Source organism: Hymenobacter cheonanensis (genome assembly GCF_030581075.1).
Lineage (GTDB): Bacteria > Bacteroidota > Bacteroidia > Cytophagales > Hymenobacteraceae > Hymenobacter.
The window spans coordinates 112,142-226,297 of sequence record NZ_JAUQSW010000006.1; the positions used below are offsets into that span (position 1 = coordinate 112,142).

General features: G+C 64.4%; 96 protein-coding genes and 1 pseudogene (2 of these 97 only partly in view). 40 read left to right on the forward strand and 57 right to left on the reverse strand.

Annotation, left to right across the window (positions count from 1 at the left end; all coding sequences use genetic code 11):
* A protein-coding gene (locus tag Q5H89_RS13035) for a YqgE/AlgH family protein (RefSeq protein ID WP_305019762.1) crosses the window boundary here: on the reverse strand, positions 1 to 464 show its 5' portion. The gene continues 85 nt to the left of window position 1, outside the view; 464 of the gene's 549 nt are visible here — the first part of the coding sequence; its start codon is at positions 462 to 464; its stop codon lies beyond the left edge, outside the window.
* Positions 465 to 610: 146 nt separating this feature from the next.
* Here Q5H89_RS13035 and pdxH point away from each other — a divergent pair, with 146 nt between their 5' ends.
* The 6 genes from pdxH (at position 611) to Q5H89_RS13065 (ending at position 9,039) form a co-directional block, all read left to right on the forward strand.
* Positions 611 to 1,264, forward strand: a complete 654-nt coding sequence (gene pdxH / locus Q5H89_RS13040; RefSeq protein ID WP_305019763.1) for a pyridoxamine 5'-phosphate oxidase — start codon at positions 611 to 613, stop codon at positions 1,262 to 1,264.
* A gap of 113 nt (positions 1,265 to 1,377) precedes the next feature.
* The gene (locus tag Q5H89_RS13045; RefSeq protein ID WP_305019764.1) at positions 1,378 to 2,718 is read left to right on the forward strand and encodes a DUF1015 domain-containing protein; all 1,341 of its coding nucleotides are present in this window, start codon (positions 1,378 to 1,380) and stop codon (positions 2,716 to 2,718) included.
* 125 nt (positions 2,719 to 2,843) lie between these two features.
* Entirely contained in the window at positions 2,844 to 3,416 is a 573-nt protein-coding gene (locus Q5H89_RS13050) for a Maf family nucleotide pyrophosphatase (protein ID WP_305019765.1), read from the forward strand.
* Positions 3,413 to 5,164, forward strand: coding sequence for a hypothetical protein (locus Q5H89_RS13055; RefSeq protein WP_305019766.1), 1,752 nt, complete (start codon positions 3,413 to 3,415; stop codon positions 5,162 to 5,164). Before Q5H89_RS13050 ends, Q5H89_RS13055 begins: the two co-directional genes overlap by 4 nt.
* A 22-nt stretch (positions 5,165 to 5,186) precedes the next feature.
* A complete protein-coding gene (locus Q5H89_RS13060) occupies positions 5,187 to 7,004 on the forward strand; it encodes a hypothetical protein (protein WP_305019767.1) in 1,818 nt (605 codons plus the stop codon).
* Between the two features lie 148 nt (positions 7,005 to 7,152).
* Positions 7,153 to 9,039: a hypothetical protein gene (locus tag Q5H89_RS13065; RefSeq protein ID WP_305019768.1), complete on the forward strand. Its 1,887-nt coding sequence runs from the start codon at positions 7,153 to 7,155 to the stop codon at positions 9,037 to 9,039.
* A 49-nt stretch (positions 9,040 to 9,088) separates the two neighbouring features.
* Here Q5H89_RS13065 and Q5H89_RS13070 read toward each other — a convergent pair whose 3' ends face one another.
* The 3 genes from Q5H89_RS13070 to Q5H89_RS13080 form a co-directional block, all read right to left on the reverse strand.
* The gene (locus Q5H89_RS13070) at positions 9,089 to 9,508 is read right to left on the reverse strand and encodes a hypothetical protein (RefSeq protein WP_305019769.1); all 420 of its coding nucleotides are present in this window, start codon (positions 9,506 to 9,508) and stop codon (positions 9,089 to 9,091) included.
* A 377-nt stretch (positions 9,509 to 9,885) separates the two neighbouring features.
* On the reverse strand, positions 9,886 to 10,275 hold the full coding sequence (locus Q5H89_RS13075) for a hypothetical protein (RefSeq protein WP_305019770.1): 390 nt from the start codon (positions 10,273 to 10,275) through the stop codon (positions 9,886 to 9,888).
* A 27-nt stretch (positions 10,276 to 10,302) separates the two neighbouring features.
* Positions 10,303 to 11,298 (reverse strand): NAD(P)H-dependent glycerol-3-phosphate dehydrogenase, encoded by a 996-nt coding sequence (locus tag Q5H89_RS13080; RefSeq protein WP_305019771.1) that lies wholly within the window; start codon positions 11,296 to 11,298, stop codon positions 10,303 to 10,305.
* A 102-nt stretch (positions 11,299 to 11,400) separates the two neighbouring features.
* Here Q5H89_RS13080 and Q5H89_RS13085 point away from each other — a divergent pair, with 102 nt between their 5' ends.
* From Q5H89_RS13085 to Q5H89_RS13105, 5 genes are all read left to right on the forward strand, one after another.
* Positions 11,401 to 12,063: an HD domain-containing protein gene (locus tag Q5H89_RS13085; RefSeq protein WP_305019772.1), complete on the forward strand. Its 663-nt coding sequence runs from the start codon at positions 11,401 to 11,403 to the stop codon at positions 12,061 to 12,063.
* A gap of 88 nt (positions 12,064 to 12,151) precedes the next feature.
* Positions 12,152 to 12,415, forward strand: coding sequence for a hypothetical protein (locus Q5H89_RS13090; RefSeq protein WP_305019773.1), 264 nt, complete (start codon positions 12,152 to 12,154; stop codon positions 12,413 to 12,415).
* A gap of 254 nt (positions 12,416 to 12,669) precedes the next feature.
* The gene (gyrA, locus tag Q5H89_RS13095) at positions 12,670 to 15,270 is read left to right on the forward strand and encodes a DNA gyrase subunit A (protein ID WP_305019774.1); all 2,601 of its coding nucleotides are present in this window, start codon (positions 12,670 to 12,672) and stop codon (positions 15,268 to 15,270) included.
* A 186-nt stretch (positions 15,271 to 15,456) separates the two neighbouring features.
* Complete coding sequence (locus Q5H89_RS13100; protein WP_305019775.1) at positions 15,457 to 16,659, forward strand: tetratricopeptide repeat protein; 1,203 nt, start codon at positions 15,457 to 15,459, stop codon at positions 16,657 to 16,659.
* Positions 16,660 to 17,494: 835 nt separating this feature from the next.
* The gene (locus Q5H89_RS13105; RefSeq protein ID WP_305019776.1) at positions 17,495 to 18,481 is read left to right on the forward strand and encodes a hypothetical protein; all 987 of its coding nucleotides are present in this window, start codon (positions 17,495 to 17,497) and stop codon (positions 18,479 to 18,481) included.
* Positions 18,482 to 18,664: 183 nt separating this feature from the next.
* Here the strand turns inward: Q5H89_RS13105 and hisIE are convergent, their stop codons facing one another.
* From hisIE to mnmA, 20 genes are all read right to left on the reverse strand, one after another.
* Complete coding sequence (gene hisIE / locus Q5H89_RS13110; protein WP_305019777.1) at positions 18,665 to 19,333, reverse strand: bifunctional phosphoribosyl-AMP cyclohydrolase/phosphoribosyl-ATP diphosphatase HisIE; 669 nt, start codon at positions 19,331 to 19,333, stop codon at positions 18,665 to 18,667.
* A gap of 63 nt (positions 19,334 to 19,396) precedes the next feature.
* A complete protein-coding gene (locus Q5H89_RS13115; protein ID WP_305019778.1) occupies positions 19,397 to 19,804 on the reverse strand; it encodes a VOC family protein in 408 nt (135 codons plus the stop codon).
* 51 nt (positions 19,805 to 19,855) lie between these two features.
* The gene (gene hisF, locus Q5H89_RS13120; protein ID WP_305019779.1) at positions 19,856 to 20,656 is read right to left on the reverse strand and encodes an imidazole glycerol phosphate synthase subunit HisF; all 801 of its coding nucleotides are present in this window, start codon (positions 20,654 to 20,656) and stop codon (positions 19,856 to 19,858) included.
* A 61-nt stretch (positions 20,657 to 20,717) separates the two neighbouring features.
* On the reverse strand, positions 20,718 to 21,431 hold the full coding sequence (locus Q5H89_RS13125) for an HAD family hydrolase (RefSeq protein ID WP_305019780.1): 714 nt from the start codon (positions 21,429 to 21,431) through the stop codon (positions 20,718 to 20,720).
* Positions 21,432 to 21,480: 49 nt separating this feature from the next.
* Positions 21,481 to 22,209: a 1-(5-phosphoribosyl)-5-[(5-phosphoribosylamino)methylideneamino]imidazole-4-carboxamide isomerase gene (locus Q5H89_RS13130; RefSeq protein ID WP_305019781.1), complete on the reverse strand. Its 729-nt coding sequence runs from the start codon at positions 22,207 to 22,209 to the stop codon at positions 21,481 to 21,483.
* A 57-nt stretch (positions 22,210 to 22,266) separates the two neighbouring features.
* Positions 22,267 to 22,950, reverse strand: a complete 684-nt coding sequence (gene hisH / locus Q5H89_RS13135) for an imidazole glycerol phosphate synthase subunit HisH (protein ID WP_305019783.1) — start codon at positions 22,948 to 22,950, stop codon at positions 22,267 to 22,269.
* A 59-nt stretch (positions 22,951 to 23,009) separates the two neighbouring features.
* Positions 23,010 to 24,113: a bifunctional histidinol-phosphatase/imidazoleglycerol-phosphate dehydratase HisB gene (hisB, locus tag Q5H89_RS13140; protein ID WP_305019784.1), complete on the reverse strand. Its 1,104-nt coding sequence runs from the start codon at positions 24,111 to 24,113 to the stop codon at positions 23,010 to 23,012.
* Between the two features lie 97 nt (positions 24,114 to 24,210).
* Positions 24,211 to 25,269 carry a histidinol-phosphate transaminase gene (gene hisC, locus Q5H89_RS13145; protein WP_305019785.1) on the reverse strand — a complete coding sequence of 353 codons (1,059 nt, stop codon included), beginning with the start codon at positions 25,267 to 25,269 and terminating at the stop codon, positions 24,211 to 24,213.
* A gap of 106 nt (positions 25,270 to 25,375) precedes the next feature.
* Positions 25,376 to 26,689 (reverse strand): histidinol dehydrogenase, encoded by a 1,314-nt coding sequence (gene hisD, locus Q5H89_RS13150; RefSeq protein WP_305019786.1) that lies wholly within the window; start codon positions 26,687 to 26,689, stop codon positions 25,376 to 25,378.
* A gap of 122 nt (positions 26,690 to 26,811) precedes the next feature.
* Entirely contained in the window at positions 26,812 to 27,663 is an 852-nt protein-coding gene (hisG, locus tag Q5H89_RS13155; protein WP_305019787.1) for an ATP phosphoribosyltransferase, read from the reverse strand.
* 206 nt (positions 27,664 to 27,869) lie between these two features.
* Positions 27,870 to 28,001 carry a hypothetical protein gene (locus Q5H89_RS13160; RefSeq protein ID WP_305019788.1) on the reverse strand — a complete coding sequence of 44 codons (132 nt, stop codon included), beginning with the start codon at positions 27,999 to 28,001 and terminating at the stop codon, positions 27,870 to 27,872.
* 118 nt (positions 28,002 to 28,119) lie between these two features.
* Complete coding sequence (locus Q5H89_RS13165; protein WP_305019789.1) at positions 28,120 to 28,791, reverse strand: alpha/beta fold hydrolase; 672 nt, start codon at positions 28,789 to 28,791, stop codon at positions 28,120 to 28,122.
* 573 nt (positions 28,792 to 29,364) lie between these two features.
* The gene (locus Q5H89_RS13170; protein ID WP_305019790.1) at positions 29,365 to 31,863 is read right to left on the reverse strand and encodes a TonB-dependent receptor; all 2,499 of its coding nucleotides are present in this window, start codon (positions 31,861 to 31,863) and stop codon (positions 29,365 to 29,367) included.
* Positions 31,864 to 31,971: 108 nt separating this feature from the next.
* A complete protein-coding gene (gene rpe / locus Q5H89_RS13175) occupies positions 31,972 to 32,709 on the reverse strand; it encodes a ribulose-phosphate 3-epimerase (protein WP_305019791.1) in 738 nt (245 codons plus the stop codon).
* A 177-nt stretch (positions 32,710 to 32,886) separates the two neighbouring features.
* Positions 32,887 to 34,971 carry an OmpA family protein gene (locus Q5H89_RS13180; protein ID WP_305019792.1) on the reverse strand — a complete coding sequence of 695 codons (2,085 nt, stop codon included), beginning with the start codon at positions 34,969 to 34,971 and terminating at the stop codon, positions 32,887 to 32,889.
* A 43-nt stretch (positions 34,972 to 35,014) separates the two neighbouring features.
* Complete coding sequence (locus Q5H89_RS13185) at positions 35,015 to 36,124, reverse strand: tetratricopeptide repeat protein (RefSeq protein ID WP_305019793.1); 1,110 nt, start codon at positions 36,122 to 36,124, stop codon at positions 35,015 to 35,017.
* A 376-nt stretch (positions 36,125 to 36,500) separates the two neighbouring features.
* Positions 36,501 to 36,833, reverse strand: coding sequence for a hypothetical protein (locus tag Q5H89_RS13190; RefSeq protein ID WP_305019794.1), 333 nt, complete (start codon positions 36,831 to 36,833; stop codon positions 36,501 to 36,503).
* Between the two features lie 92 nt (positions 36,834 to 36,925).
* Positions 36,926 to 38,620, reverse strand: coding sequence for a S8 family serine peptidase (locus Q5H89_RS13195; RefSeq protein ID WP_305019795.1), 1,695 nt, complete (start codon positions 38,618 to 38,620; stop codon positions 36,926 to 36,928).
* A gap of 127 nt (positions 38,621 to 38,747) precedes the next feature.
* On the reverse strand, positions 38,748 to 39,500 hold the full coding sequence (locus Q5H89_RS13200) for a hypothetical protein (RefSeq protein ID WP_305019796.1): 753 nt from the start codon (positions 39,498 to 39,500) through the stop codon (positions 38,748 to 38,750).
* Positions 39,501 to 39,634: 134 nt separating this feature from the next.
* Positions 39,635 to 40,795: a tRNA 2-thiouridine(34) synthase MnmA gene (gene mnmA, locus Q5H89_RS13205; protein WP_305019797.1), complete on the reverse strand. Its 1,161-nt coding sequence runs from the start codon at positions 40,793 to 40,795 to the stop codon at positions 39,635 to 39,637.
* A 188-nt stretch (positions 40,796 to 40,983) separates the two neighbouring features.
* Here mnmA and Q5H89_RS13210 point away from each other — a divergent pair, with 188 nt between their 5' ends.
* Positions 40,984 to 41,610, forward strand: coding sequence for a hypothetical protein (locus Q5H89_RS13210; RefSeq protein WP_305019798.1), 627 nt, complete (start codon positions 40,984 to 40,986; stop codon positions 41,608 to 41,610).
* Positions 41,611 to 41,712: 102 nt separating this feature from the next.
* On the opposite strand, the gene trmB is transcribed toward Q5H89_RS13210, so the two are convergent.
* From trmB to Q5H89_RS13255, 9 genes are all read right to left on the reverse strand, one after another.
* On the reverse strand, positions 41,713 to 42,375 hold the full coding sequence (gene trmB / locus Q5H89_RS13215) for a tRNA (guanosine(46)-N7)-methyltransferase TrmB (RefSeq protein WP_305019799.1): 663 nt from the start codon (positions 42,373 to 42,375) through the stop codon (positions 41,713 to 41,715).
* 47 nt (positions 42,376 to 42,422) lie between these two features.
* A complete protein-coding gene (locus Q5H89_RS13220) occupies positions 42,423 to 43,115 on the reverse strand; it encodes a potassium channel family protein (protein WP_305019800.1) in 693 nt (230 codons plus the stop codon).
* Between the two features lie 40 nt (positions 43,116 to 43,155).
* Positions 43,156 to 44,478, reverse strand: coding sequence for a bifunctional folylpolyglutamate synthase/dihydrofolate synthase (locus tag Q5H89_RS13225; protein ID WP_305019801.1), 1,323 nt, complete (start codon positions 44,476 to 44,478; stop codon positions 43,156 to 43,158).
* 120 nt (positions 44,479 to 44,598) lie between these two features.
* A complete protein-coding gene (locus Q5H89_RS13230) occupies positions 44,599 to 45,510 on the reverse strand; it encodes a hypothetical protein (protein WP_305019802.1) in 912 nt (303 codons plus the stop codon).
* A gap of 93 nt (positions 45,511 to 45,603) precedes the next feature.
* Positions 45,604 to 46,026, reverse strand: a complete 423-nt coding sequence (locus tag Q5H89_RS13235; protein ID WP_305019803.1) for an ExbD/TolR family protein — start codon at positions 46,024 to 46,026, stop codon at positions 45,604 to 45,606.
* Between the two features lie 89 nt (positions 46,027 to 46,115).
* Positions 46,116 to 46,823, reverse strand: a complete 708-nt coding sequence (locus tag Q5H89_RS13240; protein ID WP_305019804.1) for a MotA/TolQ/ExbB proton channel family protein — start codon at positions 46,821 to 46,823, stop codon at positions 46,116 to 46,118.
* A 53-nt stretch (positions 46,824 to 46,876) separates the two neighbouring features.
* Complete coding sequence (locus Q5H89_RS13245) at positions 46,877 to 48,370, reverse strand: HU domain-containing protein (RefSeq protein ID WP_305019805.1); 1,494 nt, start codon at positions 48,368 to 48,370, stop codon at positions 46,877 to 46,879.
* Positions 48,371 to 48,488: 118 nt separating this feature from the next.
* A complete protein-coding gene (locus Q5H89_RS13250) occupies positions 48,489 to 50,243 on the reverse strand; it encodes a hypothetical protein (RefSeq protein WP_305019806.1) in 1,755 nt (584 codons plus the stop codon).
* Between the two features lie 97 nt (positions 50,244 to 50,340).
* On the reverse strand, positions 50,341 to 53,586 hold the full coding sequence (locus Q5H89_RS13255; protein WP_305019807.1) for a tetratricopeptide repeat protein: 3,246 nt from the start codon (positions 53,584 to 53,586) through the stop codon (positions 50,341 to 50,343).
* 396 nt (positions 53,587 to 53,982) lie between these two features.
* On the opposite strand from Q5H89_RS13255, the gene Q5H89_RS13260 reads away from it, so the two are divergent.
* The 4 genes from Q5H89_RS13260 to Q5H89_RS13275 all read left to right on the forward strand — a co-directional run bounded on the left by Q5H89_RS13260 (position 53,983) and on the right by Q5H89_RS13275 (position 56,602).
* On the forward strand, positions 53,983 to 54,405 hold the full coding sequence (locus Q5H89_RS13260) for a VOC family protein (RefSeq protein WP_305019808.1): 423 nt from the start codon (positions 53,983 to 53,985) through the stop codon (positions 54,403 to 54,405).
* A 32-nt stretch (positions 54,406 to 54,437) separates the two neighbouring features.
* Positions 54,438 to 54,977 (forward strand): dihydrofolate reductase family protein, encoded by a 540-nt coding sequence (locus Q5H89_RS13265; protein WP_305019809.1) that lies wholly within the window; start codon positions 54,438 to 54,440, stop codon positions 54,975 to 54,977.
* Positions 54,978 to 55,195: 218 nt separating this feature from the next.
* Positions 55,196 to 55,573, forward strand: coding sequence for a VOC family protein (locus Q5H89_RS13270; RefSeq protein ID WP_305019810.1), 378 nt, complete (start codon positions 55,196 to 55,198; stop codon positions 55,571 to 55,573).
* Positions 55,574 to 55,627: 54 nt separating this feature from the next.
* Positions 55,628 to 56,602, forward strand: coding sequence for an ABC transporter ATP-binding protein (locus tag Q5H89_RS13275; RefSeq protein WP_369810662.1), 975 nt, complete (start codon positions 55,628 to 55,630; stop codon positions 56,600 to 56,602).
* 45 nt (positions 56,603 to 56,647) lie between these two features.
* On the opposite strand, the gene Q5H89_RS13280 is transcribed toward Q5H89_RS13275, so the two are convergent.
* Entirely contained in the window at positions 56,648 to 57,349 is a 702-nt protein-coding gene (locus tag Q5H89_RS13280; protein WP_305019811.1) for an HAD family hydrolase, read from the reverse strand.
* A 76-nt stretch (positions 57,350 to 57,425) separates the two neighbouring features.
* Between Q5H89_RS13280 and Q5H89_RS13285 the strand changes: the two genes are divergently transcribed.
* Positions 57,426 to 58,064 (forward strand): CatA-like O-acetyltransferase, encoded by a 639-nt coding sequence (locus Q5H89_RS13285; protein ID WP_305019812.1) that lies wholly within the window; start codon positions 57,426 to 57,428, stop codon positions 58,062 to 58,064.
* Positions 58,065 to 58,287: 223 nt separating this feature from the next.
* On the forward strand, positions 58,288 to 59,859 hold the full coding sequence (locus Q5H89_RS13290; RefSeq protein ID WP_305019813.1) for an ABC transporter permease/substrate-binding protein: 1,572 nt from the start codon (positions 58,288 to 58,290) through the stop codon (positions 59,857 to 59,859).
* Between the two features lie 4 nt (positions 59,860 to 59,863).
* Here the strand turns inward: Q5H89_RS13290 and Q5H89_RS13295 are convergent, their stop codons facing one another.
* The 3 genes from Q5H89_RS13295 to Q5H89_RS13305 form a co-directional block, all read right to left on the reverse strand.
* The gene (locus tag Q5H89_RS13295; protein ID WP_305019814.1) at positions 59,864 to 60,568 is read right to left on the reverse strand and encodes a DUF4288 domain-containing protein; all 705 of its coding nucleotides are present in this window, start codon (positions 60,566 to 60,568) and stop codon (positions 59,864 to 59,866) included.
* A 169-nt stretch (positions 60,569 to 60,737) separates the two neighbouring features.
* On the reverse strand, positions 60,738 to 61,565 hold the full coding sequence (locus Q5H89_RS13300; protein ID WP_305019815.1) for a polysaccharide deacetylase family protein: 828 nt from the start codon (positions 61,563 to 61,565) through the stop codon (positions 60,738 to 60,740).
* 237 nt (positions 61,566 to 61,802) lie between these two features.
* On the reverse strand, positions 61,803 to 63,047 hold the full coding sequence (locus Q5H89_RS13305) for a glycosyltransferase family 2 protein (RefSeq protein ID WP_305019816.1): 1,245 nt from the start codon (positions 63,045 to 63,047) through the stop codon (positions 61,803 to 61,805).
* A 202-nt stretch (positions 63,048 to 63,249) separates the two neighbouring features.
* Between Q5H89_RS13305 and Q5H89_RS13310 the strand changes: the two genes are divergently transcribed.
* From Q5H89_RS13310 to Q5H89_RS13320, 3 genes are all read left to right on the forward strand, one after another.
* Complete coding sequence (locus Q5H89_RS13310; RefSeq protein ID WP_305019817.1) at positions 63,250 to 64,599, forward strand: MFS transporter; 1,350 nt, start codon at positions 63,250 to 63,252, stop codon at positions 64,597 to 64,599.
* Positions 64,600 to 64,766: 167 nt separating this feature from the next.
* A complete protein-coding gene (locus tag Q5H89_RS13315; protein ID WP_305019818.1) occupies positions 64,767 to 65,582 on the forward strand; it encodes a class I SAM-dependent methyltransferase in 816 nt (271 codons plus the stop codon).
* A gap of 70 nt (positions 65,583 to 65,652) precedes the next feature.
* A complete protein-coding gene (locus Q5H89_RS13320; RefSeq protein WP_305019819.1) occupies positions 65,653 to 67,965 on the forward strand; it encodes a GH92 family glycosyl hydrolase in 2,313 nt (770 codons plus the stop codon).
* Between the two features lie 549 nt (positions 67,966 to 68,514).
* On the opposite strand, the gene yiaA is transcribed toward Q5H89_RS13320, so the two are convergent.
* Positions 68,515 to 68,952 carry an inner membrane protein YiaA gene (gene yiaA, locus Q5H89_RS13325; RefSeq protein WP_305019820.1) on the reverse strand — a complete coding sequence of 146 codons (438 nt, stop codon included), beginning with the start codon at positions 68,950 to 68,952 and terminating at the stop codon, positions 68,515 to 68,517.
* Between the two features lie 224 nt (positions 68,953 to 69,176).
* On the opposite strand from yiaA, the gene Q5H89_RS13330 reads away from it, so the two are divergent.
* From Q5H89_RS13330 to Q5H89_RS13345, 4 genes are all read left to right on the forward strand, one after another.
* Positions 69,177 to 70,256 (forward strand): SDR family oxidoreductase, encoded by a 1,080-nt coding sequence (locus tag Q5H89_RS13330; protein WP_305019821.1) that lies wholly within the window; start codon positions 69,177 to 69,179, stop codon positions 70,254 to 70,256.
* Between the two features lie 108 nt (positions 70,257 to 70,364).
* Positions 70,365 to 71,399, forward strand: coding sequence for an EthD domain-containing protein (locus tag Q5H89_RS13335; protein WP_305019822.1), 1,035 nt, complete (start codon positions 70,365 to 70,367; stop codon positions 71,397 to 71,399).
* A 116-nt stretch (positions 71,400 to 71,515) separates the two neighbouring features.
* Positions 71,516 to 73,234 (forward strand): M28 family metallopeptidase, encoded by a 1,719-nt coding sequence (locus tag Q5H89_RS13340; RefSeq protein WP_305019823.1) that lies wholly within the window; start codon positions 71,516 to 71,518, stop codon positions 73,232 to 73,234.
* A gap of 289 nt (positions 73,235 to 73,523) precedes the next feature.
* Positions 73,524 to 75,995: an outer membrane beta-barrel protein gene (locus Q5H89_RS13345; protein WP_305019824.1), complete on the forward strand. Its 2,472-nt coding sequence runs from the start codon at positions 73,524 to 73,526 to the stop codon at positions 75,993 to 75,995.
* A gap of 111 nt (positions 75,996 to 76,106) precedes the next feature.
* On the opposite strand, the gene Q5H89_RS13350 is transcribed toward Q5H89_RS13345, so the two are convergent.
* The 3 genes from Q5H89_RS13350 to holA all read right to left on the reverse strand — a co-directional run bounded on the left by Q5H89_RS13350 (position 76,107) and on the right by holA (position 78,456).
* Positions 76,107 to 76,844, reverse strand: coding sequence for a PA2169 family four-helix-bundle protein (locus Q5H89_RS13350; protein WP_305019825.1), 738 nt, complete (start codon positions 76,842 to 76,844; stop codon positions 76,107 to 76,109).
* Positions 76,845 to 77,142: 298 nt separating this feature from the next.
* Positions 77,143 to 77,337 carry a hypothetical protein gene (locus Q5H89_RS13355; RefSeq protein WP_305019826.1) on the reverse strand — a complete coding sequence of 65 codons (195 nt, stop codon included), beginning with the start codon at positions 77,335 to 77,337 and terminating at the stop codon, positions 77,143 to 77,145.
* Between the two features lie 57 nt (positions 77,338 to 77,394).
* The gene (gene holA, locus Q5H89_RS13360; protein WP_305019827.1) at positions 77,395 to 78,456 is read right to left on the reverse strand and encodes a DNA polymerase III subunit delta; all 1,062 of its coding nucleotides are present in this window, start codon (positions 78,454 to 78,456) and stop codon (positions 77,395 to 77,397) included.
* Between the two features lie 156 nt (positions 78,457 to 78,612).
* Between holA and tyrS the strand changes: the two genes are divergently transcribed.
* Positions 78,613 to 79,944 (forward strand): tyrosine--tRNA ligase, encoded by a 1,332-nt coding sequence (gene tyrS / locus Q5H89_RS13365; protein WP_305019828.1) that lies wholly within the window; start codon positions 78,613 to 78,615, stop codon positions 79,942 to 79,944.
* Positions 79,945 to 80,317: 373 nt separating this feature from the next.
* On the opposite strand, the pseudogene Q5H89_RS23265 reads toward tyrS, so the two are convergent.
* A pseudogene (locus Q5H89_RS23265) lies at positions 80,318 to 80,494 on the reverse strand (histone H1); the annotation flags it as partial.
* Positions 80,495 to 80,756: 262 nt separating this feature from the next.
* Entirely contained in the window at positions 80,757 to 81,995 is a 1,239-nt protein-coding gene (locus Q5H89_RS13375) for an aminotransferase class I/II-fold pyridoxal phosphate-dependent enzyme (RefSeq protein WP_305019830.1), read from the reverse strand.
* 266 nt (positions 81,996 to 82,261) lie between these two features.
* On the opposite strand from Q5H89_RS13375, the gene accC reads away from it, so the two are divergent.
* From accC to Q5H89_RS13390, 3 genes are read left to right on the forward strand one after another with little or no spacing between them, the layout of a single operon-like run.
* Complete coding sequence (accC, locus tag Q5H89_RS13380; protein ID WP_305019831.1) at positions 82,262 to 83,773, forward strand: acetyl-CoA carboxylase biotin carboxylase subunit; 1,512 nt, start codon at positions 82,262 to 82,264, stop codon at positions 83,771 to 83,773.
* Between the two features lie 54 nt (positions 83,774 to 83,827).
* A complete protein-coding gene (locus tag Q5H89_RS13385; protein WP_305019832.1) occupies positions 83,828 to 84,289 on the forward strand; it encodes an SMI1/KNR4 family protein in 462 nt (153 codons plus the stop codon).
* 48 nt (positions 84,290 to 84,337) lie between these two features.
* Positions 84,338 to 85,222, forward strand: a complete 885-nt coding sequence (locus tag Q5H89_RS13390; RefSeq protein WP_305019833.1) for a hypothetical protein — start codon at positions 84,338 to 84,340, stop codon at positions 85,220 to 85,222.
* A gap of 35 nt (positions 85,223 to 85,257) precedes the next feature.
* On the opposite strand, the gene Q5H89_RS13395 is transcribed toward Q5H89_RS13390, so the two are convergent.
* Positions 85,258 to 86,319, reverse strand: a complete 1,062-nt coding sequence (locus Q5H89_RS13395; protein ID WP_305019834.1) for a LacI family DNA-binding transcriptional regulator — start codon at positions 86,317 to 86,319, stop codon at positions 85,258 to 85,260.
* A 179-nt stretch (positions 86,320 to 86,498) separates the two neighbouring features.
* On the opposite strand from Q5H89_RS13395, the gene Q5H89_RS13400 reads away from it, so the two are divergent.
* From Q5H89_RS13400 to Q5H89_RS13420, 5 genes are all read left to right on the forward strand, one after another.
* Positions 86,499 to 87,026, forward strand: coding sequence for a hypothetical protein (locus Q5H89_RS13400; RefSeq protein ID WP_305019835.1), 528 nt, complete (start codon positions 86,499 to 86,501; stop codon positions 87,024 to 87,026).
* Between the two features lie 92 nt (positions 87,027 to 87,118).
* Positions 87,119 to 88,225, forward strand: coding sequence for an Mrp/NBP35 family ATP-binding protein (locus tag Q5H89_RS13405; protein WP_305019836.1), 1,107 nt, complete (start codon positions 87,119 to 87,121; stop codon positions 88,223 to 88,225).
* 99 nt (positions 88,226 to 88,324) lie between these two features.
* Entirely contained in the window at positions 88,325 to 88,552 is a 228-nt protein-coding gene (locus Q5H89_RS13410) for a NifU family protein (protein ID WP_173112065.1), read from the forward strand.
* A 166-nt stretch (positions 88,553 to 88,718) separates the two neighbouring features.
* The gene (gene fahA, locus Q5H89_RS13415) at positions 88,719 to 90,035 is read left to right on the forward strand and encodes a fumarylacetoacetase (protein ID WP_305019837.1); all 1,317 of its coding nucleotides are present in this window, start codon (positions 88,719 to 88,721) and stop codon (positions 90,033 to 90,035) included.
* A gap of 11 nt (positions 90,036 to 90,046) precedes the next feature.
* Entirely contained in the window at positions 90,047 to 91,339 is a 1,293-nt protein-coding gene (locus tag Q5H89_RS13420) for an acyltransferase family protein (protein WP_305019838.1), read from the forward strand.
* 71 nt (positions 91,340 to 91,410) lie between these two features.
* Here the strand turns inward: Q5H89_RS13420 and acs are convergent, their stop codons facing one another.
* The 8 genes from acs to Q5H89_RS13460 all read right to left on the reverse strand — a co-directional run bounded on the left by acs (position 91,411) and on the right by Q5H89_RS13460 (position 102,282).
* Positions 91,411 to 93,324 carry an acetate--CoA ligase gene (acs, locus tag Q5H89_RS13425; protein ID WP_305019839.1) on the reverse strand — a complete coding sequence of 638 codons (1,914 nt, stop codon included), beginning with the start codon at positions 93,322 to 93,324 and terminating at the stop codon, positions 91,411 to 91,413.
* Between the two features lie 102 nt (positions 93,325 to 93,426).
* Positions 93,427 to 93,798 (reverse strand): response regulator transcription factor, encoded by a 372-nt coding sequence (locus tag Q5H89_RS13430; RefSeq protein WP_305019840.1) that lies wholly within the window; start codon positions 93,796 to 93,798, stop codon positions 93,427 to 93,429.
* Positions 93,795 to 96,599 carry a sensor histidine kinase gene (locus tag Q5H89_RS13435; protein ID WP_305019841.1) on the reverse strand — a complete coding sequence of 935 codons (2,805 nt, stop codon included), beginning with the start codon at positions 96,597 to 96,599 and terminating at the stop codon, positions 93,795 to 93,797. The genes Q5H89_RS13430 and Q5H89_RS13435 overlap by 4 nt, the downstream gene beginning before the upstream one ends.
* A 61-nt stretch (positions 96,600 to 96,660) precedes the next feature.
* Positions 96,661 to 96,879: a hypothetical protein gene (locus Q5H89_RS13440; protein ID WP_305019842.1), complete on the reverse strand. Its 219-nt coding sequence runs from the start codon at positions 96,877 to 96,879 to the stop codon at positions 96,661 to 96,663.
* A gap of 83 nt (positions 96,880 to 96,962) precedes the next feature.
* A complete protein-coding gene (locus tag Q5H89_RS13445) occupies positions 96,963 to 98,441 on the reverse strand; it encodes an MFS transporter (protein WP_305019843.1) in 1,479 nt (492 codons plus the stop codon).
* Between the two features lie 47 nt (positions 98,442 to 98,488).
* A complete protein-coding gene (locus tag Q5H89_RS13450) occupies positions 98,489 to 100,054 on the reverse strand; it encodes a hypothetical protein (protein WP_305019844.1) in 1,566 nt (521 codons plus the stop codon).
* A gap of 428 nt (positions 100,055 to 100,482) precedes the next feature.
* Positions 100,483 to 101,742: an MFS transporter gene (locus Q5H89_RS13455; RefSeq protein ID WP_305019845.1), complete on the reverse strand. Its 1,260-nt coding sequence runs from the start codon at positions 101,740 to 101,742 to the stop codon at positions 100,483 to 100,485.
* 117 nt (positions 101,743 to 101,859) lie between these two features.
* Positions 101,860 to 102,282 (reverse strand): IS1/IS1595 family N-terminal zinc-binding domain-containing protein, encoded by a 423-nt coding sequence (locus tag Q5H89_RS13460; RefSeq protein ID WP_305019846.1) that lies wholly within the window; start codon positions 102,280 to 102,282, stop codon positions 101,860 to 101,862.
* A gap of 172 nt (positions 102,283 to 102,454) precedes the next feature.
* Between Q5H89_RS13460 and Q5H89_RS13465 the strand changes: the two genes are divergently transcribed.
* Entirely contained in the window at positions 102,455 to 103,366 is a 912-nt protein-coding gene (locus Q5H89_RS13465; protein ID WP_305019847.1) for a flavin reductase family protein, read from the forward strand.
* 388 nt (positions 103,367 to 103,754) lie between these two features.
* On the opposite strand, the gene Q5H89_RS13470 is transcribed toward Q5H89_RS13465, so the two are convergent.
* The 5 genes from Q5H89_RS13470 to lpxK form a co-directional block, all read right to left on the reverse strand.
* Complete coding sequence (locus Q5H89_RS13470) at positions 103,755 to 104,981, reverse strand: alanine dehydrogenase (protein WP_305019848.1); 1,227 nt, start codon at positions 104,979 to 104,981, stop codon at positions 103,755 to 103,757.
* Positions 104,982 to 105,053: 72 nt separating this feature from the next.
* A complete protein-coding gene (gene tsaE / locus Q5H89_RS13475; RefSeq protein WP_305019849.1) occupies positions 105,054 to 105,491 on the reverse strand; it encodes a tRNA (adenosine(37)-N6)-threonylcarbamoyltransferase complex ATPase subunit type 1 TsaE in 438 nt (145 codons plus the stop codon).
* 42 nt (positions 105,492 to 105,533) lie between these two features.
* Complete coding sequence (gene miaE, locus Q5H89_RS13480) at positions 105,534 to 106,136, reverse strand: tRNA-(ms[2]io[6]A)-hydroxylase (protein WP_305019850.1); 603 nt, start codon at positions 106,134 to 106,136, stop codon at positions 105,534 to 105,536.
* A gap of 80 nt (positions 106,137 to 106,216) precedes the next feature.
* The gene (locus tag Q5H89_RS13485; RefSeq protein ID WP_305019851.1) at positions 106,217 to 108,256 is read right to left on the reverse strand and encodes a putative porin; all 2,040 of its coding nucleotides are present in this window, start codon (positions 108,254 to 108,256) and stop codon (positions 106,217 to 106,219) included.
* A gap of 54 nt (positions 108,257 to 108,310) precedes the next feature.
* Positions 108,311 to 109,432 (reverse strand): tetraacyldisaccharide 4'-kinase, encoded by a 1,122-nt coding sequence (gene lpxK, locus Q5H89_RS13490; protein WP_305019852.1) that lies wholly within the window; start codon positions 109,430 to 109,432, stop codon positions 108,311 to 108,313.
* Between the two features lie 78 nt (positions 109,433 to 109,510).
* On the opposite strand from lpxK, the gene Q5H89_RS13495 reads away from it, so the two are divergent.
* From Q5H89_RS13495 to Q5H89_RS13515, 5 genes are all read left to right on the forward strand, one after another.
* Positions 109,511 to 110,197, forward strand: a complete 687-nt coding sequence (locus Q5H89_RS13495; protein ID WP_305019853.1) for a uracil-DNA glycosylase family protein — start codon at positions 109,511 to 109,513, stop codon at positions 110,195 to 110,197.
* 109 nt (positions 110,198 to 110,306) lie between these two features.
* Positions 110,307 to 111,428 carry a Nif3-like dinuclear metal center hexameric protein gene (locus tag Q5H89_RS13500; RefSeq protein WP_305019854.1) on the forward strand — a complete coding sequence of 374 codons (1,122 nt, stop codon included), beginning with the start codon at positions 110,307 to 110,309 and terminating at the stop codon, positions 111,426 to 111,428.
* On the forward strand, positions 111,418 to 112,188 hold the full coding sequence (locus Q5H89_RS13505) for a zinc ribbon domain-containing protein (RefSeq protein ID WP_305019855.1): 771 nt from the start codon (positions 111,418 to 111,420) through the stop codon (positions 112,186 to 112,188). The genes Q5H89_RS13500 and Q5H89_RS13505 overlap by 11 nt, the downstream gene beginning before the upstream one ends.
* Positions 112,189 to 112,252: 64 nt before the next feature.
* Positions 112,253 to 113,812 (forward strand): tetratricopeptide repeat protein, encoded by a 1,560-nt coding sequence (locus Q5H89_RS13510; RefSeq protein ID WP_305019856.1) that lies wholly within the window; start codon positions 112,253 to 112,255, stop codon positions 113,810 to 113,812.
* Between the two features lie 9 nt (positions 113,813 to 113,821).
* Positions 113,822 to 114,156: the 5' end (the start) of an anthranilate synthase component I family protein gene (locus Q5H89_RS13515; RefSeq protein WP_305019857.1), read on the forward strand. It continues 943 nt past the right edge of the window; only the first 335 of its 1,278 coding nucleotides appear in the window; the start codon lies at positions 113,822 to 113,824; the stop codon falls past the right edge of the window.

A 114,156-nucleotide genomic window follows, 5' to 3' on the forward strand; every position in this document is an offset into this window, starting at 1 on the left:
TCAGACCTCAAAGTAAATACTTTCCCGGCACTAGCGGGCTGCCGAATCCAGGAGCCGCGCTCGATTTCGGCCTCCAGCTGCCCCGCCGACCAGCCCGAGTAGCCCACAAAGCAGCGCACCTCGTCGGGTGAGATAGTGCCGCTGTTTATCAGGGTGATAAGCAGGTCAAAATCACCGCTCCAGTACGTGCCGTCGCCCAGGTCGGTGGCCCCGGGCAGGGCGGCGTAGCGGTGCACAAAATGCAGGGTATCGAGCTGCACGGGGCCGCCTTCGTAGAGCGGCAGCGCGGTGGCGGGGCCGGGCGGCACGCCCAGCACGTCGCCGAGCACGGTGGCCGTGCGCCGGGTCAGCACCAGGCCAAACGCGCCCTCGGCGGGGTGGTGGCGGCAGAGTAGTACCACGCTGCGCTCAAAGTTGGGGTCGCCCAGAAAGGGCTGCGAGATGAGGAGGGTGCCGGGTTTCATAAGGAGTAGCAAGTACGCAAGCCGCCGCCAGATAGTGCCCGCCCAGCCTCAAAAAACCCGGCTAGCCCCGCCCCGCCGCCCCGTACCTTTGCCCCCAGGTAGAAAAGAGAAATGCAGAACTCATAATAATTCCTACTTAAAAAAATATGACCGACGCCGAACTCGCGGCCCTGCGCCAGAGCTACTCCCAGCGCACGCTGCTCGAAACCGACGTGCAGCCCGAGGCCGTGGCCCAGTTTCGGCAGTGGCTCGACGAGGCCGTGGCCGCCCGGCTGCCCGAGCCCGCCGCCCTGACCCTAGCCACCGTGAATCTCGCTACCGGCCAGCCCAGCCAGCGCGTGGTGCTGCTGAAGGGCCTGCCCGACGACGCGGGCTTTCTGTTTTTTACAAACTACGACTCGCAGAAGGGCCATGAGCTGGGGGCCCAGCCGCGGGCGGCGCTCAACTTTTTCTGGCCCGGCCTCGAGCGCCAGGTGCGGGTGGAGGGCCTAGTGGAGAAGGCGCCGGAAAGCGTCTCGACCGACTACTTCCAGAGCCGGCCGCGCGGCTCGCAGGTGGGCGCCTGGGCCTCGCCCCAAAGCGCCGTTATTGGCAGCCGCGAGGAGCTGGAAGCCCGCGAGCACGAAATAGAAGCCCGCTTCGAGGGCCAGAACCCCTTGCCCCGGCCCCCGCACTGGGGCGGCTACGTGCTGCGCCCGCAGCGGGTGGAGTTTTGGCAGGGCCGCCCCAGCCGCCTGCACGACCGCCTGGTGTACGAGCGCGAAGGCGAGGGCTGGAAAATCAGCCGGCTGGCGCCGTAAAAGCATTTATTGGACGAGTCTTCTTCGCTCACGCAGCCCCACGCTGCGGGCTGAGTAACAGACGCATGCGCGCTCAATAAGTGGTGCTTACTCATTGATAACTGATTCCTCTTTTGGCTGACATTCAACCCGTGCGCGGCTGGCGCTACAACCCGGCCCTGAGCGCCGACATCGACGCGGTGGTTTCGCCGCTCTTCGACGTGGTGAGCCCGCGCCAGCGCGAGGCGCTGTACCAGAACCCGCTCAACTCGATTCACCTCTCGGTGCCGCGCCCCGAGCCGGGGCTAGCCCCGGCCGAGGCCGCCGCCCGCCGCCTGGCGCAGTGGCAGGCCCAGGGCGTGCTGCGCGAAGACGGCCTGCCGGGCATCTACGTGTACTACCAGTACTTTCGGCTGCCCGGCGAGCCGGGGCGCGAGCGCTGCCGCAAGGGCTTTATGTGCCACATCAGGGCCACCGACTGGGCCGAGGGCGTGGTGCTGCGCCACGAAAACACGCTGCCCGCCGCCGTGAATGACCGGGCCGAGCTGCTGGCCGAGCTGCAGTTCGAAACCAGCGCCACCCACGGCTTGTACCGCGACGAGGCCTTTGAGCTGGAAGCGCTCATGGACGCGGCCATCCAGGACCCGCTCTGCCAGACGGAGGAAGACTACCAGGGCGCGCGCGACGTGCTGGCCGTGATTCAGGACGCGCCCGCCATCCGGCAGTTTCAGCGGGTGCTGGCCGGCCGGCCGGTTATTCTGGCCGACGGCCACCACCGCTACGAGGGCGCCCTGGCCTACCGGCAGGCCCGGGAGCTGGCTGCCGGCCCGGGCGGCAGCACCGGCCACGAGGCTTGGAACTATCACCTGATGTACCTCACCAACATGGCCAGCGACGACGTGCGCATTCTGCCCACGCACCGCCTGCTGCTGGAGCTGCCCGGCGGCCTGAGCGACGCGGAGCTGCTGGCCCGGCTAGCCCCGTACTTTGTGGTAACGCCCCAGGCCGAGGCCCAGGACCTGCCCGATTTGATGGCCGGCAAGCGCTGGGCCTTTGGCCTGTACCTGCCCGGCGGGGCCTACAAGCTGCGCCTGCGCCCCGAGGTGCACGCCCAGTTGAGCTGGGACACCACGCCCGAGGTGAAAGACCTCGACCTGACGGTGCTGCACTTTTTCGTGCTCGAAAAAGTGCTCGGCATCGTGGGCCCCGACGCGCAGCGCAGCTGGCCCGGCGTGGCCTACGTGCGCGGCCTGGCCGAATGCCTGCAGCGCGTAGACCGGGGCGAGGCCCGCGCCGCGCTGCTCACCAATGAGGTGACGCTGGCCCAGGTCGAAGCCGTGTGCCAGTCGGGCGCCGTGATGCCGGCCAAGTCCACCTTCTTCTACCCCAAGACCCTAGCCGGGCTGCTCTTCACCAGCCTGCGCGCGGCCGATGCCGACGCGCTGTTTGACGGGTATTTCGCGCAAGGCAGGTAGCCTATATGCAAAGCAGCTCGTTTCTTTAAACCAGCTTGGGGCTGCCGAGCGCAGCGCAACCGGCGAGCTGCCTTGCTGCGCTCGGCATGACAACCGGCTTCATTACGCATTACTTCATTACTTACGTGAAACTCATTCTTGCCTCCGGCTCGCCGCGCCGCCGCCAGCTGCTCACCGACCTGGGCCTGGCCTACGAAATCCGGCTGCGCGACGTGGACGAAAGCTTTCCGCCCGCGCTGCGCCGCGCCGAGGTAGCCGAGTACCTGGCCCGCCGCAAGGCCGAAGCCTACCGCGCCGACCTGGCCCCGGATGAGCTGCTGCTCACGGCCGACACCATCGTGTGCCTGGGCGAGGACGTGCTCAACAAGCCCGCCGATGCGGCCGAGGCCCGTGCCATGCTGGCTCGCCTGCAGGGCCGCGCCCACCAGGTGTACACGGGCGTGTGTTTGCTGCCCGGCGACGGCCGCGCGCCCGTGGTATTTGCCGACGAAACGACCGTGCACTTCCGGCCCCTGGGCACCGAAGAAATCGCGTTTTACGTGGAGCGCCACCAGCCCCTGGACAAAGCCGGGGCCTACGGCGCCCAGGACTGGCTGGGGCTGGTGGGCATCGACCGGCTCGAAGGCTCGTACTTCAACGTGATGGGCCTGCCCACCCACCGCGTGTGGGCCGCGCTGCAAGCGCTGGGGCAGGTATGAGCCAGCCGGCCGGGGCTGTGCCGGCACCGGGCGGGCGCGCCGGTGGGCGGTTTTGGGCGCTGTTGGCGCTGGGCATCATTGGCCTGAGCGCGGGCTACGCGGCGCTGGTGCTGTACTCGGCCAGCTGGCCCGAGGCGGCGGCCCTGCGCGCCTACTACGAGTGGCGGCCGCGCCGCTGCACCCCGGGCGAGTATGAGGGCTTGCGGCGGGGGCTAGCCGCGCTGGCGGCCCTGGCGCTGGCATTGGCGGCCGGGCCGGGGCTCGCCCCGGCGGGGCGGGGCGAGCTGGCTGCGCTGGGGCAGGAGCTGGCCGGGGTAGCCCGCGGGCTGGGGCAAAGCTGGCTGGCCCTGCGCCCGGGGCAGCGGCGCGGGGCGCTGGCCGGGCTGGCGGCCCTCACGGCGCTGCGGCTCTATTATAGCCTCACGCTGCAAGCCTACGACGACGCCACGACCTACGAGCTGTTCGTGCGCGAAAGCTTTCTGGCCGCCAACGCCGCCTACCCGCTGCCCAACAACCACCTGCTGAGCAGCGCCCTCGACTGGCTGTTTTACCAGGTGAACCCCGGCTTTTGGTGGAGCACCCGCCTGCCGGTGCTGCTCGTTAGCACCGGGGCCACGGCGCTGTGGTTTCTGGCTTTGCTGCGGCGCAGCAGCTTTCGGGTGGCGGCGCTGGCCGTGGGGCTGTTTTGCCTGCCGCTGGAAAGCCTCTACTACGCGGCCGTGGGCCGGGGCTACTGGCTGCTGGTAGGGCTGGGGGCGGTGGGCTTTTTTAGCCTGCTGGCCCTGCGCGAAGGCACGCCCAATCGGCAGCGGGCGGCGGCGCTGGCCCTGGTGGCGAGCGGGGTGCTGGGGCTGTATGCGGTGCCCACGCACCTGCTGTTTCTGGCGCCCGCCTACGGCTGGTGGGCGCTGCGAGCGCTGGCCCGGCGCAACGGCCAGGCCCTAGGTACGCTGCTAGGGCTGGGGGCCCTCACGGGGCTGAGTACCGGGCTGCTCTACGCGCCGCTGCTGCTGGTTTCGGGGCCCGATTTGCTGTTGCACCACCGCTACGTGGCCCCGCTGGCGCCGGCCGCGTTTTGGGGCTACGTAGTGAATACCCTGCGCCAGCCCTACCAACTGGTGGTGTGGACGCCCCTGACGCTAGCCGGCCTGGGCGCGCTGTGGGGGCTGCTGCGCTGGGCCCGGGCCGGCCAGCTGCCGCCCGCGCTGGCCGGCTGGGGGCGCCAGCTCGGCCTGCCCAGCGCGTGGCTGGTGCTCACGCCCTACCTCATCTCGGTGGCGCAGCGCTCGTACCCGCCCGAGCGCACGCTGCTCTACAAAGCGCAGTATACCTGCATTCTGCTGGCCCTGGCCGCCGACTGGGCGCTGCGCCAGGCGAGGGGCCGCCGCTGGGTGCGGGTGGGGCTGGCCGGCGCCGGCCTGGCATTCGGCGCGCTGCAAGTGGGGCGCGTTGCCAGGCAAGAAGCCCTGTGGCGCCGCAGCCTGGGGCGGCAGCGGGCCGCGCCGGCCGTGGCCTGGCTGGCCAGCCAGGCGCCGGGGCCCATTCTGGCCCCCGAGCCGGCCCAGCGGTTTGTGCTGCGCTTTTACAGCGGCCAGGGGCTAGCGCGGGCCCCCTGGGTGCTCGATGCCCGGCCCCGGCCCGGCGTGCGCTACCGCTACGTGCTGCGCGCCCCCGGCCGTGATAAGCCGGCGCCGGCCGCGCCCCCGGCTTATCACGGGCCCGTGTTCGATATTTTTGCGCTCTACTAACTAAAATTCGCTAGGCAGGTATATGCAGGTACGAAGTAAGCAGGCGCCGGCCGCGGGGCAAGCAGACCTGGGCCCCGGGCCGGCCGGCCCGGGGCCGGGCCGGGCTTTTTACGCGCTGCTGGCGCTGGGCCTGCTCGGCCTGAGCGCGGGCTACGCGGCGCTGGTGCTCTACTCGGCCCGCTGGCCCGAGGTGGCCGCCCTGCGCGATTTTTACATCTGGCGGCCCCGGGCCTACTCGGCGGCCGAGTTCTGGGGCCTGCGGCGGGCGCTGGCGGGGCTGGCGCTGGGCGCCGGGGCCCTGGCTGCCGGCCTGGGGCTGGCCCCGGCGGGCCGGGCCCAGCTGCGGGCGCTGGGGCAGGAAGTAGCCGGCGGCGTGCGCGGGCTGCGGGCGGGCTGGCGCGGGCTGGCCCCCGGCCAGCGCCGCTGGGCGGGCGGGCTGCTGCTGGGCCTCACCGCCCTGCGCGCCTACTACAGCGTGGTGATTGCGCCCGGCGACGACGGGGTATCCTACGAGGTATTTGTGCGGGCGCGCCTGCTGCTGCTGAGCGCGGCCTACCCCATGCCCAACAACCACGTGGGCAGCAGCACGCTCGACTGGCTGTTTTACCAGGTGAACCCCGGCTTTTGGTGGAGCACCCGCCTGCCGGTGCTGCTCGTTAGCACCGGGGCCACGGCGCTGTGGTTTCTGGCTTTGCTGCGACGCAGCAATTTTCGGGTGGCAGCGCTGGCCGTGAGCTTGTTCAGCGTGTTGCAGGTGAGCTTTTACCACGCCGTAACGGGCCGGGGCTACTGGCTGCTGGTGGGGCTGGGGGCGGTGGGCTTTTTCGCGGTGCTTGAGCTGGCGGCCCCGGCCGGCGCGGCGGTCCGCCGCGCCCGGGCGGCGTGGGCGGGCCTGGTGCTGAGCGGCGCGCTGGGTTTGTACATCGTGCCCACGCACGCGTACTTTTTATTTTCGGCCTACGGCTGGCTGGGGCTGGCCGCGCTGCGCCGCCGCTCGGGGCGGGCGCTTGGGCGGCTGGTGGGCCTGGGAGCCCTCACGCTGCTGGGGGCGGGGCTGCTCTACGCGCCGCTGTGGCTGGTATCGGGCCCGCGGCTCATGTTTCAGAACGACTACGTGCTGCCGCTGGCCCCGGGCGCGTTCTGGCGGGGCCTGCCGGCCTACGTGTGGCTGACGGAGGGCTGGCTCAGCGGCCACCGCTGGCTGGGGCCGCTGCCGCTGCTGACCGGGCTGGCGGGCCTGGCGGTCTTGTGGCGGCGGGCCCGCGCCGGCCGGGTGCCGGCCGACCTGGCGCGCCTGGTGCAGCAGCTGGGCCCGGTGAGCGGCTGGTTTCTGGCCGCGCCGTACCTGCTGCTGAGCGCGCAGCGCGTGCAGGCCCCCGAGCGCACGCTGTTTTACAAGTCCTTGTTCTTCTGTTTGCTGCTGGGGCTGGTGGCCGACTGGGCCCTGCGCCTTGCGCAGCGCCTGGGGCGTGCGCCGGCCCTGCGCCTGGGCCTGGCGGGGGCCGGCCTGCTGCTGGCGGCCAGCCAGGTAGGGCTGGTGGCGCGCTACAATTACCTGCAGGTGCGCCTCTGGCAGAACTACCGGCGGCCGATGGCCTGGCTGGCCACCCAGCCGCTGGGGCCGGTGCTGGCGCCCGAGCCCGTGCACCGGCTGCTGCTGCGCTTTTACGCCCACACCGAGTTTGCACAGCAGCCCTGGCAGATTGACGACCGCCCCCGGCCCGGCGTACACTACCGCTACCTGGTGAGCAAGCCGGGGGCCGCGCGGGTGCCCGGCGGCCCGCCGGTGGCGGGCCCGCCGGCGTTTCACGGGCTGGCCGATATTTTTGTGGCGCCCTAACTCTTTGCCAGGCCCCGGCCGGCAGTCATTGGCGCCCGCGAGGGGCCGGCCGGTAGTCTGAGCGTTACTTCACTTTCTCGTTGCTCCGTTGCCCGGCTGTGCTGCTGGCCGGCGGGGCGTGGTGCCGGGCCGCTGCCCGGCGTAGCCCATGCGTTTTCTTCTTCGGTTTCAGCTGACGATGCTGCTGGCGGCGGCCGGGGGGCTAGCCCTGCTGTTTGGGCTGCGCGACTATGCCAGCCTGGCGGCCCTGGTGCGGCAGCCGCGCTTCGGCCCGTATTTCCGCCTGGTGCCCACTGTAGAAGCCGTGGCCCTCACGCCCGGCCGCTACCAGGCCCTGCGGGTGGGGCTGGTAGCGGTGGCCCTGCTGGCGGCCGGGGGGCTGGCCGGGCTGGCGTGGTACGGCCGGGGGCGGCGGGCGGCGGCCCGCCCGCCCGGCTCTTCCCGCCCAAGGCGCTTGCCGGTGCAGCGCGCGCTGGCGCCGCTCCTGCGGCCCGGGCGGCAGCTCAGCGGCCCCGAGCGGGGGCTGGCGGCCGTGCTGCTGGGGGCGGTGGCTTTGGCGCGGCTCTACTACGCGGGGTATTATCCGCTGAGCCTCGACGAGGTGGCTTCCTACGACTTCTACACCCTGCCGGGCGCGGCGGTCACGGCCAGCTACTATCCGTTCCCGAACAACCACCTGCTGGCCAACCTGCTCGTGGGCCTGGTGCACGGGCTGCTGCCGGGCGCGCCGCCCGCGCTGGCGCTGCGGCTGCTGCCCACGGCGGGGGGCCTGCTGGCGCTGCCGCTGGTGTACGTGCTGGCGCTGCGCTACCTGCGCTTTGGGGTGGCTACGCTGGGGCTGGGCCTGTACTGGCTCTCGCCCCTGGGCGTGTACTACGCCGTGGCCGGGCGCGGCTACGCCTGGGAGCTGCCGGCGGCGCTGGCCGGGCTGTATGCCACGGCCGAGCTGCTGCGCCCGCAGGGGCTGCGCCGCCCGGGCCGGCAGCTGGCCTGGGCGGTATTTGGCTGGAGCGGGCTGCTGGGGCTCTACGCCGTGCCCACGCACCTGTACGTGCTGCTGGGGCTGGGGCTGGGTTTGCTGGTGGGGTTTGGCCGGCAGCCGGCCCGGCTGCGGCGCCGCAGGCTAGGGCACCTGGCCGTGGCCACGCTGGGTATCGCGGCCGGGGCCGGGGTGCTCTACGCGCCGGTGGGCGCCGTTACGGGCTGGCCTGCGCTGCTGGCCAACCGCTACGTGGCCCGCCACGCCTGGCCGGAATTCTATCAGGGCCTCGGCCCGTGGCTGGTGGGCACCGCCACCGAACTGCTGGGGCAGCGCGGCCTGAGCGCGGTGGCCTTTTGCCTGGTGCTGGGGCTAGCCCCGGCCGCGCTGCGCCGCGGGCGCCTGCCCGAGCCTACCCGCCGCCTGGGGTGGCTGCTGCTGGGCCAGCTGGGCCTGTGGCTGCCCTTGCTGCTGGTGCAGCGGGTGTACCCGCCGGCGCGCACGCTGCTGCCGGTGCTGCTGGCTTTTTTCCTCTTGGCGGGCGTGCTGGGGCAGGCGGCGTGGGCGTGGGGGCGGGCCACCTGGCCGGCCGGGAGCCCTGGCTTGCGGCCGGCCAGGTGGCCCGCGGGTACGCCGGGCCACCTGGCCCTGGCGCTGGTACTGGCCGCGTATGGGGGCTACCGGCTGCTGCGCGAGCAGGCGGTGCTCGCGGCGCAGGTGCGGCAGCAGCAGCAGCTGCGCCGGGCGTATGGCTGGCTGCAAAGCCAAGGGCTGCGGCGTATCTGGGTCGAGCCCCGGGCCTACGCCCTTTTCTGGCAGCACTACGCCCTGAGCGCCGGGCAGCGCCCGCTGCCGCTGGTGGGCGTCTACGATGCGCCCGGCACCCGGCCGGGCCCGGCCGGCGAGGTGGAGGTGCTGGCGCCCGGCCCCCTGGCGCCCGGGGCCGGGCGGCCCGTGCGCTACCGCAGCGAGCAGGTGCTGGTGGTGCCCGTGTCGCCCAGCCAGCCGCTGCTGCAAGACCAGCAAGCAGGCCCAGGCGGGGCTGGCGCGCAGTAGCCCCGCCTTTACTAGCTTTTAAGCCGGCCGGCAGCCTGGCCGGCCCGGCCTAGCCCCGCGCCAGCAGCCCGATGCCGGCCACAATCAGCCCCAGGCCGCCGGCCTGCGCCAGGCTCAGGCCTTCGCGCAGCACCACCAGCCCTAATAGCGCCGCCAGCAGCACCGAGCCGCCTACTATCACGGGCGTGCCCACCGAGGCCGGCACCCCGCGCTTAAACACCACGAAGGTTAGTATCTCGGCTAGGCCCACGCTCAGGCCGGCCAGCCCCAGTCCTTTGCCGCTGATAGACAAGGGCTGCCCGAGTAGCCGCAGGCGCAGCAGCCACGCCGCGCCCAGCCCGGCGGCCACCAGCTGCAGCACCACCGCGCCCACGGCTGGCGGCAGGTGCGCGGCGGCCAGCTTGATAAAAAAGTTGTAGCCTGCCAGGCACAGCGCCGTGAGCAGGGCTAGCGGAAGCCAGTTGGTCATAGTATTGAATTGATACGCGGCTATCTTTGCCACAAGCGCGTTGGTATGTCCCCCGGCCACGGTAGCCCTTGAAAAAGGGAAACCCCGGCTGCTGGAACAGACGGGGTTTCCTGAAGCGGGGGTTTGTTGGAACCCTTTACTTCATCTCCAATGAAACGGGACAACGCGACAAAACTACTTAATGCAATCGGAACGGCGGCATTAGTGGGGTTTGCAGGTGGGCTAGCCAAAGCCGTGGCTACGCTGGTCATCACCTGTTTATTGCGGTAGTTGGGTAAGGGGTTGGGCCGCGTGCCCGGCCCCTTATTTTTTGTAACTTCTGCAAATATAACGGGTTGGGGTGGGAGTTGGTTTTAGGGAGTACATGTTATTTGCAGCTAAAGAGTGCGCCCAGTTGGCCCTAGCCAGACGCCCCATAACATCAGTAGGGAGATAACAAAGAAGAAGTAAGTCGGCAGAACTTCTTGCAGAATCACTTTAGGTTGCTCGCGATGCCAGCCAGGAACTTGATTAGCGAAGCGTGCGATAAGCTGAATGAAAAAAGCAATAGAGAAAATAAGAAGAACTGAAAATAAAGTACTAGGTCTTACATTTTCGGGATAGGACCTAGTGGCCCCTAATAAGAGGGACGAGATTTTACTGAATAAAACAGCGCCGATAAGCCAAGCTAGGGAGGTGAAGGCGTTGCGACGATTTTTTTCTCGAAAGAACACGAATACAACGTAATAATCAACCGCCGCAAAAAAGAGCAGGAGTAATACTCTCATTTATCTTTCAGCTTTTAATTTAAAAAATTACCTAAGCTTCTCCTTCAGAATCTGCAGCTCTACGGCGGGGGCAATGCGCTCATACAAAATATTATACGCGGCCGTGGTAATGGGCATGTTCACCTTGAGTTTGCGATTAAGCTCGTGGATGCTCTTGACGGCGTAGTAGCCCTCGGCCACCATGTTCATCTCCAGCTGGGCCGACTTGACGGAATAGCCGCGGCCCACCATGCTGCCAAACGTTCTATTGCGCGAGAACTGCGAGTAGGCCGTCACCAGCAAGTCGCCGAGGTAGGCCGAGGCCGAGAGGTCGCGCGGCTGGGGCGAGATGGCCTGCAAAAAGCGCCGGATTTCCTGCACCGCGTTGCTCACCAGCACGGCCAGGAAGTTGTCGCCGTAGCCCAGGCCGTGGGCAATGCCGCCGGTGAGGGCAATAATGTTCTTCATCACGGCGCAGTACTCGATTCCGTCGAGGTCGGCGGCCGGGTGGGCGCTCACGTAGCGGTTGCGCAGCAGCTGGCAAAAGGCTAGGCCCAGCCCGCTCACGTCGGGCGAGCCGATGGTGAGGTAGCTCTGCTTTTCCAGCGCCACCTCCTCGGCGTGGCAGGGCCCGGCAATGACCCCTAGCTGGGCGGCGGGCAGCCGGAAGCGCTCCTGTACGTAGTCCGTCACGAGAATATTCTTGCCGGGAATCATGCCTTTGATGGCCGACACCACCCCACTTTTGTGGCGCAGCGCATCGCGCCCCAGCTTGTCGAGCACGGGCTGCACGAAGGCGGCGGGCACGGCCAGCACCAGCCAGTCGGCCTCGGCTACGGCCTCGGAGAGGTCGGTAGTGGGGAAGACTAAGTTGCGGTCGAAGAGGACCGAGGAGAGGTAGCGCGGGTTGTGGCCGGTGCGCAGCAGGTGCTGCACATCGTCTTTCGAGCGCAGCCACCAATCGACGCGGGCGCCGTTTTCGGAGAGGATTTTCGTAAGCGCGGTGGCCCAGGAGCCGCCGCCAATCAGGGCAATTTTTTCCATAGGGGAGGGGCGGCAAAACGCGGCCCGGAGGGAGGTCAGTGGGGAATTCAGCCCGCAAGCTAGAGCCGGGGGCCGCATCTTTGCCGAAACTTACCCTTTGCCATGTCCCCCACTATCGCCGCTACGGCCGCTTTTATCGAAGACAAGTTTGCCGCCGAGGGCTCGGGCCACGACTGGCCGCACATCCGGCGGGTGTGGCAGGTAGCGCGGGCGCTGGCCGCCGGCCAGCCCGGCCTCGACCAGGAGGTGACGGAGCTGGCGGCGCTGCTGCACGACATTGCCGACTGGAAGTTTCACGGCGGCGACTACGAAGCCGGGCCCCGCGCGGCCCGCGCCTGGCTGGCCAGCCAGCAGGTGCCCGAGGCCACCATTGCCCGCGTCGAGCAGGTTATTCGGGAGGTGAGCTTCAAGGGGCTAGGGGTCGAAACGCCCGTGAGCAGCCCCGAGGCCGCCGTGGTGCAGGATGCCGACCGACTCGACGCTATCGGGGCCATTGGCGTGGGGCGGGCCTTTGCCTACGGCGGCCACAAGGGCCGGCCTATGCACGACCCCGCCACGCCGCCCGTCTCGCACCAGGACTTTGCGCAGTACCAGCAAAGCACCGCGCCCACCCTCAACCACTTCTACGAGAAGCTGCTGCACCTCAAAGACCGGCTTAATACCCCCGCCGCCCGCCGGCTGGCCGAGGAGCGCCACCGCTTCATGGAGCAGTTTGTGGCCCAGTTTCTGCGCGAGTGGAACAGTGAAGACGTTCCGACGGCGTAACTGCCCAGGGCGGCCGCCGGGTAGCCCCTAGCGGCAGTTTTTACGGTTCACTACCCATTACCCATTCTTAAAAACGTACTTTTACGCCATGACTAAGGGCGCGCTCACTACGGCCGGCTGGCGCCGGTATTACTTTCTGTTGGTGTTGCTGGCAGGTTTGGTCCTGGCCGGCTGCCGCACGTGCCCCATCGATGCCTGCCACGCCCGCAAGGCCCACTACCACAACGGGGTAAAGTACCGCGCCCGGCCCATCTGGAAGATGCAGTACCCGGCCGTGGGCGAGAAGTACAAGAACCAGCACGACGGCGACAACAAGCGCCGGAAGAGCGACCACAGCAAGCCGCTGAAATAAGCTGGGCGCTAGGGGCTTTTTCCGGAATTACGCTTTTTAACGGGGCCAGGAGCGAGGCAGCCGGCCGCGTCGGGGGATGGACGGGAGCCGGCAATAAGTGGCGCAAACGCTAGGAAAAACGGGTTTTCTGGCGTAAATTGCGCACGCAATAGAAAGTTATGCAGCATGGGTTAAAAGTTATGAGTTGGCCCTGGCTACCTCATTTTCTTGTACAAACTCATGAATCATAACTTTTAACTCATAATTCGAAGCAGATGGCCGAAGGCGAAAAAATAATCCCGATTAACATCGAAGACGAGATGCGCGGGGCCTACATCGACTACTCGATGTCGGTTATCATCTCGCGGGCGCTGCCCGACGTGCGCGACGGCCTCAAGCCCGTGCACCGGCGCGTGCTCTACGGCATGAGCGAGCTAGGGGTGTCTTACACCAAAAGCCACAAGAAATCGGCCCGTATCGTGGGCGAGGTGCTGGGTAAGTACCACCCGCACGGCGACAGCAGCGTGTACGACACCATGGTGCGCATGGCCCAGGACTGGAGCCTGCGCTATCCGCTGGTAGACGGCCAGGGCAACTTCGGCTCGGTCGATGGCGACTCGCCGGCCGCCATGCGCTACACCGAGGCCCGCCTCAAGCGCATTGCCGACGAGCTGCTAGGGGACCTGGACAAGGATACGGTGGACTTCCAGCCCAACTTCGACGATTCGCTCGAAGAGCCCAGCGTGCTGCCCGCCAAGTTTCCGAACCTGCTCGTGAACGGCACCAGCGGCATTGCCGTGGGCATGGCCACTAACATGGCCCCGCATAACCTGACCGAAGTCGTGAACGGCATCGTGGCCTACCTCGACAACGAGGCCATCACGGTCACCGAACTGATGGAGCACATCACGGCGCCCGATTTTCCTACCGGCGGCATCATCTACGGCTACGAGGGCGTGAAGCAGGCCTTCGAAACCGGCCGGGGCCGCATTGTGATGCGGGCCAAGCACCACTTCGAAACCCTGCCCAGCGGCAAGGAGCAGATTATCGTGACCGAGATTCCCTACCAGGTGAACAAGGCCTCGATGATTGAGAAGACGGCCGCGCTCATCAACGACAAGAAAATCGAGGGCATTGCCGCCCTGCGCGACGAGAGCGACCGCGACGGCATGCGCATCGTGTACGAGCTTAAGCGCGACGCCCTGAACACGGTGGTGCTCAACAACCTGTTCAAGTATACCCAGCTGCAATCGTCGTTTGGCGTCAACAACGTGGCCCTGGTCAAAGGCCGCCCGATGACGCTGGGCCTGCGCGACCTTATCAAGTACTTCGTCGAGCACCGCGAGGAAGTGATTGTGCGCCGCACGCGCTACGAGCTGGCCGAAGCCCAGAAGCGGGCCCACATCCTGGAAGGCCTGCTCATCGCCCTCGACCACCTGGATGAGGTAATTAAGCTCATCCGCGACTCGCGCGACCCCGAGGTGGCCCGTGCCGGGCTCATCGAGCGCTTTGCCTTGAGCGAGGTGCAGGCCCGCGCCATCCTGGACATGCGCCTGCAGCGCCTCACCGGCCTGGAGCGCGACAAGCTCGTGGCCGAGTACGAGGAGCTGATGCGCCTCGTGGACCGCCTGAACACCATCCTGGCCTCGCCCGAAGAGCAGCGCGCCCTCATCAAGAGCGAGCTGCTGGAGATGCGCGAGCGCTACGGCGACGCGCGCCGCACGAGCATCAACCAGGCGGGCGGCGACTTCTCGATGGAGGACATGATTGCCGACGAGGCGATGGTGATTACCGTGAGCCGCGAGGGCTACATCAAGCGCACCAGCCTCGACGAGTACCGCACCCAGGGCCGGGGCGGCGTGGGGGCCAGGGGCGCCGGCTCCAAGCAGGACGACTTTACGGAGCACCTGTTCGTGGCCACCACCCACGAGTACCTGCTCATCTTCACCGAGCAGGGCCGCATGTTCTGGCTGCGGGCCTACGAAGTGCCCGAAAGTGCCAAAACCAGCAAGGGCACGCCGCTGCAAAACCTCATCGACAAGCCCAAGGAGGATGCCGTGCGCTCGGTGCTCAACGTGCGCAACCTGCGCTCGCCCGACTACCTGGAAAACACCTTCCTCATGTTCTGCACCGAGAAAGGCACGGTGAAGAAAACCCCGCTCGAAGCGTACTCGCGCCCCCGGGCGGCGGGCATCAACGCCATTACCATCAACGAAGATGACCGCCTGCTCGACGTGCAGCTGCTCAGCGGTAACTCGCAGGTGATTCTGGCCTCGCGCTCGGGCCGGGCCGTGCGCTTCCCCGAAGACAAGGTGCGCCCCATGGGCCGCACGGCCGCCGGGGTGCGCGGCATCACCCTCAATGAGGAGGAGCCCGACGACAAAGTGGTGGGCATGGTATGCATTGCCGAAGACAGTGCCGAAGAGCTGCTGGTGGTGAGCGACCACGGCTACGGCAAGCGCTCGGCGCTGGAAGAGTACCGCATTACCAACCGGGGCGGTAAGGGCGTAAAAGCCATGCAGGTAACGGACAAGACCGGCAAGCTGGTATCCATCCAGGCCGTGACCGATGCCGACGACCTGATGATAATTAACCGCTCAGGCCTCACCATTCGCCTGAGTATGAGCGAGCTGCGTACCATTGGCCGGGCCACGCAGGGTGTGCGCCTGTTTAAGGTGGCGGCCAACGACGAAATCTCGTCGGTAGCCAAAGTAGCCGCCGCCGAGGTCGAAGACCTGGAGCCGCTGGCCGACGAAGCTCTGGCCGGGACCCCGCTGCTAGCCTCCGAAACGAGTTCCCTGGCTGAGGCTGACAATGCCGAAGGGCTCGGCCTGGTGGGCGAAGCTGCGGAAGCCGGCCCCGACGAGCAAGAGTAAGTGTCTGACTAGGAGAGGGGGTGGCCCGCGGTGGCCGCCCCTTTTTTGGCGCCTGCCCGCTAGGGTAGGATTTTAGCAGGCTTTTATAGTAAACCACCCAGGCAAGGCTGCGTACATCCGCCTGGCATCCCGTTTGCCGGGCGGGTGTAGTTTTGTTGTCTCAACCATTTTTCTTTTCCCCTCCCAATGAAAAAATCCTTTCTGACGCTAGCCGCCACTGCTGCCCTGCTGGGCACCGCCGGCCTGGCCACGCCAGTACTGGCCCAGAGCTCCGCCATCACCAACGCCGTTTTGAGCCAGAAGGCCGGCCAGCTGGACAAGGCGCTGGAGAGCATCAACCAGGCCGTAACCAGCGATAAAACCAAGGACAAGGACAAGCCCAAGGCGTGGTTCACGCGGGGCGAGATTTATTACCAGCTGGTAGACCCCAGCACCCAGGCCCTGTTTGCCAAGTACACCAAGGACATGCAGCCGGGTGAGGCCCTGCAAAAGGCCGCCGAGTCGTATAAAAAAGCGCTGGAACTCGATGGCCCGACCGGCGAGTACGGCAAGCAGGTGCCCGGCCGCCTGCAAAATCTGTACGGCCTGGCCTTCAACGCGGGTGTAAAAAACTACAACGACAAGAACTACGACCAGGCCATTGCCAGCTACAAGCTAGCCTCGCAAATGAACCCGGCCGACACTACGGCCGTGCTCTATGGTGCCTACGCCATGTCGGCCAAGCAGGATTATGCCGGGGCCAAAGCCGCTTACAACCAGCTGCTGGCCATGGATGCGTATAAAACCAAGCCGGCGCCGGTAGGGGTATATACCCAATTGTTGCAGATGGCCCGGCAGGATAAAAACGACGCCGAAACCCAAAAGGTGGTGCAGCAGGCGTTGGCCGCGTACCCCAACAACAAAACGTTCCTTATCGAGGACCTTAACCTCTCGATGAGTGGCGGCAACAGTGCCGGGGCGCTGGAGAAAATCAGCAAAGCCATCACGGCTGACCCCAACAACGCTAATCTGTACGCCGTGCGGGGCTCGCTCTACGACGCGCAAAAAAAGAATGACCTGGCGCAGGCCGACTACAAGAAAGCCATCGAACTCGACCCGAATAACTTCGATTCGCAGTTCAACATGGGCATCTATAACTTCAACCAGGCGGCTAACCTCTACACCAAGGCTAGCAAGATGGACCTGAAAACGTACCAGCTAAAAGGCAAGCCGCTGGAAGCACAGGGCAAGAAGTATTTCGAGGCCTCGGTACCATATTTCGAAAAAGCGCTCGAACTCCAGCCCAATGACCCCAGCACGCTCAACGCGCTGCAGAAAGTATATTTCCGCCTTGGGCGAAATGCTGACTCGGAGAAGATGGCCGCCCGCCTGCAGGCGCTGAAGAAGTAGCCATATTGTAGCAGAAATTATAAAAGGCCCGATGCTCACAAGCAGTCGGGCCTTTTAGTTTGTAAGCGTGCCAGCGGGGGCAGGGAGGTAAAGAAAGCGCGCATGGGGTAAAAGCAAATTTAATTTAACATAATATAAATTATAAGACAAATAAATCCGGGGTGTGTCTGTAAGCGTAGTTAGTCTTCGCTTTAGGTGATGGTTTTCTGGATGGTTTTCTGCACGGTGGTCGGAACCTAAGTCTACTGACAAGTAACGTCCGTTAAATGAATCAGAATACTACGTGCTGGATACTACGTGCTGGCGTGGCAATAAAGTACTGGCGGGCAATCCGTATATTCGGCGAGTGCTGGTCTGGGGCAAAAAAAGCCGGCTCCACAGAGCACCGATTCCGATTCTGGTGTCCTGCACTTTGTGTCTGGCCGCGCATCGGTCAGCAGTCGGCAATGGAGAGCGAAGCTTATAAGTAACTGCTACTTGCTACTTAAGTCACACAGCGGCTGGCTGCTATAGGAAGGAAGTTGGTGAACTTTTATTTTAGCGGGTTCTGGGTAACTGAAGTGGCTGGACCTCCCCTAGTATCGATAGTATAAGTACAAACCTCTTGCTGCTAGTGTTAGGTTGGATACAAGTACAAGTCAAAAAGGATAGCTAATACTATAAAGTATAAAAAAGTACAAAGAAATTTATTATTTTTAAACTTTTTTATACTTTATAGTATTAATCACTCTTTTTTGTTTATACTTGCCGTGTTTATACTCCATCTGTACTAATGCCTAAATTAATTGATTACCCCCGCACAAGCTATAGTGGGGCCTGGGAAGTAGCGGAAGTAGTGGATGATACCGGCGGAAAGTGCGCGCTGGAAACTTGTGCCCGCAAGCTAAACCGCAAGGTTAGTGGCTCTTTCAAAGCGATAGTGGGCTCCGCCGTCAAGTTTGGGCTGCTGACCAGCAAGCGCGAAATGCTGACTACTACCACGCTCTTTCGCCGGATTAAGCACGCCTACGACAAGCAGGAAGAACTGCTTTTCCACCGGGAAGCCTTTCTGACGCCCGTCTTATTCACGCAGCTCTGTCGCAAATTCCGCTCCCGGGAGCTGCCGGTAGCCATGCTCGACGTATTGCTGATGCGTGAATTTGGCGTGGAGGAAATAAACGCGCAGGGAGTAGCGAAAGCCTTCGTCGATGGCGCCCATATGGTTGGCCTGCTTGATGAGCACAACATGCTGGCCGATATCGACCAGCTAGCCGCTCAGCAGGGCCCCCGACGCGAATTAGCCAGCCCCCCGCTGGCGGCGAACGTCTTTCGCCAGGTACCCGCCGCAGCCGTGCCCCTCGCCGACGAACCCACCGCTATTGAAACCACCGAATCGGCAGCCCCGGTGGCAGCAGCTGAAGCCAGCGAGCGGATTTCGCAGGCAGCCCCTACTAAGGATAGCGCGGTTAAGGAACAGCGTTCCCCACAGACGGAAATTACCGGCCACCAGCGGCCGGTACCAGTCTCGCGGCCCGCGCCGGCCGCTACCGCCGACGCTATTGCCAACCTGTTTGGCCTAAGCGACGCGCACAGCGTCTCCCCCCCTGCGCCAGCCTCCGCCAAGCTGCCGCCGCAGCCTTCAGCAGCCCCCGTAAACAGCACCCCGACAACTGCCGCAACGATTTCTTTAAAACCCTCCTCTCAATCCGGCAGCTCACCACTCCTGTTCCGCATCGACCTCTCCGGGCCAGGCATCAATACGCAACTCGACGTGACGGAGGCTGAGGACCTCGCCCTAATCAGGGCTTTACTGGATAAAATAGAGCGCCAGCTACGCCGCTGAAACCTACTAACCTGCTTTAAATCAACAGGTTTTGTTTTTGTATATTAATTATGTTAAGTTAATTGACGCGTTAAGCGCTGCCTGTAATCCCTGCCAGCTAGTGCTTGAGTGGCATACCGTACCTACCTTAAAAGCCCGTTCACTGGTAAGCGAACGGGCTTTTAAGGTAGATACGGTATCCCCTTAGTCTGGCAGCGGGCGGCGCTGCCCGCCTTTGATAACCTGGTGGCGCTGGCGCAGCACTGCGAGCAGCTCGTCCAGGGAGGAGCCCGAGGCTTGCAGCAGCACCAGCAGGTGATACAGCAAATCGGCGGCCTCGCCGGGCAGACCGGCCCGGTTGCCAGCCATGGCATCAATAACGGTTTCGACGGCCTCCTCCCCTACTTTTTGGGCAATCCGGGCGAGCCCCTTCTCGAAGAGGCGCACCGTGTACGAGCCGGGTTCCTTTTCGGGGTGCTGCTGGCGGTGGGCAATCAGCTGGTCGAGTTCGGCCAGAAAACCCACGGCGGGCGCTGGCAGCGCGCCCGGCTCGTCCGCCTCACCGGGCAGGGCCTCAAAGCAACTGGTGGTGCCCCGGTGGCAGGTTGGCCCATCGGGGCGGGCCAGCACGAGCACCGTATCCTGGTCGCAGTCTACGTGCAGGCTCACCACCTGCAGGTAGTGGCCGCTGGTTTCGCCTTTGGTCCAGAGGCGCTGCTTGGAGCGGGAAAAGAACGTAACCCGACCCTCGGCCTGGGTACGCTGCCAGGCTTCGGCATTGAAGTAGCCCAGCATGAGCACTTGCCCGGTGGCGGCATCCTGCACCACGGCGGGCACCAGCTGGTCGGGCATTTTTTGAAAGTCTAACGTCATAATCGAAATAGAAGCGGGCTAGGCCCGCGCCGGGAGGGAAAGAAGGCCCGATAAATACGCCCCTTAAGCGGGCTGCGCGGGCTTGGGTTGCAGTAGGTCCCAGCGGTTGCCGTAGAGGTCCTCAAACACGGCCACCGTGGCGTAGGCTTCCTCACGGGGTGTTTCGAGAAAGTGCACCCCCAGAGCCTGCATGGCGTGGTAATCGCGCCAGAAATCGTCGGTCGTCAGAAATAAGAACACCCGGCCGCCCGTCTGGTTGCCCACCCGGCTCAGCTGCTCGGGGCCCTCGGCCCGGGCTAGCAGCAGGGCACTGCCCCCGGCGGGGCCGGGCGGGACCACCAGCACCCAGCGCCGGCCCCCGCCCAGGGGCGTGTCGGCCACTACCCGGAAGCCGAGCTGCCGGGTATAAAAGGCGAGCGCTTCGTCATAATCGCGCACCACCAGGGCGACGTGAGCAAGCTGTTGCTGCATGATATAAGAGATATTGAGCTTAACGCGTGGCTGGAAGATGCTACGCCTACCCTAGCCTACCGGCCGCATGGCCACGCCTTCAGCCAGCAGATAGTTTTTGAGGCCAGCCACCGATAAGTCGCCGAAGTGAAAGACGCTGGCCGCCAGGGCGGCGTCGGCCCCGCCGGGCTGCAGCACGTCGCGAAAATGCGGGGCCGCCCCGGCCCCGCCCGAGGCAATAACGGGTACGCCCACGGCGGCGGCCACCGCGCTGGTCAGGCCCAGGGCGTAGCCGTCGCGCGTACCGTCGTGGCTCATGCTCGTGAGCAGGATTTCGCCCGCCCCGCGCGCGGCGGCCTCGCGGCACCAGGCCACGGCCTCGCGGCCGGCAGGGCGCCGGCCGCCGTGGGTGAATACTTCCCAGGCTTCGGCGGCGGGGTCGTGCCCGGCAGGGCTAGCGGCCGGGTCGTTGGTTTGGCGGGCATCGACGGCCACCACGATGGCCTGCGAGCCGAAGCGCCGGGCCAGCTCGTCAATCAGGCCGGGCTCGCGCAGCACGGAAGAGTTGAGGCTGACCTTATCGGCCCCGCTCAGCAGCAGCGCCTCCACATCGGCCACGGCCCCGATGCCCCCGCCCACGGTAAAGGGGATGTTGACCTCGCGGGCCACGTTGCGCACCAGTTCGATGAGGGTGCGGCGCTTCTCCACGGTGGCCGTAATGTCGAGCAGCACCAGCTCGTCGATGCCCTCCTGGGCGTAGCGCGCAGCCAGGGCCACCGGGTCGCCGGCGTCGCGCAGGTTCACAAAGTTGGTCCCCTTCACGGTGCGGCCGTTCTGCACGTCGAGGCAGGCAATGAGGCGTTTGGTAAGCATAGCAGGAAATTAACGTAAAATCATAAGCCGCGGGGCGGGCTAGGTACTCTGGCTAGCCTATTCAGGTAAGCGTAGCAAGCCCGGTAAGGTGGGGCACTACTTCCGCCAGCGGCTCCAGGCTGGTAAGCTCCGCCACGTGCGGTAGCAACCGGGCCGCCCCAAAGCGGTTCAGCCACACCGGCCGGATGCCCACGGCCAGGGCCCCGAGCACATCGGCCTGCCAGTTGTCGCCCACCATCACGGTTTGGGCGGGGCTGGCCTGCAGGCGCGCCAGCGCCACGTGGTAAATAGCCGGGTCGGGCTTGAGCACGCCCACGTCTTCCGACGTAATGAGCGCATCCACCAGGCTGGTCATTTCCAGAAAACGCAGCTTTTCCTGCTGCTCGGCCGTGCGGTTATTCGTGACGATGCCAAGCTTAACCAGCGGCTTGAGGCGTTGCAGCAGGGCTAGCGCCCCCGCCACGGGCTGGCGCAGCCGCTGGTAGTGGCCGTAGTGCTGCGCGGCCAGCTGCGCCAGGGCCGCGGCCGACACGGGCGGCTCGTAGGGCGCCAGCAGCTGCCGAAAGCGCTGCTCCCGCGCCGCCTGGTACGTCAGCTGACCGCTCATCACGCGCGGGTGCATCTCCTCCAGCAAGTCGCTGTAGCGCTGGTATAGCTCCGCAAGCGGCACGCCCCGCAGCGTGGGCCGGCCCGCCGCCGTGGCGGCCAGCGCCGCCCGCGCCGTGGCCGCGTGGTCGAACAGGGTGTCGTCGAGGTCGAAGAGCACGGTTGTCACCGGAACTGCTGGAACTGCTGGGAATGTGGCAGGCATTTTAGCTAGCGGGTTAGGCCTCTTTTGCCAATTCGGCCCGCAGCTGCGGCTCCGTAATAGTACGCTCGTAAATGGCCTTGCCAATGATGGCCCCCGCCAGGCCCAGCTCGCGCAGCGCCGCCACGTCGGCCACCGTCGTTACGCCGCCGCTGGCCACGAACTGCGCCGCCGCAAACTGCTGCCGCAATGCGGTGTAGGTATCCGTGGCGGGGCCCTGCAGCTGGCCGTCGCGGCTCACATCGGTGCAGATGAAGGTGGTGGCGCCCGCGGCCAGCCAGGCCCCGACAAAGCCGGTGAGCGTCTGGTCCGACTGCTCGGTCCAGGCGCTCACGGCAATGTGCTCGCCCTTGAAATCGGCCCCGATGATGATGCGGTCGGCCCCAAAGCGGGCCAGCCACTCCCCCACCAGCGCCGGCTCGCGGGCCGCGATGCTGCCCGCCGTGAGCTGCGCCGCGCCGGCCGCAAACGCCGCCTCAGCCGAAGCCGTGGTTTGGATGCCGCCCCCAAAGTCGATGTGCAGCCCGGTGTGCCGGGCCAGGCGCTCGAGCACCGGCAGCTGGCGCGGCGCGCGGGCGCGGGCCCCATCCAGGTCAACCAGGTGCAGGCGCGTGGCCCCCAGCTGCTCGAAGTACTGGGCCTGGGCCAGCGGGTCGGCGGCGTAGGTGGTCTGGCGGGCAAAGTCGCCGCCCGTCAGGCGAACGCACGAACCATTAATCAGGTCAATAGCGGGTATTATATCCATTTGAGAAATATGCAAACGCCAACTGCATTACCGGCACTTGCACCATTTGTTAAATTTTTAAGTCAGGTCGGCAGTGAGAAAGTTTTTGAGAATCTGCTCGCCCACCGGGCCGCTCTTCTCCACGTGAAACTGCACGCCGTAGAAGTTGCGGTAGCGCACGCCGGCGCTGAACGGCTGGCTGGCCGGGTAGCTGGCCTGGGCAATGGTGTAATCGCCCACCGGCGCGTAGTAGCTGTGCACGAAGTACACGTAGTCGGCCGCCGTGGGCAGCAGCGCCGGGGCGGGCCCTTGGGTCGAGTCCGGCTGGGGGCTCGGGCTGGCCGAAAGGCTGCCCAGGCCCGCGAAAAGAGGCGTTTGCAGGTCGTGCAGGTTGTTCCAGCCCATGTGGGGCACTTTGTGCGCCGCGTCGGGCGGCGTGAAGCGCACCACGTCGAAGGGCAGCATGCCCAGCAGCTCGGTGCCACCGGCCGGCCCTTCGGCACTGTGGCGGCCTAGCAGCTGCATGCCCAGGCAAATGCCCAGAAACGGCTGCGTAAGCGTGGGTAGCACCTTATCCAAGCCGGCGGCGCGCAACGCCCGCATGGCCGAGCTGGCCTCGCCCTCGCCCGGAAACAGCACCCGGTCGGCTGCCCGAATTACGGCGGGGTCCGCCGTGAGGGTGGCATTCATGCCCAGCCGCTCCAGGGCAAAAAGCACCGATTGCACGTTGCCCCCCTGGTAGTCGATAACGGCGATGTCCATGTTAAAACATTTGGTTAATCAGGCAACTTTTCCAAGTTTACCCAAATGATAAATACAGCTTACAGGATTCCTTTCGTGCTGGGAATCACGTGCTGGCCGGCCGGGTCGCGCACCAGGGCCATTTTAATGGACTTGGCCACGGCCTTGAAAATCGCCTCGATTTTATGGTGCTCGTTGTCACCCGAACAGGTAATGTTGAGGTTGCAGCGGGCCGCGTCGGAGAAGCTTTTGAAGAAATGGTAAAACAGCTCGGTCGGCACGTCGCCCACCCGCTCGCGCTTAAACTCCGCCTCCCACACCAGCCAGGGCCGGCCCGAAAAGTCGATGGCGGCCTGGGCCAGCGCGTCGTCCATGGGCAGCAGGAAGCCATAGCGGTTCACGCCGCGTTTATCACCAAGGGCTTCGTTGTAGGCTGCGCCAATGGCGATGGCCGTGTCTTCCACCGTGTGGTGCTCGTCGATGTGCAAATCGCCGTGGGTGCGCACGTAGAGGTCGCAGCCGCTGTGCTTGCCCAGTTGGTCAAGCATGTGGTCGAAGAACCCCAGCCCGGTCTGGCAGTCGGTGTGGCCGGTGCCGTCGAGGTTGAGGATAATTTCGATGCGCGTCTCGTTGGTGTTGCGCATCACGTGGGCCTTGCGCGGCGGGCGGCGCAGGTGCTCGTACACCCGGGCCCAGTCGGTGGTGCTGAGCGCGGCGCGCTCGTCGGCCTCGGCGTGCAGCAGGATGGCCTGGCAGCCCAGGTTCTCGGCCAGCTGCACATCAGTTAGCCGGTCGCCAATCACGTAGGAGTGCTTCAGGTCGTAGCCCTGGACCGGGTCGAGGTAGCGCGTGAGCAGCGCCGTGCCGGGCTTGCGCGTCGGGGCCGGGTCATGGGCAAAGCTGCGGTCGATGAGAATCTCGGCGAACTCAACCCCCTCCCCTTTCAGGATGTCCAGCATTTTTTGCTGGTAGGGCCAGAAGGTAGCCTCGGGGTAGCTGTCGGTGCCGAGGCCATCCTGGTTGGTCACCATGACAAGCTCGTACTCGCCGTCGCGGGCTAGCTGGGCCAGGGCCGTAATGGCGCCGGGCACGAAGTCGAATTTATGCCAGGCATCAATCTGGAAGTCAATCGGCGGCTCGATGAGGATGGTGCCGTCGCGGTCAATGAATAATACCTTTTTCATCGCAGATTCAAACGGATTTTACAGATTTAACGGATACGCCCGCCTACAGCGGGCTGGCTCTGCAAGCGCGGAGGGATAGCAGCCATTACTGAACTCGCTAGCCGGCCGCCCCAAACGCCCGCAGCGCGGCCACCAGGGCCGCGTTCTCGGCGGCCGAGCCCACGGTCAGGCGCAGGGTGCCGGCCAGACTGGCCTGGCTGGGGCGGCGCACCACAATACCCTGGGCCAGCAGGTGCTGGTACACCGCGCCCGCATCGGGCCGGAAGCGGGTGAGCAGGAAGTTGGCGTCGGACGGAAAAATATAATCCACGATGGGCAGTTCCGCCAGGGCGGCCTGCAGCGTAGCGCGGCCTTGCAGCAGCTCCTGGCGCATGGCCTCGAAGCGACCGGTGTCGGCGAGCGCGGCCAAGGCCAGGCGCTGAGTATTTTCCGACACGTTGTAGGGCATTTTGATGCGGTTGAGGTAGGCAATCACCTCCGGCGAGCCGAAGGCCATGCCCAGGCGAATGCCCGCTAGCCCCCAGGCTTTGGAGAAGGTTTGTAGCACCACCAGGTTGGCAAACTCGGGCAGGCGCGATATCCAGCTGGGCTGGTCGGCAAAGTCGCCATACGCTTCGTCCACCACCACCAGGCCCGGGAAGCCGCGCAAAATCCGCTCGATGTCGGCGGCGCGCAGCAGGTTGCCGGTAGGGTTGTTGGGCGAGCACAAAAAAGCAATTTTGGCCGGCGACGCGCTAATCTGCGCGATGGCGTCTTCGCTGAGCTGAAAATCGGCGTCGAGCGGCACGCGCTCCAGCGCTACGTCGTTGAGGGCGGCGGCCACCTCGTACATGCCGAAGGTGGGCGGCGTGCTCAGGATGCTATCCTGGCCGGGGCGGGCTACGAGGCGCACCAGCAGGTCGATGACCTCATCCGAGCCGTTGCTGAGAAATACCTGCTCAGGCGTTACGCCCTTCAGAGGGGCTAGCGCTGCCTTCACGGCGCGCTGGTGCGGGTCGGGGTAGCGGTTGAACGCGGCGGGGCCGGCGCTGCCCAGGCTGTTTTCGTTGGCGTCGAGCATGACCCGGGCCTCGCCCTGAAACTCGTCGCGGGCCGAAGAATACGGCTTCATCGTCCGCACGTTGGGGCGAATGAGGGAATCTAGATTGAAGAACATAGCAAAATTGCGTCCGTCAGGCGGCGCTTGCCGAAGCATCCTGGCCGCTTAGTTGGGTAACCCTAGCGGCGCGAACAAGCTGCTTCAGCAAGCTCCGCCTGACGGTCTATTTTAAATTAAATGATTCCAAAGCTTCGCGGCGCAGCGCCACGGCGTGAGCGTGGGCGCGCAGGCCCTCGGCCTCGGCCATGGGCTCCACTACCGGGGCTAGCGCGAGCAGGCCGGCGGGGGCGAGCTGCTGGAAGGTAATTTTCTTGTAAAACGAATCGAGCGATACCCCGCTGTAGGCCCGGGCGTAGCCCCCGGTGGGCAGCGTGTGGTTGGTGCCGGAGGCGTAATCGCCCACCGCCTCGGGCGTAAGGTAGCCCATGAAGACCGAGCCCGCGTTGTAGATATCAGCGGCCAGGGCCTCGGGCGCGGCCACGGCCAGGATAAGGTGCTCGGGGGCGTACTGGTTGCTGAACTCGAGCATGGCAGGCACGTCGGGCAGCAGCAGGGCGCGGCTTTCGGCCAGGGCCTGGCGGGCAATCCCGGCGCGGGGCAGCAGCGGCAGCTGCCGCTCCAGCTCGGCCAGCACGCCCGTCAGGATGTCTTCTGAATCAGTCAGCAACACCACCTGCGAGTCGGGGCCGTGCTCGGCCTGCGAGAGCAAATCGGCCGCCACGAAGGCGGGGTTGGCGCTGGCATCGGCAATCACCAGCACTTCGCTCGGGCCGGCGGGCATGTCGATGGCCACGCCGCGCTGGGCGGCCAGCTGCTTGGCGGCCGTCACGTAGCGGTTGCCGGGGCCGAAAATCTTATCCACGGCCGGCACCGAGGCCGTGCCCACGGTAAGGGCGGCCACGGCCTGCGCCCCGCCCGCTTTGATAATCGTGGTCAGCCCCAGCTCCTGGGCAGCGAAAAGGATAGCCGGCGCAATGGCGCCCGTGCCCCGGCCGGGCGGCGTGCACAGCACAATCTCGCGGCAGCCCGCCAGCCTGGCCGGAATACCCAGCATCAACAAGGTCGAAAACAAGGGCGCCGAGCCGCCCGGCACGTACAGCCCCACCCGCGGCACGGCCACGCTGCGGCGCCAGCAGCGCACGCCGGGCATGGTTTCGACTTCGGCCTCCACGGCGGCGGGGCGCTGGGCGGCGTGGAAAAGGGTGATATTCTGAATGGCCTGGCGGATGGCCGCTTGCAGCGCGGCCGGCACCTGGGCGGCGCCTTCGGCCAGCTCCTCGGCGCTCACGCGCAGGCTAGCCAGCGCGGGCACGCCGTCGAGCTGGGCGGCGTACTGGTGCAGGGCCTCGTCGCCGCGCCGGGCCACGTCGTCGAAAATCTCGCCGGCGCGGGCCAGCACGGCGGCGTTGCTCTCGGCCAGCGGGCGCAGCTGCAGCGCGGGCCACTGGCTAGGGTCGGGATTGCGAAAAATTTGCATGGCAACAAGCGTTGGTCATGCTGAGCTTGTTGAAGCATCCTGGCCGCGTCGCTAGGGTTACTACTCCTAACGACGCAGGCGAGAGGCTTCGATAAGCTCAGCATGACGTTCTTTTTAAGTATCTACCCGACCCGCTTCTCAATCGGGAGCACCAGAATGCCTTCGGCCCCAATGGCCTGCAGCTCGCCGGCAATGTGCCAGAACTTGTCTTCCTCCACCACCGACTGCACCGACACCCAGCCGTCCTCGGCCAGGGGCGTGACGGTGGGCGACTTGATGCCGGGCAGCAGCGCCTTAACCGCATCGAGGGCGGCTAGCGGGGCGTTGAGCACAATGTACTTCGAGCGCTGGGCCCGGCGCACGGCCTGCATCCGAAAGCGCAGCTGGTCGAGCAGCGCCTGCTTGTCGGCGCTCAGGCTGGGGGCGGCAATGAGGGCGGCCTCCGAGCGAAAAATGGTTTCCACCTCGCGCAGGCCGTTGCCGAGCAGCGTCGAGCCGCTGCTCACGATGTCGCAGATGGCCTCGGCCAGCCCAATGCTGGGCGCAATCTCGACCGAGCCCGAAATGGTATGCAGGTGGGCCCGCACGCCCTGGCCGGCCAGGTAGTCGCCGAGCAGCTTGGGGTACGACGTGGCAATGCTTTTGCCCTGCAAGTCGGCCACCGAATTGTAGTCGGCGCCGCGCGGCACGGCCAAACTCAGGCGGCACTTGCTGAAGCCCAGGGTTTCGACTTCGAGGGCGGCGCAGCCGGCTTCCACCAGCACGTTCTGGCCCACGATGCCCAGGTCGGCTACGCCGTCCTGCACGTAGCCCGGAATATCGTCGTCGCGCAGGTAGAGGATTTCGAGCGGGAAGTTGCTGGCCTCGACCTTGAGCTTATAGGAAGACGAAACGAAGCTGATGCCGCACTCGCGGATGAGCTGAAGGGAGTCCTCCGAGAGACGGCCGGACTTTTGAATGGCTAAACGCAGCATGAGAGAGAAAGCGCCGCCGGCCCGGCAGCGGGCCGGCGGCAAGAGTGAACGAGGCCCCGGCTAGCCCTTGGCTGCCCGGAAGCTTCTTCGGTAAATACCCAAACGAAGAAAAAGTTGTGGTCCGGCCCGGGCCGGGCGGTGGTGGAGACGCGAGCGGCTGGCACCAGTAGGCTACAAGGTAGCGGCCAGCCCGGTTGCCCGGTCTCCTACAGATGGTGGTGGTGATGCTGCGGCGCCGCCCCTAGCGGCGGCGTAGCCCGCCAGGCAGCCGCTAGCCCCAAAGCGGGGGCCGGCAGCGCGGGGCTGAAGGCAGATGTGAGGCAGCAAACGGGGGTCATCGTGGGGCAAAGGTAGGCCGGCGGCCCGAATTTCAAAGCCCTCTTACGCAAAAGCCGCGTCCACGGCTAGCCCCTCGCCGGTAATGGTAGCGAGCCGGGTGGGGCTGGCCGTTGCTTTTCAGCGCCCGGCCAGCAGCTGCCCAATGGCGGCCGCCGCCAGCTGCGGGTAGAAATAATGCGCAAAATGGTCGCCGGGCAGCTCCACATACGGCTCATCGGGTGGGCGCACCACGGTATCGGCGCGGGCGTGCAGGCGCAAATCGGGCGCGGTACCAAGCGGCGGCACCGGGGCAAACAGCACCCCTAGCTGCTGGGCCACGTAGCGGCGGCGCCAGCGCCCCATGCCCCCGATGAGCTGCGCGTGCAAGGCGCGCGACTCGTCGTGGCGGTAGCGGCGGCGGAAATACTCGTTCAGCCAGCGGTTTTGCACTAGGCCCAGGCGGGCGTAGATGCCTAGCAGGCGCGGGCTGCGAATGCGGGACACAATCTTGGCCTGGTCGGTAAACGAGCTGAGCAGAATGGCCGTGGCCCCGGTTTGCTCCTTGATATGGGCGGCAATCCAGCCGCCCATCGAATGGCCGATGAGCACATCGGCGGGCCCGATATGGTAGCGCGCCACCAGGTACCGGGCCAGGCTCCCCACATTGACCGGGCCCGCCGGGCGCCAGGCCGCAAACTCCTCGGCCAGCTCCAGCGCAATAACTTCGGCAAAGGGCGGCAGCAGCGGCCGCAAGGGGTCGAAAATGGTGCGGTCTTCGGTATAGCCGTGGAGCAGCAGCAGGCGTTTCATGCGAAAGAATGGCTAGCGCCGCGCCCGTGAGCGGTTTTTACCGGCGGCCCGGGGCAAAAACCCCGCGGCGGGCTATAGGTTCCTGGCTCCGGCACCGGACAAACTCTATTGGGTGGCGCCCCTACGGGCCGACGAATGCCCTGGCCCGGCTAGCGTAAGCGGTCTTGAACCAAAACGTTGCGCCCCCACGTATATTTGCACAGCCCGGCGATAGGCCGGGCTTAAAAACAACGGCCGCCCCTGGCGGCGCGGCCGTTGCCAACTTAGTGCAGCCAGTGGGCTACCGCCGTAGCGGCAGTACCACTCGCTACGATGCCAATAAGCCAGCGAACTAGCTTACTGGACATGCGGAGCTTGAACAGTACTTCAAACTCCGACTTCGCGCTGTCCTTTTTCATCTTGCTCAGAAGTAAAGGGTTGTGCGAAAACCCCCACACTTCTCGAAGCCCGGTCTGTTCCTAGCAGCCGGGCTTCTCTTTTTAACAAGAGTAGCCGTTGGGCTGGGGGACGTACCTAACGCGAGGTACGGGCAAAGATACCGCCCGGCTAGCCCCTACTACCACCTAGCGCAGCCTAGAACCGCGCTATCGCCCGCAGGTTCACTACGCGCTGCGAGAGGTAGGTGGGCACGGCGTAGGTGCGGCCGTTCACGTCCTGCAGGTAGCTGTAGCCCGACACGTTATTGGCCCCCAGGATGTTGAGAATCTCCAGGCTCAGCCACAGGCTTTCGAAGGAATACGGGTGGGGTTTGGGCGTGGCGCGCAGGCTCAGCACTTTCGAGAAGCCAATATCGACGCGCTGGTAGGCGCTGGTGGCGTTGGTCTGGCGGTCTTGCAGCCGGCCGGGCGCACTGAAGGGCAGCCCGGTACCAAACACGAGGTTCACATAGCCCCGCACCGAGGGGTTATCGGGCAGGTGGTCCTGGAAGAAGATGCTGGCCGTGAGGCGCTGGTCCTGCGGCCGGCGGATGTAGCCGAGCGTTTCGTAGCCGGTGCGTTTGCCGTTGGCGTCGTAGGTGGCGGTGGTGTCGCCCTTCTCCTGGGTGCCGAGCAAGCCCAGGCTCAGCCACGACTCCACGCCCTTCACAAACTCACCGCTCAGGCGCGTTTCGAAGCCGGCCGCGTAGGCCGTGGCCTGGTTGGTAGCGTAGTAGCGCAGGCGCACGTTGTCGACCTCGTAGGGAATAACGTCGGTGAGGTACTTGTAATAGGCCTCCGTGTTGAGGCGAAAGGGCCGGTTCATCAGCTGCAGCTCTACCTGGCGGCCCACCACGAAGTGCAGCGATTTCTGGGCCCGCAGCTCGGGGTTGAGCTGGCCCTGCATGTTGCGCAGCTCGCGGTAAAAGGGCGGCTGGGCGTACACGCCGGCCGCCAGCTTCCAGCTGCGCTCGGGGTGGCGGCGGTCGCGCGCGGCAAACTGCACGCGCGGGCTGAGCACGAGCTGCTGGTTCTCGGTCCAGTAGTGGGCCCGCAGGCCGTAGGTCAGCGTTTTGAGCGAGTCGATTTGCCAGGTGTGCTGCACGTAGCCCTGGGTGCGAGTGCTGAGCAGGCTCAAGTCGGCGGCGAGGCGGGTGCGGCGGGCATCGGGCACATAGTCGGCCGAGTCGGCAAAGCTGTACTCATCGAGCTGGTCGTGAATGCTTTCGCGGCCCATCTTCACGCCAAAGCGCACGGTGTGCGCCCCGAGCGGGTCGCCGCCGGGGTTCCAGCGGCCGCGCAGCTCGGCCGTGTACACGCGGGCCGTGAGGTCGTTGCGGGCGTGGTTGAAGCTGGAGCCGATATTGCGCTGGCGCACCGCTTGGTTGAAATCGGGGCTGGTGGGGTCGCGGTTGACGTCGGCAAAGGTGTAGGCCGCCTCCACGTCTCTGAACTCAAACTCGCGGGTGCTCAGCGCCGAGGCCAGCAGGTCAACTTGCAGGCCGGGGTGGAAATTATGTCGCAAATCGAGGCCCGCCTGGTAGGTATCGTACTGCATGCGCTCGCGCCCGTCGTAGTAGATATTGACCCTGGCCACCTGGTTGACGGCCGTCGAAAACGATACCTGCCCGGTCTGGGGCACGAAGCGGTAGTCGTTGTGCGCCACCACGCCCAAGATGCCCAGGCTGGTTTTCTGCATATTCTCCTTGTTGCCCAGCCCGATATTCACGTAGGCCTGGCCGTCGTAAAAGGTCGGGTTGTACTGGCCCTGGTTCTGTTTAAGGGCGTTGAAGACGTACTGCGCATTCTTGTAGCGCACGCCGGCCAGGTAGCTCACGCGGCCGCCGGCCGAGCGCGCCTCGGCGTGCGCGGCCCCGCCCACGAGGCTGGCCGTGACCGAGGCCGCAAATTTCTCGGGCTCCTTGTACTGGATATCGAGCACCGACGAGAGCTTGTCGCCGTACTTGGGCTGCCAGCCGCCGGTGCTAAAATCGACGCGCTGCACTAAATCGGGGTTGATGAAGCTCAGGCCCTCCTGCTGCGCCTGCGTAACGAGGAACGGCCGGTACACCTCGAAGCCGTTGACGTAGAGCAGGTTCTCGTCGTAGTTGCCGCCGCGCACGTTGTAGGTGCTCGTCAGCTCGTTGTTGCTTACCACGCCGGGCAGCGTTTTGAGAATGGCGTTGAAATCGCCGAAGGGCGAGGGCAGCACCTTGGCCGTTTGGGGGTCGAGCTGCACCAGGCTGGCCTGCTCGCGGGTGTCGGCGCCGGCGGCGCGGGCACGCACATTTACGCTACCCAAGGCCTTGGTATCGACTTGCAGGGCTAGCCGCAGGGGCTGGCCGGCCGCCTCGGGCAGGCGCAGCGGCTGGCGCAGCGGCTGGTAGCCTAGCCGGCGGGCCACCAGCACCGCCGGCCCGCTCAGGGGCCGCAGCAGGCGTAGCGTGAAGTTGCCCTGCGCATCGGTAGTAGCGCCGCCGGGCTGGCCTTCGAGGCCTACTACCACCAGTTCCAGGGGCTGGCCCTGGGCATCGCGCACGGTGCCGCTGAGCACCGTGGTTTGAGCAGCGGCGAGTGGCGTAGGCGCCTGCTGGGCCAGCACGGGCGCGGCCACCGGCAGGCTGCTTAGTAGGATAACAAGAGGTAAAGGCTTCAACGCAGAGGCAGCAGAAAAAACGGTTCCGTAAAGCTACGCAGGGGCTGGCCGGCCGCGCGGCGGTTGGCTTTCTCAACTGGCTAGGCCAGGCTTTGCGTATGCTCCGGCTTACTTTTTTGCGGCTTGCTCCTGCTCTTGCCCCGCTTCGCGCAACAATTTCCGCAGGCCGGCCAGGGTGGCCACCGGCCCGCCCGGCGATTTGAACACGAAGCTGCCGGCCACCAGCACGTCGGCCCCGGCCTGCACCAGGGCGGCGGCGTTGGCCTGGCTCACGCCGCCATCGACCTCGATGAGGGCCCCGGAGCCACTGTCGAGCAGCAGCTCTTTCACCTCCGCTACCTTCTGCAAGGTGTGCGGAATGAAGGTTTGGCCCCCAAAGCCGGGGTTGACAGACATCACCAGCACCAGGTCGAGGTCGGCGGCAATGTCCGCGAGCAGGCTAGCCGGGGTGGCGGGGTTCAGGGCCACGCCGGCGGTGCAGCCCAGGCTTTTAATCTGCTCCACCACGCGGTGCAGGTGCGGGCAGGCCTCGTAGTGCACGGTCATATGCGTAGCGCCGGCGTCGCGGAAGGCCGCCAGGTAGTCCTGGGGCCGCTCTATCATCAGGTGCACGTCGATGGGCTGCTTGGCGTGGGGTCGCAGGGCTTCCAGAATGGGCAGGCCGAAGGAGATGTTGGGCACGAAGCGGCCGTCCATCACGTCAAAGTGCAGCCAGTCGGCCTCGGCGGTGGCCAGCCGCTCGGCGGTGGCCTGGATGTTGGCCAGGTCGCTGGCCAGCAGCGAGGGGGCTAGCAGCGGCTCGCGGCGGGCGGCCGGGCGGGGAAAATCGGGCAGGGAATGGCTCATCAAGGCAAAAGTACGGCGGGCTGCGGCTGATGAGGGGGCTAGCTAAAACCTATCTGTCCTTGCGCGCGCGGCAACGCGGAGCGCGGCAATCTTTCCTTCACGCTAAGAGTACTTCTGCAACGAAAAAGGAAGGATTGCCGCGCTCGCCAGAACAGATTCTATTTAACTAGTATTCACCTACTTGCCCGTTACCTTAAACTCGGTGCGTCGGTTGAGCTGGCGGCCGCCGGCGGTGGTGTTGGGCGCCACGGGGCGGGTGTCGCCATAGCCGGCGGCCGCCAGGCGGGCGGCGGCTACGCCGTGCTGGGTCAGGTAGCTCACCACGGCCTGGGCGCGGCGCTGGCTCAGGTCCTGGTTGGCAGCGGGGCGGCCCACGTTGTCGGTGTGGCCGGCCATTTCGAGCTTGAGGGCGGGCTGGTCGGTAAGCAGCTTGAGCAGGCGCTCGAGTTCGGCGGTGCTTTCGGGGCGCAGGGTGGCCTTGCCGGTGTCGAAGAAAATATTGTTCAGCACAATCACCACGCCCACTTCCAGCTTCTTGAGCGGAATGTCTTTCACCACCTCGGCGTAGGCGGCTTCGGCGGGCAGGTCGAAGTTTTCGGAATGGAATAAATACCCTTCCTGCCGCACCACAATGCCGTAGTTGAGGCCCGAGGGCAAACTCACTAGGTACTTGCCCGAGGTGGCGTTGCTGTGAAAGGTGGCGATGGGCTGGCCGGTTTTGTTGTCAATCAGGTCAACGGTGGCTTCCAGCGGCTGGCGGGTGGCGGCGTCGGTCACGGTGCCTTTGAGAATGGTGACCTGGGCCGTAGCCACCGCTACCGGCGGGGCGAGCAGCGTCTGGGGCTGCGGGGCCAGGCGCGAGGCCAGCAGCTGGCTTTCCTCGCTGAGCACGGGCGGCTTTTCGGGGCCCAGGAAGGTGATGCGGTAGAGGTCCTTGCCCCCCAGCCCACCCGGCCGCTCGGCGGCGTAGTAGCCGTGGCGGCCCGAGGCCGAGGTCACGAAAAACACGTCGTCATCGGGCGTATTAATGGGCCAGCCCAGGTTTTCGGGCTCGCCCCACTTGCCGTTGGCAAAGGTCGATTTAAAAATGTCGTAGCCGCCCATCGAGTTGTGGCCCTCCGAGGAGAAATACAGCGTTTTGCCGTCAGGCATCAAAAACACGGCCTCCTCGCCGTAGGGCGTGTTGAGGACGGGCCCCAGGTTTTCGGCCGGGGCGCGCCCGTCGATTTCCACCTTGTAAATGTCGCGCCCGCCGCGCCCGCCCTCGGGCTTGTCGCTCACGAAGTACAGGTAGCGGCCATCGGGCGAGTAGGCCGCCGACGACTCGTGGTATCTGGAGTTGATGCGGCTGCCCAGGCGCTGGGGCTTGCCCCAGGCCGTGCCCTTGAGGGTGGTTTCTTCGAGGTCGCCGCCATTGGCGTCGGCGTACACGAGCAGGCGCTGGCCGTCGGGGGCTAGCCCCACGGTGGCGTCGTGGCCGTCGCCGTTCACGGGCGCGCCCAGATTGGTGGCCGGGGCCCAGCCCGGGGTTTTGCCCAGCCAGGTGGTCTGGTAAATATCCTCGTAGTAGCTGTCGCCGTCGGGGTCTTTGGGCGCGTTGGCCCGGGCGGGGCGGCGCGAGGTAAAGAGCAGCGCCGTTTCATCGGCCGATACCACGGGGCCATATTCCGAATACGCCGAGTTGACCTGCGGGCCGGCGTTGTCGATGAACACGCGGGCGGGGTGCTTCTGCAGCTCCTGGCCGTTGCGGCACTCGCGCACGCGGCGGGCCAGGTCCTCGGCCGTCACCACGAGCGGGTCGCCCTCGGCTTTGCGGCCGCCCGCCAGGGGGCCGGCCAGTTGGTATTCCTTGATGGCCTCGGCCCACTTGGCGTTCAGGTGCAGGGCGCGGGCCAGCAGGTAGTGAGTGCGCGCCTCGGCGGCGGGCGCCAGCTGCTGGGCCCGCTGCAGGTAGCTCAGGGCCTGGGCCTTGGTGCCCGAGTGCAGGTAGCAATCGCCGATTTTAACGTTCAGCTCGGCATTGTTGGGGTTAAACTCCTGGGCCGCCAGGTAGTGCGGCAGCGCCAGCGCGTAGCGCGGCGGCTCGGCGCGGTAGGCCTCGTCGCCGGCCTTCAATTCGCGCTGCGCCTCCTTCAGCCCCTGCTTGTCCTCGCTGAATTTCTCTTTCGTAAACTCCACGCTCTGGGCCTGGGCCGAAACAGCCAGCAGGCCCCCCGCCACAACCAGCCCGGCAACCTTCCGCATCGTTGGTATCTTATCCATACTACTCGACTAACTACTCCCCTAGCAACTATTTAGCAACTTCCTATTTAGCGGTCGGCACTTCGGCCGCGTCGCCGGCGCAGCCGGCGGCCGCGGCGTAGCGGTTGCCCTCGGCGCGGCCCAGGGCGGCGGCCTGGCGCCAGTCCTGGCAGGCCTCGTCGGCCTGGCGCAGCATTTCGCGGGCGTGGCCCCGGTTGAGGTAGGCCTCGGCGTACTGCGGGCTGAGGCGCAGGGCCTCGGTGGCATCGGCGGCGGCCTTGGCATACTGCGTCAGCTTCAGCTCGGCGGCGGCGCGGTTGTTCCAGGCGTAGGCATACTTGGGGTCGAGGGCCAGGGCGCGGTCGAAATCGGCCACGGCGCCGGCGTAGTCCTTGTTTTCGAAGCGGGCGTTGCCCCGGTTGGTGAAGGCCAGCGGGTTGTCGGATTTCTGGGCCAGGTAGGCATCGTAATCATGCAGGGCCTCGGGCAGCTGGCCAAGGCGGCGCTCGGCGGCCGCGCGGTTGAGCAGCGCCGGCAGCAGCGTGGGCTGCAAGGCCAGCGCCCTGGTATAGTCGGGCACGGCCTCGGCGTAGTGGCCTAGCCGCAGTTGGGTGCTGGCGCGGTCGTGGTAGGCATAGGCCGCGGTAGGGTCAGCTTTTATGGCCCCGTCGAAGTCGGTGAGGGCGGCCTCGTACTCCCCTTTTTCGAAGCGCAGCACGCCCCGGTTGTACCAGGCCGGCGCGTAGGCGGGGTTGGCCTTGAGGGCCTCGCCGTAGTCGGCTTCGGCCTCGGGGGCGCGGCCGGCGGCCTCGCGCACCTGGCCGCGGCCAAAGTAGTGGGCGTAGACGCCGGGCTCTAGCTTCAGCGCTTGGTCGTAGTCGGCCTCGGCGGCGGGGTAGTCTTTGAGGGCTAGCCGGGTGGCGGCGCGGTTGGCGTAGGCGGGCGCAAAATCGGGCCTAGCGGCCAGCGCCTGGCCGAAGCTGGCGAGCGCGGCCGCATAGTTCTGGGCCTGGTAGCTGGCCAGGCCGGCGTTGTAGGCTTTTTCGGCCAGCTGCGGGCCGGGCAAGGTGCTGGCCCGCACAGTATCGACCTGGGCCCGCGCGGGCGCGGCGGCCAGCAGGCTCGCCAGACTGATTCCCAGTCCCCACCTTAGCAGCGTAGTAGTTCGCAACATAAACAGCCGGCTCGCAAAACCGCCCGCACGGGGCAGCTTGGCGAAGGTAGCGGCCCCTACTTGCTCGCGTCAAGGGCTAGCCCGCCGGTTCTGCTTAGATTCCAACTAATTAGCCGCACGGTACCACGGCGGCCTGAATTGACGCTCACAGGCGCCGCGGGCAGTGCCCTAGCGTGGGCGCCCACGGCTTGTTTTCAGCAAGGCCCAGCTCACCAACTGCGCCGAGTACGGCTGCGGCTTCAGGCCCAGGCACTTCGCAAACACCCTCGAAAAAAGCCCGCTGCCTGCGCCGGTTGACCGGCGCAGGCAGCGGGCTTTTGAGCGATGGACAAGGGGTGCCTTCTAAAGCAGGCGGAGCGCCTAGCTAGGCCCGCGGCTATTTAGGGTCTTCCGCTTTCTTCTCGAAGGCCCGCCAGTCGAGCTCGCCGCTCTCCTTGCGGCGCAGGAAGTACGACTGGTCGTCGTCCTTGTTTTTGCCAAAGGTGAGGTCGCCGCGGCACGAGAGGCATTTCACGGAGGTGTACTTGAACTTGCCCTGCGCCACGCGCGAGGTTAAATCGAGGTTGTCGGAGCCGCAGAGGCCACAGGCGGCCACGTCGGGAAAGCTCAGGCGGTCGTACTCAGCCACGGCTTCGTGCAGGTTGCCGCCCTGCACGGTGAAGTGAAACTGGCGGCGCCCGATGCGCTTGGTTGTCATTAACTGTAACATGGAAAAGGGGCGTCTGGTTGACGGCTTAAAGATACGGATTTTTCATAATGCGGCCAATAATATTAGATTTTTTAACCTAATATTATTGGCAATTATTGCCGCACGAAGCGCACTGTCTGCGCCGCGCCGCCCGCTACTGGTTGCACCGTGCAGAGGTAGGCGCCCGGCGCCAGCGCCCCGCCCGGCAGGCGTAGCGCCACCGTGGCGGCGGGGCTAGCCGGCAGCAGCAGCTCGCCCACCAGGGCGCCTTTCACATCGCGCACCCGCACGCGCAGCACCTGGCCGCGCAGGCTGGCGGGCAGGGCCAGCATCAGCTCGTCGAGGTGGCTGGGGTTGGGGAAGATGGCTAGCCCGGCCGCGGCGGCCGTAGCCCCTTTAGCCGCGAGCGGCGCGCCGGGGTGCAGCAGGTTATACGAGGCCGCGAAGCTGACAATGCCGTAGCCCAGCGTGTTGTCGGGGTTTTGGGCCTGCGAGGCGCCGGCTTCGAGGGCCTGAATGACCTGCTGAGCGCTCAGCGTGGGGTTGGCCTGCCAGAACCCGGCTACTAGCCCCGCCAGCTCGGGGCAGGCGTAGGAGGTACCGTTGCCGCGCACGGCCACCCCGCTCGGGGCCAGCACGGCCGAGGCCACGCCCATGCTGGCGAGCGTGGGCTTGAGGCGGCCATCGGCCGTGGGGCCGTAGGAGCTGAAGCCGGCGTGGTTGCGCAGCGAGTCAACCGCCCCCACCGAGATAATGCTGTCGGCATCGGCGGGCACCCCGATGTAGTGCCAGCTGTTGTTGCCGTCGTTGCCGGCCGAGTTTACGACCACGATGCCGGCGCGGGCGGCCCCCAGCGCCGCCAGGCTGGCTATGGCCGTGCGGCCGTTGAGCTGGGCGTAGGTGTGCGAGAGGGCGGGGTCATCAAACGTATTATACCCCAGCGACGAGCTGATGACATCGACCCCCGCCGAGTCGGCGTACTCGGCGGCGGCCAGCCAGTTGGCTTCCTCCATCGGCGACTCGCTGGCCACGTCTTCCGTAATGCAGAGGTGGAAGGTGGCGCGGGGAGCCGTGCCCACGTAGTAGCCCGGCAGCTCGCCGCCGATGAGGCTGAGACAGGCCGTGCCGTGACCATTGCGCTGGTATACGCTTCGGCCGCCATCCACAAAGTTGCGGGTGCCGGCCACGCGGCCTTGGGTCTGGATATTTTGCAGGGCCGTAATCTGGTCGGCGCCCGGAAAGCCGGCGTCGAAGATGGCAATCTGCATTCCCTCGCCCCGGTAGCCGGCATCTTGCATGGCCACGGCCCCGATGAGCTGGTTTTGGGCGTAGGCTTTGCCGTAGGTGGCGCGGGGGCTGGCGGGCGCGGCCGGCGCGGGGGTCGGGGTTACGGCGCCCGCCGGGGCCGGGGCCTGCGGCAGCACCCGGCTCAGTAGCTGCGCGCTGCGCACGGCTGGCAGCTGCTGCACCCGGGCCAGGGTGGCCGAGTCGCAGGCCAGCACGGCGCCGTTGAGCCAGCGCGAGGTAAACACCACCTGCGGCTGGCCGCTCACGGCGCGCACCTGCGCCAGGTAGGCGGGGCTCACCGGCAAGTCGCGCGGGCGCACCGCAATGCCCTGGCGGCTGCGCCGGGCCAGCGCCCGCGCCGAGAGAAACTGCTGGGGCTGGCCCACGGTGTAGGGCGTGCCGGCTTTGTCCTTAAAGTACACGAAGTAGCGGCGCACCTGGCCCGTTTGGGCCTGGCTGGCCGGGGCCGCGCCCAGCAGCGTGGCGAGCAGCAGGGCCGCCGGCCAAAATAGTTTTTTCATATCCTAGAGAATCAGGCCGGCTAAATTAGGGCATTTGCCCTGCGCCGCCCGGCTTACAAAAAACCAGCCGGCCAGCCTGCTCCGAAGCAGACCCGCCGGCTGGCAGCTGTCTCAACCGCCGGGCGGTCTAAATTGTGCCCGTTTCGAGCAGCACTTCGCGGTGGGCTATGCCACGCTGCACGTCCTTGTAATACGTTTCGGTGCCATCGGCCGGATTGGTCGTGTAAAGCGCGTAGCCGTAGCGCCGCCGCACCACTAGCCCCACGCCCTGGGCATACACCTGCTGGTAGCCGCTGCGCCGCCGCAGGCCGTCGTTGTCCTGGGCCGCAAAGAGCTTGTACGTGGCCACCGTATTGTCATAGGTTTTGGCTGGCTGGCCGCTAAAGGCGGGCACTGTGTAGGGCCCGCCCACGCTAGGCCCGTAAAACCGCTTCAGGCTGATAATCGTGTCGGGCGAAGCCGTAAAGGCGCTGTCGTTCCAGCCCTTACCGGCCCGGGCGGGGTAAATCAGCTCCACGGTGCGCACGTTGTTTTGGGTAAGCAGCACGGCCCGCGCCGAGGGCTGCACGATGAGCACGCTGTCATCGGCCCAGCCGGCGCTGGCCGTGGCCCGCCGCGAGCGCACGAGCCGGTAGGCCGGCTGGCCGGCCGCGTCGGTAAACTGCTCGGCCACGCGCTCGCGCAGCTGGTAGCTCGTCACGCTCACGCGGGCATTGGTCCACACCGAGTCGGTGACGGCGTAGGTGCGGTAGGTGCCCACCACCACCGGAAAATAATCGGCCACCGGGTTGGGCACCACCGACTCGTGGCGGCAGCCGGCCAGCAGCACCGGCAACGCTACCAAGGCGCCCCACCGGGTATTTTTTAGCGCGGATAACAAGCGAAAACGCAAATTCATACAAAAAAATCTGTCCATAAAAATACCTTGCCGGCCACCCACGGCGGCAGCCGGCAAGGTACTAACGGTCAACCATAACGCCCGGGGCGCTGGCCTGGCCAGCACCGCTCCGCCGGCTAGGCCAGCGCTTCGGCGGCCGGGGCCGCCACGGGCACCTCGCCTATCACGTGGCGCTGAATCCAGCCACCGCCCAGCACGTCGTCGCCGTCGTAGAACACGGCCGCCTGGCCGGGCGTGATGGCGTGCACCGGCTCGGGAAAGTAGATGTTAATTGTGTCGCCCAGCTGCTCCAGAAATGCCGGCGAGCCGGCGTGGTGGTAGCGCACCTTCACCACGGCCGGCACCAGGCCCCGGCCTTCGAGGCTGGCCAGCTTGCCCATGTTGAGCTTGTGCACGGTGGTAGCGGTGCTGGCCAGCTCGTCGTAGTTGCCCAGTACCACTTCGTTGGTTTCAGGCCGAATGGCCGTGACATAAGCCGGAAAGCCCAGCGCAATGCCCAGCCCCTTGCGCTGCCCTATCGTGTAGAAGGGGTAGCCCTCGTGGCCGCCCAGGTCGCGGCCGTCGCGGTCCACGAAGCGGCCGCCGGCCACGCGCTCCTCCAGGCCCGGCACGCGGCGGCGCAGGAAGCTGCGGTAGTCGTTGTCGGGGATAAAGCAGATTTCGTAGCTCTCGGGCTTATTTACGAGGGCCGTGAAGCCGCGACGCCGCGCCTCGTCGTAAATCTCGCTCTTGCGCATGGCCCCCAGCGGAAACAGCGTGCGGCTCAGGCTCTGCTGCGTCACGCCCCACAGCGCATAGCTCTGGTCCTTGGTTGAGTCGAGGCCTTTGCTCACGATAAAGCGCCCGCTAGCCTCATCCTGCCGGATTTGGGCGTAGTGGCCGGTGGCGATGAACTCGCAGCCAAGCTGGTCGGCGCGGCGCAGCAGCGCATCCCACTTAATGTGGGTGTTGCAGAGCACGCAGGGGTTGGGGGTGCGGCCGGCCAGGTATTCTTCGGTGAAATTGTCGATGACAAAATCGCCGAACTCCTCCCGAATATCAATAATGTAGTGCGGAAAGCCCAGGCGCACGGCAATGTCGCGGGCATCGTTGATGGAGTCGAGCGAGCAGCAGCCGGTTTCTTTTTTCGAGCCGCCGGCGCTGGCGTAGTCCCAGGTTTTCATCGTCATGCCGACGACTTCGTAGCCGGCTTCGTGCAGCAGCACGGCGGCCACCGACGAGTCGATGCCGCCACTCATGGCCACGAGTACGCGGCCCTTGGTTGGGGTTGGGGTCATTAAGAGGGCTAGCCACTCAGGGAGGTGAATGTTCCGACTGGCGCCAGTACAAAGGTAATTCTGAATTATAAATTATGAATTATGAATTGGCGAGGCTGAGTCAGGCGCGTGCTGCCGTTTACCAGCTCCCGCACCAACCCGGCTTACTTTTGTGCCCTGCCACAATTCATAATTCATACTTAAAGGAAATGTCTCTTGCCATTCCCGTGCTCGTGCGCGGCATCAATAACCTGTCCGACGCCCGCTACTGCGCCGGCATGGGCGCCCAGGGTCTCATTTTCACGCTCGATGCCAACCTGCCCGACGCCGTAGCCGCCGCTACCGCCCGCGAGCTGGCCGGCTGGGTGGCCGGCGTCGATATCATCGGCGAGTTTGGCCACGTGGCCGGCCCCGAAATCAACCGCCTGGTCGAAGAATGCGGCCTCACCGGCGTGCTGCTGCGCCTCGACCGCGCCCGCCAGGCCTGGCCCGAGGGGCTGGCAGTGCCCGCTTTGGTAGAGGTGCCCGCTGACCTTATTATCAAGCAGGAGCACTTTGCCGCCGCGCTGGCCGACCTCACGGCGGCCTTTCCGCAGGGCTTCGCGCTCTTTACCACCCCGCCCCACTACTACCCCAACGACTACGCCTACTGGCACCAGCTAGCCCGCCAGGCGCCGCTGTGGCTGGCCGGCCCCACCGACCCTACCGAGGCGGCCGACCTGGCCCAGCAGGTGCACCCCGCCGGCCTCATCCTGGCCGGCGGCCACGAAATAAAGCCCGGCCTGCGCGACTTCACCGAGCTTGAAGCCGTGTTTGAGGCCCTGGAAGAGGCCTAGTCTGCTGTATACCAGCGCTCGTAGAAGCCCGTGGCTGCCCAACCACGGGCTTCGTTTTTTTCAGTCGAAGGGGGGCCAAGGCCCCGGGGCTGCCCCTGTTTTTTACAGCGAAAACCGCACGTACTTAATGGGCACGCCCACGGCGCGGTACTTGCCCTCGAAGTGCGTTTGGATGGCCTGGGCGGCTTCGAAGGCGGGGTCGGTTTCGGCGTAGAGGTCGCGGGTGGCTACCTCAATTCGGGCGCCGGGGCGGCTGGCCAGCACCTCCAGCGTGTAGTCGTAGAGGCCCTCGCTGTCGGTTTTGAGCTGGGCCACGCCGCCGGGGGCCAGCAGCGCCTGGTACTGGGTGAGGAAGCGCGGCGAGGTGAGGCGGCGCTTGATGTCGCGGTCGCGGGGGCGCGGGTCCGGAAAGGTTATCCAGATTTCGCTAAGCTCACCGGGCGCAAAATGCTCGCTGAGCTGGTGGGCCATGAGGCGCAGAAAACCCACGTTGCGGAGGCCCAAAGCCTCGGCGCGGGTGCTGCCGCGCCAAATGCGCTCGCCCTTGATGTCGAGGCCCAGGAAGTTTTGCGCAGGATGGCGCTGGGCCAGGCCCACGGTGTACTCGCCCTTGCCGCAGCCTACTTCGAGCACCAGCGGGTGGTCGTTGTGAAAAAAATCGCCGCGCCAGTGCCCGGCCAGGCGGCCAAACGTGGCTTTGCCCGGCTCTACGATGTCGGGGCGGGTGGCATTGTCGGCAAAGCGCTGGAGTTTGATACGGGGCACGGCAGGCGTTTTTTAGCTAAAAAGGGCTGCAAAAGTACGGCCGGCGCCTACTTCTCGGGCGGGGCGGCCCGGTCTTCCTCCACGCCCTCCACTACCCCGCCCACGTACTTGCCCACGATGACGCTGACCACGAACAGGTCGTAGAAGTGCCCGATTAGCCCGAGCAGCACGGTGGCCTTGCGGGCCACGTTGCTCAGGGGCACAATGTCGCCGTAGCCCACGGTGAGCAGCGTTACAAAGCTGAAGTAATTGAGTGCCTGCACGGTACCCGGCTCGGGCGGCACGTTGGCAAAAGCGCCCGGCTGCAGCACGTCGATGAGGATGAACAAGAACGTGCCCACCATGCCCAGCAGCACGAAGCCGCACATGGTAGCCGCCAGCAGCTCGGCCGATACCCGCCCCGCGCCCAGCACTTTACGGAAAATCCGCAGCGTAATGGAAAAGCAGAACACGCTGTAAACCACGCCGGTGTAGGCGCGCACCGACGGCCAGCCCCGAAGCTGGGCGGTGCCTTCCAGGCCCAGCACCACCAGCAGGCACAGCAGCAGCAGCCACGGCCGCTCTTCGGCAAAGACCAGCACGCCCACGGCCAGGTTTTGCAGCAGCAGGGCGGCAAATAAGTGCGGGTCGACAGTAGCCGGCGCAAAGCCCGAGCCTAGCACCAGCAGCAGTAGGCTGGCCATCAGCAGCTTGTAGCGATGCCGGGCCAGCCGGGCGTAGGGACGGCGCAGGTAGCTCATGGGCGGGGCGGCCGGTAAAGGCCGGGCGCGAAAATACGCGCTAGCCCTGCTCGTACAGTTCCGCCACTTCGGCCACCACGAAGGTGCTGCCACCGATAAATACCACGTCGTCGGGTCCGGCCGCCGCCCTAGCGGCCGCCACGGCCACCGGCACCGGCCCGTAGGCCCGCCCCGCCAGCCCCTGGGCCGCAGCCAGCGCCGCCAGTGCTTCGGCCGGCAGGGCCCGCGGAATATCGGCCTGGCAGAAATAATACGTGGCCTGGCGCGGCAGCAGGGCCAGCACCTGGGCCACGTCCTTGTCATTGACGGTGCCGATAACCAGGTGCAAGTGCCGGTGCGGCACCCTGGCCAGCTGCGCCAGCACCAGGCGCAGGCCGCCCTCGTTGTGGCCGGTATCGGCCACCACCAGCGGGTGCTGGCCAATGATGCTCCAGCGCCCGCGCAAGCCCGTGAGGCGCGTGACCTCGCGCAGGCCCTGGCGCACGGCGCTTTCGGGAATCGTAAAGCCCTGAGCGCGCAGCTCGTCAAGGGTGGCCAGCACGCCGGGCAGGTTCAGGCGCTGGTAGTCGCCGAGCAGGCCTAGCTGCACGCCTTCTAAAGAGAGTTGACCTTCGCGGTACACATTCAGTACTTGGGTACCTCTGGCATAGTCCTCGGGAGTAGTTTCGCCAGTGGGCCGGACTTCGTATCGCGCGTCGGCAAACAGCAGCGGGCTAGCCGCCTGCCGGGCTTTGGCTTCGAAAACCGGCGCCACCTCGGGCTGGGTCTGGCTGATGACGACGGGCCGGCCAGGCTTGATGATGCCCGCTTTCTCGCCCGCAATCTCGGGCAGCGTGTTGCCCAGCATGGCCTGATGGTCGTAGCTAATGTTAGTTATCAACGACACCAGCGGCGTGATGATGTTGGTAGAATCGAGCCGCCCCCCTAGCCCCACTTCCACCACGGCCACATCAACCTGCTCGGCGGCAAAGTAGTCGAAGGCCAGCGCCACGCACATCTCAAAAAACGAGGGCTGCACCTCAGTAAACAGCTGCTGGTGGCTAGCCACCCACTGCACGAGGTAGGCGGGGGCTAGCTCCTGCCCGTTCACCCGAATGCGCTCGGTGAACTCGCGCAGGTGCGGCGAGGTATAGAGGCCCACCTTGTAGCCCGCGCTTTGCAGCACCGCCGCCAGCAGATGCGAGGAGGAACCCTTGCCGTTGGTGCCGGCCACGTGCACGCTCCGAAACTTGGTTTCGGGGTGGCCCAGCGCGGCGGCCAGGGCCTCCGTATTGCCCAAGCCTTTCTTGAAGCCCGCCGCCCCCACGCGTTGGTACATGGGTAGTTGTGCATAAAGCCAAGCCAGGGTTTCGGGGTAATTCATAACAGCAACCTACTAAAAAGCTATTGCGAGCGCTGCGCGGCAATTGCATCCCAGCCATCCCGCGCTGGTGCGATTGCCGCACAGGGCTCGCAATAATATAAAGAGTTATCCGAGCAATTTTCAACGCACCGAATAGCGGAAGCGGTAGTACCCAACCGCGCCGCCGTCCTTGCCATTCACGTTGCGGAAGGTTGCCTTTTGCAGCGCGTCGCGCACCGCCTGCGTTTGCTCCGGCGACAGGTTACCCGTTACTTTCGTGACCGATACCACGTCGCCGTCGTTGTTAATAACAATGCGAAAGCGGGCCTCCCCAGGGTTGTCGTCCAGCTTCGGAATATCGGGCACGTTATCTACGGCCCAGCCGCTCATTTCCAAGCCACTACCCCCCCCCGCGCCGGGGCGCGAGCCGCTGCCGCCGCTGCCCGGCTCGCCGTAGAGGGCCTTGGCATTGAGCGAGCCCCTGGGGTCGCCCTGGTCGCCCACGGTGCCGGGGTGGTCGCCATTGCTATTGCCGGTGGGCGCGCTGCTGCTGCCATTTACGCCGTTGCCGCCAGCCACGCCGGCGGCGCTGCCCTTGGGCGTGTAGAGCGTGCGGGGCTGCTCGCGGGGCTTGGGCGTTTCGCGCACCACTTCGGGCGCGGGCTTGGGGGCGGCTTTCTCCACGGGCGGCACAGTGGCGCCGGCGTCTTCGGCCTCGCTGGTAATTACTTTTTCCTGGGCGGCAGGCTGGGCGGGGGCGCTGGCCTCCACGCGGGGCTGGGCAGGCTGGGGCGTGGGGCTGGGCTGGGCGGCGGGGGGGCGCGAATCTTCGCGGTTTTGCGAGGCGTTGGCGGTAGCCATCGTCTGAATATCGCCCGAACCAGCCTCGTCGAGACCATAGTTCAGCTCCACGCCATCGCCACCCAGCGCCTCCAGCGGCGGGTTGGGGCCGTTAAACTTCAGGAAAAAGCAGAGCAGAGCCAGCAGCAGCAGCACGACCGCCGTGATGCCCAGAGCTTCGCGCCGGTGCTCTTCAGGATAATCGAGGGCCATTGTTTTTTAATTATGAATTTTGAATTATGAGTTATGAATTAAGGCGAGTGATGCCCTAAGGCTAACTCATAATTCATAATTTACAACTCATAATTATTTCCCGGCGGCCTGCTGCGATTGGGTGGCCATTACCATCTTCAGCTTCAGGCGGTTGCCGATTTCGAGTACGTCGACCAGCTTTTGCACGTTCAGGCCGGCATCGACGCGCAGCACTACGCTGGGCTGGGCCTCGGTGGGCTGGCCGGGCACGAGCAAAGCGCGCAGCTCGGGCTCGAGGGTGGCAGCCGTCACGGGCTTTCTGTTTACAAAGTACTCGCCGGCCGCGTTGATGCTTACCGTGATGGGTTGCTTCATCACCTGCTTGCTGCTCTTGGCATTGGGTAGCAACAGCTTGATAACGTTGGGGTTCACCATCGTGGACACAATCAGGAAGAACAGCATCAGGAAGAACATGATGTCGTTCATCGAACTGGTTTCGACGTGCGAAGAAGCGTGACGGCGGCGGGAGAGATTCACTGCGTTTGAATTATGAATTAAAAATTATGAATTATGAATTGAGGCTGCCGCTACGACAGAAACAAGTCATAATTTTTAATTCATAATTCCTAATTGTCTTGAAGAATATCCATAAACTCGATGGCCGAGTTTTCCATGCGAAACACCATGCGCTCGACCAGGATGCTGAGCCAATGGTAGCCAATGTGGGCGATAATGCCCACGATGAGGCCGGCCGCCGAAGTCACCATCTTGGTATAGAGGCCGCCCGCAATCTGGGTAATGCCAAACTCGCCACTGCTGGAAATGGCGTAGAAAATCTTGATAACGCCGATAATCGTGCCCACAAAGCCCAGCATGGGCGCAATGCCCGCGATAATGCCCAGGATGCTGATGTTCTTTTCGAGGCGGGCAATCTCAATCTTCCCCACGTTTTCGACGCTAGCCTCGATTTCAGTGATGGGCAAGCCGATGCGGCGCAAACCCTTTTCCACCATGCGGGCTAGCGGCGAGGGGTTTTGGGCGCAGTAAAGCTTGGCGCCCTGCAAATCGCCCTTCACCATGAGCGCCCGGATGCCGGTCATAAACGACTCGGGGTTGCCCCCGGCGCTACGAATGGTGAGGTAGCGCTCGGCGATGATGTAAATCGAAACAATGAGCAGCAGGAAGATGGGAAGCATTATCCAGCCACCGCGCAGAATGAGGTCGATAAGCGAGAGGCCGGGGGCCGCGTTGGCGGCGGCATTGGCCGCAGCAGCGGCCGTGTCGGTAGCCACGGAGGTAACGGCCGGGGCGGCTTGCAGCAGGAAAACGGACATTCAGCGAAGAAAGGTAGAACGAAGAAGCCGGGGCTAGCCCGGCAAAGGCTTACTTAATAAGGCAATACCGTCAGGCCTTTGTCGAAATGCGGATTTTGACGCAGGCGGTTAGCGGCAAGGGTAGCCGAGGGCTTATCGGCGAAGTCGATGGCCGAGAGGCGGTACAGCCGGCTGCCCCGGGGCGGCAGAATAACCTTGGCCGGCCGGCCGGCGTGGGCCAGGTTGCGGCGGCCTTCCTCGGCCCGGGCCAGCGAGCCGTAGGCGGCTACAATGAGGTAATAACGGCCGGTGCGGCTTTTAATTGTGGTAGCTGCATTGGCCGCTGCCGCCGCAGGGGCTAGCGGGGCGGGGGCAGCAGCGGGCGCCGCTACCGGCGCCGCGCGGTGCACCGGGGCTGCTTTGGGCACCAGCGCCAGGGCCTTGCTCGAAGCTACGTGCACGGTCGGCTGGCTAGCGGGGGCGGCGGGCGCAGCGGCGGGCCGGGGAGCCGTGGTGGCTACTACATAAGAGGTTGTGAGGGCGGGCGTACCGGGCTTGCGCAGGGCCAGGGGCACAGGCTTGGCCACATTGCTCTCATCGGCTAGGGCAATGGCGGCGGCGGCGGGCACTTTGCGGGCTTTCATGCGGGGCCGCACGGGGCTGGGCACGGCCGAGCGGCGGGCCAGCAGCGCATCTACCGGGTCGGTTTGGGCGGGGGCCGCCTGGGTCGGCGCGGGGGTAACTACGTGGGCCGCGGTGGCTTTCTTCTCCACCGCTGGCTTTTCCTCCGCTACTACGGCTGATTTTTCCGCCACTGCCGCTTCCTCGGCCAGGGGCTGGGCGGCGGGGCTAGCGGGCACTGTTACCGGCACCGCCGCGGGGGCCGTGAAGGTAGGCTGCGCCAGCGCGGCCTGCTGCGGCGCGGCGAGGCTGGCCGGCTGCTCCCAGCGGGGCAGGTGTCCCTGCCAGGCCGTGGGCAGCACGGTGGGGTGCAGATTCAATAAATACAATCCGGCTACGGCCAGGCCAGCCAATAGCCCAATGGCCGCGCCGGGCACCACGCGCCGCAGCCGCACGCCCCGGCCAGCCGAGCGCAGGCGCGGCACCAGCTGGGCCTGCTGCTCGCGGGCCAGGCGGGCATCGGTGACCGACACGGGGTGCACCGTAAGCTCGGGCAGGCCAAAAGCCGCCGTGAGCAGGTTGTCGGTGCCGGTGTACTCAAATTGCAGGCCCCGACCGGCCAGCTGGCGAAACACGCCAATGCCCGGCAGCTCGGTGCGCTGCTGGGTTTGCAAGTCGCGGTGCAGGGTGGCCACAGCCTGGCGCAGGGCCTCGCGGGCCTCGGCGGCGGGCACGTTCAGGTGCTGGCGCAGGGCGTCGACGAGCAGGCCATCGTTGCGGGTAAGCGCCTGATTGAAGGCTACCTGGCGGGTGGGCGGGCTCAGTACGTGCCGGCCGCCGGGCTGCACCCGGGCCGGCGTGTACTCGGCCACTAGGCCCCCAAAATCCGGAATTATCACGCAGTCGTGGTCGCGGAGCAGTGGGCGTAGGTGGTCGGCTAAATTCATCGGGCAAATAAGTTGGCGGGCGGGCAGATAAGCAGTTACGCGGCTAAAGTTAGGGCAGGGAAAAGCCAATTTCTTAGCGCTGCCCTACGCGGGCGCTGCAAGTAAATTGGCCAGGGGCTTAAAATGAGTACGTTACGCCCCCAAGCACATTAATACCCTGGCTTTGGTAGTTGAGGTAGCGCTGGTAGTGGCGATTGGTGAGATTATTCCCCTGGGCAAAGATGCTGAACTTTGGGGTAATGCGATAATCGGCCCGCAGGCTGAGGTCGATAAGCGAGTTGGTTTGGCGGTCGACGGCGGTGCGCGGAGCGGGCACTGGCAACGTGGCGCCGGACACGTACCCTACCCCATAATTGGCCGAGTAGTAATACAGGCTAGCCCCGAGCAGCAGCTTATCGAACACGTTGTACGTGCCGTAGAGCGTGCCCAGAAACGCCGGGCGGCCATACGCCTGCGTCAACGACTTGACGCCGTAGTGGTTGTAATCGGCCTTGAACCCAATGCGCACCTTCTCGCTGGCGCTGTAGAGCGCCTCGGCGTGCACGTTCACCACGTTGATGGTGGTGCTATCGTACACGAGGTCAAATTTGCTGGTGTCGGCTACGGAATTGCGGTAAAAGTACAAATTACGCGAGCGGCCCAGGGTAGCGCGGGCGGCCAGCTCCAGCCCGCTCACGGGCGTGGAAGTGAAGCCCGCGTATACCGTGGGGCCGGCGTGGGTATCGGCCAGGGTCTGGCCGGGGGCCAGCCAGGGGTTTTCCTGGCTCAGGTCGTAGCGCGTCACGCGCTGGATGGCCCCGCCGAGGCCGGCGTAGAGCTGAAATTTCTCGGGTACCACGGCGTAGCCCACGCGCACGGCCGGGTTAATCATGCCCTTGCCGGTGCCGTAAAGCGCATCGCTGCTGTAGCCCAGCGTGGCCCCCAGCGTGAGGCTGAGACCGGTTTTGCCGGTCAGCTCGTAGGCCGGGGTGGCTTGGAAGAAATTACGGGTGCGGGTGATAGCCGGCTGCTTATCCGAAATAAACGAGCCCTGCGCATCGAGGGTAATGCGGCTGGTTTCGCTGAGCGCGTAGCCGGCTTTGGCATTGAGCAGCAGGTTGTTTTCGCTCACATCGAAGCGGTCGCCAAAGTACTTATACCCTAGCCCCACCTCATACTGCAAAGCCGCATCGGGGGCGCGGTTGCGGGCGTAGGCGCGGGCGCCGAAGCGGGTGAAGCTCTGCCGGATGTTGTCGGCATCGGGCACGTCAGCCAGCTTGCTGCGGTCGTAGCCGTAGAAGTGGTAGGTATCGCGGGCCACGTCGAGGGCGGCGCCCAGGGCGGTACTGCCTGTGTAATACTCGCCGGTGGCAGTGGCGCTGGTGAGGCTGGCACCCGAATTCTTACCATCGACCGGGCCACTGGTCGAGCTGTTGTGGCGCACGTCGAGGCCGTAGCTGTACTGCTCGTTGCGGGTCGAGTGCAGGTGGGCGCGGCCATACACCGAGCCGTAGTTGCCCAGGCCCAGCTTCACGTAGTTGCCGGTGAGGGGCTCCAGCTCTTCCTGGGCTACGGTGAGCACCTGCACCGAGGGGTTGAGGCGGGTGGCGGGCAGCCGGAAATCGGGATAGGTATAGGTGACCTGCCGGGTGGGCTTGGGCGGCGGGGCCAGCCGGATTTTCTCGAAGTTGCGCGTGGCCTCGGGCAGGGTGTTCACCCGGTCTTTCACAATCTCAATCTCGGCGTCCTGGATGGTGCCGCGCGCCCGGCCCCGGCCGGGCTGGGTCTGCGCCTGCGCGCCCAAAGCCAGGGCGCCGCTCAGGCCGGCGGCCAGCAGCAGGGGCCGCCCGGCGACGGTAGTAAAGCTTGATTTTATCACCTGTAAGCGTTTCATTAACACAGAATTTATACCGGCGGGCGGCTAAGGAAATGAGTGCGCTCCTCGCCGGCCGGGGCTTTCGGACGTTGGCCCAGGCCGGCGAGGCGGCGGCTTACTTCGCTGGCTTGCGCACGGGTGTTTTAGTGGGCGCTGGCGTAGTAGCCGGCGCCCTGGCCGGGGTGGTTTTGGCGGGCGGGGCGGGGCTAGCCTTGGCCGGGGCGGCGGGCTTGCTGGGTGCGGCTTTCGTAGGCTCCTCGGCGGCCGGGGCGGGCGCGTCGTCGCTGGCGGGCAGGGCCTTGAGGCGCTGGCGGGCCCCCTCGATTACCTCAGCCACCGGAAATTTATTGTCGATAACCGAGTTGAGCGTGGCGCGCGCCTGGAAGATGTCGCGCTGGGCCGTGTACACATCGGCGAGCAGCAAAAAGGCGCGGCCCTGCCACAGCTCGTAGGCGCTGTAGTTGGAGTTCACCTTGAATGCTTCGGTGATGGCCTCGTCGTATTTCTTCTGCCTGAACAGCACGTCGGCCAGGGTGTACTGCGCCTCGGCGCCAGTGACGTCGCTGGGGGCAGCGGCCACGGTGGCGGCCAGCTCAGTGGCCGCCTGGTCGAGGTTGCCGAGCTTGAAATCGGCCTTGCCCTGGTAGAGCAGCGCGGTGTTGGCAGCGCTGGCGGTGGCGCCGGCCAGCCCGGCCAGGTCGGTAGCGGTGCTGCGGGCCTTGGCATAGTCGCCGCTCTCGTAGTAGGCTTTGAGCAGCCCTAGCGTGGCAGTGGCCACCTCGCGGCGGTTGCTGGAGGCCGTGCGCAGGCGCTCGTAGTACTTGATGGCCTCGGGGTAATTCTTGTTTTCCAGCTCCAGGTCGGCCACGCGGCCCACGGCGCGGTTCACAAACTCGCTCTTGTTTTCGGCTACCACGGCTTTCAGCAGCGGCAGCGCCTGGGCCTTGGCGCCGGTGCGCACGTAGGAGTCGGCCAGGATAAAGCGGGCGTCGGGGGCTAGCGCATTATCGGGGTACTGCTTGAGGTAGGCCTGCACGCGGGGCAGCGCCTGAGCGTACTTCTCGGCCAGGTACAAAGACTTGGCGGCCTCAAACTCGACGCTCTCGGTGGCCTTGCTGTTGGGGTTTTGGGCCTTGAAATTGGCTAGGGCCTGGTCAAACTCCTCGGTGCGGCCTAGGGCCGTCAGGCTTTCCTGCAGGCTGTAGAGGGCCTGCTGGGCGGCGCTGCTGCGCGGGTAGTCGGTCAGCACTTTCTGGAAGTCGGCCACGGCCTTGTCCTGCTGCTCGAGGTTGGCGTAGGCCACGCCGCGGCGCTGGTAGGCATCGGGCAACAGGCTAGACGTAGGCCGGTTCTGGATGAGGCGGGTGAAGCCCTCGGCCGCCGGACCGTAATCGCCGGCCTGAAAATCGAGCTGCGCCTGCTGAAACACCGCCTGCTCGGCGTAGCGCGAATCGGGGTTGCTCTTGAGCAGGGCAGCCAGCGTCTGGCTAGCCTCGTCCTTGCGGCCTAGCAGCCCCAGGGTCAGGCCCTTCTGGTAGTAGGCGTAGTCCTTGTCGGGCGCATTGGCCTGAATAACTTTGTCGTACAAATCGAGCGCCTGCTGGTAGCTTTTGGCCACGTAGTAGGTGTCGGCCAGGCGCAGGGTGGTATCGTAGTAGTTGGGGTCGGCAGGCTTGGCGGCCGCGTCGCTCAGGTAGGCCTGAAATTGGGGCCGGGCCTTCTCGTACTGCTTGGTGTTGTAGTAGGCATACCCCAGCCCGTAGCGGGCCAATTGCACGTACTGCGTTTCGTCGTCGCTCACGCCGCCCTGGCGGGCCGAGCGGGCGGCCGCGGCGTAGGCCGTGATAGCCTCCGGGTACTGCTGGCCCACGGAGTAGATTTCGCCGCGCAGCACCTGGGCAGCGGCGCGCAGGGCGTCGTCCTGCGGGTACTTCAGGCTTTTATCCAGCAAGGGCAAGGCCTCGGTATACTTGCCGTCGTTGTAGAGCGTAGCGGCCTGCGAATACGCAATGCGCTGGTAGGTACCGTTGAGCTTGTCGCCCCGGTCCTCGCCTAGCCCTTCCAGGTAGCTCAGGGCCTCGGCATAGTCGGTGCTGGAGAGGAAGCCGTCGCTGAGCAGCTGGTCCACCACGGGCTGGTTTTTCGAGCGCGGGTACTTGCGGCGGAAGTCGCGCAGGGCGGCGATTACCTCGGGCAGGTTGCCCAGCTCGTACTGCACCTGGGCGTACTTAAGGGTAGCGTTTTCCGACAGCGTCTTCTCAATCGTACTCTGGCGGGCGGCGTCGAAGGCGGCCAGGGCAGCCGTTTTCTGGCCGGCCTGCAAGTAGCTAAGGCCCAGATGGTAGGCCGCGTTCTGCCCTAGCGAGTCGCGGCGGGTGGCCACGTTCTTGAGGTTGGCAATGGCGTGCGGGTAGTCGCCCTCCTTGTAGTTGGCAAAGCCGATTTTGTACTGCAGGCCAGGCTCGATTTTGCCCTTGTGAGCGGCCGCGTACTGGTCGAAGTACTGGCCGGCCTGCTTGTAGTCCTGCTTCTGGTAATAGGCGTCGCCCACGAGCAGCTGAATCTCGTCGGCGCTCTGGGGCGGCGGCGTTTGCGTCAGGGCCTTGGTGGCGTAGCCGATGAGGCCATCGTAGTTGCCCTCGCGGTAATAAATCTGGGTCATGATGGCCGGCACCACGCCGCGGTAGGCGTCGTTTTCGGCCGCTACGAGCAGGTCTTTGCGCGCCCCGGCGTAGTCGCCGGCCCGAAAGGCCAGGTAGCCCGCGTAGTACGAGCTGGCGTAGCGGTACTGGCTGACCTCCTGCTTGTTGCGGTCGAACAGGATGCGTGCCTGGTCGTATTCCTTGAGCTGAAAGTGGCTGTAGCCCAGCTTGAAATCAGACTCGGCCCGCTGGCTTTGGCTCAGGTTGGCGGGGGCTACCTTCTGGAAGTAGGTACTGGCCTGGGCGTAGTTCTGCTGGTCGTAGTAAAACTTGGCCAGCTCAAAATACGCCACCGCCGCGCGCGGGTGGGCCGGGTGCTGGCGGGCAAAATCGAGGATAAGGCCCTCGGCATCGGGGTGCAGCAGGTAGAGGCCACTCACGGCGTAGTAGTACTCGGCATCGGCCAGGCGCTCGAAGCGGCCGCTGGCGGCGGCGGGGCCGCTCTGCTCGCCCACCCGGGCGGGGGCCGCCTGCATATACTGCTGAAAGGCCTGCTGGGCGGCACCATACTGCTTTCTATCGAAGAGGTCGAGGCCTTCCTGGAAGAAGCGCTCGGGCGCGGTGGCGGTTTGCGTAAGCTGGGCGTGGGCTAGCTGGGGCTCGGCGGCGGCAGCGCCCAGCAGGGCGGCGGCCAGCGTGAGCCGGGGGGGTAGCTTCATGGGAGGGCAGCGGTTCGGTGGGGCGGGCGGGGCAGGTAAGTCCCCGCCGCGAACGGTCAAAAGTAGCGAGAAAACGCGGGCTAGGGCCTTTGGGCCGGGCCGCCCGCCTACCCGGAGCATAACGTGGCGGGTCTGGGTTTGGTACGCGGGGCGGGGCGCAGCGCCTCTCCCTTCTTAGCCGCGGGCCAGGGGGCGCAGGCGGCCGGGTTCCGGCACGTCTCTGAGCGGCGCAGGCGCAGCCAGGCAGAGGCCCGCGCCGGGTGCAGTGGCAGCGTGCTGGGCCAGAGAAACCAACCAGCCTGATAATACTAATTATTTTGTCACATTTTTTTGCTATTTTAATTAGCTTATCCTACCTTCGCCTCATCCTCTCATCACTCATTCCTACCTACTACAATGGCCCAGCTTAGTCCTTACCTCTCTTTCAGCGGCGACTGCCGCGCCGCGCTTTCCTTCTACCAGCAGTGCCTGGGCGGCGAGCTAGCCCTTACCCGCTTCGGCGATTCGCCGGTGGCCGCCCAGGTGCCGGCCGAGGCGCAGGACCACATTTTGCACGGCACCCTGACGGCGGGCGCCCTGGTTTTGGCCGGCTCCGACGCGGGCAGCCTGCGCGGCGCCCTCACGGTGGGCACCAACGTGGCACTGGCCCTCGACTGTGCCAGCGACGACGAAATCACGACCCTGTTTGCCCGCCTCGGCGAGGGCGGCACCATCATCGACCCGCTGGCTGATATGTTCTGGGGCGGTAAGTTTGGCGCCCTCACCGACCGCTTCGGCATTCGGTGGCTTTTTAATTACGACAAGCCCGCAACGCATTAAACCGGCACGGCTACCCTACTTTAATTTTAATGATGAGAAAAGTAATTGCCGCCGTTTACCTCACCCTGGATGGGGTGATGGAAAACCCCACCTGGACCGGCCCCTACTTCAACGACGAGCTGGCCCGGGCGCAGCACGCGCTGCTCTTTGCCAGCGAGGCCCTGCTGCTGGGGCGCGTCACCTACGAAGGCTTCGCCGCCGCCTGGCCGGATGTCACCGACGAGCAGGGCTTTGCCGACCGTATGAACACGATGCCTAAATTCGTGGCCTCGCGCACCCTCGCCGCCGCCACCTGGCACGCCACCCTGCTGGCCGGCGACGCGCCCGCCGCCGTGGCCGCACTCAGGCAGCAGCCCGGCCAAAACCTGCTGCTCTACGGCAGTGGCCAGCTGGCCGATACGCTGCGCCAGCACAACCTCATCGACGAGTACCGCCTCATGGTGTTTCCGGTGGTGCGGGGCCGGGGCCAGCGGTTTTTTCGGGAAGGCAGCGCCCCTACCGACTTCGTGCTGACCGACAGCCAGCGCACGAGCACCGGCGTGAGCCTGCTCACTTACCACCCGGCGGCCTGAGGCTGGCTAGCCCGTGCCGGGCCACCAGCGGCTTTTTTTTGCGATTTAAGCTAGTTGGACCGCTGCAAAACCAAGCAAGCCCGTCAGGCTGAGCTTACCGAAACAGCTTGGCCAGTAGCGCCAGGTTACTATTGCAGCGGTGCAGCAGAGCTGCTTCGACACGCTCAGCCTGACTCGCCTTATCACCAATTACTTAGTAGCATTCTGTACCTCGCCACATGGATTTCAAGCTGGAGCTCATCCCCGTGCCGGTAGCGGATATCGACCGCGCCAAGCACTTTTACCAGGAGCAGGTGGGGTTCCGGCTCGACCACGACGTGCGGCCCGGCGCCAGCGTGCGGGTGGTGCAGCTCACGCCGCCGGGCTCGGGGTGCTCCGTGGTGCTGGCGCAGGGGCTGGCGGGCCTGGCCATGCCGGCTGGCTCGCTGCGCGGCCTGCACCTGGTGGTGGCCGACCTTGGGCTAGCCCGCGCCGAGCTGGCCGGCCGGGGCGTGGCCGTGGGCGAAGTGCAGAACATGGGCGGGGTCAAGTTTGCCTCCTTCCAGGACCCCGACGGCAACGCCTGGGTGCTGCAAGAGCTGCCAGCCCGCCGCTAGGCAGCACGGCGCGGCCGTACCTTGCCCGGCCCGGCCACTTTGGCCTGCTTTGCTTTGACTGCTGCTGCCTTCCCCGTCCTTCGCGTGTCGCACCTCACCAAGCGCTTTGGGGCGCAGATGGTGGTCGATGATTTGTCTTTTGAAGTAGCCCGGGGCGAAACCCTGGTGCTGCTGGGCCCCAGCGGCTGCGGCAAAACCACGCTGCTCAAAACCCTCAACCGCCTCATCGAGCCCGATGGCGGCACTATCGAACTCAACGGCCACGACGTGCGCCAGCAGGCGCCCGAAGTGCTGCGGCGCGGCATTGGCTACGTTATTCAGCAGGTGGGCCTGCTGCCGCACTACACCGTGGCCCAAAATATTGCGGTGGTGCCCGGCCTGCTAGGCCGCCCGGCGGCCGAAACGGCCGCCCGCACTACCGAGCTACTGGAGCGCCTGCACCTGCCGGCCGCCCGCTTCGCGGGCATGCTGCCGGCCCAGCTCTCGGGCGGGCAGGCGCAGCGCGTGGGGCTGGCCCGGGCGCTGGCCGCCGACCCGCCGGTGATTTTATTGGATGAGCCCTTCGGGGCCCTCGACCCGCTAACGCGGGCCGCCGTGCGGCGCGACTTCCGCGAGCTGGATGAATTGCGCCGCAAAACGGTGGTACTCGTGACCCACGACGTGCAGGAAGCCTTCGAGCTGGCCGACCGCATCATGCTGCTCAACAACGGCAAGATTCAGCAATTGGGCTCGCCGCGCGAGCTGCTGCGCCAGCCGGCCAACGACTTCGTGCGCAGCTTTTTCCAGGCCGAGCGCCTGGCCCTCGAAATGCGCGTGACCACGCTGGCCGAGGTACTGCCCTTTTTGGGGCAACCGGGGCTAGCGCCCGCGCCCGCCGGCGCCCCCACCCTGCCCCCGACGGCTAGCGTACAGGAGGCCGTGGCGCTGCTCAGCGAAAGCGGCGCGGCTAGCCTGCGCCTGGCTGGCCCGCCGGCTGTAGGCGTGGCGCTGGGGCCGCTGCTGGCTGCTTTCGGCCAAACGCTGGCCTAGCGGGCAAGCAGGTAGCGCAAAGCTTCGCGCTACTGCGGCCGGCCTTTATTTCAGGTAAGTCAGCACCTCAACCAGCGCCTCGGCGCGCCCGAAGTCGAGGCCCACGAGCTGCTCGGCGGGCACTTCTTCGTGCACCCAGGTGGTGTGGTAGGGCACGTGAATGGCCTGGCCGCCCACCGCCAGCACCGGCAGAATGTCGGACTTGAGCGAGTTGCCAATCATCAGAAACGCGGCGGGGTCCACGCCGTGGCGGGCCAGCACGCGCTGGTAGGTGGCGGGGTTTTTCTCGCTCACAATCTCGACCCAGGCAAACAACTCGCCCAGGCCCGAGCGCGCCAGCTTGCTTTCCTGGTCAAACAGGTCACCCTTGGTGAGCACCATCAGGCGGTGGCCGCGCCGCTTCAGCTCGCTCAGCACCTCCACCACGCCGGGCAGGGGCTCGATGGGGAAGTCGAGCAGGCGCTTACCCAGGTCGAGCAGCTGCTGGATTTCGCGGCCCGTTACGGCGCCATCAGTGAGCTGGATGGCGGTTTCGGTCATGGTCAGCATCAAGGACTTGGCGCCGTAGCCGTAGAGGTGCATGTTGTGGCGCTGCACCTGGTAGAGGTGCGCGCCAATGGCCACCGGGTCGCCGCAGTGGGCCAGAATGGCGCACATCTCGCGCTCCACGTGGTCGAAATGCGGCTGGTTGGGCCACAGCGTATCGTCGGCGTCGAAGGCAATGAGCTGGGGTTGGCGCAAAAGCATGAGCTGGGGCAAAAAACGGGCAGCCGAAAAGCGGCGGCCCCGAACAGAAGCCCCAAAATTACCGAACTTGCCGCCCATGCGCCACCTCATTGACCAGGCCACTTGGCCCCGCCGCGAGCATTTCGAGTTCTTTTCGAAGTTTGACGAACCGTTTTTTGGCCTCGTGTCGGAAATCGACTGCACCCCCGCCCGCGACGAGGCGCGGCGGCTAGGGGTGCCATTTTTCCTCTACTACCTCTACCACGCCGTGCAGGCGGCCAATGCGGTGGAGGCCTTTCGCCAGCGCATCGAGCAGGGGCAGGTGTATACCTACGACCGGGTGCACGCCTCGGCCACCATCGGGCGGCCCGACCACACGTTCAGCTTTTCGTTTATCGAGCAGCGGGCCAGCCTGGCCGATTTTGTGGCCGGCGCCCAGGCCGAAATCGCGGCCATCCAGGCCACCAGCGGCCTGGGCCTGAGCGAGCGCACCGCCCGCCCCGACGTGCTGCACTGCTCGGCCATTCCGTGGGTGCGCTTCACGGGCCTCACCCACGCCCGCAGCTTCAGGCACCCCGACAGCTGCCCCAAAATCTCCTTCGGCCAGGTTTTCGCGGCCGGCGCTGCCCAGCGCATGGCCGTGGCCGTGAACGTGCACCACGCCCTGGCCGATGGCTACCACGTAGGCCAGTTTCTGGACGGGTTTCAGCAGCGGCTGGCCTTGGGTGGGCAATGAGGAGAAGGTGAGGAAGTGAGAAGTAATCAATAATAATGCGAGCGGCTCTACTCACTGTCATGCTGAGCGAAGCGGAGCGGAGTCGAAGCATCTTGGTAGGGCGCGTATGAGCCGCTTAACGAAGCGACCAAGATGCTTCGACTCCGCTCCGCTTCGCTCAGCATGACAAAATAGTTGGGGGTAACAACCGCCTAAATAGTATTACTCCCCTTATCTCATCCCCATGCATACCCTCTCCGACCTCTTCACCTTCTGGCACGCGCAGGCCGGCAAGCTGGGCCAGCAAACCTTGCAGCACGTGGCCCTGACGGCGGCGGCCCTGCTGCTGGGCGTGGCGGTGGGCGTGCCGGTGGGGCTGTGGCTCACGCGGCGGCCGCGCTACGCCCCGGCCGTGCTAGGGGTGGCCGGCGTGCTGCAAACCGTGCCCAGCATTGCGCTGCTGGGGTTTCTGATTCCGGTGCTGGGCATTGGGGCGGCGCCGGCCATTCTGGCGCTGCTGCTGTATTCGCTGCTGCCCATTATTCGCAATACGGTGGCCGGCATCCAGGGCGTGCCGCCGGCCGTAGTGGAGGCCGCGCGCGGGCTGGGCTTCACCGATGGCCAGATTTTGCGGCGCGTGGAGCTGCCGCTGGCCCTGCCGGTGCTTATGGCGGGCATCCGCACGGCCACGGTTATCAACGTGGGCGTGGCCACCCTGGCCGCCTACGTGGCGGCCGGCGGCCTGGGCGAATTCATCTTTGGGGGCATTGCCCTCAATAACCCGGTGATGATACTGGCCGGCGCCATTCCGGCCGCCGGGCTGGCGCTGGCCTTCGATTGGGGGCTGGGCGCGGTCGAGCAGCTGTCGGCCCGGCGCCTGCGGGCGGTGGGCGGCGGGCTGCTGCTGGCCCTGCCCCTGCTGGCGGCCGGCTACTGGCTGCCCCAGGCGGCGGGCCGGCTGCGGGCGGGCTTCAGCCCCGAGTTTATCGGGCGGGCCGACTGCCTGCCGGGCCTCACCAAGGCCTACGGCCTCACCCACCTGCCCAATGTGGTGCTAGCCCCCGCCCTGGTGTACGAGGCCGCCCGTGCTGCCAATGTCGATGTTATCGACGGCTACTCTACCGACGGGCGCATTCGGGCCTATGGCCTGCGCGTGCTGCGCGACGACCGCCACGCCCTGCCGCCCTATTTTGCCGCCCCTATTGTGCGCCCCGCCCTGCTGCGCGCCCACCCCGAGCTAGGCCCGGTTTTCGACCAGCTCAGCGGCCGGCTCTCCGACTCGGCCATGACCAACCTGAACTACCAGGTTGATTATTTACACCGGGAGCCCCGCGCCGTGGCCCTGGCCTGGCTGCGCCGCGCCGGCCTCTGGAAAGCGCCGCGCCCGCTGCCCGCCGGCGCGGCCGTGGTGCGGCTGGGGTCGAAGATTTTTGCCGAGCAGTACATTCTGACAGAAATGTACGCGGCTCTCATCCGGGGCAATACCGACCTGGCGGTGGCCACCAAAACCGGCCTGGGTGGCACCACCATTTGTTTTGAGGCCCTGCGCGGCGGCCAGATAGATATGTATCCCGAGTACACGGGCACGGGTTTACAAGTGTTGCTGCAGCCCTCGGCGGCGGTGCTCGACTCGCTGGGCGGGCGCCCGGCGGCGGTGTTTACGTATGTGCAGGCCGAGTTTCGGCGCCGCTACGGCCTAGCCTGGCGGGCCCCGCTAGGGTTCAACAATGCCTATTGCCTGCTGATGCGGCAGCATCAGGCACGGCGGCTGGGCATTGCCAGCATCTCCGATTTGGGCGGGTATCTGGGGCGATAGCCCCCTAGCCGGGCGACGCGGCCTGAGCGGGCAACCAGGCAAATTCGGACTTCAAACGACGGCTTTTGGTTTCCGAAAATACTTCTAGTCCTTCGGCAGCCAGCAACCCGGCCAGCGGGCCGGCTTCCACCTCGTAGGCATCCAGAAATGCTTCGAACTGCCACCTCACCAACTGGCCGTCGGAGTTTAGATAAGGCTCGGCGTAGCGGACGAACGTGGGCCGCAATTTTTGCCGGGCTTCCTCTTCATTGCGCGCAGCTATCAGCAGGATGCGCTCTTCTACCAGTTGCCGGCCCGTCGTTGCGTGTTCAATCTGCACGGCAAAGCGGGCTTTTATGCTCCAGCATTTGGGTTCGGTGGCCGACGCCCGCGGCGCGAGCCCCTCGATTTCTTCGACCCAGATACCCTCGACGGCCGCCAGCGCCAGTAGCGCCGGAAGCTGCTCCACGGGTAGCCGCCGCCGCATGCCAGCCGGCCGGTGGTGTGAACCCAGCTTTTCGAATGGCCCGGGTGGCAGCGCCGCTTTCAACGCCTGGTATTTCGCCCGCAGCCGGGCCGAAATTTGGCGCCGCCGCTCGGCGGGCGGGTAAGCCAGCACGGTCTGGGAGTCCGGGTAAGCGAGTGTAAAGCGCACAACTGCCTGATTGGCCAGTCTGCTCAACTCTCTCTCCGTCAGCCCCCAGGCCTGTAGATTACCGATTGATTTCATTACGTGAACTAAAACGCTGGCAGCTCGCGGGCGCAAGTTAGGGCGGGGTAGTAGCCAAGGCAGCTACCTGAATCTGGCGGGCCTTACTCCTACCAAAAGCCCCCTAGCAGGGCGGCCTGGATATGGTACGGCAGCCGGCTAAGCACGCCTTACTCCTACTAAAAGACCCCTAGCCGGGCCAGCGCCCGCTGGCCGCCAGCAGCGCATCGTGCACGGCGGGCACCCGGTAGGCCCAGTTGCGCAGGCGCGCCCGGTAGCACGCCCCCGGCGAGACGTAGCCCGTGCGCACCAGCCGCCGAAACGTGGCCAGGTCGCAGCCGGCCGTTACCTCGAGGCGGGGCAGGCGGCGCCCGTCGCTGGCCGGCGTGGCGGGGCCGGTGTGCACCGAAAACCCGGCCGCGTAGCCCGCCCCGGCCAGGGCGCGCAGCGTGCGGCGGTCGTAGCTGCCGTAGGGAAAAGCGTAGTACGTGGCCGCCTGGCCCAGGTGCCGGGCAATGGCCGCCCGGCTCTGGGTTAGCTCGTGGGTTAGCTCGGCGGGGGCCAGGCCGGCCAGCGGGCGGTGGCTGGCGCCATGCGCCTCGATGGCCCAGCCCGCAGCGGCCAGCGTGCGCAGCTCGGGCCAGGTGAGCGGGCGGTCGCCGCGCGGGGCCGAGCGCGCAAACCCGGGGGGCTCGCCAGCATAGCTGGGCTGGCCCACCGCCCCGGTGGTCAAAAACAAAGTGGCCGCGAAGCCGTGCTGCGCCAGCAGGGGCCGGGCGTGGGTGTAGAGCGAGTGGTAGCCATCGTCGAAGGTGAGGGCCACTACCGGGCTAGCCCCGCCGGGCCGGCGCAGGGTAGCCAGCGCCTCGCGCAGGGGTAGCACCGGCAGGCCCGAGGCGGCCAGCCAGGCCATTTGCTCGGCAAAGCGCGCTTGCTCGATGTGCACCGGCGCCATATACGGCGCCGCTTGCTCGACCAGCGCGTGGTACATCAAAATGCTGACCCGGGGATACGTCATAGCCTATTCATTGGACTTATTCCCAACTTAAAGAGCTTCTAAAAACGAATTATGCCGAATGCCGTGAAGCAGCTCTACTACTTCGCCGAACGATTTAGAAGAAGCGCTAAAGATGCTTCACGGCGTTCAGCATGACGCGTTTTCGAATTTTTCCTGCTTGCAGCAACACGCTTATTCACTAGCTGAGCTGGCAGCACCCACGCGGTGGCGAGGGCTAGCAATCGGGCCCCAGCCTGCTTAGCGCGTGGCGCGCCATTCTTTTTCGCGGAAGCCCAGCCCAATCAGCACCCACGATTTCACTACGCCGGCCACCAGCCGCCCGCCGTAGAGCAGCGCCCGCAGGTGCCGGGCCCGCGCCCCCACCAAGTGCAGCCCCAGCAGCCCGTAGCCCAGCAGGGCCGCCGCCGCCGCCAGCCAGCCGGCCAGCAGCGCCCAGCGCCCCGCCCCCGCGGCCGCCCCCCCTAGCGCCAGCGCGGCCGCCAGCAGCAGCGAGCGCGGCGGCTGTAGCAGCTCGCAGGCAAAATCGACCTGCGAGAGGCTGCCGCGCCCCAGGCCCTGGGCCAGCAGCGCCAGGCCGTGGGCCCGGCCCGAAACCGCGTGGCCCGACAGCCAGCGCCGTCGCTGCTGCTGAAACGCCGGCCCGGTGCCCACGGCCAGGTAGCTGAGGCTAGCGGCCGGGCAGTAGGCCACTGGCACGCGGTGGCGGGTTAGGTAGGCTTTCCACTCCTTGTCTTCGGCCAGCGAGGCGCTGGGCACCGCCAGCAGGCGCGCCAGCACGGGCGCCCGCAGGCAGCAGCCCAGCCCAAAAATGAACGATTCGAGCCCGAGCAGCTGGCGCGTGCCGGCGCCCACCTGCTGGCGCAGGGCCTCGGCCGCCGCATCGAGCATGGTCACGTCCGACTCAAACGCGTTGGCCACGCGGCGGCTGCACTGCACCACGGGCGCCGCGCCGGGCCGGGCAAAGTGGCGGTCGAGGGCGGCGAGAAACTGCGGGTCGAGGCAGCAGTCGGCGTCGAGCACGCACACCACGGGGGCCGCCGGCTGCGCGGCCAGCCCCAGGGCGGCCACCGCGTAGCGCAGAGCCTGCGCCTTGCTGCTCGGGCCGGCAGTGGTGCGCTCCAGGCACTCGGCGCCCGCCTGCCGGGCTAGCCAAGCGGTGCGGTCGCGGCAGTTGTCGGCCACCACCACCGTGCGAAACCGCCGGGCCGGGTACTGCAAGCGGCCGATACTGGCCAGCAGGCCGGGCAGCAGCGCCTCCTCATTATGGGCTGGCACTAGCAGCAGAAAATCGGTTTGGGGCGCGCTGGCCGGCGGCGGGGGCCGAAACAGCCGCTGCACGGCCGCCGCGCGCAGCGCGTAGGCTACCATCGGGGCCAGCACGTAGGCGCAAAAGAGCAGCACGTACCCTTGCAGGACGTACCACGCCCCCAGGGCCAGGCCTTTTACCAGCCCGGAATACGCAGCGGAGTAGAGGAGCACCATGCGGCAGCGATAAAGGCAGCTTGCCAAGGCCCGCGGGGGGGGCCCTAGCTACAGCAAGATACCAGGAATTACCTGACTTGTACGCAGTTCGAAATTTTTACCGGGGCCGAGGCCAGATTATTCTCCGGCTGCTTAACTAAACTACCCGGCCGGGGTTAAACGTTGGCTGGCCCGGCGGTACCGGGCCACTTCTTTCTTGCCAATGGCCCTTTCTACTACTGCGGTGCGCACCGCTGCGCCGCCGCCTTTCACCGAGCGGCGCTACATTCTCACGCTCATTTTTGTGGTGTCGTTGTTCATGCTCTGGGGCGTGGGCGTCACGATGGGCGACATTCTCAACAAGCACTTTCAGGAGGTGCTGCACGTGAGCAAGGCCGACTCGGCGCTGGTGCAGCTCTCCATTTTTGGAGCGTATTTCATTATGGGCCTGCCCGCGGGCTGGTTTATGAAGCGCTTTGGCTACCAGAAGGGCGTGCTGCTGGGCCTGGGCCTCTACGCGGCCGGCGCCTTCCTGATGGTGCCGGCTGCCAATGCCCTCTCGTTTGGCTACCTGCGCCTGGCCCTCTTCGTGCTGGCCTGCGGGCTGGCCACCCTGGAGGCGGTGGCGCACCCCTTCCTCGACGGCCTCGGCGACTTGAAAAGCTCCGACCGGCGCATCAACTTCGCCCACGCCATCAACGGTATCGGGGCGGTGTCGGGGCCGCTCATTGGGGGCTATTTTGTGCTGCGCGGCGCCCACGCCAGCGGCGACCTCACCTCGGTAAAGGTGCTCTACTCGGCCATCGGGGCGGTGGTGGGCAGCATCGGGCTGGCGTTTTTCTTCGTGAAGGTGCCCCCGCTCATCGACGAGCCCGCCGACGAGCCGGTGGCCGCCCCCGCCGAGGCCCCCACCGACCTGGCGGCCGACAAAAAGCTGTTTCAGCACAAGCACTTTGTGTGGGCCTGCGTGGCCCAGCTCTTCAACACGGCCGCGCAGGGCGGCACCTGGGCGTATTTTATCAACTACGGCACCGACTACATGGGCCTCAAGCCCGGGCCGGCCGTGCAGGGCTTCTGGCAGGTGGGCGCCCTTTTTTCGCGCACCGTGGGGCTAGCCCCCGGCCTGCCGCACCTGGCCAACGACGTGGCGGCTTACTTCTTCTCCCTGAGCCTGGTGGGTATGATGCTGGGGCGCTTTCTGGGCACTTACCTCATGCAGTTTATCGCCCCCAACCGCCTGCTGGCCGCCGTGGCCGTGGCCAATATCGTGATGTGCCTCATCGTGGCCCAGCACTGGGGCTGGGTGTCGTTTGGGGCGCTCATTGCGCTCAATTTCTTCTTCAGCATCATGTTTCCCACCATCTACAGCCTGGGGCTGAAGGACCTGGGGCGGCACAAGCAGCTCGCCTCGTCGTTTATCGTGATGGGCGTGGTGGGGGCGGCGCTTTTTCCGCGCTTTGTGATGGGCCCGGTGGCCGATGTAAGCGTGGCCCACGCCTATTACCTACCCATTATCTGCTACGCGGTAGTGTTTCTTTACGGGGCCAAGCTCTACAAGGTGGCGCGCGATTAGCCAAGAAAGCCAGCGTGCTGCGGCCGGTAGCCGCGGCCCGCTGGCAACCGTCTTTTTAGTCGGCGATGGGCCCCTAGTGGCGGCCGGGCCTTATTTTAGCCGCGTGGCCAGCCTACGCCCCTGGCCAGCGGCCTTTATTTCTTCGTTCCTGGCGCCTTTTGTTGTTCATGACCGTCAGTGCATTTTTTGACTTGTTTCTCGACGAGTTACGTGGCAACCCCCAGCTCACCAGCTACTACAAGATGCTGGCCAACCCGGCCAGCTTCGAGTTTCGCAAGGCCTACGTAGTGCAGCGGCTGCAGTATATTCTGGACCATTTGCCCAGTAGGGAGGCCGCCATCTGGGACTGCGGCTGCGGCTACGGCACCACGGCCATCTTCTTGGCCCTCAATGGGTATAAGGTACACGGCACCACCCTCGAGTTTTACTTTGCCCACCTGCCCGAGCGCCTGCGCTACTGGGCGCAGTTCGGCGACGTATCGGGCTTCACCTACAGCTACGAGAACCTGTTCGACTCGCCCCCCGCGCCGGCCTCCTACGACCGCATCATCATCCAGGACACGCTGCACCACCTCGAGCCGCTGCAAGATGCACTGGCTATTTTCCAGCGCACACTGCGGCCCGGCGGCCAGCTTGTGGTAGTGGAGGAAAATGGCGGCAACGTGGTGCAGTGCCTCAAGCTGTACCTGCGCCGGGGCAATAAGCGCATCATTGAAATCTACGACGAGACGCTAAAAAAGCACATTACCATCGGCAACGAGAACATTCGCAACCTGGCCACCTGGCAGCGCGAGCTGGCTCAAAAAGGCCTGTGTATTGCCGAAGCCGATGTGCAGTACATCCGGCTGTTTCCACCGTTCATGTTCAAAAATGGCAACGCCCCTGCCCTGCTGGCCCGCGAAGATGCCATCTGGCGGCGCAACCCGCTCTTGAAGGAAAATCTGTACTTCGGCCTCAATTTCACGGCCGCCGGGCAGGGCTAGCCCACCGGGCTTCTGTGCAAGCGGCAAGCCCGGGCGCCGGCAACGGCGGGCAGGCCCGTATTTTGGGCCCATGAAGCATTTTTTGCTGGCCGCCCTGCTCGTGCCCGGCGCGGCCCTGGCCCAACGCCCCGCCCCCGCTAGCCTCCCCGAAAACCTGGTGCAGTACGCCCACCCGCTGGTGGGCACGGCCAAAATGGGCCACACCTACCCCGGCGCCACGGTGCCCTTCGGGGCGGTGCAGCTCTCGCCCGATACCGATACGCTCAGCTACGAGCAAAACGGCAAGTACAACCCGGAGATTTATAGCTACTGCGCAGGTTATCAGTACAAAGACCCCACCATCGTGGGCTTCAGCCACACGCACTTCAGCGGCACGGGGCATTCCGATTTGGGCGATTTCTTGGTAATGCCCACCACCGGGCCTTTGCAATTGAACCCCGGCACTGCCGATAAGCCGCTGGGCGGCTACCGTTCGGCCTACTCGCACGCCACCGAAGTGGCCGAGCCGGCCTACTACAAGGTGCGACTGGCCGACCACGATATTCTGGCCGAATTGACGGCCACTACGCGGGTCGGTATCCACCAGTATACCTTCCCCAAGGCCGACCAGAGCCACATTATTCTGGATTTGATGGCCGGGATTTACAATTACCCCGGCAAGAATACCTGGACCTTCGTGCGGGTCGAAAACGACTCGCTCGTGACCGGCTACCGCCAAACCAACGGCTGGGGCCGCACCCGCACGGTGTACTTCGCCCTCAGCTTTTCGCGGCCCTTTCAAACCTACGGCAGCAAGAATTACGACCCCAAGCAGGCCTACCGTGGCTTTTGGGGGCGCTTCGACCAGGCGCACAACTGGCCCGATTTGGCCGGGCACCAGCTGCGCCTGCACTTCGACTTCGGCCCGACCCTGGCGGGCCAGCAAATCAAGCTTAAGCTGGCGCTCTCGCCCGTGAGCACGGCCGGCGCGCTGGGCAACCTGCGCGCCGAGGCGCCGGGCTGGAGTTTTGAGCAATACAAGCGCCAAGGCCAGGCCCAGTGGCAGCAGGAGCTGAGCAAAATCACCATCAGCGCCCCGCGCCGGGTCGATAAGGAGAATTTCTACACGGCCATGTACCACGCCTTCACCGGCACCACCATTTACCAGGATGTGGACGGCCAGTACCGCGGCCTCGACCAGAACAACCACTTGGCCAAGGACTTTACTAATTATACCACCTTCTCGCTCTGGGATACCTACCGGGCGCTGCACCCGCTCTACAACCTCGTGCAGCCGCGCCGCAATGCTGACATGGCGCAATCCATGCTCGCTCATTTCGACCAGAGCGCCGAGCACATGCTGCCCGTGTGGAGCCACTACGCCAACGAAAACTGGTGCATGATAGGCTACCACGCGGTGCCGGTGCTCTGCGACGCCATCGTGCTCGGCAACGCGCCCTTCGACCAAAATCACGCCCTCGACGCCTGCGTCATCACCGCCCGCCAGCGCTGGTACGACGGCCTGGGCGAGTACATGGCCCGCGGCTACGTACCCGAGGATAAGAGCGGCGCCTCGGTGTCGAAAACGCTGGAATACGCCTTCGACGACTACTGCATTGCGCAGGCCGCCCAGAAGCTGGGCCGGGCCGATATTGAAAAGGAGTTTCGCCAGCGCGCCACCAACTGGCAGAACGTGTACGACGCCCGCATCGGCTTTATGCGCCCGCGCCTGGCCGACGGCTCGTTCCGGGCCAAGTTTGACGTGCTGACCACCAGCGACCCGGCCTACATCGAGGGCAACGCCTGGAACTACAGCCTCTACGTGCCCCACGACCCTAGCGGGCTCATCGCCAAAATGGGCGGCAACGCCCGCTTCGTGCCCCACCTCGACTCGCTCTTCACGATGAACCTGCCCGACAAGTTCTTCGCCGAAACCGAGGACATCACCCGCGACGGCATCATCGGCAACTACGTGCACGGCAACGAGCCCGCCCACCACGCCGCCTACCTCTACAACTGGACCAACCAGCCCTGGAAAACCCAGCCCCGCATCCGCATGATACTGAACAAGATGTACCACCAGGGTCCCGACGGCCTCGGCGGCAACGACGACTGCGGCCAGATGAGCGCGTGGTACATCTTCTCGGCCCTGGGCTTCTACCCCGTCGCCCCCGCCTCGGGCGAGTACGCGCTGGGCAGCCCCGCCGTGCACGGCGCCGTGCTGCAAGTCAGCGAGGGCAAAACCTTCACCGTGACGGTTAAGAACCAGAGCGATAAGAATGTCTACGTGCAGTCGGCCAGGCTCAATGGCAAGCTGCTGGCCAGGCCCTTTCTGCCCGTGAGTGAGGTGCGCCAGGGCGGCACGCTGGAGTTTGTGATGGGAGCGCGGCCGGCGCGGAAGTAAACACTATGCGGTACTGTAGCTACTGCTCTTTGAAATTGGCCTTATGAAAAAGCTCGCTATTGTGCTTGCGGGGTCTACGATGCTAGCCTTATTGGCTGGCCTCACCACATACTTAAAACCTAGTAGCATTGACGCCGCGCTCGCGACTGGCCGTGTTTGGCCCCGCTGCCGGCTAGGGCACTTGCGGTGCAGGCTGATACAAAAGGCAACTTATTTTCGCGAACCTTCTGGGTTTGCTTTAAAGCCCCGGCTCATGATATTGAACAGTGGGTCAGACAATCGCCTGCTTTGGCTAAGATTCAGCCTTAGCGCCTGCCAGCAGCCAGTACTTGTTGGGAAGCAGCCGCTCTGGTTTCGGGCCACAAGCATTCGGCAAGGTCTACTTTACCAGATTCCGGCCGACAATAATGCAAATTACGGCAGCGTGTGGATTGACCAAGAAACAAAAACAGTGTATATCAAGACTTCACATAGCTAAATAGAAATGCCACAACGCAAGCCGTGGTATTTCTATTTAGCTATGTGAAGTCTTAAGAGCAAGAGACGGAATTACTCCGCATCAACAGCCACCGCCGAGCCTTTGGGCGCGGCACCCATGTCCCGCGTATTCTTCTGCACGGCGATGGCGCCGAACAGGCTCAGCAGAAAGGCCATGCCGTAGAAGCCTTTCTCGCTGAGCGTGAGGGTGGCGTGCCAGAGGCCGATAACCAGCAGGGCGATGGGCAGCAGCGTGGCAAACCACGCCAGGCCGTAGTAGAGGCCCGTAACGGGGATTTTCTCCAGCTGGTCGCGCACCGTTTTTTGGAGCGAGATAACGGCGAACAGACCGAACATGAGCACGGTGAAGTAGTAGCCCTTTTCGTTGAGCGCCATCGTGGCGTTGAACAGACCAACCAGGAAGCCGCCCATGCCCGCGAGCAGGGCAAACCAGGAGGCGGCAACGAAGGCGGCAGACGGACGGGCGGGGGTGGCGGCAGTGGGGCTCATGGCTAGAGGTTGGCTGATAAGGAATGCGTCAAAGGTCAGGCGGCACGCTGGGCCAGGGAAAGCTGACTTTCTTTTCGGCCAGACTTTATTCCGGGCGAATGCGCTCGCCTTACAGCACGTTATGCCATTATTTATCAACTCATTATAAACTCGCTTTGTCTGACTTTAGCCACCCCGTCGCCAAGGGCCTGCCAACCATTCGCCGCGCCAGGGGTTAGCACCCGATGGAAACTACCATAGAAAAAATCGCGCTCATCGTCGGGGCCAGCGGCATTATCGGCAGCAACCTGGCCCGCGAGCTCGTGGCCACGGGCTGGACAACCTACGGCCTGGCCCGCCGCCCCCAAACCGACATTGCCGGCCTGCACCCGGTGGCCGCCGACCTCCAAGACCCCGCCAGCCTGGCCACGGCCCTGGCCGAGGTGGCGCCTACCCACGTGTTTCTCACCAGCTGGCTGCGCCACGATACCGAGGCCGAGAACATCCGCGTGAATGGCGGCATGGTGCGCAACGTGCTGGCCGCGCTAGCCCCCAAAAAATCGGTGCAGCACGTGGCGCTCGTCACCGGCCTCAAGCACTACCTGGGGCCGTTCGATTCCTACGCCCAGGGCAATGCGCTGCCGCCCACGCCGGTGCGCGAGGAACTGCCCCGCCTCGACCTGCCCAATTTTTACTACGCTCAGGAAGACGAGGTGTACGCCGCCGCCACGCGCGACGGCTTTAGCTGGAGCATTCACCGCCCGCATACCATCATTGGCAAGGCGGTGGGCAACCTCATGAACATGGGCAGCACGCTGGCCGTGTACGCCAGCCTGTGTAAGGAAACCGGCCGGCCCTTCCAGTGGCCCGGCTCGCAGGCGCAGTGGGAAGGCCTCTCCGACGTGACCGATGCCCGCGTGATTGCCAAGCAGCTGGCCTGGGCCGCCACTGCCGAAGCGGCCCGCAACGAGGCCTTTAACATCACCAACGGTGACTATTTCCGCTGGCGCTGGCTGTGGCCGCGGCTGGCCGCCTGGTTTGGCGTGGAGGCCGCCGGCTTCGATGGCACGGTGCACCCGCTGGAAGAAGCGATGGCCGGCGATGCGCCCGTGTGGCGCGATATGGCCACCCGCTATAATCTGGCCGAGGCCGACCTGGGCCGGCTAGCCTCGCCCTGGCACACTGACCTCGATTTGGGCCGTCCGATTGAGGTGATGACCGACATGACCAAGAGCCGCCAAGCTGGCTTCCACGTGTACCAGCCCAGCGACGAGTCCTTTTTTGACCTCTTTGCCCAGCTGCGCGCCGACCGGCTGATTCCGTAGCCTACGGGTTAGCGTTGCCGATGGCCCCGATGGCGCGGGGCAGAGCCCCGCGCCATCGGGGCCATCGGCAACGCCTTATCTAAAATCCTCCTTTTCCGCTTTCCCATTATGCCTACCCTAGACCCTGGCGCGGCCGACGACCGCGCTGATAACGGCCACCGGCCGCCTGCGCTCAGCAGCTACCACACCACCACGGCGCCGCTCATCGTGACGCCCACCTTCCTGACGCGGGCCGATGCCACGCCCCGCACTGAGCGGCTCCAGGACGAGGGCTCGACCCGCGACCGCCGTGGCAAGGGCATCGAAAACCCCGACGCCGAGCCCGCCGAAATTGCGCTGGAAACCAACCCCAACCTCGATTTTGAGCACTGGGACGAGTATTGGCGCAAGGTGCACGGCCCCAAATTCGCCTACGAAGAGCCGGGCACCGACAATGAGCTGGTGCTGCGCTACGACCAGGTGCACCGCGTGGCGGCCGGGCCGTCGTCCAATTTTCACCCACCCTACCGGGCCATGACCCAGGACAACGGCCAGCTCGTGGCCGACCCCTACGCCCGGGTGCCCGCCTACGTGCGCCCGCGCTTCGATGGCTTTGCCTACATCGCCTACGCGGCGGAGGCCGACATCAACCGCGTGCTGAAGCAGGAGCAGTACGCCCAGCGCATTATTGCCGACGAGCAGACGGTCTTTCGCCTGGTGACGCGCGAAATTGCCCGCGAGTACATTCTGCTGCCCAGCGCGCAGCACCGCGACCCCATCAGCCTGGTCAAAATCCATTACCGCCGGCCCGGGCTGAGCCGCGAGGAGTTTCAGGCGCGCCTGCTGCGGCAGCACGCGCCGCTGGTGCTGGCCCAGCCCGCCACCCACACTTATGTGCGCCGCTACGCCCAGCTGCACAACATCGGCTCGACCCAGCAGCCCGACCCCGAGGGCGAATTGATTGATGCCATCTCGGTGCTCGCCTTTGCCAGCATGAACGATGTGGAGGATTACCTGGTGAGCGCCGACTACCGCGCCATCGCGGCCGACGAGGCCACGTTCGTGGACGTAGCGCGCTCGGAGTACTGGACCGGCCTCAACTACAGCGTCATCAACCGCCTGCTACCCGAGCTGGCTACCAAGTATGAAGAAGCAAGAGGCTGAAGGCTGCTACTGGCAGCCGTTCGCCGGTTTATTCCCCTACATTCGCGCCTGCTAGCCGCCAGCACTGCTGGCTGGGTAGCGGGCGCTTTGCTTCTTCACTTATTGTTCATTATTTCATGCATTTTTCGCTACTCCGCCCCTGGCTGGCGCCCGTGGCGGCGGGCCTGCTGCTAGCCAGCTGCCAGGGCCAGTCGTCCACTTCTTCCGAAACCGCCACCACCGGCCAGCCCGCCGAGGCCGCCCCCACCGATACGGCCAGCGTGCCCACGCCCAACGACGGCATCACGCCCGCCCTGCTGGCCCGGCACATCAAGGTGCTGGCCTCGGATGAGTTTGAGGGCCGCCGGCCATTTACCAGGGGCGAGGAAAAAGCCACCACTTACCTGGCTTCTGAGTTTAAAAAGCTGGGGCTGAAGCCGGGGCCTGGCGGCAGCTACTTTCAGCCGGTGCCGCTGGTAGAAATTGCCGGCAAACCCGACTCGACGGCCACCATTGCGGGCAACGGCAAAACCCTGACGCTTAAGTACCGCACCGACTACATGTTTCTGACCGAGCGCGAAAAGCCGACGGTGGAAATCAAGAACTCGCCGCTGGTATTTGCCGGCTACGGCGTAACGGCCCCCGAGTACAAGTGGGACGACTACGCCGGCCTCGACGTGAAGGGCAAAACGGTGGTGGTCCTCATCAACGACCCCGGCAACGCGGGCAACGACACCACCATGTTTAAGGGCCGCGAAATGACCTACTACGGCCGCTGGATGTACAAATACGAGGAAGCCGCCCGCCACGGTGCTACCGGCCTCGTTATCATTCATGATACCAAGCCCGCCTCCTACCCCTGGACGGTGGTGCAGAGCAGCAATGGCGGCGCCAAGCTGCACCCCACCACCCCCGACCACGGCGCCAGCAAAGTGGCCTTGGAGGGCTGGATGACCCTAGCCGCCGCCAAAAAACTATTCGAGACGGCCGGCCTGAAGTACGATGACCTCTACGCCGCTGCCAACCAGCGCGGCTTTAAGGGGAAAGACCTGGGCCTGAGCCTCACAACCACGCTACATAATAAAATCACTTACAAAACCTCGAAGAACGTGGTGGCTGTGCTGCCCGGCACCACCCGGCCGCAGGAATACATTATTTACTCGGCCCACTGGGACCACCTGGGCATTGGCCCAGCCGTGGCCGGCGATTCCATTTACAACGGCGCGCTCGACAACGCCAGCGGCTGCGCCGGCCTGCTGGCCATTGCCAACGGCTTTGTGCAGGCCAGGGAGAAGCCGCAGCGCAGCATCGTGTTTCTGGCCGTGACGGGCGAAGAGCAGGGCCTGCTAGGGTCCGATTACTACGCCCAGCATCCGCTGTACCCACTCAAAAACACGGTGGCCGACATTAATATGGACGAGCTGCTGGCCTTCGGGCCCATGCGCGACCTCACCATCACGGGCTACGGGCAGTCGCAGCTGGATGACTACGCCCGCACCGCCGCCAAAGAGCAGAACCGCTACGTTATCGCTTACCAGCACCCCGAAACGGGCTCCTTCTACCGCTCCGACCACTTCAGCTTTGCCAAGGTGGGCGTGCCGGCGCTCTACGCCAGCGGCGCCTTCGAGAGCCGCCTGCACGGCAAAGCGTTCGCCGAAAAGCAGCGCGAGGACTTCGAGGCCAAAAATTACCACCAGCCCTCCGACCAGTTTAACCCCACCTGGGACCTGCGCGGCGCGGCCCAGGATGCGCGCCTGCTCTTCCGCATCGGGCAGCAGCTGGCCAGCGAAACCACGTTTCCGCAGTGGAAGGCGGGCTCCGAGTTTCGGGCCGTGCGCCTGAAAAGCCGGCCCTAGCCCACCGCGGCCCAAGCCAATGCCCCGGCGGCAACCCACCCTGTGGGTGCGGCCGGGGCATTTAGCCGCCCGCTACTTGCCCTACTAAGATATCAGTATTTTGCTGCAATTCATTGCCTAAGGCTGCTAATACCCGCCTAATTTTATTTCCTCCTGTTTTGGATAGCACAGTATTGGCAGCGGCGGCGCATCTTTACGCCCTGCTATGGACAACACAAACCGTTGTGCCTAAGCAGGTGCCTAGAGAAGCTAGTACAAGTTGCTTTCGTCCTGGCTATTTTATTGTTATATGCTCGTAAGCGCTACGTTATTTCGGCTAGGGGTTGGGTTGTATCGGGGAGGAGGGTTATTGACCGTCGGTGTGCTGGCCGTGCCGCTGGCCAGCCACGCGCAAACGCGCGCCGTGGTGCGGGGCACCGTGGCGGGCCCCGGCGGCGCGGCCGTGGAGTTTGCCACCGTTACGCTGCACCGCGCCGCCGATTCGGTGGTGGTCAAAACCGAATTCAGCGACGCGCAGGGGGCTTTTCGCTTGGATGCGCCCACTGGGCAGCGCTACCGCGTGTCGGTGGCGCAAGTGGGCTTTGGCCGTTACTGGAGCGCCCCGTTTGAGCTGCCCGCGGCGGGGCTGGCCCTGCCCGCTATCAGGCTGGCCCCCAGCCAGGCCACGGCCCTGAAGGAAGTAACCGTGACGGGCCGCAAGCCGCTCTACGAGCGCCGGGCCGACCGCACCGTGGTAAATGTCGCCGACAGCCCGCTCGCATCGGGGGCCACCACGCTCGACGTGCTGGCGCGCTCGCCCGGCGTGAGCCTGAGCAGCAGCAACGAGCTGAGCCTGCGCGGCCGCCAGGGCCTGCTGGTGGTTATCGACGGCAAGCGCACGCCCCTCACCGGCAGCGACCTGGCCGAGTACCTGCGCTCCCTGCCCGCCGAGCAGCTGCAAAGCCTTGAACTGATAACCAACCCGCCCGCCAGCTACGATGCCCAGGGCGGCGCCGGCGTTATCGCCATCAACCTCAAAAAAGACCAGCGCCTGGGCACCAACGGCACTGCCAACGCCAGCTACGGCTACAGCGAGCAGGGCAAGTTTACGGGCGGGCTGGCCCTCAACCACCGCCGCAAAAACCTGAACCTGTACGGCAACTACGCCTACACCGACCGCCGCTACTTTGTGCGGATTGACCTTGACCGGCGCTTTGCGCCCACGCCCGCGCTGCCGGCCGGCGGCACGGTGCTGGCCAACGACCAGCACTCGCACCTGCGCTCGCACGCGGGCAAGGTGGGCCTCGACCTCAACCTCACCAAGCGCACGCTGCTGGGTGCGTCGGCCTCCGTGCTGGCTAGCCAGACGAATAATAACATTGCCAACCAGACGGTAGTAGTTGACGAGCAGGGCGCGCCCACCGACCGCTACCACGCCCGCACCGTGCAGGACATCAGCCGGCCCAGCGGCAGCGCCAACCTCAACCTGCGCCACGCCTTTGCCGACTCGGCCGCCGCGGCCACGCTCACGGCCGATGCCGACTATGCCCGCTACCACCTCACGCGCCTGCTCGACCAGGATGTGTATTTCGATACCTCGGGCCAGCCCGGCAGCCTGCTCAGCGGCGACCAGCGCAGCACGCTCAGCATTGGGGCGGCGAAGGTCGATTTCAGCCAGCCGCTGCCCCACCGCACCCGCCTCGACGTGGGCGCCAAAGCCACCCGCGTGGTGTCGGACAATGACGTGGCCTTCACCAGCACGGTGAATGGCGTGACCTCGCCGCGGCCCGACATCTCCAGCCAGTTCAGCTACCACGAAAACGTAAACGCGGCCTACGCCAGCCTGCGCGGCGCCCTGCCCCGCACCACCCTGCAAGCCGGCCTGCGCGCCGAGCAAACCAACACCCTGGCCGAGCAGGCCGGAATTACGCTGCGCGAGCAGCATTATTTACAATTGTTTCCGAGCGCGCTCGTCGAGCGCACGCTTAGCGAGCGGCACACGCTGGCCCTGGCCCTGGCCCGGCGCATCGACCGCCCCAGCTACGCGCAGATAAACCCCTTGCGCACTTACATCGACGCCACATCGTACCTCGCCGGCAATCCTAACCTGGTGGCTTCCACGAGCTACAACTTCGAGCTGACCCATACCTACCGCCAGAAGTTCAGCACCGGGCTAGCCTACTCGCGCACCGATTTGCCAATTGTAAACGTGGTGCAGCCCGCCCCTGATGGCGGCCGGCTCGTGGTAAGCCAGAACGTAAACCTGCGCACCCGGCACTTCTATACGCTCACCCTCACGGCGCCGCTGACCCTCACCAAGTGGTGGGCGCTCTACGCCAACGCCCTGGTGTACTACAACCGCTACGTGGGCGAGCTTAACGGCACCGACCTCGACCGCGGCCGGGTGGCCTGCAACCTCACCGCCAACAATAGCTTTACGCTGCCCAAGGGCTGGTCGGCCGAACTCAACGGCTTCTACGAGTCGCGCGAGGTCTACGGCTTTCAGGTCATTCAGGCGCGCGGCCAGGTGACGGCGGGCGTGCAAAAAAGCCTGTGGAACAAGCAGGGCACGTTTCGCCTGAACGTGGCCGATATCTTCTACACTACGCCCAACCGCGTCACCTCCACCTACGATAATTTCACCGAAGCCTACTACTCGCGCCTCGATACGCGCATTGTCACGGCGGCCCTCACCTACCGCTTCGGCAACAGCAAGGTGGCCGCCGCCCGCCGCCGCGCCGCCGGCGCCGATGAGGAGCTGCGCCGTGCCGCCGGCCAATAGGCCGGGCTAGCCCGTGCACTGGCGCGGGCCGGGCGGCCTGGCAAAAAGCCCCGCCGGGCGCGGCCCATTGCTAGGCCGCCCGGCGGGGCTTTTCGGCTACCAGGGCAGCTACTACGCGGTTTGCGCGGTCAGCTCCTTCAGCTTTTTATAGGTTTTCTTCGATTCGGCATACTGCTTTTCTACCGCCTCGCGCAGGTTGCCCTTGAGGGCTTTGCGGCGCAGGGCTTTTTTGTAGGCTTTAATGGCCCACTGTTCGCCATACACGTTGGCGGCCAGGATGGCTTTTTCGTCGCGGGCCGTTACGAGGGCCTGGGCGTCCATCAGCTTGCGGTACAGCTTGCCTTTGAGGGTAGTGCCGGTTTCGCGCTCGCCACCCTTCTTGGTCAGGTAGTCGTTGAGGGTTTTAGAAAAATCCTGGCTTTGGCCCACCAGCTTCTGGTAGTAGCTTTTCAGGTGCGCGTCCTTGGTTTCGGCCACGGCCCGCTTATAACCCTCAATGCGGTCATTTACAAAGAGTAGTAAGCGCTCGAGCGCAGCTTTGGCGCGCTTGGCTTTACCTTTTTTCTTCGGAGCTACCAGGTAGGCCAGGCCCGCGGCCAGCAGCGCGCCGCCCACTACTTTCTGGGTGGTCGTCAGCTTGTTATAGGCACCCACAGTTTTATCGGTGGCATCCTTTACCGAGTCGGGCACGTGGCCGAGCAGGTCTTTGCTTTTCTCGGCAGCCTCGTCGTAGAGGCTTTTGGCCTTGTCGGCGGCCGTGCCGTACAGGTCTTTAGCCTTGTCGGCGGTTTCAGTATAGAGGTCCTTGGCCTTGTCGGCGGCGTCGGAAATAGGTTCGGGCAAGTTCATCGGGTTAGAAGTCTGAGGGTGTAAACACGCTGTTTTACGGCAAGCCGGCGGCTGGCGTTGGCTAACCACCGGGTTTTTAGCAACTCTTCCTATCTCTTCATCCTCAATAAATTGCCCCAGGCAGTTTAAAAGGCAGCATAGTCTTCACTACCTGCCATTTGCGGCCGGCAAGCCGACAGAAACCCGGCATATAGCCCCCGCAGTTTCTTCCCCCTGAAAGCGCGGATAAAAAAGCCCCGCCGGGCGCGCCCGGTGGTTGGCGCGCTCGGCGGGGCTCGTGGCTAGGGGCCGGCTAAGGCTAGTTGTTGCCGATGGCCGCCTGCTTGCCTTTGCTGCGCTTGTAGAGGTAAGCCGCGCCAGCGGCCAGCAGCGCGCCGCTCAGCAGCTTGTGCGACGACTTAAGGCCGCTCGTGGTGCCGTCTTCATTGGTTCTGCTGCCGAAGAGGCCGGCAATTAGGCCCCCTAGGGTGCCGCTGGGCTGATTATCGCTCATGAGTGAAAGGTCGGTTAGGGTGAATACCGGCTTTTTACGGGGCTGGCCCCGGCCGCGTTACCCCACCGCCGCCACCGGCACCGGGTGCAGTATCAGCCACACCAGCTCGCGCAGAATTTCGCCCTCGTCCATGCTGCCGCTTTCAATGCCCTTGCTCTGCGCATCGGCCCGGCGAATGAGGTGAATAAGGTCAATCGTGCGCTCGGGGCTGAACTGGCGCTGGGCCAGCTGATACTCCTTCTGGGCAAACTTATTGATGCCCAGCTTTTGTAAGTCGGCATCCGAAGGGTTGTTGCCCGCCTGGTGCAGGGCTAGCAGCCGGGTGAAGAAGTTGAAGAGCAGCGTCAGGTTGGGGATGAGCGGGTTGGCTTTAGGGTTGGCAGCAAAGTGCGTGAGAATCCGGTTGGCCTTCAGCACGTCGCGCTGCACCAGGGCCCGCTGCAATTCAAAAATGTTGTATTCCTTGCTGATGCCCACCAGGCGCTGCACCAGGTCTTCGTCGATGGCCTGGCCGGCCTTCACGTTGAGCAGCAGCTTATTCACTTCATTGGCCAGGCGGCTCAGGTCGGCGCCGATGTACTCGGCCAGCAGGGCCGTGGCGCCGGGGGTTATTTGGTGCTTGCGCCCGCGCACGTAGCCCGTCAGCCACTGCGGTATCTGGTTGTCGTAGAGCTTCTTGCTCGTCATCAGGGCCACGCCGGGCGCGTCTTTGCCAGCCAGCAGCTTGCCCAGTTTCTTGCGCGAGTCGAGGGTTTTGTACTTATAGCACAGCACCAGCACGGTACTGGCGAGCGGGTTTTTGAGGTAGGCTTCGAGAAATGGCCAGGCCTTTTCGCTTTCTAAATCGGCCACGGCCTGCGCCTCCTTCACGATAACCACCGAGTAGTCGCTCATCATCGGGAAGCGCTTGGCCTGGCCCAGAATGCCCGCCGCGTCGGTATCCTTGCCATACAGCACCGTTTGGTTGAAGCTTCGCTCGCCTTCGGGCAGCACTGAGGCTTCGAGCGCGTCGGCCACGGTATCAATAAAATACGGCTCCTCGCCCTGCAAAAAATACACCGGCTGAAACTGCCGCTGCTGCACGTGCTTAAGGATGTCGTCGGGGGTTAAAACTGGCATAGTAAGGTGCGGGGCTAGCCCCCGCCCGGCAGTAAACAGCGCTTGGCTAACGAAACAAACGCCTGGGCGGGGGCCGGCCCCGCACCCTACAAAGCTACCGCCCGGCTACCTTTGCCCACTGTTTTAGGGCGGCTTTATGCCGCCGTGCTTTTGCGTATGTCTTCTGAAATCAACTCTTCGTCCTCTCCTACCGATTTGCTGGCCGAGCTGAAATGGCGTGGCATGTACCACGATGCCATGCCCGGCACCGCCGAGCACCTGGCCGGCGCCGCGCCCGTGTCGGGCTACATCGGCTTCGACCCCACGGCGGCCTCGCTGCACATCGGCAACCTGGCTACCATCATGCTGCTGGTGCACTTGCAGCGCGCCGGCCACCGCCCGGTGGCGCTGGTGGGCGGCGCCACCGGCATGATTGGCGACCCTAGCGGCAAGAGCGCCGAGCGCAACCTGCTCGACGAAACCACCCTGCGCGCCAACCAGGCTGGCATCCGGGCGCAGCTCGAAAAATTTCTGGAGTTCAACGACTCGCCCACCGGCGCGGTGCTCGTTAATAATTACGACTGGTTCAAGGACTTCAGCTTCCTGGGCTTTCTGCGCGATGTAGGCAAGCACCTGACGGTGAACTACATGATGGCCAAGGACTCGGTGAAGCGCCGCATCGGCGGCAACGAGGACAGCGGCACCGAGGGCATCAGCTACACCGAGTTCAGCTACCAGCTCTTGCAGGGCTACGACTTTTTTCACCTCTACCAAAACCTGGGCTGCACCCTGCAAATGGGCGCTAGCGACCAGTGGGGCAACATCACAACGGGCACCGAGCTTATCCGCCGCCTTACCGATGGCCAGGGCAAAGCCTACGCCCTCACCGGCCAGCTCATCACCAAGGCCGACGGCACCAAGTACGGCAAGAGCGAAACCGGCACCGTGTGGCTCGACCCGGCCCTGACCTCGCCCTACCAGTTTTACCAGTTTTTCCTTAATAGCAAGGATGAGGACGCCCCGCGCCTTATCCGGGTGTTTACCCTGCTGAGCCAGCCCGCAATCGAGGCCCTCGAAGCTGAGCACGCCCAAGCCCCGCACCTGCGCACGCTGCAAAAGGCGCTGGCTAAGGAGGTTACCATCCGGGTGCACTCCGAGGCGGCCTACGAGGCAGCAGTGTCGGCGTCGCAGGTGCTGTTTGGCGGCGGCGACCTGGCCAGCCTCGACGAGGCTACGCTGCTCGATGTGTTTGCCGGCGTGCCGCACCTGCGCGTGCCCCGCGCCGAGGCGCTGGCCCAGCCGCTGGCCGTGCTGCTGAGCGAGGCTACCGACAAGAAAATTCTGCCCTCGCGTGGCGAGGCCCGCAAGCTGGTGCAAGCCAACGGCCTCAGCCTGAACGGCCAGAAAGCAACCTCAGCCGATACGCCGGTGGCCGAGCTGCCCCTGCTGCTCGATAAGTATCTGGTGGTGAAGAAAGGCAAAAACTACTTCCTGGTCGAACTCAGCTAGAATCCACAGGTGGTAGTAAAGACGTTGGTCATGCAGAGCGCAGCGAAGCATCTCGCGTGCTGACGTTAGCGACCGTTTGGTTTACTGCACTACGCGAGATGCTTCGCTACGCTCTGCATGACCAACGTTTAACTTACTACTTACAGAAGCCCAGGCTACCATACGCAAGAGCGCCCCGCTAGCTAGGCTAGCGGGGCGCTCTTGTATTCAATAGTTCTTCCACAAAATCCGCGTGCTTGGAAAAACCCGCGTACTCCGTGGCTCAGACCACCTATTTTTTCTTCGCAGCCGGAGCAGCTTTCTTGGCGGCGGCCGGAGCGGCTTTCTTAGCGGCCGGAGCGGCTTTGGCAGCCGGGGCAGCAGCCCCATCCTTCGACGAGTTCTTCATGTTCTGCACTTCCAGGCGGATGGCCTGGGCGTGGTTTTTCAGGTCCTGCATGCCCTTGCGCACGCGGGTGCCGGCGGCCGCATTGTTTTTGTCGTACGACTTTTCGAAGTCGTCTTCCAGCGAGTTGATTAGGTCCTTGAGTTGGTTGAAAGGGTTAGCCATGAACGGTGGTTGGAAATTGGGTGAGAAAAAGGGGAATTGTGCTTACGCGGCCCTAATATACAGGCACTTTCTACGCAGGCAAGTTTTCCAGGTTTTTTTCAAAACCGCATTTCTGGCCTCGCAGGGGCCTTTTTTCACTAAAAATGCTTTTTTAATGAAGATACTTCCCGCTAGCAGCCTTGGTATTGTACAAAAACAGGCGCGCCGGCTACCTTTGCAGGCAGCCGGCGCGCGGGTTGTAGGGCAGCTAGTGGCCAGTAACTTAGGCAGTAGCCGACTGCTTGCTGTAGAGCCCTTTGTCGAGCTTAGTGGCGATGGCTTCGAAGGCCGTGATAGTCTGGGCCACGTCATCCAGCGTGTGCACGGCCGTGGGGATGAGGCGCAGCATAATTACGCCCTTGGGTACCACGGGGTAGACCACAATAGAGCAGAAAAGGCCGTGATTCTCACGCAAATCGAAGGTTAGGGCCGTAGCATCGGGGATTTGGCCGTTGAGGAACACCGGCGTAACCGGCGACTCGGTGGTACCGATATTAAAGCCTTTTTCGCGCAGGCCGCTTTGCAGGGCGCGCACGATGGTCCAGAGGTTTTCGCGGTATTCGGGGTGGTTGCGAATCAGCTCCAGGCGCTTGAGGGCGCCTATTACGAGCGGCATGGGCAGCGATTTGGCGAAAATCTGGCTGCGCATGTTGTAGCGCAAATATTCAATCACGCCCTCCTGGCCGGCCACGAACGCGCCAATGCTGGCCATGCTCTTGGCGAAGGTGTAAAAAATCAGGTCTACGCCCTCCGTAACGCCCAAATGCTCGGCCGTGCCGGCCCCCGTGGGCCCTAGCGTACCGAAGCCGTGGGCATCATCGACGAAGATGCGGAAGTTGAATTTTTCCTTGAGTTTTACAATTTCGCGCAGCTTGCCGAGGTTGCCCGACATGCCAAACATGCCCTCGGTAATCACCAGAATACCACCGCCGGTTTCGTCGGTGAGGCGCTTGGCGCGCTCCAATTGCTTTTCGAGGCTCTCGATGTCGTTGTGCGGAAATACGAAGCGCTTGCCCTGGTGCAGGCGCACGCCGTCGATGATGCAGGCGTGCGACTCGGCGTCGTACACGATGGCGTCGTGGCGGCTCACGAGGGCATCAATAATGCTGACCACACCCTGGTAGCCGAAGTTGAGCAGCAGCGCCGCAGGCTTGTGCACGAAGTCGGCCAGCTCGTTTTCGAGCTGCTCGTGCAGGGTCGAGTTGCCGCTCATGATGCGGGCGCCCATGGGGTAGGCCATGCCGTACTCGGAAGCGCCGTCGATGTCGGCCTGCCGCACTTCGGGGTGGTTGGCCAGGCCCAGGTAATTATTCAGGCTCCAGGTGAGCACTTCCTTCCCGCGAAAAATCATGCGGGGCTTAATCTCGCCTTCGAGCTTGGGAAACGTGAAGTAGCCGTGGGCGTAGTGAGAGTGCGAGCCTAGTGGGCCCCGATTGGCCGAAACGCGGTCGAAAATATCCACTGAAAACTTGGGGGAATAAGTTGGGAGAGCAGGGCAAGCGAACCCGACCGGCTCGCGCAGCAAAACTGTTAAACGGCAAAGATAGCCCGCGCTCAGCTTTTGTACATAATTTGGGCGTGGCGGCGGGCCAGCCAGCAGCTCTTTATTACCAAGGTAGCGGATTAAGGTTTTCTTTGTGCGGTAAAACGGCTGGCTTCGCCATTTCGGCCTGCCTCACCTGCCCTACTATAAACGGAGTGCCCCTCCGCTTTACAAGCCCACCCCGCATGAAAAAAATAGCGAAACTCCTGGTTGCCAATCGCGGCGAAATTGCTTTGCGCGTGCTGCGCTCGGCCAAAGAAATGGGCATCGCCACGGTGGCCATCTACTCGGAGGCCGACCGCCTCTCGCCCCACGTGCGCTACGCCGATGAGGCCGTGTGCGTGGGCCCGCCGGCGTCTAAAGACAGCTACCTGCGGGGCGATAAAATCATTGAAATCTGCCACGAGCTGGGCGTCGATGCCATTCACCCCGGCTACGGCTTCCTCTCCGAAAATGCCGGCTTTGCCCGCGCCGTGCGCGAGGCGGGACTCATTTTTGTGGGCCCCAGCCCCGAGGCGATGGAGCTGATGGGCGACAAGCTCTCGGCCAAGCAGGCCGTGAAAGCCTACAACATCCCCTTAGTGCCGGGCACCGACGAGGCCATTTCCGACGTGGAGGCCGCCAAGCAGATTGCCCAGGAGGTGGGTTTTCCCATCCTCATTAAAGCCTCGGCCGGCGGCGGCGGCAAGGGCATGCGCCTGGTGCACGTGGCCAGCGAGTTTGAGGAGCAGATGCAGCTGGCCATCAACGAGGCCGTGTCGGCGTTTGGCGATGGGGCGGTGTTTATCGAGAAATTCGTGACCGGGCCGCGCCACATCGAGATTCAGGTATTGGGCGACGAGCACGGCAACATCGTGCACCTCTTCGAGCGCGAGTGCTCGATTCAGCGCCGCCACCAGAAGGTGATTGAGGAAGCGCCGTCGTCGGTACTCACGCCCGAGCTGCGCGCCGAAATGGGTCGCTGCGCCGTGGACGTGGCTAGGGCCTGCCAGTACGCGGGCGCCGGCACGGTCGAGTTTTTGCTCGACGACCAGCACCGCTTCTACTTTCTCGAAATGAACACCCGCCTGCAAGTCGAACACCCCGTGACCGAGCAGATTACGGGCCTCGACCTGGTGAAGGAGCAAATTCGGGTGGCCGAGGGCCAGCCCCTGCCCTTCCGCCAGGAAGACCTGACTATTACGGGCCACGCCCTGGAGCTGCGCGTGTACGCCGAAGACCCGCAGAACAACTTCCTGCCCGACATCGGCCGGCTAGCCACCTACGTGCGCCCCCAGGGCCCCGGCGTGCGCGTGGACGACGGCTTTGAGCAGGGCATGGACATTCCGATTTACTACGACCCCATGATTGCCAAGCTGGTAACGTTTGGCGCCAACCGGGAAGAAGCCATCGCCCGCATGCTGCGCGCCATTGCCGAGTACCAGATTACGGGCATCGAAACGACGCTGCCCTTCGGCACCTTCGTGCTCAAGCACCCGGCCTTCGTGAGCGGCAACTTCGACACGAATTTCGTGCGCGACCACTTCAGCCCCGCCGTGCTAGCCCCCACCACCCCCGACGAGGGCACCGCCCAGGTAGCCGCCGCCCTGGTGGCCATGCTCATGAGTGAGAAGCAGCCCGCTAGCCCCGCGGCCACGGGCGAAGCGGCGGGCGCGCCCGCCTCGGCGTGGCGCCGGAATCGGCTGGGCGTGGGGTAGACTCTTGCTGTGCCATAATGCATAATGTTTGAAATCAAGTGAAGCTTTGTAATTATGGAAGAAGTTGATTTTCTAGTTGCAGAGCTTCGCAGGTTTTCACCCGACATTGCTGAGTTAGGAACAGCAGTCAATTCACAGCTAGTTACTCAATTTGAACGCGAGCATGATTTCGTGTTACCTAATGACTACAAGCTCACTATCGCTCAGATAAACGGCTTTAGCGTCATGGGAGCCGAAGTTTATGGTCTTCATGGCAAGACTTCGTCCCCTTCGCTGGAAAGTGTTTATCAACGAGAGCATACTGACGTTTTCTATCCTCAGCCCTCTTATCTGATTCCATTTAGTGGCGATGGCGGCGGTAATTTTTATTGCTTTGATACTCGTTTTGAAAGCGCTGACGAACAGTCAAGCCCAGTCGTCTTTTGGGTTTCAAACTATCCCTATACAGAGGATGACCCGCCGGTTATTACTAATGACAGCTTTCTAGATTTTGTCAGGGAAGTAATTATCGGTTGAACCTTGGAAGAGTACGATTATGAGGGTAATGAAAGAAGATAGATAATTATGCTCTACCTGGTGCGCGACCACCTCTTCCCGGTGCTCGTGTTTCTGCACGCGCTGCTGGCGGGCCGGCCGCCCAACGATGGCCACGGGCGCTTTGCTCGCCAGCGGCACTACCGGGTGGCGCGGCTAGCCCGCCTGCCCGCCCCCATCCGGGAAAGCTCGGGGCTAGCGCGGGGCGACTCGGCCGGGCTGGTGTGGACCCACGGCGACGGCGGCACCCCGGCCACGCTCTACCTGGCGAGCCTGGCCGGGCGCCTATGCGGCGTGCTGCCGCTGGCCCCGTTGGCGAACCATGACTGGGAAGAATTGGCCCGCGACCCGGCCGGGCGCTTCTACATCGGCGACTTTGGCAACAATCGCAACGACCGGCGCGATTTGGCTATTTATCGCATCACCCCCGGCGCGGGTGGGGCGCGGGTCGATACCATCGCCTTCCGCTACCCCGACCAGACGGCGTTTCCGCCGCCCCCGGCCCGGCGGCACTTCGACTGCGAGGCGATGGTGTTTTATAACGACACCCTGCACCTCTTTACCAAAGACCGCAGCCGGATGCACCGCACGCGCTACTACACGGTGCCCGCGCGGCCCGGCCGCTACGTGGCGGTACTGCGCGACAGCCTGCGGCTGCGCACCCTCGTGACGGGCGCGGCCCTGCGGCCCGATGGCCGCCAGGTGGCGCTGCTGGGCTACGGCGGGCTGTTTTTGTTTGACGGCCCGCCCGGCTCCCGGCTTTTTCAGCAGGCCAAGGCGTATCGCCGGCTGCCGACCACGGGCCAGGCCGAGGGCGTAGTTTATCTAAAAAACAACGCCCTGCTCTTTAGCAACGAGCGGGGGCGGCTGTTTCGGGTCACGTATCGGGACAAAACCGCGCCGGCCGCCCACTAGGCCCCCACGCTAGCCCATAGGCCGGGCTAGCTGGCCTATTCGCCGGCGCCCTGCTGCGACGACTCGCGCACGAACAGCTCGGGCTGGAGCACCACCTGGCGCTGCATAAAAGGCGCATCGGGCGCGGCGGCCAGCTCCAAAAACAGGCGCACGGCGGCCTGGCCCATTTCCTCGCAGCGCTGGTCCACGGAGGTGAGGCGGGGCTCGGTGATGGCCGTGAAGCCCTCGTTGCTGAAGCCGGCCAGGGCAATATCCTGCGGTACCCGAATGCCCTGGGCCTTCAGCACCTGGAGCGCGCCGAGGATGGCCGAGTCGCCGGCCGCGAAGATGGCATCAATCGGGTTGGGCAGGGCTAGCAGCTGGCGCGTGGCCTGGGCGCCGTCCTCGGTCGTCATGTCGGAGGTGATAATCAGTGCCTCCTCGGGGGCCAGGCCGTAGGCGGCCAGTGCGTCGAGGTAGCCCTGGCGGCGGTGCTGGTAAATATTGAGGTGCTGCGGGCCCGCCAGGTGGGCAATGCGGCGGCAGCCCTGCTCCAGCAGGTGGCGGGTGGCCTGAAAGGCGCCCTCGCGGTCGTTAAGCACCACCGAGTTTACCTGTTCGGTGGCCGGAATGCGGTCGAAGAACACCAGCGGCACGCCCCGGCCCCGCACCTTATCAAAATGGTGATAATCCTGAGTGTTGCGGGCCAGCGACACGAGCACGCCCGCCACCTGGGCGTTGAGCAGCGTCTCCACGTTGCGGCGCTCGAGCTGCACGTCTTCGTGCGACTGGCACACGATGACGCTGAAGCCGGCCTTGCTGGCCGCCGTTTCGATGCCCTGAATGACGGACGGAAAAAACTTGCCCTCGATGTAAGGCACCACCACGCCCAGCAGCCGGCTCTGGCCTTTGCGCAGGGCGGCGGCCAGGTGGTTGGGCTGGTAATTAAGCTTTTTGGCTAGCTTGAGCACGCGCTGCTTGGTGGCCGCCCCAATGCTGTGGTGGTCGCTGAGCGCGCGCGAAATAGTCGTCATCGATACGCCCAGCTCGCGGGCCAGGTCGGCCATCGAAACGGCGGGTGGGGTAGCGCCGGGCGCCGGCTTTTTAGGGGAACTCATGCGAATACTAACCGCCAGCTTCTACCAAAAAAGGCAGCTGGCCTCCCTACAAATTTAGGACGGCTTTCGGCAATCCAATTCCGGCCCGGCGCGGGTGGCGGCCCCGCCCCCGCCCGCCCGGCAGCCTTGGTAGCTGGCCTCCTCCCTATATTGCCGCCGTTCCTTAACGCCCGCCCCCGATGCTTAACCTTCTTTGCAGCGCCCTAGCCCTGGCAACCTGGGGCGCGGCCCCGGCCGCCGCGCCCACGGGCCAAATCGACTTCAGCAAGCTGCGGCTGAATCAGTTGGCCTTCACTTCGAGCCGTAGCCAAGTGCAGCAGCGCCTGGGCCAGCCCCGGGCCGTGGTGGCGCCCCACTACGAGTGCGGCGCTTATTCGAGCCAAGAGCAGGGGCAGAAGTTTTACCAGCTGCGCTACCCGCACGCCCGGTTTATTGGCAACAATAAAGTAGGCTATGCCATTCAGTACGTGTATTTTGTTCCGAAAGGCCCGGCGCTGACGTATGGCCGCCACGCGCTCAGCGACCGCACTACGGTGGCCGACTTGCAGCGCCTCTTCGGCCCCGGCACCCACCCCGAGAAGATTAAAACTGCCGAGATGCCCCAGGGCCAGGAAGCCGTATCCGTCCATTCCGACCACGACGACGGCGCCATTTTCTGGTTCAGCCACGGCCGGCTCACCAAGTTTGAGTACTGGACGCCCTGCTAGGCTCCGCTGCCCCGATTATACCGGCCCGCAGAAACCCATCCCCCGCCCGCCGGGTTATCTTTGCAGCTACGCCCCTAGCGGCGCAATTGCATATGCCTGAGATAACGATAGACGCCGTCCGCCACGCCCTGAGCTTCGTGGAAGAGCCCGATTTGGGCCAGGATTTGATTACGCTTAACATGGTGGAAGACATTGTGGTGGAGGGCCGCACGGTGTCGTTCACGGTGGTGCTCACTACGCCCGCCTGCCCGCTCAAGCAGCTTATCCACGATGCCTGCGAGCGGGCCGTGCACACGATGGTGGACAAAGACGCCAACGTGGTGATTCAGATGACCTCGCGCGTGACCACCATGCGCAACAACAACACTATCTTGCCCGGCGTGAAGAACATCATCGCCATTGCTTCGGGCAAGGGCGGCGTGGGCAAAAGCACCGTCACGGCCAACCTGGCCGTGGCCCTGGCCGCTGCCGGCGCCAAGGTGGGCCTCATCGACGCCGATATTTCGGGCCCGAGCATGCCCACCATGTTTGGCGTGGAAGACGCCCGGCCGCACGTATACCAGTCGCCGGCCGGCAAAAACCTCATCGAGCCCATCATCAAATACGGGGTTAAGCTGATGAGTATCGGCTTCCTGGCCCCTAGCGAGCACGCCATTGTGTGGCGCGGGCCGATGGCCTCGTCGGCGCTCAAGCAGTTTATTACGGAGGTAGACTGGGGCGAGCTTGATTACTTGCTGCTCGATTTGCCGCCCGGCACCTCCGACATTCACCTTACCATGGTGCAAACCGTGCCCGTGACCGGCGCCATCATCGTGACCACGCCGCAGCCCGTGGCCCTGATGGACGCGCAGAAGGGCTTGCAGATGTTCCGCCAGCCGCAAATCAACGTGCCGGTGCTGGGCATTATCGAGAACATGGCCTGGTTTACACCCGCCGAATTGCCTGAAAATAAATACTATATCTTTGGCGAGGGCGGCGGGCAGCGCCTGGCCGCCAAGCACGACGTGCCGCTGCTCGGGCAGCTGCCGCTGATACAGGCGGTGCGCGAGGCCGGCGACGATGGCCGCCCGGCCGTGCTGGCTGATGTAAATTCGCCGGCGGCGGCCACCTTCCGAGACCTGGCCGAGAGCCTGGCCCGCCAGGTGAGTATTCGCAACAACGTTGCCCCTAAAACTTCCGTTGTGCAGATGAACCGCTAAGTAGCGCCCGGCGGCCGGCCTGTTGCAGGGCGGCCCGCAGCGCACATTTTACTGCTTTAGCCTGTTTCTGGCACATTGCTAACCGTTAATTGATTGAAAATGGATTCTGTTTTGTCCCGCGTCGAGCAAGCCCTTGATTCTCTGCGTCCTTACCTGGCCACGGATGGCGGCAACGTGCGCGTGGCCGAAATCACCGACGCCGGCGTACTGAAGCTGGAGTGGGAAGGCGCCTGCGGCGCCTGCCCCATGTCGCCGATGACCCGTGCGGGCCTCGAAGACACCGTGCGCAAGGCCGTGCCCGAAATCACGGCCGTAGAGGCCCGCTAGCTTCTTAAAAAAGTAATCTTCTCCATCGTTTGTCATGCTGAGCTTGCCGAAGCATCTCGCCCCAATCGTTAGGTTAGTACCCTGGCGGTGCGGGCGAGATGCTTCGGCAAGCTCAGTATGACAAACGTTTTTTTATACCACCCCACCCCCGCCCCGCCTTTTGCCTATGCCCGCTTCGCCCGCCAACGACCCTAGCCTGCGCTCCTGGATTGACATCCGGCCCACCGACGACTTTCCGATTCAGAACCTGCCCTTCGGGGTAATGGAGGTGCCCGAGTGGGGCCCGCGCCTGGCGGTGGCCATCGGCGGCTACGCCCTCGATTTGTACGAGTGCGCGCAGCTAGGCTATTTCGACAGCATTGCCGAGGACGTGCCGGCGCTGGGTGCGGCGCTGCCCAAGGTGTTTCGGCGGCGCTCGCTGAATGCGTTTTTGCGGCTGGGGCCGGCGGCGTGGCGGGCCGTGCGCGAGCGCGTGAGCGAGCTGCTGCGCCACGATAATCCCAGCCTGCGCGACAACGAGCTGGCCATCCGCACCTGCCTGCTGCGCCAGCGCGACGTGACCCTGCTGCGCCCGGTGAAGCCCACCAACTACGTCGATTTTTACAGCAGCCTGGAGCACGCTACCAACGTGGGCGCCATGTTCCGGCCCGATAACCCACTGCTGCCCAATTGGCGGCACCTGCCCATTGCCTACCACGGCCGGGCCAACTCCATCGTGGCCAGCGGCACGCCCGTGCGCCGGCCTAGTGGGCAGTGCCGCCCGGCCGGCCGGGAAACACCGGTTTTCGGCCCCACCCAGCAGCTCGATTTTGAGCTGGAAACGGCTTTCATCGTGGGCCGGGGCACCGCGCAGGGCAGCACGGTGCCCCTGGCCGAGGCCGAGAGCCACATTTTTGGCCTCGTGCTGTTCAATGACTGGAGCGCCCGCGATATCCAGAGCTGGGAGTACCAGCCGCTAGGGCCGTTTTTGGGTAAGAGCTTCGCCAGCAGCGTGTCGCCCTGGGTGGTCACGCTCGATGCGCTGGAGCCCTTCCGGGTGGCCGGCCCGGCGCAGGAGCCGCAGCCCCTGCCCTACCTGCAAGCTACTGGCGAGCAGCATTTTGACGTTCAGCTCGAAGTACTCATTCAGCCCGCCGGCGCCACGGCGGCCCCGCTCGTTATCAGCCACACCAGCACGAAATATTTGTACTGGAGCATGGCCCAGCAGCTGGCCCACCACGCCAGCAACGGCTGCCCGCTCGACGCGGGCGACCTCTACGCCTCGGGCACCATCAGCGGGCCCACATCCGGCTCGCTAGGCTCCCTGCTGGAGCTTACGCAGCGCGGCACCCAGCCGCTGAACCTGCCGGGCGGCGTGCAGCTGGGCTTTTTGCGCGATGGCGACACGGTTATCCTGCGCGGCTACGCCGAGAAGAACGGCGTGCGCATCGGGCTGGGCGAGGTGAGCGGCACGGTGCTGCCGGCAATTACTACTGACCACTAACATTACTTTCTTTGAACACGCTCCCGCTTTCTGCCCCCTTTCCCCAACCCACTGCCCGGCGACAGTTTGAATTTAATCTGGAAGCCTTACGTGGATGCGCGGCCCTTATCGTTGTCGTCTTTCACGCACTTGTGGTGCCTGCCAGCTTGGACCCCGCTTATACCCCCGGCAGTATATGGCAAAAGCTTTTACCGGGCCATTCCAGCGTATTGATTTTTTTTATTCTGTCAGGGTACGTTATAGGCCTAACCAATACGAAAGCGCTCACCCGCCACACCATTCTTTCCTATTTGCGCAAGCGGCTGGTCAGGCTATATCCCATATACCTGATAAGCTTATTTATTGCCGCGGCAGTTGCCGGTTTTAAGTATTCTGCTTTTACCCTATTAGGGCACGTGCTATTTTTACAAGATTCTGTTATCCCGGTGATATCAGAAAACATGCCCCTGTGGTCTTTAAATAGCGAGGTTCTATTTTATCTTCTCTTCATTCCCGTATCTTATTTCAGCATCAGCCCCGGCCGCGTGTGCCTGCTATCCTTGCTGCTGGGGCTTGCCAGCAGGCTACTGTTTCCAATGCCGCTTCTCAGCTCCTATTGCTTTGGGTTTGTATTCTGGTCAAGCGGGTTATGGCTGGCACAGTCTTCCCTTTTCGCAAAGCAATACTCCTCGCGCTGGTTTCTGATAGCCTTACTGTGTTTGTTTTTCAGCTACGAGTCGCTGAATCCATTTTTTTCAATTACCGATGCGCTGGATAAGCGCCTGCATATCAATTTTCTCCCCACCAGCGGGCTATATATATCATTTGTCGACCTGTTTGAGTGGCCATTTTACTTTTATTTATTCTTGCGCTTTGCCAATCATAAGCTGCGCGGCGACGTATTCGTTTTGCTGCCCTTGCTCTTTCTGAATTTTGCTTACAGCGCCCATTTATTCTTGAAATACAAGGCAGACCCTGCTAAGCTGGAGCCATTCATTTTTCCAATGTTCTTTTTCCTTATAGGAAGCGTAATTCTGCTATTTACCAGGAACCAGCATAAGAACGAGCAGGCTGCCCCGTTGCCAGTGTCGCTGCTGAAGCTAGGCGGCATCTCCTACGGGATTTACGTAATTCACTTTCCCATCAGCGTTTTTCTCTCGCGCTTTACCACGTTCAGCGGCTCCGGCTTTACGTTCAGTGTGCGCCTGGCCCTCGACGTTATGCTGGTGCTACTCACCGGCTACGTATTGGAAATGAAAATCCAGCCCTGGTTTAAAGCCCGGTTTAGTGAGCATACCCCTCGCCTGGCGACTGCCAGCAAGTAGCTGAGCCTCAGCTAAGCAAAAGGCCCCTGGCGATAGGTATCGCCAGGGGCCTTTTGCTTCCTTTTCTTTTTTTACTTTTTGCCCGCCACAATCTCATCCACAATCAGCGGGTCGAGCAAGGTCGTCGTATCGCCGAGGTTCGACGTTTCGCCCTCGGCCACCTTGCGCAGGATGCGGCGCATGATTTTGCCCGAGCGGGTTTTGGGCAGGCCGCTCACCAGCTGAATCTTATCGGGCTTGGCGATGCGGCCGATAGCGGCCACCACGGCTTCGATGATGCTGGCCTCGGTGCGCTGCACGTCGATATCGGAAGTGGGCACGCCGTTTTGGCAAATAACGTAGGCGTAGATGCCCTGCCCCTTCACATCGTGCGGATAGCCTACCACGGCGCTTTCCACCACGTGTTCGCTCTGGTTGATGGCATTCTCGATTTCGGCGGTGCCGAAGCGGTGGCCGCTCACGTTTATTACGTCGTCGACGCGGCCGATAATGCGGTAGAGGCCGTTTTCGTCGCGCCGGGCGCCGTCGCCGGTGAAGTAGTAGCCCGGGTAAGGCTGGAAGTACGTCTGGCGGCAGCGCTCGTGGTCGCCCCAGGTGGTGCGAATGACGCCCGGCCAGCTCGCCTTTATCGCCAGGTAGCCCTCCTGGTCGTTGCCCTCAATCTCGGTGCCGTCCTGGTTGAGCAGTACGGGCTGCACGCCGGGCAGCGGCAGGCCGGCCCGGGCGGGCACGCTGGGCGTGATGCCGGCCAGCGCCGAAATCATGATGCCGCCGGTTTCGGTTTGCCACCACGTGTCCACGATGGGGCAGCGGCCTTTGCCCACATGCTGGTGGTACCAGTGCCAGGCCTCTTCGTTGATGGGCTCACCCACCGACCCTAGCACGCGCAGGCTGCTGAGCGAGTAGGCCAGCACGTGGTCGAGGGGGGCGGCCATGAGCGAGCGGATGGCCGTGGGCGCGGTGTAAAATACCGTGACGTGGTGTTTATCAATTACTTCCCAAAACCGGCCCGGCGACGGAAACGTGGGTACGCCCTCAAACAGTAGCGTGGTGCTGCCCGCCAGCAGCGGCCCGTACAGGCCGTAGGTGTGGCCCGTAACCCAGCCGATGTCGGCGGTGCACCAGTACACGTCGTTTTCCTCAATTTGGAACACGTTGCGGAAGGTATAGTCGGCCCACACCATGTAGCCGGCCTGGGTGTGCACCACGCCCTTGGGCTTGCCGGTGCTGCCCGAGGTGTAGAGGATGAACAGCGGGTCTTCGGCCTGCATTTCCTCGGCGGGGCAGTCTTTTTCGACGTCCTTCACCTCGTCGTGGTACCACACGTCGCGGCCGGCCTGCCACTGCACGGGCCAGCCGGTGTGCTCTACCACAATCACACGCTGCACGCTGGGGCAGCTAGCCAGTGCCTCATCCACCACGCTCTTCACCGGAATCTGCTTGGCGCCCCGGTTGAGGCCGTCGGCCGTGATGACGCACGTGGCCTGGGCATCGTTAACGCGGTCGGCAATGGCGCTGGCCGAAAAGCCGGCAAACACCACCGAGTGCACCGCCCCGATGCGGGCGCAGGCCAGCACCGCCACGGCCAGCTGCGGTATCATGGGCACGTAGAGCACCACGCGGTCGCCCTTGCGCACGCCGTTCTTTTTCAGCACGTTGGCAAACTGGCACACCTGCTCGTGCAGCTCGCGGTAGGTGAGGCGCAGGTGGCGCGTTTTGGAGTCGTTGGGCTCGAAGATGATGGCGAGCTTGTTGGCCCGCTGCTCAAGGTGGCGGTCGAGGCAGTTCTCGGTAATATTGAGGCTAGCCCCGGCGTACCAGGTGCTGGTGCCGGCCGGCGAAAACTCGCCGCCGCGCACGGTAGCCCATTTTTTGCGCCAGGTGAAAGGCTCGGCCGCGGCGGCCCAAAAGGCGTCGGGGTCTTCAACAGATTGGGTGTAGTCGGCGTGGTACTCTTCCAGCGTGCGCGTGCGAATGGCAGACATTTTTGGGGAATTGAGAATGTAGAATGATGAATTAAAAAATGAAAGTCGTCTTCCCCGTCCGTCATTGCTTCGCAGGCTCATAATGACAGACGGGTCCAGCATTTAGCCACCCAGCAGCTCGCGCACTTTCTGCATCAGCTGGCGGGTGCTGAAGGGCTTGGGAATGTAGAGGTCGGCGCCCGCTTCGTAGCCCTTTTGTACGTCGGCGAGCTGGCTTTTGGCCGAGAGAAAGATGACCTTGGTGGCGGCGCGGTCGGGGCGCTGGCGCAGCTGGCGGCACACCTGGTAGCCGTCCACATCGGGCATCATCACGTCGAGCAGCACGAGGTCGTAGGGCGTCTGGTCGATGGCGGCCAGGGCCTCGGTGCCGTTGCGGGCAATGCCCACCTGGTAGCCGTTCTTACGCATCAAAAACTCCAAGGACATGACGATATTCGGCTCGTCGTCAACCAGTAAGATAGCGGGCGTAGTCATAGCGAAAAGGAGGAAGAAAAGGGAGCCGCCGCCCGCGCGGGCACGGCCAGCGGCAGCTCGATAAAGAAGCGGGCGCCCTGCTCGGGAGCGCTCTCAACCCAGATGCGGCCCTGGTGCAGCTCCACTATTTTTTTGGTAATGGCTAGCCCCAGGCCCGAGCCTTCGGGCTTGCGCATGGTTTGGTGGTGGGCCTGAAAAAACTTGTCGAATATCTGGTGCTGCTCGGCCAGGGCAATGCCTTTGCCGTTGTCTTCCACGCACAGCAGCAGGGCGTCGGCGGCGGGCCAGGCCAGCACCGCAATGCTTCCCGGCCGCCCCGGCACGGTGGCCTTGATGGCGTTGGACAGCAGATTTATGAGCACCTGCATCAGGCGGTCGCGGTCGGCGGGCAGCAGCGGCAGGCTGGCGGGCACCTCCACCCGCAGCTCGGTGCCGCGCTCGCGGGCTAGCTGGGCCACGGCCTCGGCGGCCTCCTGCACCACCTCGGCCAGCACTAGCGGTGTGCGCTCCAGGCTGGCCTGGCCGCTCTCAAACTTCTCCAAATCGAGCACCAAGGAAATAAGGCGGGTGAGGCGCTCGGCCTCACGGCCGATGGTGAGCTGGAAGCGCTCGCGCTCTTCTGCTTCTAAATCAGGGTTATCGGCCAGAATTTCGGCCAGCGCCCGGATGCTGGTGAGCGGCGTGCGCAGCTCGTGGGTCACGGTGTAGAGAAACTCATCTTTCTGCATATCCAGCACTTGCAGCTGGTCGTAGGCCTGGCGCAGCTCGTCGGTGAGGCGCTGTAGCTGGCGACGCTGCTTTTGCAGCTGGCGGTTAGCCTCCAGCAGCTGCTGGCTTTCCTTGAGAATGCCCACCACACTGTCGTAGCTGATTTGCTCGGCCCCCGCCACCGAGGCCAGCAGCATGCGGGCCGAGGCCGGGCCTAGCGTGCCGGCCAGCAGCTTTTCGGCATAAGTGAGCAGGCGCGGGTCGGCGGGCGGAATGGGCGCCGGGCTGCCGGCGGCCAGTTCGGCGGCGCCGGGGTCGGTCGTTGGTAAGGCATCGGGAAAACGCTCGGCGAAGGCGCGCAGGGCCTGGTTGGTGCGCTTCTTCCCCAGAAAGCCGAGCAGCAGCGCGCGCACGTCGGGCAGGGGCGTGCGGCCTTGCCAGCCGGCAATTTCCTCGGCCAGGCTGCGGCGGCGAAATACATCGACAAACACGTCGGCCTGGCGCAGCTCCAGCGCTGTAGGGGGCCAGGCCAGCGACAAGCCCACGTAGAGCCCGATGTTGAAAAACCAGCTCCAAAACAGCCCGTGCGACAAATAATCAAGGCCATCGAGCCCAAACAGCGCGCCCGGCCGCAGCCAGGCCAGCCCCCCCACCCCGTCGCTGAGCACGCTCACCGGCAGGCGCCCCGGCCCCACCAGCGTGGGCACCACCAGGGTAAAAAACCACACCGCAAAGCCCGCCAGCAGCCCCAGCGTGGCGCCGCGCCGGGTGCCGCCCTTCCAGTACAGCCCCCCCAGCACGGCAGGCAGAAACTGCGCCACCGCCGCAAACGACACCAGCCCGGTATTGACGAGCGGCAGCTGCCGGCCCACCCCGGCGTAGTAGCCGTAGGCCAGGGCCAGCACCAGCACCACGGCCAGCCGCCGGCTCGTGAGGGCTACCCGGCCCAGGTAGGCAAACCAGCGCCGCTGGCCCTCGGGCCGGGCCGCCGGCACGCGCACCAGCAGGGGCATCAGCAGGTGGTTGCTCATCATCACGCTCAGGGCAATGGTTTCGACGATAATCATGCTGCTGGCCGCCGACAACCCGCCCAGGTACGTGAGCAGGGCTAGCCACGGGTGGCCCGCCGCCAGCGGCAGCGCCAGCACAAAGGTGTCGGCATCGAGGCCCCGGCCGCCGAGCCGCAGCATGCCGCCAAAGGCAATGGGCAGCACAAACACGTTGATAACGAGCAGGTAGAGCGGAAACAGCCACATGGCCTTGCGCAGGTGGTTTTCGTCCACGTTCTCGACCACGGCTACCTGAAACTGGCGCGGCAGCAGCAACACCGCCGACATGCTAAGGACAAGCAGCGTGAGCCACTCGGCCCCGCTGGTGCCCGCGCTGCGGAAGGTGAAGAGCTGCCGCAGCGCGGGCTCGGCCGCCGCCTGATTAAACAAGTCGGCAAAGCCCCCAAATAGCCCAAACGTGACGAAGCCCCCTAGTAGCAGAAACGCCAGCAGCTTCACTAAGCTTTCGAGGGCCACGGCCAGCACCACGCCCTCGTGCCGCTCGGTGGCCTCGACCGAGCGCACCCCGAACAGCACCGTAAACACGGCCAGCACGCCCGCCGCAAACAACGCCGCCCCGCTAGCCCCGGCCCCCTGCCCGCCGCCCGTCAGCACCACGAACGAGCTGGCAATCGCCTTGATTTGCAGCGCAATGTAAGGCACCACCCCGAGCACGCACACCGCCGTAGCGAGGGCCCCCAGGCTGGCGCTCTTGCCGTAGCGGGCCGAGATGAAGTCGGCAATCGAAGTAAGGCGCTGCTGGCGGCACACCCGGATTATTTTGCGCAGCACCAGCCACCACGCCGGCGCCAGCAGCCCCGGCCCCAGGTAAATGCCCACGAAGCTCAGCCCCTGGTGCGCCGCCCGCCCCACCGAGCCGTAGTAGGCCCAGGCCGTGCAGTACACGGCCATGCTCAGGGCGTACACGTAGGGGTTGGCCACCAGGCTTTTGCGCGCCGCCGAGCGCCGCTCGGCGGCGTAGGCAACGCCGAAAAGCAGGGCTAGATACCCAAACGAAAACGCAATGACGAGCAGCTTATTCACTGTACAAAATCCACCGCGAAGCTCCGCGGGGCACTAAGAAAATTGTGTGAAGCGGGCAGGGCTAGCCGGCTTTTCGCACGAGCCAGCCCGTAATCCCAATCAGCAGCAGCCAGGTAAGCAGCACGTAGAGATACAGCACCGGCACGCCCGCTACCCGCCCGTCGCGGTCGAAGGCGGCCAGTAGGGGGTAATTGAGCAGCACCGCAAACAGCCCGGCTACGAAAAGCAGCCGTTGGCCGCGCGGCTGGCTGCTGTCGGTTGGATTGGGGTTGGGGTTCATGACCGAGGCTAGCGGGTGGGTAGAAGGCAAAAACCCGCCCGGCGGGCTGCCTGACGGGTTTTTACTTACAAATCAGTCAGTTATCAGCTGTCCATCAGCTTCACATCGCGGGTGTCTTTCATCAGGGCCATGCCCACGAAGAAGCAGATGAGCGCGATGACTACCGGATAAATGAGGCCGATAATGCTCTTGTGTTCATTGGCAAACGTGCCGGCCGGCTGGGCCGCCGCCCACACGCCAATGGAGGTAGCCACCAGGGGCACAAAGCCGCCAAAGATGCCATTGCCAATGTGATAGGGCACCGACAGCGAGGTGTAGCGCACGCTGGTCGGGAACAGCTCGACGAGGTAGGCGGCGATGGGGCCGTAGACCATCGTCACGAACAGCACGAGGCAGAAGGTGAGCGCAATCATGGCCGGAATGTTGGGGTTGAGGGCCTTCATGACGGCGGGCACGGCCTTGCCGGCGGCATCCACGGTGGCGGGCGTTACCTCGGTAATGGGGCCGGCGAAGGCTTGCAGGCCGTGGAAGAGCGGCATGGTGAACAGCGCGCCGCAAATCATGCCCGTCATGATGATGCGCTTGCGCCCGATGCGGTCGGAGAGCGAGCCAAAATACACGAACAGCGGCGTGGCCAGCAGCATCGACACCACCATGATGATGCTCGAATGCACGGTGTCGAGCTTGAGCGTGGCATTCATGAAGGTGAAAGCCTGAAACTGGCTGGTGTAGAAAATAACACCCTGGCCCATCGTGACGCCGAAAAGGGCGATAAGCACGAGGCGGCGGTTGACGGGGTTCACGAACGAGTCGCGCAGCGGGCTCTTGCTGGTGGTGCCGGTGGCCTTGGCCTTGGCAAACAGCGGCGACTCGTGCAGGCGCTTGCGGATGAAGTACGAGGCAATTACCAGGAAGCCCGAGAGCAGGAACGGAATGCGCCAGCCCCACTCCTTAAACGCGGGCTCGCCCAGCAGCTTGCGGGTAATTAAGATGACGGTGATGCTGAGAATGAGCCCGCCGGTGGCCGTAATCTGAATGAAGCTGGTGTAGTAGCCGCGCTGCTTATCCGGCGCATATTCAGCCACATAAGTGGCCGCGCCGCCGTACTCGCCGCCCAGGGCCAAGCCCTGCAACAGGCGCAGAATGACCACGATAACCGGGGCTGCGATGCCGATAGAATCGTAGCTCGGGATGAGGCCCGTAATAAACGTGGCCCCGCCCATGATGAGCAGCGTGACCAGGAAGGTGTACTTGCGCCCAATCATGTCGCCGATGCGGCCGAAGAATACGGCCCCGAACGGCCGTACCACGAAGCCCGCCCCAAAAATGGCCAGCGCCCCGAGCAGCGACTTGGTGAGGTCGCCGGACTGCCCAAACAGCACCGGCCCGATAATGGCCGCCAGCGAGCCAAAAATGTAAAAGTCGTACCACTCGATAACCGTGCCCACCGACGAGGCCGTGATGACCTGCCAGATGGTTTTCGAATCGACCTGGTTGTTGTCGTGCGCCGCCGGCGCATCTACGGCCGCGCCGTAGGCGTTGGGGTTCAGGCTTTGTTCCATGAGTAGATTGGGTGGGAAAATAAGTAGTTGAATAAGTGAGCGCTAGGCTACAAGAACACCTGCGTTTGCAGCGTCACTTCGGGGCGGTGGGTCACGTCGCCGGCCACGCCCACGCCGTTCACGGTCGTCATGTTGAAGTCGGGGCGGGCGCGGTAGTTGAGCGTCACCTTGGCGTTGTGGCCGTCGATGTAGAAGTTGAGGCCCGCGTCGTAGATGTTCACGCCCTGCACGTCGCCGGCGGCGTTGCGCAGGCCCTCGTAGTTGCTGTGCAGGTAGGCCACGTAGGGCTGCAAGCGCACTTTTTTGCCCAGCGTATTCTTGCCCATCAGGAAGCCGAGCTGGCCGTAGACGGTGCCGCCGGTGCCCGACTGCGGCACGGCGTTGCCGCGGGTGGCACTGGCACCGTAGCCGGGGTTTTCGGCTCCCACAAAGCGCACATAGTTGGGCCCGAAGTCGTAGTTCCAGTACACGCCGTAGAAGGTCACGGCCGTGCGCTTGGCCGTGTCGAGCGGCGCATCGTAGAATACGTCGGCCCCGAACAGCTTGATGTCGTGCTTGGTAGTGGGCACGGCGGCGTAGAGGTCAGTGCCGCTGGCCAGGTTGGTGAGGTTCACCGTACTGCTGCTCTGGCGCGAGAACATCCCGTTCTGGTTGTACATAAAGCCCGCCCCAATGCTCAGCACCTTCTTGGCGCCCAGGTACGTGCCCTGGGTGTAGGGCAGCAGGTTGGCCTCGGGCTCCAGAAAGTTGTAGCTGAAGTAGCCCTGGTACACGTGCCCGTCGTTTTGGGGGTTGTACTGGGCCACGTTCACGCCGGTGTTGGTCGTAATGCCGCCCACCGTCGAGTTCACCCCTAGCCCCAGCGGGTTGCCGGTTTGCACGCCGCCCACCACGTAGTTGGGGTTGGTGGGCAGATTGGTCAGGAAGGGGTCGCTCATCGAAAGCTTGTAATCAAATTTGCCGATGCGCCCCTTGGCGTAGACCCCAAGCCAGCGCGCAAACTGGTCGATGGCGTCGATGGTGGGGAAGTTGGTCAGCGGCACGTCCATCGTCATGATGCTCGTGGTGCTGGCGCTGCTCATGCGCGAAATACCGTTGTAGTAGTGCAGGCCGGCCCCCAGGTTGAGGTACTTGTTGACCTTGTACTCCGTCACGGCCTCGTGAATGAAGAATTGCGGCTTCTTGCCATCCGTAGTGGGCGCCACGCCGCCGCTCACGTTGTTCTGGTTGTTGATACCCAGGTGGGTATAGATGAGAAAGCGCGGGCTGAGCTGGGCCAGCAGCACCATGCGCGAGCGCCGGATGCCGAAGTCTAGCTGGTCGCTCTTGGGCTCGTTGGGGCCGCGCAGCGTGCCGCTGTTGTTCTCGTTGTAGCGCACGTACACCTGCGTCCAGGCCATGAGGCGCACGTACTTCTGGCCGTCGGGCGAGAGGTTGAACTTCATGCCGGCGCCGTAGGGCACGGGCTTGGTGGGCGCGGGCGGCGCGGGCGGCGGCGCCTGGGGCGCGGGCGGCGGCGCGGGGCTAGCAGGGGCCGGCGGGGCCACCTGCGCGGCCGCCGAGCCAGCTAATAGTAAGCCGCTAAGGGCTAGCGCGTAGCGAGATTTGGACATCAAGTAGAGTGTAACGAGTGGGAAAGCAGGAAAAGGGGGCCAGCCCCAACGCCGAGCCTGTGCTTGGCTCGGCTAAGTAGCAGCCCAAAGGGGCTGGCTGGTGAGCGCATGCAATCGTTTTGCTAACTCGCTATAGCTGGCTTTCCACCCCGCCTCGCCACTTTTCAACCCGCACAACCGCTCGCCAAGCAGCTGCACCCGCTAGCTGTTACCTATTCAGGAGCGTATTAATCAACCTTATCTGGCTGCCCGGCCTCTTTCAGGAACAACCGGCCACCAAACAGGCCGGCAGCTATAGTAATTAAGCAAACCTATACCTGTTTAGCGACAAAGCCCCCTTGAGGTATCCACGGCGCGGCCAGACGCACAAAAAAAGCCGCTTCCGGGAGGAAGCGGCCCGTTCAGCTGGCTTGTATTCAAGGACTTGCTTACTCCACGTAATCCAGGTCCTTGGCATAGGTTTCGGGCAGGGTGCTGGCGCTGAAAAAGGCCAGCCCCAACGTAACGACCCCAATAATGGCCGCGCCGCCCACCATGCCCAGCCCCGGCTGGCTCTTCAGGTACTGAAACAGCGGCACAATGATGACCGTGGCCCCGCGCGCAAAGTTGGGAATAGTGGTGGCCACCGTGGAGCGCAGGTTGGTGCCAAACTGCTCGGCCGCCACCGTCACAAACAGCGCCCAGAAGCCGCTGGCGTAGCCAATCAAAAAGCACACCGTGTAAAATGTATTCGGGCTAGCCCCTCGCAGGGCAAAGAGATACACGGCCACCATACTGGCCGTGGCCAGGATAAAGATGCGGAGGGCGCGGGTGCGGCTGCGCATCCACTGGCTCACGGCGCCGCTGGTGAAATCGCCGAGCGTGATGCCGAAGTAGCACCAGAAAATGCTCAGCCCGCCCGTCACCGGCCCCGTGAGCCCGAACTGCTTGCCAAACTCGGGGGCTAGGGTGATGAGAATACCCACCAGAAACCAGAACGGCACGCCCACCAGCAGGCAGCGCAGGTACTTGTAAAACCGCGTACCGTCGGTAAAGATGCTCAGGAAGTTGCCGCGCGCCACGTTGGTGTTTTTTGTGCTCTCAAACATGCCCGATTCCAGCACGCCGGCCCGCAGCGCCAGTAGGGCCAGCCCCAGCCCGCCGCCGATGAAGTAGGCGTTGCGCCAGCCAAACTGCTGGCCCACCAGGTAGGCCACCATGGCGCCACTCACGCCCACGGTAGCCACTATCATGGTGCCGTAGCCGCGCTTTTCCTTGGGCAGGCTTTCGGCCACCAGCGTGATGCCCGCGCCCAGCTCGCCGGCCAGCCCAATGCCCGCAATCAGGCGCAGCCAGCCGTATTGCTCCACGGTTTGCACAAAGCCGTTGGCGATATTGGCCAGCGAATACAGTAGAATTGAGCCGAAAAGCACCGACAGGCGCCCGCGCTTGTCGCCGAGCACGCCCCAGAGCACGCCGCCCAGCAGCATGCCCCACATCTGCATACTCAGCAGGCTCAGGCCCTGCGCCGTAAGCGCCGCCGGGTCGGTAACGCCAATGCCCTTGAGGCTATCGACCCGAATAATACTGAATAGCACAAGGTCGTAGATATCAACAAAATAGCCTAGCGAGGCCACGATAACTACGGCGCTGAGCAGCCCCACCGGGGGGCGCCCGGCAGCCGGCACGGAAGAGGAAGGAGAATGCACGGGGTGGGGAAAAAACGTTTTTTGAGGCCTAAACATACTGACCAGCGTCTGCCCCGGCCTACTTATCGGCTGGCTAGCCCCTTGGCCCGATGCTAAGCGACTATAGCTGGCGCCTGCCTAGCCAGCCCGGAAGCGCTCCCAGCGAATAACCATGAACTTATCGCCCAGCTCGGTTATCATCATCCCGGCGCCCTTCACGTTCTCGGGCTTCTGAAAAAACTCGGCCAGCTCCTTCTGGTTGAGGATTTTATAGGTCGGGTGATAGTCGGGCTGGCGCGGGGCCTTCACGCCGTATTTCTTCACCCAGTTCATCACGCTCACGTGGCTGACCCCTAGCAGGCGCTCGATTTCGCGGTAGCTCACGCCCTCAATGTAGAGCTGCAACGCCTTGACTACGTAGTAGGGGTTGACCTCGCGGCCCACCTTGGCCACGGTGTAGTGGTAGCCGCAGCCTTTGCAGCGAAAGCGCTGGCGCTCATTAATTACGCCGCTCTTGGTGGCTTCCTTAGAGTCGCATTTGGGGCAGGCAGGGGCAGACATAACAAGGCAGGAAGACCGGGTGGGACAGCAACAGGCAGGGCTAGCGGCAAATGTATAGGTATTTAGCAAAAAACAGCCTCCTCCCGCGACCCTTACTTTTGGTGGCCTCGCCTGCTTTGGGGCGCATGGCTAAGCAGCCCGGCCGTAGCTTTGGCCCCACCTTCCCTAGCCCATGCCCGCCCCCACGCACCGCGCCATTGCCCCCGCCGACCTCTCGGCGGCCGATTTTTACCAGTACCTCATCGGCGCGGTGGCGCCGCGGCCCATCGCGTTTGCCAGCACGGTGTCGGTCGAAGGCAAAGTGAACCTGAGCCCCTACAGCTTCTTCACCATTGTAAGCCAAAACCCGCCCATGCTGGCGTTTTCGCCCACCAGCCGGGGCCGCGACAACTCCGAGAAAGACACCCTGCGCAACGTGCGCGAGGTGCCCGAAGTCGTCATCAACATCTGCGATTATGCTTTGGTAGAGCAACTATCGCTGGCCAGCGCCGAGTACCCTAGCGGCGTCAACGAGTTTACCAAGGCCGGCCTCACCGAGGCCAAGTCGGATAGGGTGCGGCCGCCGCGCGTGGCCGAGTGCCCGGCCGCCTACGAGTGCGTGGTCGAGCAGATTATCGCTCTCGGCGACGGGCCCGGCCACGGCAACCTGGTGCTGTGCCGCGTGGTACAGGCCCACTTTCGGGAAACTATTTTGCTCGAAGGCCGGCCCGGTATCGACCCGCTCAAGTTCGAGGCCGTATCGCGCCTCGGCGGCGACTGGTACAGCCGCCTGCGCCCCGAAAACCTGTTCACCGTGGGCCGCCCCAACCGCCAGCTCGGTATCGGCTTCGACGAGCTACCCGCGCACCTGCGCCACAGCGACCTACTCACCGGCAACGACCTGGCCAAGCTCGCCAATACCGAGCGCGCCGCCCTGCCCACCCCCGCCCAAATCGACGAAATCCGAGCCGAGCCGATGGTGGCCTACCTGCTCCACAAGCACCGTGGTGATGCTGCCGAGCAGCAAAAGCACCTCACGTTGCTAGCCCGGCAGTGGCTGGCCGAGGGCCGCGTGGCCGAGGCGTGGCGCGTGCTGCTGGCGTAGCAAGCTAGCCCGCAAAGCACTGTCAGCTTCCTGCTCCCTTAGCCCCATCTACAGCTTCCCATCGGCGGCTAGCTTTGCTGCGTTTGATACTGACTTAACCTCTAGGCTATCAACCAAACAGCTCACAGCAGTAGCGGCACCGGCTTTGCCAAGCGTGAGCGCCGCGTTCACGTGCGCCCACTGCCAGCAAGTCTGGGTTTTATCAGAACCTGACAATGCCTGGCGGGGATTCTTCCTGCCTGAGCCAGAAGCCGTTCGCCATTTGCAAAAAATGCAAAAAGCCACCACTACCCGTCGGCTAGGCTGTCTGGTGGTGGTGGCTTTTATCGTCCTGCTAATTATCTAGCACAATTGGCTTTGAGCCGCTTGTTTCTGCTGTTTGATGCGCCTAATTCCGTACTGCAATCAGCAGCCCTAACTCCTTGTAGCGCATGTTGAATTTCTTGGCGATGGCGGCATTAGTGAGCGAGCCTTTGTAGATGTAGACGCCCGAGCGGAAATGCTCGTTGGTGAACAGCGCTTCATTGATACCACCTTGCTGGCTGATATCCTGCAGAATGGGCGTAAAGATGTTGCTGAGCGCGTTGGTAGCCGTGCGAGGCACGCGCGAGGCGATGTTGGGCACGCAGTAGTGCACCACGTCGTACTTGCGGAAGACGGGCTTGCTGTGGCTGGTCAGCTCGCTGGTTTCGAAGCAGCCGCCCTGGTCGATGCTGATGTCGATGATGATGGAACCGGCGGCCATGCTGGCCACCATTTGCTCGGGCACCATAAACGGGATGCGGCCTTCTTCCACCGCCAGGGCGCCGATAACCACGTCGGCCCGCCGAATCTGCTGGCTCAGGGCAAACGTATCGAGGGTGCTGGTGTAGAGCTGCGTGCCGAGGTTATGCTTGAGGCGGCGCAGCTTATAGAGATGATTGTCAAATACTTTTACCTCGGCGCCCAGGCCAATGGCGGCGCGGGCCGCGTACTCGGCCACCGTGCCCGCGCCCAGAATAACGACCTGCGACGGCGGCACGCCCGTGATGCCGCCCAGGATAATGCCCTTGCCCTCGTTGGAGCGGGCCAGGTATTCGGCGGCCACCAGCATGACGGTGGAGCCCGCAATTTCGCTCATGGCGCGCACCACGGGGCGGGCGCCGCTAGGGTCTTTTATCAGCTCGAAGCCGATGGCATTCACTTTTTTGCGGGCCAGGGCATTGATGAATTCGGGCGTCATGGTGCCCATTTGCAGGGCCGAGATGAGCGTTTGGCCGGGGCGCATCAGCTCGATTTCATCGAGCATGGGCGGGGCTACTTTCAGGATGATGTCGGCCTTGTAGACCTCCTCGGTGGAGTAGGCAATGGTGGCACCGGCTTCGGAGTAGTCGTGGTCGGAGTACTTGCTGGGCTCGCCGGCCCCGCTTTCCATCAGCACCTCATGGCCTTCCGTAACGAGGTGCAGCACGGCTTCGGGCGTGAGGCCCAGGCGATTTTCCTGCAGCGAGGTTTCCTTGGGCAGGCCGATGAAGAGCTTGCGCTTGCGCGTTTCCACGGCCAGCATCGACTCCTGGGTGAAGTAGGCGCGGCTCGTAGCCAGGGCGCCAAAGCCGGAGGGTAGCTGTTCGGCCATAACTTAATTTCAGTGAGCAGTGACGAATGACTGGTGAGCAGACAGGCTGCCCAAGTGGTCACTGTTCACTGCTCATTGCTCACTGTTAATTGTTAAAAGTCTTGATTCGGGGCCGGTTACGGCCAGCTCCACCAGCAGTCGCTGCGGGGGTAGCAGGCCGGCCACGTGGCTAGGCCACTCGACCAAGCAAAGATACCCCGAATCGAAGTACTCGGCCGCACCCAGCCGGGCAGCCTCTTCTTCGGAGTCGACGCGGTAAAAATCGAAGTGATAGATGGGCAGGCCCCGCCCGTCGCGGTATTCGTTGACCAAAGCAAACGTGGGGCTGCTCACGTCGTCCTCAACCCCTAGCGCGGCGCACAACGCCCGGATGAGCGTGGTTTTGCCCGCCCCCATCTCGCCCTCGAAGGCCACAATAGGTTGGCCCGACTCGGCGAGGGCGGTGGCGAGTTGCTGGGCGGCCGTGGGCACGGCGGCCAGGTTCGGAATTTCGAGGGTAATCGGCGTCACGCTTCGCTAAATAAGTATACCTCAGGCTTTTTCAGGTGGCTATTAGTGCATCCGGTCGTCGCGCACGGGCAGGCTCACCACAATCTCGCCCTCTATTTTGAGTAATTCCTGCAGGCGGGCATCGACTTCGGCGGGGTTGCAGTATTCCTTGGCCAGGTCTACGTAGCTCACGAAGTGGCCGGCCTCGCTGGCCATCAGCTCGTAGTAAAACTGGCTCAGCTCGGGGTCGCGGTCCTGCAAGTGCAGCCACAGCAGCTTGAAGCGCTCGCAGGAGCGCGCCTCGATGAGCGACGACACGAGCAGCTGGTCCATGAGCTGGCGCTCGCGGGGGCCGCCCTTGCGCACGTGCGCCATGAGCTGCACCACGTACTCGTCGCGCCGGGGGCGGCCCAGCGCCAGGCCGCGCTTGCGCAGCTCCTTCACCACGCGGTCGAAGTGCTCCCACTCCTCGGCCACGAGGGCGGTAAGCTCGTCCACGAGCCGCTCTTTTTCGGGGTAGTGCACGATGAGCGAAATGCCGGTGCTGGCCGCCTTTTGCTCGCAATAGGCGTGGTCGACAAGGATTTCCTCCAGGTTTTTGCTGGCGAGGTCGGCCCAGCGCGGGTCGCTGTTGAGCTTAAGCTTGAGGATGGTTTTTTCTTTCATACTTCTGGATGATACCTGCTGCTTACGACTTGATTTGCGTTGAGACGGACAATTGGCAATCAACGCCTAGCAATCAACAACTAGCTGAAGAACCGCCACCGCACCCCAAACTGGAAGCGGCGCGGGTAGCCGGTGTAATACGGCGTGGTGAAGTAGCCGTCGCTGGTGAGGCCCTGGTTGAGGTAGGCTACTTTCAGGAAAATAGAGGCCGACGAGATATCGGCCGCCACAAACAGGTTAGCGATGGCGTAGTTGGCAATGGTGAAGCGGTCCTGTACGTAAAACTGCTGGGTGCTAGGGGCATAGTTGTAGCCCCGGAAGCGCGACTGGTAGTAGAGTTCGCCGCCCACCTGCGCAAACAGGGCGTGCCCAAACACCCGGCGCTGGTAGTACACCCGCGACTCGGTGACGAGGGCCGGCACGCGCAGGCCCGCCCCGTCGCCGCCCTGCGTGTAGGTAGCCTGGTTGTCGAAAAACACGCTGCCGAGCCGGGCGCGGTGCCGGGCAAAGCCGATAAGCAGCGTCTTGCTGTCGGCCAGGGCCGTAGAAAGCTGCTCGGGCACGCCATACTGGTTGTAGAACACCAGGCCCGAAATGCGCACCGCGGCGGCGCTCAGCTCGATGGAGTGCTCGGCCAAAAAGGGCAGCCGCTGGCGCAGGCGCACGGTCAGCTGCTGGGTGGTAGTATTATTGAAAGTGCTCTGCCACTTGCTGTCGCTGATGTTGGCCCAGGCGTAGTTGTTGCCAATAAAGACGCGCTGCGTAAGCGTGGGCGAGTATGAGTTGAGCAGCAGCTCGGCCGACAGCGGGCCGGTGCGGATGCGCCCGCGCAGCCAGTATTCGCCGCCCGCCCCTAGCACTTTCACGCTGCCGTTGTCGTAGGGCAGGTATTCGCCGGCCACCTCCACGGCGTAGGTATCGCGGTAGTTGAACGAGGCCGTGCCGCCCACAAACAGCTGCCCGAAGTAGTGCGGCGCCACGGCCGTGTCGGCCGGGGCAGCGCCCACCGTTACGAGGCGCAGGCCCGTGCCCGAGCGCCCGAGCGGCGTGGTGAGCTGCGAAAGCCAGGCGTTGCGGTAGCGCCCATACACGTTGTACTCGAGGCGGCTGGTGCGCCCGAGCAGGCCAAAGGTGTTCTCAATCTGGCGGAAGGTGGCGCGGTCGTCGGTAGCCACCGTATTGCGCAGCGTGCCCGAATTGGGGAAAGCCGTGGCCTGCGGGTAAAACAGCAGCAGGCCATTGCCATCGCGCGGCAGGGCATTGTCGGTGTAGCCGTTGTACTGGCGGCGCAGGTCGAGCACATGGTAGGCAGTGAAGCCCTGCTGCGCCAGCCGGTAAGATTGAAACACGTGCACCTGGTCGCGGTCGTCGATGTTGATGCCCGGCGCGAGGTACACCCGCTCCAGGTCGTACTTAAAAAAGCTGTTGTCGCCTTTCGACTTGTCCAGGCTTTCGGTGGCCGTGGGCCAGATGCCCCCTAGCTCGCGGGTGCGCTGGCGGCTGGCCGAGTAGTTGGCCAGCAGGTGGTAGCGGCCGTCTTCGGTCTGGTAGCGGCCGTAGATGGTAAAATTGTTGTGCTCGACCTGCCACTGCGTGGTGTTCACGGCCAGTACCTGATTACTGGCAATGCGCTCGTAATCAACGCCGATGCTGAAATTTTTCTTCAGCGAGCGCGAGTAGTTGATTTCGAACACCTGCTCGCCCCGGCTGCCCTGGATGTAGCGGAAAAACGAGTATGGCGAACGGCTGTCGTAGTAGGGCACCTCGCTGCCGTCGCGCACATTGCGGTCGAAGGCATTGCGCCCGAAGCGCGCCCCTAGCTGGTAGTTGGGCTGGTAGAGCAGCGGCCGCGAGGCCGAGCCCAGCACGCCCAGGTCTTGCTGAAAGGTAGTGTCGTGGGCCCAGAAGCGCGCCTGCGGCCAGCGCGTGAGCGAGGTGTCGATGGGCGTGCCGCCCGTGGAGTCGCGCCGCACCTCGGCCTCGTAGATGACGCGGGTGGTCTTGGGGCCGTAGAGCACCTTGGTCGAGTCGTCGACAATCTGCGCGTGGCCAGCTAGGGCAGCGCCCAGCGTCAGGGCCAGCAGCAGGAGCCCGCGGACGACGTTTTTAAAAGAAATCATGCAAAGAAGTGTCACGCAACTATCGGGCGCGCACGCACGCCGCCGGCAAAGGTACTAGCCCCCGGTGCGCCGGGTAGCCACGGCCACGGCCGCCACCAGCCGCGCCGCGCCATTGCCCAGCAACGCCACGCGCACCGGAATGGTATAGGTGTGCCGCGCCATTGCCAGCACGGGCCCGGGCCAGAGGCTGCCCCCGCCTGCCTCACCCGCGCCCCCAAGCCGGGTAGCGTCTTTTTCGGTCGTAAAAACCGGCCAGCCAGGCTGCCAGTGTTGGTGAAGCGCCTGCAAATCGGCGGGCCGAAAAGCGTGGTGGTCGGGCAGCGCCGCGTGGTGCCGGATGGTATAGCCCTGGCCTTCGAGGTACTCGCGCAAGGGGCCGGGCTGCGCGATGCCCGTGAGCAGCAGCGCCGGGCCGGGCGTGGGCAGGCCGCCAGGGTCCGCGGGCCCGGGCTGGCCTGGCAAGTTGAAGCGGCCGGCCAACGGCGCGGGCGCCGCGTAGGCATAGGCCGAAAACAGCACCGGCACGCCGGGCCGGGCGTAGCGCCGCACCTGAGCCTCGGCGGCAGCCTGGGCTTCGGCAGACAAGTTGGGCGGGCACTTGGTGAGGATAACAATATCGGCGCGGGCGGCCCCGGCGCGGCTTTCGCGCAGGCGGCCGGCGGGCAGCACGTAGTCGTCGTAAAAGGGCCTGGCCAATTCAGTAAGCAGAATGTTGAGCGCCGGGCGCACGCGCCGGTGCTGGTAGGCATCATCGAGCACCACGCAGGTTAAGTTGGGGTGCTGCCGGCGCAATAAATCGAGGCCTAGCTGGCGGTTTTCGGCCACGGCCACCGGCACGCCCAGCGCACCAAACTGCGCGAAATACTGCCACGGCTCGTCGCCCACGGTAGCCGCCGAGTCGGCGGCGGTGGCCAGCCGCGGGCCTTTGGTTTGGCGGCCGTAGCCCCGGCTCAGGATGGCCGGGCGCTGGCCCTGGCGCAGCAGCTCCTCAACCAGCCAGGCCACGTGGGGCGTTTTGCCGGTGCCACCCACCCGCAGGTTGCCCACCCCTAGCAGCGGCACCCAGCCGGGCGCCGACGCCTTCCAGCCGTGGTCGTAGAGCCAGTTGCGCACCGCCAGCACGGCGGCATAGAGCCACGAAAACGGGAGCAGCAGGTAGTGGGGGCTTGGGCGCATGGCACAAAGGTCAGCGAATTTCTGCGTCCCCTCCGCCGCCCCACGTACTAGGCCCCACGCACCAAATACCTTTGCTTCATGCCCGATTTTGCCGCCCGCCTGCTCGCCCTGCTTTCGTCGTTTCCGCTGCCTGCCGCGCCGCTGCCGGGCAGCGTGGAGGTCCGCAACTCCTTCCACGACCCGGCCGTGCGCGATATCCTGAGCGCGTTTGCCCACAAGTTTTACGCCGGCGACGCCCCGCGCGTGGGCATTTTCGGCATCAACCCGGGCCGGTTTGGCGGCGGGCGCACCGGCGTGGCCTTCACCGACCCGGTAGCCCTGGCCAGCTGCGGCATTGCCCACACGCTGCCCCGGCAGCGGCGCGAGCTGTCGAGCGAGTTCGTTTATAAATTTATTGAGGCGCTCGGCGGCCCGGCCGAGTTTTACCAGCACTTTTTTCTGAGTTCGGTGTACCCGCTGGAATTGACTCGGGAAGGGAAAAATTATAATTACTACGATGCGCCCGCTCTCACCAAAGCGCTGTGGGCCGACATGCGCCTGTCGCTAACCGAGCAGGCCGAGCGCCTGCACCTGCGCCGCGATGTGGCCGTGAGCCTGGGCCGCCGCAACGGCGAGTTTCTGCGCAAACTCAACGCAGAGCTAGGTTTATTCGACCGAATCGAAATTCTTGACCACCCGCGCTTTCTGATGCAGTACCGCCGCAAGGGCCTGGCCGAAAACGTGGCCCGCTACGTGGAAGTGCTCGGCGGGCTGCTCGAAAAATAATTTGCGCGTAGCGGGCGAGTACAAATTCGCCGCCTATCTGCTTTATTTGCCTGACTATCACTACCTGCTCTGCTTTCGCCTTCTCTGTTTATTTAGTTTTATCTAGCTAGTGCCTACTGTTCAAGAACTCGCCCGGCTGCTGGAAACGGCCGCCCCCCTGGCCTACCAGGAAAGCTACGACAATGCCGGCCTGCAGTGTGGCCTGCCCGAAACTGAGATTACCGGCGTGCTCCTTGCCCTCGACTGCACCCCCGCCGTGGTGGCCGAGGCCAGCCGGCGCGGCTGCAACGTGGTAGTGTGCCACCACCCGGTCATTTTCCGGCCGCTCAAGCGCCTCACGGGCCGGGGCCTGGTCGAGCAAACACTGATGGCCGCCCTCAAGGCCGACGTGGCTATCTACGCCGCGCATACCAACCTCGATAACGTGCGCCAGGGCGTAAATGCCAAGCTGGCCGACAAGCTGGGCCTGCGCAATACCCGCACGCTGGCCCCCAAAACCGGCACGCTGGCCCGCCTCAGCACCTACGTGCCCGACGAGCCCACCGCCGACGGCCAGCAGCTGGCCGACAAGGTGTTGCAGGCGCTGTACGCGGCCGGGGCGGGCCACGTGGGCAACTACCGCGAGTGCAGCTTTCAGACGCCGGGCCTGGGCACCTTCACGCCGGGCGCGGGCAGCCACCCCACCATCGGCAAGGAAAACCAGCCCACTGCCGTGGCCGAAACCCGGCTCGAAGTGCTGCTGCCGCTGCACCGCCAGGCCGCCGTGCTGGCCGCCCTGCGCCAGGCCCACCCCTACGAAGAGGTAGCCTATGAGTTCGTAAAGCTCGAAAACGAGCACCAGGACGTGGGTGCCGGCCTGGTGGGCGAGCTGCCCGAGGCCATTAGCCCGGCGGCCTTCCGCCAGCTGCTGAAAGCCGAGCTAGGGGTGCCCGTGGTGCGCCACACGGCCTTCGAGAAAAACATCAAAAAAGTGGCCCTGTGCGGTGGGGCAGGCAGCTTTCTCACCGGCGCGGCCCTGGCGGCCGGGGCCGATGCCTACGTGACCGGCGACGTGAAATACCACGAGTTTTTTGCCCCCGAGGGCCGGCTCATGCTCTGCGATGTGGGCCACTTTGAGAGCGAGCAGTTTACGGATGAGATATTCCGCGATTTGCTGCTGGCCGCGTTCGGTCGTACTTTTGCGGTCTTATTCGCTGAAACCCCCACGAATCCCGTTCAGTATGACTGCTAATTCTGCCGCCGTGGCAAATCCGGCCGACGCGCCTATTTCCGCCAAGCTCGAAGCTTTGCTCAACCTGCAACGCATTGATTCGCAGCTGGATGAAATTCGCCGCGTGCGCGGCGACCTGCCCGAGGAAGTGCGCGACCTCGAAGACGAAATTGCCGGCTACGAAGCCCGCGTGAAGCGCTTCGACGAAGAAATCGGTGGCCTGCAAGACCAAATCAAGCAGCGCAAAGCCGCTACCAAAGAGGCCGAAGGCCTCATTAAGCGCTACGAAGAGCAGCAAACCAACGTGCGCAACAACCGCGAGTACGAGGCCATTGCCAAGGAAGTGGAGCTGCAGCGCCTCGAAATTCAGATTTCGGACAAGAAAATCAAGGAGGCTCAGTACCTCATCGACCAGCGCAACACGGAAGCCAACGTGACCCGCCAGCGCCTCGACGAGCGCCGCAAGGACCTCGATACCAAGAAAAGCGAACTCGACACTATCGTGGCCGAGAACGAAGCCGAGGAGAAGCAGCTCATGAGTGAGCGCGAAACCGCCGTGCAGCCCGTCGAAAACCGCCTGCTGACGGCCTACGACCGCATTCGGGGCAACATGCGCAACCGCCTGGCGGTAGTGCTGGTGCGCCGCGATGCCTGCGGCGGCTGCTTCAACACGGTGCCCCCGCAGCGCCAGGCCGACATCATCTCGCACAAGAAAATTATTGTGTGCGAGCACTGCGGCCGTATCTTGGCCGACGTAGAAGGTAAACAGTCGGCCAACTAGGGTCCGGTTTGTTTTGAAAGGAAAAGGAACGGCTTTGGTCGTTCCTTTTTTGTTGCGCCAGCCTATGCTTTTTCTTACCTCGGGTTCTCCGTTGTTTCGCCGCCTGCCGCGGGCGCTTGCCGGCGCGGCGCTGCTGTGCGCGGCCCTGGGCGCACCGGGGCGGGCTAGCGCCGCTGTGCAAGACCCCGAAGCAAATTCGGTCAGTAGTTCTCTCGCGGCAAGCGAAAGCCTTGCTCCCAGCGCCCGCCGCGCCTACGCCGAGCTGCTGAAGCTGAAGCTGGGCGCCAGCCGCCAGCTGCTGGCTACCGAGCCGGCCGGCGCCCCCGGCACCCTGCTGGTAGCCGACTGCGCCGATTTCGTGGAGCTGCTCATCAGCCAGGATGCCACCCGCTACGACGCCGCCCTGGCCGCTCAGGATGCCCGGCTGGCCGCCCTGGAGCGGGCGCCGGCTGGCGCGCTGCGCGACTACGCCCGGGCCGAAATTCAGCTGCACCAGGCCGTGGCCCAGCTGGCGTTTCACCACGAGGTGCGCGGCGCCTGGCACCTGCGCCAGGCCGTGCTGCTGCTGCAGGCCGTGGTGCAGCGCTACCCGGCTTTTTTGCCGGCCCGCAAAACACTGGGCATCTGCCAGTTCGGCATTGGCTCGCTGCCCGAGGGCTACCACTGGCTGCTGCGGCTGCTAGGCCTGCGCGCCAGCCCCGAAGAGGGCCTGGCCAACCTGGGCCGGGCGGCCGCCCAGCCCCACGACTTTCAGCCCGAAAGCCAGTTGCTGCTAGCCCTCATCCGCGAGTCGTACTACAAGAAGGGTGACGAAAGCCTGGCCGTGGCCGGCCGGCTGGCCCGCGAGCAGCCCGACAATCTTCTTTTCAGCTACGTGGTTATCAGCCTCAACAAGCGCCAGCACCACGGCGAGGCCGCGCTGGCGGCCTACCGCGCCCGCCCCACCGGCCCGGCCTACCTGCCGCTGGCCTACCTGCACCACCTGGCCGGCGACCTGCTGCTGTACCGCGGCGACTACGCCGCCTCCACGGCCGAAAACCAGCAGTTTTTGCGCGAGTTTCGAGGCGAATATTACCGCAAGGATGCCGCCTTCAAGCTTTACCTGGCGGCGTGGCTGGGGGGCGCGCCAGCCGCCACGGCCGAGCGCTACCGCCAGCAAATCAACCTGGCCGGCCCGCTCGTTATCGAGGAAGATATTTATGCCCAGCGCTTTTACCACGATGCGCAGCCGCTCAACCCGGCGCTTACCCGCGCCCGGCTGCTCACCGACGGCGGCTATTACCCACAGGCACTGAGCATTTTACAGCAGTTCCGAGTTACTGCGGCCACCTCGGTGCGCGACCAGCTCGAAGCGCCCTACCGGCGCGCCCGCGCCTGGCAGGGTCTGGGCCAGCCCGACTCGGCTAGGGCCGACTATGGGCGCACGCTGCGCCTATCAGCCGCGCTGGGCGAGCCGGCCTACTACTTCGCGCCGCAGGCGGCCCTGCAGCTGGGCTACCTGGCGCTGGCCGCCGGCCAGCGCACGGCGGCTAAAACCTACTTCGAGCGGGCTATGGCTTACCCCAGGCACGAGTATAAAAACAGCACCGACCAGAAAGCCAAAGTGGCTTTGCGGGAGTTATAGCGGTCTCTTATGCTACGAATACCCCTGGCCGACTTACCGGCTGATTTTCGCGGCCGGGCCCTGCAATGGGCTAGCCGCTTCGCGCACTGCACTTATTATGAGCACAATGACTTGCAGCAGTCGGCGGCGGGCACCTTCGCTCGGCTGCTGGCCGTGGCTACTGCCGCGCCGGCCGCGCCCGATTCGTTGGCTAGCCTGCCCGAGTACCTGCGCCGCCCGGCATCGCTGCCGCACTGCGGCTTTGTGACGTATGACGTTAAAAATGAGATAGAAGCGCTCAGCAGCCATAATTTTGCGGGGCTGTCCTGGCCGACGCTGCATTTTTTTCAGCCCGAAACCTGCCT

Coding starts and splice junctions, on each gene's coding strand:
- Q5H89_RS13185 (WP_305019793.1), bottom strand. CDS start 36,124: ATGTTGCGAACTACTACGCTGCTAAGGTGGGGACTGGGAATCAGTCTG.
- Q5H89_RS13240 (WP_305019804.1), bottom strand. CDS start 46,823: ATGTCCGTTTTCCTGCTGCAAGCCGCCCCGGCCGTTACCTCCGTGGCT.
- Q5H89_RS13060 (WP_305019767.1), top strand. CDS start 5,187: ATGCAGGTACGAAGTAAGCAGGCGCCGGCCGCGGGGCAAGCAGACCTG.
- Q5H89_RS13340 (WP_305019823.1), top strand. CDS start 71,516: ATGCATTTTTCGCTACTCCGCCCCTGGCTGGCGCCCGTGGCGGCGGGC.
- Q5H89_RS13080 (WP_305019771.1), bottom strand. CDS start 11,298: ATGGAAAAAATTGCCCTGATTGGCGGCGGCTCCTGGGCCACCGCGCTT.
- yiaA (WP_305019820.1), bottom strand. CDS start 68,952: ATGAGCCCCACTGCCGCCACCCCCGCCCGTCCGTCTGCCGCCTTCGTT.
- Q5H89_RS13405 (WP_305019836.1), top strand. CDS start 87,119: ATGCCTGAGATAACGATAGACGCCGTCCGCCACGCCCTGAGCTTCGTG.
- Q5H89_RS13305 (WP_305019816.1), bottom strand. CDS start 63,047: ATGGTGCTCCTCTACTCCGCTGCGTATTCCGGGCTGGTAAAAGGCCTG.
- Q5H89_RS13450 (WP_305019844.1), bottom strand. CDS start 100,054: ATGTCCAAATCTCGCTACGCGCTAGCCCTTAGCGGCTTACTATTAGCT.
- Q5H89_RS13465 (WP_305019847.1), top strand. CDS start 102,455: ATGCCCGCCCCCACGCACCGCGCCATTGCCCCCGCCGACCTCTCGGCG.
- Q5H89_RS13165 (WP_305019789.1), bottom strand. CDS start 28,791: ATGAAACGCCTGCTGCTGCTCCACGGCTATACCGAAGACCGCACCATT.
- Q5H89_RS13395 (WP_305019834.1), bottom strand. CDS start 86,319: ATGAGTTCCCCTAAAAAGCCGGCGCCCGGCGCTACCCCACCCGCCGTT.
- fahA (WP_305019837.1), top strand. CDS start 88,719: ATGCCCGCTTCGCCCGCCAACGACCCTAGCCTGCGCTCCTGGATTGAC.
- Q5H89_RS13115 (WP_305019778.1), bottom strand. CDS start 19,804: ATGCAGCAACAGCTTGCTCACGTCGCCCTGGTGGTGCGCGATTATGAC.
- Q5H89_RS13505 (WP_305019855.1), top strand. CDS start 111,418: ATGACTGCTAATTCTGCCGCCGTGGCAAATCCGGCCGACGCGCCTATT.
- Q5H89_RS13245 (WP_305019805.1), bottom strand. CDS start 48,370: ATGAATTTAGCCGACCACCTACGCCCACTGCTCCGCGACCACGACTGC.
- Q5H89_RS13225 (WP_305019801.1), bottom strand. CDS start 44,478: ATGAATTACCCCGAAACCCTGGCTTGGCTTTATGCACAACTACCCATG.
- Q5H89_RS13085 (WP_305019772.1), top strand. CDS start 11,401: ATGTCCCCCACTATCGCCGCTACGGCCGCTTTTATCGAAGACAAGTTT.
- Q5H89_RS13440 (WP_305019842.1), bottom strand. CDS start 96,879: ATGAACCCCAACCCCAATCCAACCGACAGCAGCCAGCCGCGCGGCCAA.
- Q5H89_RS13430 (WP_305019840.1), bottom strand. CDS start 93,798: ATGACTACGCCCGCTATCTTACTGGTTGACGACGAGCCGAATATCGTC.
- Q5H89_RS13065 (WP_305019768.1), top strand. CDS start 7,153: ATGCGTTTTCTTCTTCGGTTTCAGCTGACGATGCTGCTGGCGGCGGCC.
- Q5H89_RS13400 (WP_305019835.1), top strand. CDS start 86,499: ATGCTTAACCTTCTTTGCAGCGCCCTAGCCCTGGCAACCTGGGGCGCG.
- Q5H89_RS13280 (WP_305019811.1), bottom strand. CDS start 57,349: ATGCTTTTGCGCCAACCCCAGCTCATTGCCTTCGACGCCGACGATACG.
- Q5H89_RS13470 (WP_305019848.1), bottom strand. CDS start 104,981: ATGGCCGAACAGCTACCCTCCGGCTTTGGCGCCCTGGCTACGAGCCGC.
- Q5H89_RS13180 (WP_305019792.1), bottom strand. CDS start 34,971: ATGGATAAGATACCAACGATGCGGAAGGTTGCCGGGCTGGTTGTGGCG.
- hisF (WP_305019779.1), bottom strand. CDS start 20,656: ATGCTTACCAAACGCCTCATTGCCTGCCTCGACGTGCAGAACGGCCGC.
- Q5H89_RS13445 (WP_305019843.1), bottom strand. CDS start 98,441: ATGGAACAAAGCCTGAACCCCAACGCCTACGGCGCGGCCGTAGATGCG.
- Q5H89_RS13460 (WP_305019846.1), bottom strand. CDS start 102,282: ATGTCTGCCCCTGCCTGCCCCAAATGCGACTCTAAGGAAGCCACCAAG.
- hisC (WP_305019785.1), bottom strand. CDS start 25,269: ATGTTCTTCAATCTAGATTCCCTCATTCGCCCCAACGTGCGGACGATG.
- Q5H89_RS13070 (WP_305019769.1), bottom strand. CDS start 9,508: ATGACCAACTGGCTTCCGCTAGCCCTGCTCACGGCGCTGTGCCTGGCA.
- accC (WP_305019831.1), top strand. CDS start 82,262: ATGAAAAAAATAGCGAAACTCCTGGTTGCCAATCGCGGCGAAATTGCT.
- Q5H89_RS13090 (WP_305019773.1), top strand. CDS start 12,152: ATGACTAAGGGCGCGCTCACTACGGCCGGCTGGCGCCGGTATTACTTT.
- rpe (WP_305019791.1), bottom strand. CDS start 32,709: ATGAGCCATTCCCTGCCCGATTTTCCCCGCCCGGCCGCCCGCCGCGAG.
- Q5H89_RS13345 (WP_305019824.1), top strand. CDS start 73,524: ATGCTCGTAAGCGCTACGTTATTTCGGCTAGGGGTTGGGTTGTATCGG.
- Q5H89_RS13270 (WP_305019810.1), top strand. CDS start 55,196: ATGGATTTCAAGCTGGAGCTCATCCCCGTGCCGGTAGCGGATATCGAC.
- lpxK (WP_305019852.1), bottom strand. CDS start 109,432: ATGCGCCCAAGCCCCCACTACCTGCTGCTCCCGTTTTCGTGGCTCTAT.
- pdxH (WP_305019763.1), top strand. CDS start 611: ATGACCGACGCCGAACTCGCGGCCCTGCGCCAGAGCTACTCCCAGCGC.
- Q5H89_RS13190 (WP_305019794.1), bottom strand. CDS start 36,833: ATGTTACAGTTAATGACAACCAAGCGCATCGGGCGCCGCCAGTTTCAC.
- Q5H89_RS13300 (WP_305019815.1), bottom strand. CDS start 61,565: ATGACGTATCCCCGGGTCAGCATTTTGATGTACCACGCGCTGGTCGAG.
- Q5H89_RS13315 (WP_305019818.1), top strand. CDS start 64,767: ATGACCGTCAGTGCATTTTTTGACTTGTTTCTCGACGAGTTACGTGGC.
- Q5H89_RS13350 (WP_305019825.1), bottom strand. CDS start 76,844: ATGAACTTGCCCGAACCTATTTCCGACGCCGCCGACAAGGCCAAGGAC.
- Q5H89_RS13195 (WP_305019795.1), bottom strand. CDS start 38,620: ATGAAAAAACTATTTTGGCCGGCGGCCCTGCTGCTCGCCACGCTGCTG.
- Q5H89_RS13295 (WP_305019814.1), bottom strand. CDS start 60,568: ATGAAATCAATCGGTAATCTACAGGCCTGGGGGCTGACGGAGAGAGAG.
- Q5H89_RS13510 (WP_305019856.1), top strand. CDS start 112,253: ATGCTTTTTCTTACCTCGGGTTCTCCGTTGTTTCGCCGCCTGCCGCGG.
- Q5H89_RS13100 (WP_305019775.1), top strand. CDS start 15,457: ATGAAAAAATCCTTTCTGACGCTAGCCGCCACTGCTGCCCTGCTGGGC.
- hisG (WP_305019787.1), bottom strand. CDS start 27,663: ATGCTGCGTTTAGCCATTCAAAAGTCCGGCCGTCTCTCGGAGGACTCC.
- hisH (WP_305019783.1), bottom strand. CDS start 22,950: ATGGACATCGCCGTTATCGACTACCAGGGGGGCAACGTGCAATCGGTG.
- Q5H89_RS13160 (WP_305019788.1), bottom strand. CDS start 28,001: ATGACCCCCGTTTGCTGCCTCACATCTGCCTTCAGCCCCGCGCTGCCG.
- hisIE (WP_305019777.1), bottom strand. CDS start 19,333: ATGACGTTAGACTTTCAAAAAATGCCCGACCAGCTGGTGCCCGCCGTG.
- Q5H89_RS13335 (WP_305019822.1), top strand. CDS start 70,365: ATGCCTACCCTAGACCCTGGCGCGGCCGACGACCGCGCTGATAACGGC.
- Q5H89_RS13265 (WP_305019809.1), top strand. CDS start 54,438: ATGAGAAAAGTAATTGCCGCCGTTTACCTCACCCTGGATGGGGTGATG.
- Q5H89_RS13330 (WP_305019821.1), top strand. CDS start 69,177: ATGGAAACTACCATAGAAAAAATCGCGCTCATCGTCGGGGCCAGCGGC.
- Q5H89_RS13355 (WP_305019826.1), bottom strand. CDS start 77,337: ATGAGCGATAATCAGCCCAGCGGCACCCTAGGGGGCCTAATTGCCGGC.
- Q5H89_RS13310 (WP_305019817.1), top strand. CDS start 63,250: ATGGCCCTTTCTACTACTGCGGTGCGCACCGCTGCGCCGCCGCCTTTC.
- acs (WP_305019839.1), bottom strand. CDS start 93,324: ATGTCTGCCATTCGCACGCGCACGCTGGAAGAGTACCACGCCGACTAC.
- Q5H89_RS13260 (WP_305019808.1), top strand. CDS start 53,983: ATGGCCCAGCTTAGTCCTTACCTCTCTTTCAGCGGCGACTGCCGCGCC.
- Q5H89_RS13075 (WP_305019770.1), bottom strand. CDS start 10,275: ATGAGAGTATTACTCCTGCTCTTTTTTGCGGCGGTTGATTATTACGTT.
- Q5H89_RS13130 (WP_305019781.1), bottom strand. CDS start 22,209: ATGGATATAATACCCGCTATTGACCTGATTAATGGTTCGTGCGTTCGC.
- Q5H89_RS13255 (WP_305019807.1), bottom strand. CDS start 53,586: ATGAAGCTACCCCCCCGGCTCACGCTGGCCGCCGCCCTGCTGGGCGCT.
- tyrS (WP_305019828.1), top strand. CDS start 78,613: ATGTCTTCTGAAATCAACTCTTCGTCCTCTCCTACCGATTTGCTGGCC.
- Q5H89_RS13230 (WP_305019802.1), bottom strand. CDS start 45,510: ATGGCCCTCGATTATCCTGAAGAGCACCGGCGCGAAGCTCTGGGCATC.
- Q5H89_RS13320 (WP_305019819.1), top strand. CDS start 65,653: ATGAAGCATTTTTTGCTGGCCGCCCTGCTCGTGCCCGGCGCGGCCCTG.
- Q5H89_RS13390 (WP_305019833.1), top strand. CDS start 84,338: ATGCTCTACCTGGTGCGCGACCACCTCTTCCCGGTGCTCGTGTTTCTG.
- Q5H89_RS13410 (WP_173112065.1), top strand. CDS start 88,325: ATGGATTCTGTTTTGTCCCGCGTCGAGCAAGCCCTTGATTCTCTGCGT.
- Q5H89_RS13055 (WP_305019766.1), top strand. CDS start 3,413: ATGAGCCAGCCGGCCGGGGCTGTGCCGGCACCGGGCGGGCGCGCCGGT.
- Q5H89_RS13290 (WP_305019813.1), top strand. CDS start 58,288: ATGCATACCCTCTCCGACCTCTTCACCTTCTGGCACGCGCAGGCCGGC.
- Q5H89_RS13210 (WP_305019798.1), top strand. CDS start 40,984: ATGTCTCTTGCCATTCCCGTGCTCGTGCGCGGCATCAATAACCTGTCC.
- Q5H89_RS13485 (WP_305019851.1), bottom strand. CDS start 108,256: ATGATTTCTTTTAAAAACGTCGTCCGCGGGCTCCTGCTGCTGGCCCTG.
- holA (WP_305019827.1), bottom strand. CDS start 78,456: ATGCCAGTTTTAACCCCCGACGACATCCTTAAGCACGTGCAGCAGCGG.
- gyrA (WP_305019774.1), top strand. CDS start 12,670: ATGGCCGAAGGCGAAAAAATAATCCCGATTAACATCGAAGACGAGATG.
- hisD (WP_305019786.1), bottom strand. CDS start 26,689: ATGCAAATTTTTCGCAATCCCGACCCTAGCCAGTGGCCCGCGCTGCAG.
- Q5H89_RS13385 (WP_305019832.1), top strand. CDS start 83,828: ATGGAAGAAGTTGATTTTCTAGTTGCAGAGCTTCGCAGGTTTTCACCC.
- Q5H89_RS13495 (WP_305019853.1), top strand. CDS start 109,511: ATGCCCGATTTTGCCGCCCGCCTGCTCGCCCTGCTTTCGTCGTTTCCG.
- Q5H89_RS13285 (WP_305019812.1), top strand. CDS start 57,426: ATGCGCCACCTCATTGACCAGGCCACTTGGCCCCGCCGCGAGCATTTC.
- Q5H89_RS13220 (WP_305019800.1), bottom strand. CDS start 43,115: ATGAGCTACCTGCGCCGTCCCTACGCCCGGCTGGCCCGGCATCGCTAC.
- miaE (WP_305019850.1), bottom strand. CDS start 106,136: ATGAAAGAAAAAACCATCCTCAAGCTTAAGCTCAACAGCGACCCGCGC.
- hisB (WP_305019784.1), bottom strand. CDS start 24,113: ATGAAAAAGGTATTATTCATTGACCGCGACGGCACCATCCTCATCGAG.
- mnmA (WP_305019797.1), bottom strand. CDS start 40,795: ATGACCCCAACCCCAACCAAGGGCCGCGTACTCGTGGCCATGAGTGGC.
- Q5H89_RS13250 (WP_305019806.1), bottom strand. CDS start 50,243: ATGAAACGCTTACAGGTGATAAAATCAAGCTTTACTACCGTCGCCGGG.